At 58.7% G+C, this 115,343-nt stretch carries 107 protein-coding genes (1 of these 107 running past the window's edge); 51 read left to right on the forward strand and 56 right to left on the reverse strand.

Annotated elements, in window-relative coordinates:
* Together OHL20_RS10630 and OHL20_RS10635 are read right to left on the reverse strand one after the other, a co-directional pair.
* On the reverse strand, positions 1–388 hold the 5' portion of the coding sequence (locus OHL20_RS10630; protein WP_263383163.1) for an acyl-CoA mutase large subunit family protein. 1,187 nt of this gene lie to the left of the window's left edge; only the first 388 of its 1,575 coding nucleotides appear in the window; it begins with the start codon at positions 386–388; the stop codon falls past the left edge of the window.
* A 26-nt stretch (positions 389–414) separates the two neighbouring features.
* Positions 415–978 carry a hypothetical protein gene (locus tag OHL20_RS10635; RefSeq protein WP_263383164.1) on the reverse strand — a complete coding sequence of 188 codons (564 nt, stop codon included), beginning with the start codon at positions 976–978 and terminating at the stop codon, positions 415–417.
* A gap of 39 nt (positions 979–1,017) precedes the next feature.
* On the opposite strand from OHL20_RS10635, the gene OHL20_RS10640 reads away from it, so the two are divergent.
* The 3 genes from OHL20_RS10640 to glgC all read left to right on the forward strand — a co-directional run bounded on the left by OHL20_RS10640 (position 1,018) and on the right by glgC (position 3,071).
* Positions 1,018–1,161, forward strand: coding sequence for a hypothetical protein (locus OHL20_RS10640; protein ID WP_263383165.1), 144 nt, complete (start codon positions 1,018–1,020; stop codon positions 1,159–1,161).
* A 172-nt stretch (positions 1,162–1,333) separates the two neighbouring features.
* Positions 1,334–1,651, forward strand: coding sequence for a hypothetical protein (locus tag OHL20_RS10645; protein ID WP_263383166.1), 318 nt, complete (start codon positions 1,334–1,336; stop codon positions 1,649–1,651).
* A gap of 157 nt (positions 1,652–1,808) precedes the next feature.
* Complete coding sequence (gene glgC, locus OHL20_RS10650; protein ID WP_263383167.1) at positions 1,809–3,071, forward strand: glucose-1-phosphate adenylyltransferase; 1,263 nt, start codon at positions 1,809–1,811, stop codon at positions 3,069–3,071.
* Positions 3,072–3,139: 68 nt separating this feature from the next.
* Here glgC and OHL20_RS10655 read toward each other — a convergent pair whose 3' ends face one another.
* Positions 3,140–3,820 carry a hypothetical protein gene (locus OHL20_RS10655; RefSeq protein ID WP_263383168.1) on the reverse strand — a complete coding sequence of 227 codons (681 nt, stop codon included), beginning with the start codon at positions 3,818–3,820 and terminating at the stop codon, positions 3,140–3,142.
* A gap of 179 nt (positions 3,821–3,999) precedes the next feature.
* On the opposite strand from OHL20_RS10655, the gene OHL20_RS10660 reads away from it, so the two are divergent.
* Positions 4,000–4,212 carry a Sec-independent protein translocase subunit TatA/TatB gene (locus tag OHL20_RS10660; protein ID WP_263383169.1) on the forward strand — a complete coding sequence of 71 codons (213 nt, stop codon included), beginning with the start codon at positions 4,000–4,002 and terminating at the stop codon, positions 4,210–4,212.
* Between the two features lie 53 nt (positions 4,213–4,265).
* Positions 4,266–5,072 (forward strand): polyphosphate kinase 2 family protein, encoded by an 807-nt coding sequence (locus OHL20_RS10665; protein WP_263383170.1) that lies wholly within the window; start codon positions 4,266–4,268, stop codon positions 5,070–5,072.
* On the opposite strand, the gene OHL20_RS10670 is transcribed toward OHL20_RS10665, so the two are convergent.
* On the reverse strand, positions 5,069–5,947 hold the full coding sequence (locus tag OHL20_RS10670) for a DMT family transporter (RefSeq protein ID WP_263383171.1): 879 nt from the start codon (positions 5,945–5,947) through the stop codon (positions 5,069–5,071). The genes OHL20_RS10665 and OHL20_RS10670 overlap by 4 nt on opposite strands.
* Positions 5,948–5,972: 25 nt before the next feature.
* A complete protein-coding gene (locus OHL20_RS10675; protein ID WP_263383172.1) occupies positions 5,973–7,286 on the reverse strand; it encodes a VWA domain-containing protein in 1,314 nt (437 codons plus the stop codon).
* Between the two features lie 193 nt (positions 7,287–7,479).
* On the opposite strand from OHL20_RS10675, the gene OHL20_RS10680 reads away from it, so the two are divergent.
* On the forward strand, positions 7,480–8,511 hold the full coding sequence (locus tag OHL20_RS10680; RefSeq protein WP_263383173.1) for a VWA domain-containing protein: 1,032 nt from the start codon (positions 7,480–7,482) through the stop codon (positions 8,509–8,511).
* Here OHL20_RS10680 and OHL20_RS10685 read toward each other — a convergent pair.
* The 9 genes from OHL20_RS10685 to hisI are packed head-to-tail and all read right to left on the reverse strand — an operon-like array spanning position 8,508 to position 15,069.
* Positions 8,508–9,182 carry a 1-(5-phosphoribosyl)-5-[(5-phosphoribosylamino)methylideneamino]imidazole-4-carboxamide isomerase gene (locus tag OHL20_RS10685; protein WP_263383174.1) on the reverse strand — a complete coding sequence of 225 codons (675 nt, stop codon included), beginning with the start codon at positions 9,180–9,182 and terminating at the stop codon, positions 8,508–8,510. The genes OHL20_RS10680 and OHL20_RS10685 overlap by 4 nt on opposite strands.
* Before the next feature lie 28 nt (positions 9,183–9,210).
* The gene (gene hisF / locus OHL20_RS10690; protein WP_263383175.1) at positions 9,211–9,978 is read right to left on the reverse strand and encodes an imidazole glycerol phosphate synthase subunit HisF; all 768 of its coding nucleotides are present in this window, start codon (positions 9,976–9,978) and stop codon (positions 9,211–9,213) included.
* A gap of 4 nt (positions 9,979–9,982) precedes the next feature.
* The gene (locus OHL20_RS10695; RefSeq protein ID WP_263383176.1) at positions 9,983–10,273 is read right to left on the reverse strand and encodes a hypothetical protein; all 291 of its coding nucleotides are present in this window, start codon (positions 10,271–10,273) and stop codon (positions 9,983–9,985) included.
* Positions 10,274–10,885, reverse strand: a complete 612-nt coding sequence (hisH, locus tag OHL20_RS10700; protein ID WP_263383177.1) for an imidazole glycerol phosphate synthase subunit HisH — start codon at positions 10,883–10,885, stop codon at positions 10,274–10,276. It lies immediately after the preceding gene.
* Entirely contained in the window at positions 10,882–11,490 is a 609-nt protein-coding gene (gene hisB, locus OHL20_RS10705) for an imidazoleglycerol-phosphate dehydratase HisB (protein ID WP_263383178.1), read from the reverse strand. Before hisB ends, hisH begins: the two co-directional genes overlap by 4 nt.
* On the reverse strand, positions 11,487–12,572 hold the full coding sequence (hisC, locus tag OHL20_RS10710) for a histidinol-phosphate transaminase (protein WP_317890950.1): 1,086 nt from the start codon (positions 12,570–12,572) through the stop codon (positions 11,487–11,489). The genes hisB and hisC overlap by 4 nt, the downstream gene beginning before the upstream one ends.
* Before the next feature lie 2 nt (positions 12,573–12,574).
* On the reverse strand, positions 12,575–13,834 hold the full coding sequence (gene hisD, locus OHL20_RS10715) for a histidinol dehydrogenase (RefSeq protein WP_263383180.1): 1,260 nt from the start codon (positions 13,832–13,834) through the stop codon (positions 12,575–12,577).
* Positions 13,835–13,846: 12 nt separating this feature from the next.
* On the reverse strand, positions 13,847–14,731 hold the full coding sequence (gene hisG, locus OHL20_RS10720; protein ID WP_263383181.1) for an ATP phosphoribosyltransferase: 885 nt from the start codon (positions 14,729–14,731) through the stop codon (positions 13,847–13,849).
* Positions 14,731–15,069: a phosphoribosyl-AMP cyclohydrolase gene (gene hisI, locus OHL20_RS10725; RefSeq protein WP_263383182.1), complete on the reverse strand. Its 339-nt coding sequence runs from the start codon at positions 15,067–15,069 to the stop codon at positions 14,731–14,733. The genes hisG and hisI overlap by 1 nt, the downstream gene beginning before the upstream one ends.
* A gap of 315 nt (positions 15,070–15,384) precedes the next feature.
* Here hisI and OHL20_RS10730 point away from each other — a divergent pair, with 315 nt between their 5' ends.
* Together OHL20_RS10730 and OHL20_RS10735 are read left to right on the forward strand one after the other, a co-directional pair.
* Positions 15,385–15,708 (forward strand): ComEA family DNA-binding protein, encoded by a 324-nt coding sequence (locus OHL20_RS10730; protein ID WP_263383183.1) that lies wholly within the window; start codon positions 15,385–15,387, stop codon positions 15,706–15,708.
* 99 nt (positions 15,709–15,807) lie between these two features.
* Positions 15,808–16,554, forward strand: coding sequence for a DUF4397 domain-containing protein (locus OHL20_RS10735; RefSeq protein WP_263383184.1), 747 nt, complete (start codon positions 15,808–15,810; stop codon positions 16,552–16,554).
* Positions 16,555–16,613: 59 nt separating this feature from the next.
* On the opposite strand, the gene ahcY is transcribed toward OHL20_RS10735, so the two are convergent.
* The 3 genes from ahcY to OHL20_RS10750 all read right to left on the reverse strand — a co-directional run bounded on the left by ahcY (position 16,614) and on the right by OHL20_RS10750 (position 21,173).
* On the reverse strand, positions 16,614–18,071 hold the full coding sequence (gene ahcY, locus OHL20_RS10740) for an adenosylhomocysteinase (RefSeq protein ID WP_263383185.1): 1,458 nt from the start codon (positions 18,069–18,071) through the stop codon (positions 16,614–16,616).
* 96 nt (positions 18,072–18,167) lie between these two features.
* A complete protein-coding gene (locus tag OHL20_RS10745; protein ID WP_263383186.1) occupies positions 18,168–19,955 on the reverse strand; it encodes a hypothetical protein in 1,788 nt (595 codons plus the stop codon).
* A gap of 72 nt (positions 19,956–20,027) precedes the next feature.
* The gene (locus OHL20_RS10750; protein ID WP_263383187.1) at positions 20,028–21,173 is read right to left on the reverse strand and encodes a bifunctional transcriptional activator/DNA repair enzyme AdaA; all 1,146 of its coding nucleotides are present in this window, start codon (positions 21,171–21,173) and stop codon (positions 20,028–20,030) included.
* Positions 21,174–21,279: 106 nt separating this feature from the next.
* On the opposite strand from OHL20_RS10750, the gene OHL20_RS10755 reads away from it, so the two are divergent.
* On the forward strand, positions 21,280–22,698 hold the full coding sequence (locus OHL20_RS10755; RefSeq protein WP_263383188.1) for a C45 family autoproteolytic acyltransferase/hydolase: 1,419 nt from the start codon (positions 21,280–21,282) through the stop codon (positions 22,696–22,698).
* 27 nt (positions 22,699–22,725) lie between these two features.
* Positions 22,726–23,241, forward strand: a complete 516-nt coding sequence (locus OHL20_RS10760; RefSeq protein WP_263383189.1) for a DUF3455 domain-containing protein — start codon at positions 22,726–22,728, stop codon at positions 23,239–23,241.
* Positions 23,242–23,350: 109 nt separating this feature from the next.
* Here OHL20_RS10760 and metK read toward each other — a convergent pair whose 3' ends face one another.
* The gene (gene metK, locus OHL20_RS10765; RefSeq protein ID WP_263383190.1) at positions 23,351–24,523 is read right to left on the reverse strand and encodes a methionine adenosyltransferase; all 1,173 of its coding nucleotides are present in this window, start codon (positions 24,521–24,523) and stop codon (positions 23,351–23,353) included.
* Positions 24,524–24,703: 180 nt separating this feature from the next.
* Positions 24,704–25,120: a helix-turn-helix domain-containing protein gene (locus OHL20_RS25205; RefSeq protein ID WP_396271943.1), complete on the reverse strand. Its 417-nt coding sequence runs from the start codon at positions 25,118–25,120 to the stop codon at positions 24,704–24,706.
* A gap of 207 nt (positions 25,121–25,327) precedes the next feature.
* Between OHL20_RS25205 and OHL20_RS10775 the strand changes: the two genes are divergently transcribed.
* Positions 25,328–26,428 (forward strand): ABC transporter permease, encoded by a 1,101-nt coding sequence (locus tag OHL20_RS10775; RefSeq protein WP_263383192.1) that lies wholly within the window; start codon positions 25,328–25,330, stop codon positions 26,426–26,428.
* 21 nt (positions 26,429–26,449) lie between these two features.
* Here OHL20_RS10775 and OHL20_RS10780 read toward each other — a convergent pair whose 3' ends face one another.
* On the reverse strand, positions 26,450–27,613 hold the full coding sequence (locus tag OHL20_RS10780) for an acyltransferase family protein (protein ID WP_263383193.1): 1,164 nt from the start codon (positions 27,611–27,613) through the stop codon (positions 26,450–26,452).
* 136 nt (positions 27,614–27,749) lie between these two features.
* On the opposite strand from OHL20_RS10780, the gene OHL20_RS10785 reads away from it, so the two are divergent.
* The 5 genes from OHL20_RS10785 (at position 27,750) to OHL20_RS10805 (ending at position 32,551) form a co-directional block, all read left to right on the forward strand.
* Entirely contained in the window at positions 27,750–29,375 is a 1,626-nt protein-coding gene (locus OHL20_RS10785; protein WP_263383194.1) for an ArnT family glycosyltransferase, read from the forward strand.
* 345 nt (positions 29,376–29,720) lie between these two features.
* Positions 29,721–30,173, forward strand: coding sequence for a 50S ribosomal protein L13 (gene rplM / locus OHL20_RS10790; RefSeq protein ID WP_263383195.1), 453 nt, complete (start codon positions 29,721–29,723; stop codon positions 30,171–30,173).
* A gap of 56 nt (positions 30,174–30,229) precedes the next feature.
* Entirely contained in the window at positions 30,230–30,625 is a 396-nt protein-coding gene (rpsI, locus tag OHL20_RS10795) for a 30S ribosomal protein S9 (protein WP_263383196.1), read from the forward strand.
* Positions 30,626–30,832: 207 nt separating this feature from the next.
* The gene (rpsB, locus tag OHL20_RS10800) at positions 30,833–31,780 is read left to right on the forward strand and encodes a 30S ribosomal protein S2 (protein ID WP_263383197.1); all 948 of its coding nucleotides are present in this window, start codon (positions 30,833–30,835) and stop codon (positions 31,778–31,780) included.
* A gap of 105 nt (positions 31,781–31,885) precedes the next feature.
* A complete protein-coding gene (locus OHL20_RS10805; RefSeq protein ID WP_263383198.1) occupies positions 31,886–32,551 on the forward strand; it encodes a translation elongation factor Ts in 666 nt (221 codons plus the stop codon).
* A gap of 80 nt (positions 32,552–32,631) precedes the next feature.
* On the opposite strand, the gene OHL20_RS10810 is transcribed toward OHL20_RS10805, so the two are convergent.
* Positions 32,632–34,215 (reverse strand): hypothetical protein, encoded by a 1,584-nt coding sequence (locus tag OHL20_RS10810; RefSeq protein WP_263383199.1) that lies wholly within the window; start codon positions 34,213–34,215, stop codon positions 32,632–32,634.
* 173 nt (positions 34,216–34,388) lie between these two features.
* Here OHL20_RS10810 and pyrH point away from each other — a divergent pair, with 173 nt between their 5' ends.
* Together pyrH and OHL20_RS10820 are read left to right on the forward strand one after the other, a co-directional pair.
* Positions 34,389–35,093, forward strand: a complete 705-nt coding sequence (pyrH, locus tag OHL20_RS10815) for a UMP kinase (protein WP_263383200.1) — start codon at positions 34,389–34,391, stop codon at positions 35,091–35,093.
* Between the two features lie 133 nt (positions 35,094–35,226).
* Positions 35,227–36,339, forward strand: coding sequence for an acyltransferase family protein (locus OHL20_RS10820; protein ID WP_263383201.1), 1,113 nt, complete (start codon positions 35,227–35,229; stop codon positions 36,337–36,339).
* A 170-nt stretch (positions 36,340–36,509) separates the two neighbouring features.
* Here the strand turns inward: OHL20_RS10820 and OHL20_RS10825 are convergent, their stop codons facing one another.
* The 5 genes from OHL20_RS10825 to OHL20_RS10845 all read right to left on the reverse strand — a co-directional run bounded on the left by OHL20_RS10825 (position 36,510) and on the right by OHL20_RS10845 (position 43,296).
* Positions 36,510–37,754: a lactonase family protein gene (locus tag OHL20_RS10825; RefSeq protein ID WP_263383202.1), complete on the reverse strand. Its 1,245-nt coding sequence runs from the start codon at positions 37,752–37,754 to the stop codon at positions 36,510–36,512.
* A 103-nt stretch (positions 37,755–37,857) separates the two neighbouring features.
* Positions 37,858–39,129: a lactonase family protein gene (locus tag OHL20_RS10830; RefSeq protein WP_263383203.1), complete on the reverse strand. Its 1,272-nt coding sequence runs from the start codon at positions 39,127–39,129 to the stop codon at positions 37,858–37,860.
* A 242-nt stretch (positions 39,130–39,371) separates the two neighbouring features.
* Positions 39,372–41,462, reverse strand: a complete 2,091-nt coding sequence (locus OHL20_RS10835) for a M13 family metallopeptidase (RefSeq protein ID WP_263383204.1) — start codon at positions 41,460–41,462, stop codon at positions 39,372–39,374.
* 141 nt (positions 41,463–41,603) lie between these two features.
* The gene (locus OHL20_RS10840) at positions 41,604–42,689 is read right to left on the reverse strand and encodes an MlaD family protein (protein ID WP_263383205.1); all 1,086 of its coding nucleotides are present in this window, start codon (positions 42,687–42,689) and stop codon (positions 41,604–41,606) included.
* A gap of 226 nt (positions 42,690–42,915) precedes the next feature.
* Positions 42,916–43,296 carry a holo-ACP synthase gene (locus OHL20_RS10845; RefSeq protein WP_263383206.1) on the reverse strand — a complete coding sequence of 127 codons (381 nt, stop codon included), beginning with the start codon at positions 43,294–43,296 and terminating at the stop codon, positions 42,916–42,918.
* A gap of 69 nt (positions 43,297–43,365) precedes the next feature.
* Between OHL20_RS10845 and OHL20_RS10850 the strand changes: the two genes are divergently transcribed.
* The gene (locus OHL20_RS10850) at positions 43,366–43,797 is read left to right on the forward strand and encodes a hypothetical protein (RefSeq protein WP_263383207.1); all 432 of its coding nucleotides are present in this window, start codon (positions 43,366–43,368) and stop codon (positions 43,795–43,797) included.
* Between the two features lie 27 nt (positions 43,798–43,824).
* The gene (locus OHL20_RS10855; RefSeq protein ID WP_263383208.1) at positions 43,825–44,112 is read left to right on the forward strand and encodes a Dabb family protein; all 288 of its coding nucleotides are present in this window, start codon (positions 43,825–43,827) and stop codon (positions 44,110–44,112) included.
* Between the two features lie 14 nt (positions 44,113–44,126).
* Here OHL20_RS10855 and OHL20_RS10860 read toward each other — a convergent pair whose 3' ends face one another.
* Positions 44,127–44,726, reverse strand: coding sequence for a hypothetical protein (locus OHL20_RS10860; protein WP_263383209.1), 600 nt, complete (start codon positions 44,724–44,726; stop codon positions 44,127–44,129).
* A gap of 90 nt (positions 44,727–44,816) precedes the next feature.
* Between OHL20_RS10860 and OHL20_RS10865 the strand changes: the two genes are divergently transcribed.
* From OHL20_RS10865 to OHL20_RS10875, 3 genes are all read left to right on the forward strand, one after another.
* Entirely contained in the window at positions 44,817–45,545 is a 729-nt protein-coding gene (locus OHL20_RS10865; RefSeq protein ID WP_263383210.1) for an ABC transporter ATP-binding protein, read from the forward strand.
* Between the two features lie 33 nt (positions 45,546–45,578).
* On the forward strand, positions 45,579–46,145 hold the full coding sequence (locus tag OHL20_RS10870; RefSeq protein ID WP_263383211.1) for a TetR/AcrR family transcriptional regulator: 567 nt from the start codon (positions 45,579–45,581) through the stop codon (positions 46,143–46,145).
* A gap of 67 nt (positions 46,146–46,212) precedes the next feature.
* On the forward strand, positions 46,213–47,079 hold the full coding sequence (locus OHL20_RS10875) for an SDR family NAD(P)-dependent oxidoreductase (protein WP_263383212.1): 867 nt from the start codon (positions 46,213–46,215) through the stop codon (positions 47,077–47,079).
* Positions 47,080–47,156: 77 nt separating this feature from the next.
* On the opposite strand, the gene OHL20_RS10880 is transcribed toward OHL20_RS10875, so the two are convergent.
* Positions 47,157–47,636 (reverse strand): energy transducer TonB, encoded by a 480-nt coding sequence (locus OHL20_RS10880; RefSeq protein ID WP_263383213.1) that lies wholly within the window; start codon positions 47,634–47,636, stop codon positions 47,157–47,159.
* Between the two features lie 109 nt (positions 47,637–47,745).
* Positions 47,746–49,662 (reverse strand): M1 family metallopeptidase, encoded by a 1,917-nt coding sequence (locus OHL20_RS10885; RefSeq protein WP_263383214.1) that lies wholly within the window; start codon positions 49,660–49,662, stop codon positions 47,746–47,748.
* Between the two features lie 277 nt (positions 49,663–49,939).
* Between OHL20_RS10885 and OHL20_RS10890 the strand changes: the two genes are divergently transcribed.
* On the forward strand, positions 49,940–50,206 hold the full coding sequence (locus OHL20_RS10890) for a hypothetical protein (RefSeq protein WP_263383215.1): 267 nt from the start codon (positions 49,940–49,942) through the stop codon (positions 50,204–50,206).
* Between the two features lie 54 nt (positions 50,207–50,260).
* Here the strand turns inward: OHL20_RS10890 and OHL20_RS10895 are convergent, their stop codons facing one another.
* From OHL20_RS10895 to OHL20_RS10905, 3 genes are all read right to left on the reverse strand, one after another.
* On the reverse strand, positions 50,261–51,172 hold the full coding sequence (locus OHL20_RS10895; RefSeq protein ID WP_263383216.1) for a bestrophin family protein: 912 nt from the start codon (positions 51,170–51,172) through the stop codon (positions 50,261–50,263).
* Positions 51,169–51,825: a carbonic anhydrase gene (locus tag OHL20_RS10900; RefSeq protein WP_263383217.1), complete on the reverse strand. Its 657-nt coding sequence runs from the start codon at positions 51,823–51,825 to the stop codon at positions 51,169–51,171. Before OHL20_RS10900 ends, OHL20_RS10895 begins: the two co-directional genes overlap by 4 nt.
* Positions 51,826–51,886: 61 nt before the next feature.
* The gene (locus tag OHL20_RS10905; protein WP_263383218.1) at positions 51,887–52,525 is read right to left on the reverse strand and encodes a thioredoxin family protein; all 639 of its coding nucleotides are present in this window, start codon (positions 52,523–52,525) and stop codon (positions 51,887–51,889) included.
* Between the two features lie 125 nt (positions 52,526–52,650).
* Between OHL20_RS10905 and OHL20_RS10910 the strand changes: the two genes are divergently transcribed.
* Together OHL20_RS10910 and OHL20_RS10915 are read left to right on the forward strand one after the other, a co-directional pair.
* A complete protein-coding gene (locus OHL20_RS10910; RefSeq protein WP_263383219.1) occupies positions 52,651–54,258 on the forward strand; it encodes a GMC oxidoreductase in 1,608 nt (535 codons plus the stop codon).
* The gene (locus OHL20_RS10915) at positions 54,255–55,430 is read left to right on the forward strand and encodes an acyltransferase family protein (protein ID WP_263383220.1); all 1,176 of its coding nucleotides are present in this window, start codon (positions 54,255–54,257) and stop codon (positions 55,428–55,430) included. The genes OHL20_RS10910 and OHL20_RS10915 overlap by 4 nt, the downstream gene beginning before the upstream one ends.
* Here the strand turns inward: OHL20_RS10915 and OHL20_RS10920 are convergent.
* Entirely contained in the window at positions 55,427–56,404 is a 978-nt protein-coding gene (locus OHL20_RS10920) for an aldo/keto reductase (RefSeq protein ID WP_263383221.1), read from the reverse strand. The two genes, OHL20_RS10915 and OHL20_RS10920, sit on opposite strands and share 4 nt — an antisense overlap.
* A 126-nt stretch (positions 56,405–56,530) precedes the next feature.
* Between OHL20_RS10920 and OHL20_RS10925 the strand changes: the two genes are divergently transcribed.
* From OHL20_RS10925 to OHL20_RS10945, 5 genes are all read left to right on the forward strand, one after another.
* Positions 56,531–59,317, forward strand: coding sequence for a protease pro-enzyme activation domain-containing protein (locus tag OHL20_RS10925; RefSeq protein WP_263383222.1), 2,787 nt, complete (start codon positions 56,531–56,533; stop codon positions 59,315–59,317).
* A 55-nt stretch (positions 59,318–59,372) separates the two neighbouring features.
* Complete coding sequence (locus OHL20_RS10930) at positions 59,373–59,915, forward strand: HNH endonuclease (RefSeq protein WP_263383223.1); 543 nt, start codon at positions 59,373–59,375, stop codon at positions 59,913–59,915.
* Positions 59,916–59,943: 28 nt separating this feature from the next.
* A complete protein-coding gene (locus OHL20_RS10935; protein WP_263383224.1) occupies positions 59,944–60,330 on the forward strand; it encodes a cupin domain-containing protein in 387 nt (128 codons plus the stop codon).
* Positions 60,330–61,115, forward strand: a complete 786-nt coding sequence (locus OHL20_RS10940; protein ID WP_263383225.1) for an SDR family oxidoreductase — start codon at positions 60,330–60,332, stop codon at positions 61,113–61,115. The genes OHL20_RS10935 and OHL20_RS10940 overlap by 1 nt, the downstream gene beginning before the upstream one ends.
* Positions 61,116–61,398: 283 nt before the next feature.
* Positions 61,399–64,701 carry a TonB-dependent receptor gene (locus OHL20_RS10945; RefSeq protein WP_263383226.1) on the forward strand — a complete coding sequence of 1,101 codons (3,303 nt, stop codon included), beginning with the start codon at positions 61,399–61,401 and terminating at the stop codon, positions 64,699–64,701.
* Between the two features lie 71 nt (positions 64,702–64,772).
* Here OHL20_RS10945 and OHL20_RS10950 read toward each other — a convergent pair whose 3' ends face one another.
* The gene (locus OHL20_RS10950; RefSeq protein ID WP_263383227.1) at positions 64,773–67,019 is read right to left on the reverse strand and encodes a cadherin repeat domain-containing protein; all 2,247 of its coding nucleotides are present in this window, start codon (positions 67,017–67,019) and stop codon (positions 64,773–64,775) included.
* Between the two features lie 777 nt (positions 67,020–67,796).
* On the opposite strand from OHL20_RS10950, the gene OHL20_RS10955 reads away from it, so the two are divergent.
* Both OHL20_RS10955 and OHL20_RS10960 read left to right on the forward strand, forming a co-directional pair.
* Complete coding sequence (locus OHL20_RS10955; protein WP_263383228.1) at positions 67,797–71,162, forward strand: vitamin B12-dependent ribonucleotide reductase; 3,366 nt, start codon at positions 67,797–67,799, stop codon at positions 71,160–71,162.
* A 295-nt stretch (positions 71,163–71,457) separates the two neighbouring features.
* The gene (locus tag OHL20_RS10960; RefSeq protein ID WP_263383229.1) at positions 71,458–72,801 is read left to right on the forward strand and encodes a hypothetical protein; all 1,344 of its coding nucleotides are present in this window, start codon (positions 71,458–71,460) and stop codon (positions 72,799–72,801) included.
* Between the two features lie 208 nt (positions 72,802–73,009).
* On the opposite strand, the gene OHL20_RS10965 is transcribed toward OHL20_RS10960, so the two are convergent.
* Positions 73,010–73,522 carry a hypothetical protein gene (locus OHL20_RS10965; RefSeq protein ID WP_263383230.1) on the reverse strand — a complete coding sequence of 171 codons (513 nt, stop codon included), beginning with the start codon at positions 73,520–73,522 and terminating at the stop codon, positions 73,010–73,012.
* A gap of 301 nt (positions 73,523–73,823) precedes the next feature.
* Between OHL20_RS10965 and OHL20_RS10970 the strand changes: the two genes are divergently transcribed.
* From OHL20_RS10970 to OHL20_RS10990, 5 genes are all read left to right on the forward strand, one after another.
* Positions 73,824–74,033 (forward strand): hypothetical protein, encoded by a 210-nt coding sequence (locus tag OHL20_RS10970; RefSeq protein WP_263383231.1) that lies wholly within the window; start codon positions 73,824–73,826, stop codon positions 74,031–74,033.
* Between the two features lie 190 nt (positions 74,034–74,223).
* Positions 74,224–74,526, forward strand: a complete 303-nt coding sequence (locus tag OHL20_RS10975) for a hypothetical protein (protein WP_263383232.1) — start codon at positions 74,224–74,226, stop codon at positions 74,524–74,526.
* Positions 74,527–74,578: 52 nt separating this feature from the next.
* Positions 74,579–75,166 (forward strand): KdsC family phosphatase, encoded by a 588-nt coding sequence (locus OHL20_RS10980; RefSeq protein WP_263383233.1) that lies wholly within the window; start codon positions 74,579–74,581, stop codon positions 75,164–75,166.
* A 33-nt stretch (positions 75,167–75,199) separates the two neighbouring features.
* Positions 75,200–79,594, forward strand: coding sequence for a DEAD/DEAH box helicase (locus OHL20_RS10985; RefSeq protein ID WP_263383234.1), 4,395 nt, complete (start codon positions 75,200–75,202; stop codon positions 79,592–79,594).
* Positions 79,595–79,774: a DUF5522 domain-containing protein gene (locus tag OHL20_RS10990; RefSeq protein WP_263383235.1), complete on the forward strand. Its 180-nt coding sequence runs from the start codon at positions 79,595–79,597 to the stop codon at positions 79,772–79,774.
* 3 nt (positions 79,775–79,777) lie between these two features.
* Here the strand turns inward: OHL20_RS10990 and OHL20_RS10995 are convergent, their stop codons facing one another.
* The 4 genes from OHL20_RS10995 to OHL20_RS11010 all read right to left on the reverse strand — a co-directional run bounded on the left by OHL20_RS10995 (position 79,778) and on the right by OHL20_RS11010 (position 87,170).
* Positions 79,778–80,536, reverse strand: coding sequence for a tetratricopeptide repeat protein (locus tag OHL20_RS10995; RefSeq protein WP_263383236.1), 759 nt, complete (start codon positions 80,534–80,536; stop codon positions 79,778–79,780).
* A 219-nt stretch (positions 80,537–80,755) separates the two neighbouring features.
* Positions 80,756–82,954, reverse strand: a complete 2,199-nt coding sequence (locus OHL20_RS11000) for a VWA domain-containing protein (RefSeq protein ID WP_263383237.1) — start codon at positions 82,952–82,954, stop codon at positions 80,756–80,758.
* Between the two features lie 2 nt (positions 82,955–82,956).
* Positions 82,957–86,439 (reverse strand): TonB-dependent receptor, encoded by a 3,483-nt coding sequence (locus tag OHL20_RS11005; RefSeq protein WP_263383238.1) that lies wholly within the window; start codon positions 86,437–86,439, stop codon positions 82,957–82,959.
* A 29-nt stretch (positions 86,440–86,468) separates the two neighbouring features.
* Positions 86,469–87,170 carry a hypothetical protein gene (locus OHL20_RS11010; protein WP_263383239.1) on the reverse strand — a complete coding sequence of 234 codons (702 nt, stop codon included), beginning with the start codon at positions 87,168–87,170 and terminating at the stop codon, positions 86,469–86,471.
* A 108-nt stretch (positions 87,171–87,278) separates the two neighbouring features.
* Between OHL20_RS11010 and OHL20_RS11015 the strand changes: the two genes are divergently transcribed.
* The 3 genes from OHL20_RS11015 (at position 87,279) to egtD (ending at position 90,565) form a co-directional block, all read left to right on the forward strand.
* Entirely contained in the window at positions 87,279–88,055 is a 777-nt protein-coding gene (locus OHL20_RS11015) for a VIT1/CCC1 transporter family protein (RefSeq protein WP_263383240.1), read from the forward strand.
* A 141-nt stretch (positions 88,056–88,196) separates the two neighbouring features.
* A complete protein-coding gene (gene egtB, locus OHL20_RS11020) occupies positions 88,197–89,507 on the forward strand; it encodes an ergothioneine biosynthesis protein EgtB (RefSeq protein ID WP_263383241.1) in 1,311 nt (436 codons plus the stop codon).
* A gap of 74 nt (positions 89,508–89,581) precedes the next feature.
* Entirely contained in the window at positions 89,582–90,565 is a 984-nt protein-coding gene (gene egtD, locus OHL20_RS11025) for an L-histidine N(alpha)-methyltransferase (protein ID WP_263383242.1), read from the forward strand.
* Here the strand turns inward: egtD and moaC are convergent.
* The 10 genes from moaC to OHL20_RS11075 all read right to left on the reverse strand — a co-directional run bounded on the left by moaC (position 90,562) and on the right by OHL20_RS11075 (position 99,516).
* Entirely contained in the window at positions 90,562–91,032 is a 471-nt protein-coding gene (gene moaC, locus OHL20_RS11030) for a cyclic pyranopterin monophosphate synthase MoaC (RefSeq protein ID WP_263383243.1), read from the reverse strand. The two genes, egtD and moaC, sit on opposite strands and share 4 nt — an antisense overlap.
* A gap of 9 nt (positions 91,033–91,041) precedes the next feature.
* Positions 91,042–92,256 (reverse strand): molybdopterin molybdotransferase MoeA, encoded by a 1,215-nt coding sequence (locus OHL20_RS11035; RefSeq protein WP_263383244.1) that lies wholly within the window; start codon positions 92,254–92,256, stop codon positions 91,042–91,044.
* Positions 92,257–92,320: 64 nt separating this feature from the next.
* Positions 92,321–93,508 (reverse strand): tetratricopeptide repeat protein, encoded by a 1,188-nt coding sequence (locus OHL20_RS11040; protein WP_263383245.1) that lies wholly within the window; start codon positions 93,506–93,508, stop codon positions 92,321–92,323.
* Between the two features lie 103 nt (positions 93,509–93,611).
* Entirely contained in the window at positions 93,612–94,322 is a 711-nt protein-coding gene (queC, locus tag OHL20_RS11045) for a 7-cyano-7-deazaguanine synthase QueC (protein WP_263383246.1), read from the reverse strand.
* Positions 94,315–94,563 carry a DUF2007 domain-containing protein gene (locus OHL20_RS11050; protein WP_263383247.1) on the reverse strand — a complete coding sequence of 83 codons (249 nt, stop codon included), beginning with the start codon at positions 94,561–94,563 and terminating at the stop codon, positions 94,315–94,317. Before OHL20_RS11050 ends, queC begins: the two co-directional genes overlap by 8 nt.
* Before the next feature lie 20 nt (positions 94,564–94,583).
* On the reverse strand, positions 94,584–95,372 hold the full coding sequence (locus tag OHL20_RS11055; RefSeq protein ID WP_396271961.1) for a DUF3108 domain-containing protein: 789 nt from the start codon (positions 95,370–95,372) through the stop codon (positions 94,584–94,586).
* Between the two features lie 38 nt (positions 95,373–95,410).
* Positions 95,411–95,971, reverse strand: coding sequence for a methyltransferase family protein (locus OHL20_RS11060; RefSeq protein ID WP_263383249.1), 561 nt, complete (start codon positions 95,969–95,971; stop codon positions 95,411–95,413).
* A complete protein-coding gene (waaC, locus tag OHL20_RS11065) occupies positions 95,968–97,065 on the reverse strand; it encodes a lipopolysaccharide heptosyltransferase I (protein ID WP_263383250.1) in 1,098 nt (365 codons plus the stop codon). Before waaC ends, OHL20_RS11060 begins: the two co-directional genes overlap by 4 nt.
* A 136-nt stretch (positions 97,066–97,201) precedes the next feature.
* On the reverse strand, positions 97,202–98,194 hold the full coding sequence (gene lpxK / locus OHL20_RS11070) for a tetraacyldisaccharide 4'-kinase (protein WP_263383251.1): 993 nt from the start codon (positions 98,192–98,194) through the stop codon (positions 97,202–97,204).
* Positions 98,191–99,516 carry a 3-deoxy-D-manno-octulosonic acid transferase gene (locus OHL20_RS11075; RefSeq protein WP_263384993.1) on the reverse strand — a complete coding sequence of 442 codons (1,326 nt, stop codon included), beginning with the start codon at positions 99,514–99,516 and terminating at the stop codon, positions 98,191–98,193. The genes lpxK and OHL20_RS11075 overlap by 4 nt, the downstream gene beginning before the upstream one ends.
* Before the next feature lie 58 nt (positions 99,517–99,574).
* Here OHL20_RS11075 and OHL20_RS11080 point away from each other — a divergent pair, with 58 nt between their 5' ends.
* Together OHL20_RS11080 and OHL20_RS11085 are read left to right on the forward strand one after the other, a co-directional pair.
* Positions 99,575–100,252: a hypothetical protein gene (locus OHL20_RS11080; RefSeq protein ID WP_263383252.1), complete on the forward strand. Its 678-nt coding sequence runs from the start codon at positions 99,575–99,577 to the stop codon at positions 100,250–100,252.
* A 207-nt stretch (positions 100,253–100,459) separates the two neighbouring features.
* Complete coding sequence (locus OHL20_RS11085; protein ID WP_263383253.1) at positions 100,460–100,954, forward strand: GNAT family N-acetyltransferase; 495 nt, start codon at positions 100,460–100,462, stop codon at positions 100,952–100,954.
* On the opposite strand, the gene OHL20_RS11090 is transcribed toward OHL20_RS11085, so the two are convergent.
* The gene (locus OHL20_RS11090) at positions 100,951–101,226 is read right to left on the reverse strand and encodes a hypothetical protein (RefSeq protein WP_263383254.1); all 276 of its coding nucleotides are present in this window, start codon (positions 101,224–101,226) and stop codon (positions 100,951–100,953) included. The genes OHL20_RS11085 and OHL20_RS11090 overlap by 4 nt on opposite strands.
* 11 nt (positions 101,227–101,237) lie before the next feature.
* On the reverse strand, positions 101,238–101,585 hold the full coding sequence (locus OHL20_RS11095; protein ID WP_263383255.1) for a hypothetical protein: 348 nt from the start codon (positions 101,583–101,585) through the stop codon (positions 101,238–101,240).
* 75 nt (positions 101,586–101,660) lie between these two features.
* Between OHL20_RS11095 and trmFO the strand changes: the two genes are divergently transcribed.
* A complete protein-coding gene (gene trmFO / locus OHL20_RS11100) occupies positions 101,661–103,028 on the forward strand; it encodes a methylenetetrahydrofolate--tRNA-(uracil(54)-C(5))-methyltransferase (FADH(2)-oxidizing) TrmFO (RefSeq protein ID WP_263383256.1) in 1,368 nt (455 codons plus the stop codon).
* On the opposite strand, the gene OHL20_RS11105 is transcribed toward trmFO, so the two are convergent.
* Together OHL20_RS11105 and der are read right to left on the reverse strand one after the other, a co-directional pair.
* Positions 103,025–103,438, reverse strand: a complete 414-nt coding sequence (locus OHL20_RS11105) for a hypothetical protein (protein ID WP_263383257.1) — start codon at positions 103,436–103,438, stop codon at positions 103,025–103,027. The genes trmFO and OHL20_RS11105 overlap by 4 nt on opposite strands.
* Before the next feature lie 350 nt (positions 103,439–103,788).
* On the reverse strand, positions 103,789–105,747 hold the full coding sequence (der, locus tag OHL20_RS11110; RefSeq protein ID WP_263383258.1) for a ribosome biogenesis GTPase Der: 1,959 nt from the start codon (positions 105,745–105,747) through the stop codon (positions 103,789–103,791).
* Between the two features lie 108 nt (positions 105,748–105,855).
* On the opposite strand from der, the gene OHL20_RS11115 reads away from it, so the two are divergent.
* Positions 105,856–106,113: a hypothetical protein gene (locus OHL20_RS11115; RefSeq protein ID WP_263383259.1), complete on the forward strand. Its 258-nt coding sequence runs from the start codon at positions 105,856–105,858 to the stop codon at positions 106,111–106,113.
* Positions 106,113–106,565 carry a type II toxin-antitoxin system VapC family toxin gene (locus OHL20_RS11120; RefSeq protein ID WP_263383260.1) on the forward strand — a complete coding sequence of 151 codons (453 nt, stop codon included), beginning with the start codon at positions 106,113–106,115 and terminating at the stop codon, positions 106,563–106,565. Before OHL20_RS11115 ends, OHL20_RS11120 begins: the two co-directional genes overlap by 1 nt.
* Here the strand turns inward: OHL20_RS11120 and OHL20_RS11125 are convergent.
* Together OHL20_RS11125 and OHL20_RS11130 are read right to left on the reverse strand one after the other, a co-directional pair.
* A complete protein-coding gene (locus tag OHL20_RS11125; RefSeq protein WP_263383261.1) occupies positions 106,554–106,916 on the reverse strand; it encodes a MarR family winged helix-turn-helix transcriptional regulator in 363 nt (120 codons plus the stop codon). The two genes, OHL20_RS11120 and OHL20_RS11125, sit on opposite strands and share 12 nt — an antisense overlap.
* An 83-nt stretch (positions 106,917–106,999) precedes the next feature.
* Positions 107,000–107,407, reverse strand: coding sequence for a hypothetical protein (locus tag OHL20_RS11130; protein ID WP_263383262.1), 408 nt, complete (start codon positions 107,405–107,407; stop codon positions 107,000–107,002).
* 136 nt (positions 107,408–107,543) lie between these two features.
* Here OHL20_RS11130 and OHL20_RS11135 point away from each other — a divergent pair, with 136 nt between their 5' ends.
* Positions 107,544–109,595 carry an ATP-dependent DNA helicase gene (locus OHL20_RS11135; RefSeq protein WP_263383263.1) on the forward strand — a complete coding sequence of 684 codons (2,052 nt, stop codon included), beginning with the start codon at positions 107,544–107,546 and terminating at the stop codon, positions 109,593–109,595.
* 137 nt (positions 109,596–109,732) lie between these two features.
* A complete protein-coding gene (locus OHL20_RS11140) occupies positions 109,733–111,196 on the forward strand; it encodes a sensor domain-containing diguanylate cyclase (RefSeq protein WP_263383264.1) in 1,464 nt (487 codons plus the stop codon).
* Here OHL20_RS11140 and OHL20_RS11145 read toward each other — a convergent pair.
* Positions 111,184–112,329, reverse strand: coding sequence for a glycoside hydrolase family 172 protein (locus tag OHL20_RS11145; RefSeq protein ID WP_263383265.1), 1,146 nt, complete (start codon positions 112,327–112,329; stop codon positions 111,184–111,186). The genes OHL20_RS11140 and OHL20_RS11145 overlap by 13 nt on opposite strands.
* A 123-nt stretch (positions 112,330–112,452) precedes the next feature.
* Here OHL20_RS11145 and OHL20_RS11150 point away from each other — a divergent pair, with 123 nt between their 5' ends.
* The 3 genes from OHL20_RS11150 to OHL20_RS11160 all read left to right on the forward strand — a co-directional run bounded on the left by OHL20_RS11150 (position 112,453) and on the right by OHL20_RS11160 (position 115,322).
* Positions 112,453–113,796 (forward strand): amidohydrolase, encoded by a 1,344-nt coding sequence (locus OHL20_RS11150; protein ID WP_263383266.1) that lies wholly within the window; start codon positions 112,453–112,455, stop codon positions 113,794–113,796.
* Between the two features lie 96 nt (positions 113,797–113,892).
* The gene (locus tag OHL20_RS11155; protein WP_263383267.1) at positions 113,893–115,047 is read left to right on the forward strand and encodes a lactonase family protein; all 1,155 of its coding nucleotides are present in this window, start codon (positions 113,893–113,895) and stop codon (positions 115,045–115,047) included.
* A gap of 29 nt (positions 115,048–115,076) precedes the next feature.
* The gene (locus OHL20_RS11160) at positions 115,077–115,322 is read left to right on the forward strand and encodes a hypothetical protein (protein ID WP_263383268.1); all 246 of its coding nucleotides are present in this window, start codon (positions 115,077–115,079) and stop codon (positions 115,320–115,322) included.
* Positions 115,323–115,343 lie beyond the last annotated feature (21 nt).

Genomic DNA, 115,343 nt, shown 5'->3' on the forward strand with positions numbered 1-115,343 from the left:
TAGCGTTGATGGTCATCGAGGTCGTGATGGTGTCGAGGGCGATGCCGTCGAAGAGGCGCTGCATGTCGTCGATCGAGTCGATGGCGACGCCAACCCTGCCGACTTCGCCGAGGGCCAAGGGCGAGTCGGAGTCGTAGCCGATCTGTGTGGGTAGATCGAAGGCTACGGAGAGTCCCCGGGTGCCATGAGCGAGGAGGAATTTGTAGCGGCGATTCGATTCTTCGGCGTCGCCCATCCCTGCGTACTGGCGCATGGTCCAGAGTCGGCCCCGGTACATGGTGGGCTGAATGCCGCGAGTGAAGGGATATTCGCCGGGGCTGGGAGAGCCGTACGTGAGGTCGACTGGGATGCCGGAACTGGTGGTAGCGGGTTTCGGCGTTTCGGCCATGACGGTACTGTACGCCGAGAAGAGCGTTAGCTGCGGTGCTGCTTGTGGCTGGCGCGGACGAAGCTGCTAATGCAGAAGTATCCGAAGACGAGGGCCATGGCGATCGAGAAGAGCAGGTGCTGATGCTGCTCGTGATTGCTGCCGATATCGTGCAGGTTGAAACGGAGTTTCCAGGCGTTGATGAGGGCAGTGAGCAGGAACAGACCGAAGAAGACGCCGGTCAGCTCGAGCCAGAGAACGCCGGATACTTTGACGAATGGGCCCCAGACCGCCTCGCCGAAGCGCTTGCTGCCTCGGGCGAAGCCTTCCTTCGTCTGGCGAGCTTTCGCGGTGGTTCGGGCGGCTCGCTGACCAAGAACCTCACCGGAGCGGGCGGCTTGGGTCGACTGTGCGTTCTGGCTGGTACGGACTGGCGCAGGAGGGGAAGCGGACGCAGCCTCAGCGGCGTCGATCAGCGCTTTCGCTGCGTGACGAGCGCCGATCCCGAGTGCTTTGCCGAATCGAACCGAGTCCATATAGAAAGTGTAGCCGGTAGCTTCTGCGCTGCCAAAGGGTGAGCGGCTAGAGAACTCGTTTCGAGCTTGGTGCATCCAACTCGGAGTTGAGGCGTTTCCATCTCGGAGAGTGTTATGAAGAAGGCATTATTTCTCGTGGGCGGGTTCTGTGCGGCAGCGGTAGGTTTTCTGGTGTTTGGCGCGAAGCGCGTTCAGCCGGTTGAAGATATGGCGCATCGCCTGGAGACGGCCTGGTCGGACCACCATACGGTCGTATAGCTTACGAAACCTCGAACCGATACAGCGTGATTGAAGAGAAGGGCGCGGACGCGTATTCTAGGTCGAACAGGTTGCGTTCGCGGCCCCGCAATGCCGTTCCCACCGAGTGTGCAGGGCTGGGAATACCCGATGCGCGGTTCATACTTGCACTTAGGGCAGCCCGGAGGTGGCATTGAATCAAAACGTGAAAAATCTAATCCAGAAGCTTGGCGAAGCGATCCACGAGTCGGTTTCCGAGTCGGAGCATATCGCTGGCGTGGTGAAGAACATTCGGGAACAAGGGTTTGATGTGCTGCTCATGCTGGAGGCTACGATCGGTTTGAATGAACTTGATGCGGAAGAAGCTGACGGTTCCGAGATCGACGGAGAGACGCTGGACGGGCCATTTACTTCGACCGACCTGAACTTCCTGAAATCGCTTCGCATCAGCCTCTCGGAAGACAGCGAAGAAAATGGAAGACGGCTAGGGTCCGGGACTCCCGATGAATAGCCTTCTGTTCTGCTGGTTTCCGGCGCGGCGTACGTAGCACCGATCGTGAACATCAAAGACCCGGATTGCATGGTAGACTCGCGTTCTCAAACGCGGGTGTAGATTCTTGCATCCCAAACACTGGATAGACTGTTCATCCGTTCGAGGTAGCCGGAACATGAGAGATACGCTAGGCGTCCTGCTTGCCGGTGGTGCCGGTGAGCGACTTTTTCCACTTACAAGGGATCGCGCGAAGCCCGCTGTACCGTTTGCCGGCCAATACCGAATCATCGACATTACCTTGTCGAATTGCATTAACTCGGATCTGCGCCATGTCTATATTTTGACGCAGTACAAGGCTCTCTCGCTCAACCGTCATATCCGCGAGGGCTGGGGACCAGTTGTTGCTAACGAACTCGGCGAGTTTATTGAGATTCTGCCGCCGATGCAGCGGGTGAGCAAAAACTGGTACACCGGGACGGCGGATGCCGTTTACCAGAATATCTACTCCATTGGAGCTGAAGAGCCGAAGTACGTCATCATCCTCTCGGGTGATCACATCTACAAGATGAACTACGGCTTGATGATCCAACAGCATCGGGAGACTGGCGCCGATGTGACCATCGCGACGCTGCCGATTCCGCCAGAGGAAGTGTCCTCGTTCGGGGTGGTGGAGGTCGCACGTAATGGTGAAGTTACCGGCTTCGAGGAAAAGCCCAAAGAGACGAAGATGCGCTCGCCGTTTATGCCGGATATGGTGGACGCGTCCATGGGTATCTACATCTTCAACACGGATGTGCTGTTGCCCGAGTTGATCAAGGATGCTGAGGACCCAAACTCCAAGCATGATTTTGGGCACAATATTCTGCCAAATATCCTTGGGCGCTTCAAGATGATGGCGTACAACTTCGTGGACGAGAATAAGCAGAAGGCCCTATATTGGCGCGATGTTGGTACGCTCGAGGCCTATTACGAGGCGAATATGGATGTTGCAGGCGTGACGCCAACCTTCAACCTCTATGACAAAGCCTGGCCGATGCGGACGCGAGCCTATCAGTACCCGCCGGCGAAGTTTGTGTTCGGTGAGCCAGGTCGTACCGGCATGGCGATCAATTCGATCATTGCCTCAGGATCGATCGTCTCGGGTGCCGTGGTGAGGAACAGTGTCCTGTCGCAGGACGTTCGTGTGAACTCGTATGCCGATGTGGACTCGAGCGTAATCTTCTCGCATGTCAATATCGGCAGGCACTGCCGGATTCGCCATGCGATTATCGATCGGGACGTTCATATTCCTGACGGAACGGTAATCGGCTACGACCCGAATGAGGATAAGAAGAACTACTTCGTGTCGGCATCGGGGCTAACCGTTGTGACGCGCGATTACTCTGTGTATGAGAATCCTGTGTCGCCGGAGTTCATGCAACAGGGCAATACCTGGTAGCTCTTCATAGAAAGACAAAGGGCTGAGAGTTCGACTCTCAGCCCTTTGTTCTGCCTATGAAGATTTGTTTAGCGCTTGCCGAAACGATAGATGAGGCCGCCCGAGATTGCGAAAAACTCACGCGTCTCGGTGCCGAAGTGTTCGAAGATAAGGTCCGGTGAGATTCGAACAGCAATTGCCTTGGATCGGTTGAAGTCGACGCTTGCGCCTACAGCGCCGATCGGCTTGGTGCGGTTGGTGTACAGTCCGGTCGTTGCGACACTGCCGGCAGGAACGCTCATTGTGCTGTAGTTGAAGACGCCGTGCGATGCACCGAAGTAGCCGTGGTAGTCAATCGCTGCGTAGTGGTTTTTAGGTCCACGGTACTGGACGCCGCCCATGAGCATGTTCATGTAAACAAGGGGACGATTGTTTACAAATGGATTCGGGAGAACCGGGGTTGTTCCTGCCTCGCCGCGATAGTCAACGGCTACGCCGAGCCTTCTAGTCAGCCAATATGTCCCAAGGGCCTCACCGCCGGCGAAGTTCATTCGCTTGGGAAGGTTCTGGCCGGCCTGAAAGTTCATGAAGTTGATGCCGCCGTAGACTTCGTAGCGGTTGTCATAGGAGACGGGAGCCGCGGGTCCAAGCTTTGTCTGCGCTATTGCCGTGCCTGCCAGAAGGGAACCAGCAAGTACTATTCCACTCAGCGCATGGATCGCCATCCGCTGTATTCCAAGGTTCGTTCCAGCCATCTTCAATCTCAACATCGTTCTCCAAATCCTGACTACTCGGGATTCCGCTCTGCGCTTCCGTCTTCTATCAGGATATATCGTTGGAGGACACGTCTGCTTCTTCGTCTGCATCGTACTTGCTACGGTCGGCATTGTGCGACAATGAAGCGTGCCGCTCGGCGCCACAGTCGCGCTCAAGCTGCAAGGAGAATCCTATGGGCGAACTATTTACACCGACACATCTTATCGTTATTGCAGTTGTCGTTCTCGTCCTCTTCGGAGGCAAGAAGCTTCCTGAGCTTGGTAAAGGGCTTGGCGAGGGTCTTCGTGGCTTCAAAGATGGGATGAAGGGCGTTACTGAAGAGGTTAATAAGCCTGGCGACACCGCTCACACGGTTACGCCTAAGCCGGAAGAGTCAGTCAAGTAGCTGGATTGACCGCTCTGCGCTGATCGTTGTTTCTGCTGTATTGAGTCCCCTGAATGAAGCTGAAGTCTCCCTATCTCGTAAAGCCCCATGTGCGGGTGCGCCTTTCGCGCCTCGCAACGGATGACGACGGTGGGTATAAGACGAAAGAATCTGCTGCGCTTGTGCTGGTCAAACACCGTGACCGGCTCGATGCGTTGCAGAACATCTTCTACGCGAGCCAGCAGCGCGCATTGTTGATTGTTCTGCAGGGAATGGATACGGCGGGCAAAGACGGCACCATTCGTCATATCTTTTCCGGCGTAAATCCACAAGGATGTGATGTCAGCTCTTTCAAAGTGCCTACGGCACTTGAGGAGCGGCACGACTTTCTATGGCGGGCTCATAACGCCATTCCGCCGCGTGGCATGATCGGCATCTTTAACCGATCTCACTATGAAGACGTCCTGTCACCTCGTGTTCATAAGGTCATCTCGGCCAAAACGGCGGAGCAGCGATTCGCAGAGATTAATGATTTCGAGGCGGCGCTTGCCGCAAACGGAGTAGTGATCCTCAAGTTCTTTCTGCATATTTCGCAAGAAGAGCAAACGGCTCGTCTTCAGGCTCGCCTGGACAACCCAGATAAACACTGGAAATTGTCGGCTGCTGACTTTAAGGAGCGGCAGTACTGGCATGAGTATCAACATGCGTACAACGATGTGATCTCGGCCACGAGCCATCGCCATGCACCGTGGTTCGTCATTCCAGCCGACCACAAATGGTACCGCGATGTGGCGATCTCGAAGATTCTGGCGGATACGCTGGATCGACTCAAACTCGAATATCCTGCGCCTACCATGAATCCCAAAACCGTCAAGCTCTAAAGCGTGATCATCACGACGGCGGCTACGGCAACAAGCATGCCTATGCCTTGCCTGCGGGTTGGACGTTCCTTCAATGTCCAAGCGGCCAGGAGAATGGTTGTTGCGGGGTAGAGCGAGGCGAGGACTGCTGCGACATCCAGTCTTCCGGCCCGAGTCGCGGCGACGAAGAGCAGGTTGCCCGAGGTATCCATCATTGCGGTCAGGAATACCCAGCGCATAGCTGTCCAGGTGATACGTACCTTCGGCTCGCCGCCCTTGATTGAGAGGCCAATGAGGAGGAGGGAGCAAACGCTGAGACTACCCATCCGAGCCGTTGCCATCGCCCATAACGGACCCGCAGGACCGGCCATTTTGAGCGCCACGAAATAAAGGCCGAAGCCGGCACCGGCGGCGATGGCCAAACCCATGGTGCCTTTACTGAACGAGTCCGATATGGAAGGACCTGCGGCGATCAGCCAGATCGCAATGCCGGCTATGATGAAGCCACTCAGTCGCAACAATCCTGGTGAGCCATCTTCAGCTATTGAGACTGCTGCTGGGATGGCGGCGGCCAGAAGACCGCTGATTGCGGCTGAAGCACCCATGGCTCCACGGGAGAGCGCGATATAGAAGGCGGTGAGTGACAGGCCGCCTGCTACTCCGGCGGCGATGCCCCATGCGAGAACGGCACCATGCGGGAAGGGCACACCGCGCATTGATCCGACAGCCATGAGGACCGTGAAGCTGGTGAGGTGGCTGAGTAGAACGATGCGCAGCGCGCCGCCGACACTTCCGCCTACAGTCTTTACGCCCATGCCTCCGCTAAAGTCGCCGCCGCCCCAGGTAAAGGCGGCGGCGAGGGCTAGCAGGACGTTTCCCTGCAACAGGTGGTTCATTGGGCGTAGAGCACTGGGCGCGAGACTACTGGGCCTGGATGGTACGGGGCCGTGCATCGCCAGCGGTCGGATAGTAGCCATCCTTGGAGATGACGGTCAGATTTGGCCGCAACACCTTGACCTCCAGCTTGCGATATTTTCCGTCGATGAACGGCTCACGCGTGTAGTAGCCGATGGTGTACTGGGTCCGAACTTCTTCGGCAATCTTTGCGAAGCTGCGAGCGATGCCGGGGGTTCGAGCTTCGGGATCGATCTGGCCGCCGGTCGCACCGGCGTAGAGTGGCAGGATATTGTCACGCATCTGGAACGGAAGATGGATGCGATCGATGAAGCCAGTGCCAGGGATTTTGAAATCGTCGACGAGCGTTGCGTAGACGGCGACCTTGTTGGCCTGGAGGTAGTGCACTACGTCCTTATACTTCGCGGTGCTGCCGTACTCTTTGCCGTCGCCGATGACATAGACGATGCGGCGGCGGCCCGGACCAGCCTTGGTGGTCGCTTGCGCGGCTGCGAAGATAGCGTCGTTCAGCGTATGGACTTCGCGAGGAGCGTTAAGCTCGATACCCTGATGATTGCGTACTGGAGCAGTGTTCGGATCAAAGTTCTGATTGTTGATGTTCGTGGTTTGCGACATCGGGCCGCCAAGTGGCATCAGGGGCTCGCGTCCTACGGACTTCGATCGGTCCAGAACGGCGTTCAATCGGGCGCTCTGACCGCCGGTGAAGTCGGTCTGCTGCTGGGGGCCGTTGTTATAGGTGAATACGGCCACCTCGTCATAGGCGCTAAATGCACCCTGAAGGGCGCCAAGGGCGTTGTTGACCTTGGTCATCTCGTCAAAGGGCATACTCTGGTCAATAACCAGCGCGACCGAAAGTGGGAAGGGGTCGGTGGTGAAGAGTTCCATCTTCTGACGGAGCCCATTCTCAAAGACGCGGACATCGCGCCAGGTGAGGCCGGGGACCAGCACCCCTTTTTTATCCTTGACGGTGAACGGCACTTCGACGAAATTCACACCGACCACCAGCGTAAAGGCCTTGACACCTTCGCCTGCTGCGGGAAGATCAGGAGCTGCGCCATCATCCTCGTGCACAGCCTCAGTGGGAGCCACTGCTGAGGGGAGGGTGCTTCCGGGGGCAGACTGATCCGACCGCGGCGCTGTCTCTCCGTTCGATTCCAGCGTCGTGCCTTTGCCGGGAGCGATGGGTCCGATGGGCAATGCCTGCGGCCTTGGGGCATCCGGAATCGCCTCTGGTGCGCTACTTTGCGGCGAAACTGTCTGTGGTGCCTGCTGGCCCAGCATCATGCATGCCAGTACCCCTGCCATTACGCTCTGATTCACTCGGTAATTCTCCCGTACTAGTCCAACTAACAGAGTATCAGCGCAAGCTCTGCACCGTCATCAGAAGTTTGACGTACCTCATTGGACGCATTGAGTTTGTCGTACGTTGTGCTCTTCGTTCCGTGAGGCCCCTGGCAGCGGGCGCCTTTGAAATTTCGCTGACGCATTCGACTGCTTCGTCGTCTAATACGGTATGCGCCTTGAAGCCCTTGCCGCCATCCTTCTCAGTTTCACGCTGTCGCCTGCGGTCTTTGCCCAGGAAGCGCCGTCCCCCGGTGGTCCCCCACCTGCCAGCGACGCTGCAGCGCAGCCCCAGCAGGGAGAGGATGTCCAAACGCTTAAAGTCAACGTCAACCTGGTGAACGTGTATTTCTCCGTTCGCGACAAAAGCGGCTACATCACCAATCTCCACAAGAACGACTGCAGCATCGACGAAGACAAGGCCACGCAGACGATCAAGAACTTTACGCAGGAGAAGAATCTTCCGTTGACGATCGGGATTTTGCTCGACACCAGTGGCAGTCAGCAGAACGTTTTGCCGCTGGAGCAGGATGCGGGAGCGCGCTTTCTGAAGGAGGTGCTGACGCCGAAGGATGAGGCGTTCCTCATCTCGTTTGATATCAACGTAGATCTGCTGGCCGACTACACCAATAACGCCGGTGAGATCCGGCGGGCGATCAACAAGGCCTCGATCAATACAGGCGCGGGTACGGGTTCGGTAACGGGTCATGGCTCGGCACGTGGGACGCTGCTCTACGATGCGGTCTATCTTGCGGCGCATGACAAGCTGCGGCAGGAGGCTGGACGGAAGATCCTCGTGATGCTGACCGATGGTGGTGACCAGGGTAGCCAGGAGACGATCAAGACGGCGACCGAGGCTGCGCAGAAGGCGAACGCTATCGTCTATGTCATCCTGATCGCGGATCGAGGGTTCTACGGTGGCTTCCAAATGGGTTACAGCGGCGACCGCGACATGGAGAAGCTGGCCACCGACACGGGGGGCCGCGTGATCAACGTAGGGAACAACGGCAAAAAGCTTGAAGAGGCGTTCGACCAGATTCAGGACGAGTTGCGGACACAGTATCTTGCCAGCTACACGCCGACCAACCTGAAGGCGGATGGGACCTTCAGAAATCTAAAGATTGCCTGTGGAAAGGACCAGAAGGTCCAGGCCCGCAAGGGCTACTACGCGCTTGCGGGCGGCGGCAACGATAAAGACGATTAGGCTTCCATGACTCCGGAGTAAACGGCCATTCCGGCTACAGCATCGACGCCCATAGCGTCCAGAGCGTCGACCTCGGCTTGTTCCTTGATACCCCCGGCGACGATTAATTGGCGCGCGGTGGTTGCGCGAAGTATGGCGGCCATGTCGATCGGGAAGCCGGACATGGTGCCCTCGGTGTCGACGTGGGTGTAGAGGAAGGCGGCGCAATAGTCTTCGAGCCAGGTGATTGCCTCTTCAGGGGTAAGGTCGACGGAGTCCTTCCATCCTTTGACAGCGACACGACCGCCCTTCGTGTCGACGCTGAAGACCAGGGCATCTTCGCCCAGAGCTTTTTTCAGACCGGCAGCGAACTCCTTGTTGACTCCAGCGGCACCGAAGAGCGAGGAGCCGTAGATTACCCGCTTCGCTCCTGCATCGAGGAGAGCTAGCCCGTCCTCGGCAGTCTTGAGCCCACCGCCCACCTGGCAGGGGAGTCGCTTGCAGATCATCTCAATCAAGGCTCGGTTGTTGCCCTGGCGCATGGCGGCATCGAGGTCGATAAGCTGAACGGTCGGATACTTTTCGAAACGCCCGATCCAGTATTCGAAGTCGTCGAAGGCTAACTTCAGCTTTTCGCCCTGTACGAGTTGCACAATGCGTCCGTCCATCAGGTCAATCGAAGGTATCAGCATATGTATCCTGTTCTATTTGTTGAAAGGGTTAGCAGGGCAGGCGGACGGAGACGCCGTTCTGTTGCAGCTCTGCTTTGAGGGCTCGGGAATCCGTGATTCCGAAGTGAAAGATACTTGCCGCGAGCGCCGCATCCGCTTTGCCACGAGCAAAGACCTCCGCAAAGTGGGCCGCCGAACCTGCGCCACCACTGGCGATCACGGGAATGTTGACCGCTTCGCTGACGCAGGCGGTGAGTTCGCAATCGAAGCCATTGCGCATGCCATCGGTGTCCATCGAGGTGAGCAGGATCTCGCCGGCTCCCCGCGACTCTGCTTCGCGAGCCCAGTCAACTAGTCGCAGACCGGTAGGCGTGCGTCCACCGCTCACGTAGACCTCTGCATCGTCGACGCCTTTGCCTCGTCGCGCGTCGATGGCCACGATGACGGCCTGTGCCCCAAAGCTTGAGCCAATTTCACTAATTAATTCGGGCCGAGCGATTGCGGCTGAGTTGATGCTGACCTTATCGGCACCCGCGTCGAAGACAGCTGCAGCATCATCTGCTGACCGCACTCCCCCGCCAACGGTGAAGGGAATAAAGAGTGCGGCGGCGGTTCGCTTGACGGTGTTGAGCAATGTTCCGCGGCCTTCGTGCGTGGCGGTGATGTCGAGCAGAACGATCTCGTCTGCACCGGCAGCGGCATGGCGATGGGCAAGTTCTGCTGGATCGCCTGCGTCGATGATGTCGACGAACTGAACGCCTTTGACGACGCGACCGCCCCGGACATCCAGACAGGCGATGATTCGTTTGGTCAGCATATCGTTACCCCAGCCGAGAGGGCACGGCGCCGGGAACAGGCGTTTCGACACCCTCACAGACGATGCGGGCGATTGGATTTGCGGGGCTCAGGACGTCGCCACTCCCAGCATGCCATTGAACCAATAGTCCCTGCCTCGGAGCGGGCAAATGGTACTCCATCGACCCCACCGTACCATCCGTCAGGATAGCGACTGCCTGACCGGTGCCGACCAGTGTTCCTGCTGGGACAAGCTGTTGGAGGAGCGTGTACGCGGGCTCGCCTTCGTCTAGCTTCAACTCATACAAATAAGGCATTTATAACTCCACGAAGTTCTTCAAGACCTGTAATCCGACGGCGCTGGACTTCTCCGGATGAAACTGCACACCCATCACATTCTCGTGTTCGACTGCGGCGGTAAAGGGTCCGCCGTAATTTGTTACAGCGGCGGTACTGGAAACGAGCGGCGCTCGCCATGAATGGGTGTAGTAAACGAAGCTGCTGGTGTCGATGTTGCGTAAGAGCCGGGATTTGTTTTTGACCTCTTCAAGAGAGTTCCAGCCAACGTGAGGTGACTTTAGCTCGGCATCTTCAAAGCGCACCGGAAAGCGTTCGCATGCGCCGGCGAAATGACCAAGTCCGGGCGTTCCGTCAGATTCTGTCGAGCCTTCGAAGAGCCATTGAAGACCAACGCAGATGCCCAAAAAGTAAGAACCCTTCTTGATCGCCTGCCGTGTGGCTTCTGTCAGGCCCAGGTCCGTCAGCAACTGTGTCGAGCGGAAGTGACCGACCCCGGGAAGCACGATCCTGGACGCTTGCAGGACGACCTCGGGGTCCTGCGTCACCGTGATCTCACCCGCGTCAAGATAAGTGAGAGCCTTGACGACACTGGTGAGATTTCCGGCTTTGTAGTCGATGACTGCAATCACAGGAGGCCCTTGGTCGATGGAAGCATCTCTTGCATCCGTTCGTCACGGGAACATGCACCGCGGAGGGCGCGTGCAAACGCCTTGAAGATCGCCTCGATCTTGTGATGATTCGATCGGCCATACATTGTCTTTACGTGGACGTTTGCCTTGGCTCCCCGTGCAAAACCGTCGAAGAAATCGGCTAGCAACTCGCTCTGGAAGTCACCCACCAGGCGAACCTTTACCTTGTCGTCCACCACGTAGGAGACACGGCCGCTGAGGTCGACTGCGGCTACTGCCAGCGTTTCATCCATCGCCATAACAAAGTAGCCGGCGCGCATGATCCCTTTCTTGTCGCCGAGCGCTTTGCCGAAGGCTTCTCCGAGGGCGATGCCTACGTCTTCGACCGTGTGATGCTGGTCTACATCGAGGTCGCCGGTGCAGGTCAGGGTGAGATCGAAGCCGCCGTGCCGCGTGAAGAGCTCGAGCATGTGGTCGAAGAAGCGTATGCCAGTCGAAACCTTGTAGACACCCTGTCCATCGACTACCAGCTTCAGGGCAATCTGCGTCTCGGTGGTGTTTCGCTTGATCGTTCCAGTTCTTACTTTGAGTGCCTTTTCAATCATCGTGCAGTCCATCCAATCTCTTGCAGAGAAGCTTTGAGTGCGGCGAGGCCCAGGGTTACATGGTCTGCGATCCCGATCGTGATTCGTACGAAGCCTTCGCAGCCCGGATCGGCCGATCGATCGCGGAGTAACACGCCATGTTTACGCATGTTCGCGACGAGTTCCTTGTGCCTGGGGCCGATGTTCATGAGAACGAAGTTTGCGTGGCTGGGAAAGAAGGGGACGCCGAGAGCGCGCAGTTCGTCCATGACTCGCTCGCGCCCGATGCGAACCTGCTCTGCATACCATGCGACGTAGGCCTCATCGGCTAGTGCGACGGGCAGGCAGTCCAAGGCCACACCATTTACGTTGTAGGGCGAACTGACCTTCCGTACGTGATTGATGACTTCGGCGTTGCCCGCAAGCATGCCAATACGTAGATTTGCCAGTCCGTAGGCCTTCGAAAAGGTGCGGGCGACGACTAGATTGGGTGTGGTGGCGATGTCCTGCATCGTCGACTCCCCATGGAAGTGGTAGTAGGCTTCGTCCACCATCACGACTGCGTGCGGCGCTGCTGCGGCAATGGCTAGAAGATGCTGCCGACTTACGATTGATCCTGTCGGGTTGTTCGGCGAAGCTACGATGATCAGCTTGGTTCTATCCGTGATGGCGTCGAGAAATCGCTGGTAGGGAAACTCGAGAGAAGCGTCAGACTGAACTCTGCGCAGCCCCGAGGTCATCATCGAGATGCTCACGTCATACATGAAGAACGTGGGTGTGGCGATCAGAGCTTCGTCATCGGGTTCGAGGAAGGCTGCGCAGAGAAGGTGGATCGCTTCGTCGACACCGTTTGTTAGAAGCACCTGGCTGGGTTCGAGATCGAAGTGGTCTGCCACGATCCGCTCGACTGGTTCACGCTCCGGGTACTTCGTTAGGCCTTCAGAGGTGATCTCTCTAAGCCGCTCGATGACGCGGGGAGATGGAGCGAAAGTATTCTCATTAAAGTCGAGCCGCAGCATCTCGCGCGCAGCGAGCGGTGGATGGTACTCCGGCATGTCCAGTACAGCCTGACGCGGTTTCACGGTACTGCTTGCAATTGCCATACTCATTGCATCCTCACTCGTACGCTTTCCGCATGTCCTACTAATCCTTCTGCCTCGGCTAAGGCGATCGCATGTGGGCCCATAGCGCCTAGACCTTTCCGTGTGTACTCCTGCACGGTAATGATCTTGACGAAGTCCATCACGCTCAGTCCTCCACGTATACGACCAACCCGGCCAGTAGGGAGAACGTGGTTTGGGCCAGAGATGTAATCTCCCATGGACTGTGGAGCATAGGCACCGACAAAGACCGAACCAGCATTCTGAACCCATTTGAGATCGGCCTGCGAATCCACTGTCAGATGCTCCGGAGCCAGCCGATTGGTCAGTTCACGAGCTTCTGCTACCGTTTCGGTTACAAAAATGCAACCTTGCGCGGCCAGCGATTGTTTCGCAATAACGTTGCGTTTTGCCTGCATCTTTACTTCCGCTGCTACGGCGGTGGCAAGCTCCGGATTACTCGTGATGAGGATAGCCAGTGCTTCGGGATCATGCTCGGCCTGCGCAACGAGGTCCGCGGCGATGCCGGCAGGGTCTCCTGTCTCGCTGGTCACCGTAATCTCAGTTGGGCCTGCAGGCATATCGATGCCGCATTCAGCGGAGACTATCGTTTTGGCAGCAGTTACATAGAGATTGCCCGGTCCGACGATCTTATCGACTCGCTCGATGCTGCTCGTTCCGTAGGCCATCGCGGCAATCGCCTGGGCGCCCCCTACGCGATAGAACTCTGTGATGCCTGCGAGCCACGCTGCAGCCATCGTTTCGCGAGCAGGTTTGGGAGAGCAGACCACGATCCGCGCAACGCCAGCGACCTGCGCGGGGGTTGCGGTCATCAGCAATGTTGAGGGTAAGGGATAGCGGCCACCAGGAACATAGCAGCCCACATTGGTAAGCGGCCTTACAATCTGCCCAGTCTTCACGCCGGGCGCTGGAGTGGTCGTCCATTCACGGGGCATCTGTGCTTCAGCGAAGGTGCGGATATTCTGTTGTGCTGTCTGCATCGCCTTCTGTAAGGCCGGTGCAGTCGCCACCCATGCAGCTTTCATCTCTTCGCGAGAGACTTGAAGATCCTGATCTTTCGACAAGCCGTCGAACTTGACTGCATATTGCTTCAGCGCGACGTCGCCTTGCCTGCGTACGGCAGACAGGATCTTTGCGACCGACGGTTCTACGCGGGCAGTGCTTACGGCTCCACGCTGCTCCAGCGTTTCGACTAACGCCTGCGCTGCGGCCCTACTTCGTCCAAAGGTACGAATCAGCTTCATGATGCCCTCTGCTTACAGCACAACCTTGCTTAATGGATATTCGACAATGCCGGTGGCGCCGACAGCCTTCAACTTGGGAATGACGTCGCGCACCAGCGCTTCGTCGAGGATTGTATTCAGAGCGACCCACTCCGGATCGCTCAGCTGCGATACGGTTGGAGAGTTCAATGCTGGCAGCACGCCAAGCACCGCAGGTAAGTTTTGTTTCTGCGTGTTGAGCATCAAGCCAACGCGGCCCTGGGCAGCAATCGCGGCGTTGAGCATGAGCGAGAGGTTATCGATCTTCTCCCGCTTCCACGCATCCTTGTAGGAACTCTTGTTGGCGATGAGCTGGGTTTCGCTCTCCATCAACGTTTCAATGATGCGAAGACGGTTTGCCTTCAGGCTCGAACCCGTTTCGGTTACTTCGACGATGGCGTCGGCCAGTGTCGGCGGCTTTACTTCAGTGGCGCCCCAGCTGAACTCCACAGTTACCGGGATGTTCTTGCTCGCGAAGTAGCGCTTCGTGAACTCGACTAGTTCGGTGGCGATGATCTTGCCGGCGAGGTCTTCGGGCTTCTGGAAGGGCGAATCCTCGGGGACGGCAAGCACCCACTTTACTTTTTGGCGGCTCTGCTTGGAGTAGGTGAGGCTGGTGACGTATTCAACGTCCGTCTGGTTCTCAAGAACCCAGTCGTTCCCGGTGAGTCCGGCGTCGAGCGCGCCGTGCTCGACATACCGTGCCATCTCCTGCGCACGGACAAGCATGCACTCGATTTCGACATCGTCGATACTGGGGAAGTAGCTGCGGCCATTTGCCAGGATGCGCCAGCCGGCGCGTTCGAAGAGGGCAATCGTCGCATCCTGCAAGCTGCCTTTTGGAATCCCGAGCTTAAGCTTGTTTATTGTTGCCGCCATTACTTCGTCTCCATCGCGATCGGTTTGGTGAAGCAGCTGATTGTTCCCTCGTGGCAGACCAGACCATCGCCTTCGACTTCAACTTTGAAAAGGAGTGCGTCGTTGTCGCAATCGGTCGCAGCTTCGACGACACGCAGGCGATTGCCACTTGTTTCACCCTTCATCCAGAGCTTTTGCCGCGACCTGCTCCAGAAGGTGACGTAGCCACTTTCGAGGGTCTTGGCATAACTGATTTCGTTGAGAAAACCGAGCATGAGGAGCTCGCCGGTCTTGGCATCCTGGACCATTCCCGGAACCAGACCGTCCATTTTGTTGAAGTCAATCGTCATCGCCGTCATTCCTTCTGAAGTGGTTCAACCTGTGGGTTCGGATGTTGTGGAGTACACAAAGGAAAGCCCGCTCGCGGTATTCGCGTCAGCGGGCTTTGTGAATCCTGTCGTGCGCTCGGTTTAGATCGTCGCACCGGACACTGCCGCCAACACGCTGTTCGCATGATGATGATGGTGTCCGTGATGAAGCAAGCGCAAACTCATAACTCAAAACTAACGTTGACGGCTTTGAATGTCAATGTAGCCGCGGGCTGACGCACGTAAATTCATTTACTTCCGCTTCTGTCTGCTCTAGTCTTCTTAGGTCCGGTCAGGAGCCTCGTCATGAATAGATTCAGCCGCTTTTTTCTCGCCTTCGTTCTCTTTGCTGCCGCAACAGCCGGCTCTTTCCATGCCCAACCGGCGTTTGCGTCATCCGTCGGGTCCATCCAGGCGTCCACGACTGCCGACGCGGACAAGCTTGATATCAATACAGCGACGGCCGACCAGTTGAAGGCCCTTAAGGGAATTGGCGATGCCTATAGCAAGCGCATCATTGCTGGCCGTCCCTACACTGCAAAGAACCAGCTTACGAGCCGGGGTATCCTGCCGGTCGCTACCTACAATGCGGTTAAGGATCAGATTATCGCCAAGCAGCCAAAGAAATAGATGCCAGGTCGACGAGGTATGGGGGCGCCGCTGTTTGCCGGGAGCGCCATAGCCTGTACGGCGAATTACATGAATGTAATAGTCTGAAATCTACAGCCCATGCCCTTGTTTACCACCCATCCCGGCCAAGGTATCCGCTATGCCGGGCTGCTCGGCCTGTGTCTGGTCGCGCTGACGGGCTGCCAGAGTTTCAGTAGCGCTGGTTCATCGGCGAGAGTCCGGGTGGTCGATGTGTCGCCAGATGCACCCGCCGTAGACATCTACCAAGGCAACACTGGTGTAGCGTACAACCTGGGTTTTGGAACGACAACCTCTTATCTTTCGCTCGCTCCGGGACCGTCAACGCTGACGGTCGACGTGGCTGGCTCGCGTCAGGTTTTGTCGACGATCGAAGGGTCGTTCAGTCCGGAGGCTCACTACACGGTATTGGTGAGCAATTCCGTTGCAAATCTCCAGCAGGTGATTCTCACAGATCGTGGTCAGCCAACCGCTGCGAAGGCCTCGCCAAGCCCTTCTCTACGCTTCATTCATCAAGCTGGAAGGTCCGGGCCTGTAGACGTCTACCTTGTTCCCGCGGGACATCGCCTGTCGTCTGTTACCCCGGTAGTGACAAATCTTGCTACGGGTAGCTATACAGGCTACCTCAACATTCCTGCCTGTACTTGTACGGTGGTCATGCTTCCTGCAGGAAGCACGCCTTCGACCGTGGCGATGGCAGTTCATAGCGGGGCTCAGACAAAGTATGTCGGCGGCTCCGCGCGAACGTTGATTCTTCTTGACGCCCAGCCGTCCGCTTCGTCCAGTGTCCAGGTGATTACAACGATTGATGCTGAGCCGCTTACCTAGATTGAGCGTTAACGAACGATGGCCGCCCGAACATCCGGGCGGCCATCGTTCGTAAGGATCTAGTAGCGGTAGTGATCAGCCTTGTAGGGGCCTTCAACAGGAACGCTGAGGTACGCTGCCTGCTTCGTCGAGAGCGTCGTCAGCTTCACGCCAATCTTCTCGAGGTGCAGTCGTGCAACTTCCTCATCAAGCTTCTTCGGCAGGATGTAGATCCCTACCTTGTAGGTATCCTTGTTGGCCCATAGGTCAAGCTGTGCAAGCGTCTGGTTTGCGAAGCTTGCCGACATGACGAAGCTTGGGTGTCCAGTAGCGCAACCCAGATTCACCAAACGTCCTTCGGCCAGGATGAAGATGCTGTTCCCCGTCTCGAAGGTGTACTTATCAACCTGAGGCTTGATGTTCAGCTTGGTCACGCCCTTGAGCGCGTTCAGTGGCTCCATCTGGATCTCATTGTCGAAGTGACCAATGTTGCAGACGATCGCCTGATCCTTCATCAGTTTCATGTGCTCGACGGTGATGATGTCGACATTGCCGGTGCATGTGACATAGATATCGCCACGTCCAAGCGTCTCCTCAAGAGTGGTGACTTCATAGCCTTCGATCGCAGCCTGCAAAGCGTTAATTGGATCGATTTCTGTGATTACAACACGAGCACCGAGGCCGCGGAGGGAGGCCGCCGAACCCTTGCCAACGTCGCCAAATCCGCAGACTACGGCAACCTTGCCGGCGATCATCACATCAGTGGCGCGCTTGATGCCATCGACCAGCGATTCACGGCAGCCGTAGAGGTTGTCGAACTTCGACTTGGTGACGGAGTCGTTGACGTTGATCGCAGGAACGAGCAGCGTACCCTTCTCGAACATCTTGTAAAGTCGGTGAACGCCTGTTGTGGTCTCTTCGCTGACGCCGCGCCATTCCTTCGCTACATCCTGCCAGCGTGTCGGGTGCTCTGCATGGACCTTCTTGAGCAGGGACTTGATGACGTCCTCTTCGGTGGAGCCGGAGGGTGAATCAATCCATTTGTCGCCTTTCTCCATCTCGACGCCCTTATGAATCAGGAGAGTCACGTCGCCGCCGTCGTCGATCACGAGCTGCGGTCCGAGCAGGCCACCCTTACCGTCGGGAAAGTTCAACGACTGGTTCGTGCACCACCAGAACTCCTCAAGGGACTCGCCCTTCCAGGCAAAAACCGGCACGCCGGCGGCAGCGATCGCCGCTGCAGCATGGTCCTGCGTGGAGAAGATGTTGCAGCTTGCCCAGCGAACGTTGGCACCAAGCGCGACCATGGTCTCGATCAGCACGGCCGTTTGAATCGTCATGTGCAGCGAACCTGTCACGCGTACATTGGCCAGCGGCTTGCCTGCGGCGTATTTGTTGCGGATGGACATCAGTCCCGGCATCTCCTGTTCAGCGATGTCGATCTCACGCCGACCAAACTCCGCTAGGCTGATGTCAGCAACCTTGTACTCCGCTGCTACTGCTTGAACTGCCGCTGTATCGATCGTTGCTGTTGCCATCTTCACTGCACCTCGTACGTCTTTTTTAGCGTTCCACAGTCACTTGAGGATATCATTTCAAGCATTTTACGGATCATTTTCTCGATCACGAAGAGCTTACGGAACAGAATCCAGAGCCTTGATGTTGCCGTCACGAAACTGAAGCCAGATAGTGTCAGCAGGCTTGGCTATCTTTGTCGCTTCTTGCGTGCTCAGCGGGTTCGTCCAGTTGTAGGCGAGGGGATCGCCGAGAGCTGACAGTTCATTTACTGGTCTTCGACCTTCACGATCGTTAGCAAAGAAAGCTTTCTTATCACTGTCATATACAAGAATTCGTTGGATCTGCGGGGCTGAGATCAGGCTCATGGAGGTGTAGTAGCTTGGATAGCCAGGGAAATCCTGAAGCACCACGACGCTTTTCTGGGGCGATGCGAGGAGCAGTCTTTGCAGTTCGGCATACTGCATTCGTTCGCGGTCCATTCCATACGTTCCCCAGGTGTAACCACCTGCGGGAATCAGTGCTGTCTGACGAAGTCGGACATCCAGGAATCCGCTGACGACCAGTACGCAAAAGGCGAAGCAGGCGATTCTGGCCCGCCGATCACTCGGAACAGGCGCTCCGAAGCGGGCCAGGGCGATACCGAGCGCTATGCTCATCCAAAAGGCAGCCATGGTGCTGTAGTACGGCGCAATCCGCGTGCCGAGTACAACGAAAAGCGAAATTGAGGCTATGGATGCAAGCACCGCGAAGAGAACGTCTTTCGGTCGATCTCCACGCAGCTTCGGGACCCTCCAGATCACCACCACTAAGATCAAGACGACAATCATGCCCAGATACTCGGGAACCGTCAACACAGCCGGCGAGTTGCCTGGGAGGTCAAAGAAGGTGAAGTACCAAAGCGCGTAGGAGAATGGGCGGAGTGCTGCCTCCATCGAAAAGGCGATGGGGTAGGGAGTCGCCTGCATTAGTGTTTTTGCATGAAAGAAGGGCACCGCTGCTGTGCCCGCGTAGATGCCGAGCCCTGCGACGGCCGCCAAAATCCTTCGGGCCATCGGGGGAACGCGACCTTCGCCAGGTCTAAAGAAGAGCAGTAGAGCCACGATGAGCGGAGCCGCGAAGGAACTCTGCTTGCCGAGCGTTGCAACGCAGAAGCAGATCCAGGCAAGCAGGTGGTAAGCGACGGCCGGAAGACCTCGACGCCGGTTTGCCTTCAGGATTGCGAGCGCCATAAGTCCGCAAAACAGGATGGCGATGTCGTCGCTGAGGGCCGAGGCCCAGGAAACAATCGTATAAAGTACGCCACGTGACATATACAGAGCGCTGCTGGCTGCCGCAGCAAACTTGGAGTAACCCATCGTCCGAACGATAAAGAACGCAACGATGCTGCCTAGAAATGAAGCAATGAAGTTTCCCACAAGAAAAGCGCGGGCCGACAGGCCGAAGAACTTCAGCATGTAGCCGAAGTACAGCACAGTCCCCAGCGGCCGGAAGTTGCCGTCTACCGAGTCCAGCGCATACCAGCTATAAGCGGGATGGAGGTAGATGATCTTCCGGATTGACGCGGCGGCGAGCAGCAACCAGTCATCCTGGACGAAGCCTCCGGCCAGCAGAACGGGCAACCAGAAGAGGCAGAAGGTAACAGTAAGAGCACCTAAAAAGTAAGAGGTCGGCAGGTCTCCAGTGTTGGATCTTCTAAGAAGGAAGGCCCGCAGACCGCCAACAAGCAGAGTGAAAAGACATGCGGCAAGGAGGGCGAAGGGAAGATGCTGGGTCGCGTACTGAACGCGATCCGTGTGAAGATGAAGGCGCGACCGAAGAAGGAAGGTAGCGGCTGCTGCGGTGACCAAGACGAGCGAAAGGCCGAGAAAGAAGATGTTTTCGAAGCCGCTGGTGACCTTCCGCATTGCCCACCTTACAGGCGAAGTATCCCTTGGCCCTTGATTTTCAATCATAGCGGAGTGGATATTCGGATGTGCTCAGGCGCTGAAGCCCTCTGCTGCGAGCAGCTTCTTCTTTCGCTCCATGCCCCAGCGATATCCCGTGAGTGCACCATCTTTGCCGACAACGCGGTGGCAGGGTACAGCCACAGCGATAGGGTTTGCTCCGCATGCCCCGGCTACAGCGCGTACGGCCGAGGGTTTCCCGAGGGCCGCTGCGAGATCGGAGTAGCTTCGGGTTTCACCTCTCGGAATCTCCTGTAATGCTCGCCAGACGCGTTGCTGGAAGGCTGTCGCTCGTACATCCATGGGGAAGGTGGCTGCCGCCGGATGTTCAGTCATCTGGCTCAACACAAAGCCAACGCCATCCGCCAGCCAGCCGGTATTTCCGCGGGCGGCAACCAATTGAGCCTTATTGAAGTTCTCTCGAAGATCCTGGACCAGGGCAGCGTCGTCTCTGCCGAACGCAATGCTGCAGATGCCGACGTCGGTTGTGGCCACGAGCATTCTGCCTAGCGGACTGGCGGCGGTCGTGTACCGAATCACCAGTCCGGCCCCACCCTCACGCATGACGCGGGGCTTCATACCGAGTGCAGCGTTGCTCTTCTCGTAGAGCCTGCTTGATGAGCCATAGCCTGCTTCGTAGATGGCATCTGTAACCCGTTTTTTCGGTTCGCCCGGCGCCCTCTTCTCGCCAAGGCCTCGTTTGAAACTGTCGATCCGTTGCGCCTTGGCGTACTGACCCGGACTCACGCCAAGGACACGTTTGAATCCGCGCAGGATCGTCAATCGTCCGACTCCTGTGGCTTTCGCAACCTCAGCCAGCTTTGTCCGCTCCGTCGCATGGACCTTCAGATATTCCGTCACGGCAGCGATCGCGCCGGCCTGCGGATCGGGCTTGGCGGTCGTCGCATCGGGATCACACCGCAAGCAGGCACGATACCCGGCCTCTTGTGCGGCGGCTGTGGTTGGGAAGAACGTGACGTTCTTGCGCGTGGGCCGGCGGCTCGGACAGCTTGGCTTGCAATAGACCTTCGTCGACTTGACGGCATAAAAGAACTGGCCGTCGGCTGCGGTGTCGCGTTCAAGCACCTGCTGCCACTGCTTGCCTGGGAAGAGACTCGGCACGGCTGCGGTGGGCCTCGGGTTCGTTGGTGGGCGGTTCATTATCGTCATCGTCGTCATACCAGTATCGTTCACCGAACCCCGTCATCGCCACACTCCGCTTTGTGACGGAGAAGTCGTCCTGTATTCTTCACTTCATCGATCCAGTCCAGCCAGGAGAACTACGATGCGCCTCCGTCTCCCTTCTCTTGCCGTTCTTGCAACGTTCCTCGCTGTTCCTGTACTCTCCGCAGCCGCGCCCAAAGCTCTCGACGGAGCGTACAGCTTTAAGAAGAACGGCTGGACCTACGTTCATCTGCAAGGTTCGCCAAGCGACATCGGTTTTCAGCATGGATATCTGCTTTCCGCCGAAATTGAGGACAATTATCACGTCTACCGGCTGGAGCAAGAGCATAATTCCGGGCGCGATTGGTCGTTCTTTCGCGCTGCATCCAAGACTGTACTCTGGCCGAACATCGAGCCTGAGTATCGCGCCGAACTCGAGGGTATCGCGGCTGGTCTGAAGGCTAAAGGCTCGTCGCTCGATCTTTGGGATGTTGTCGCAATCAACGGCAACCTCGAGCTTGGCGATTACTATCTGCCTTGGCTCAACAAAAAAGAAGGCAAGCCAAATCCGCCGAAAGACGTGGCTCCAGGTAAGTGCAGCGCCTTCATCGCCGCGGGATCGGCTACCAGGGACGGCAAAATCGTCGTAGCTCATAGCAACTGGTCACCCTACGCCGAGGGGGAGCGCTGGACTATCGTCTTTGATATCGCGCCAGCCAAAGGCCTTCGCTTCCTCATGGACGGTGCTCCCGGAATCATCACCAGCCAGGACGATTTCGGCGTCAACGCCGCAGGTTTGATGATCACCGAGACGACGCTGCCAATGGCAGCCGGGTGGGACCTCAAGGGTGCTCCCGAGTTCGTCCGCTCTCGCAAGGCGATGCAGTATGCACACTCCATCGACGAATATGCAGCCATTATGCGCGACCGCAATAATGGTGGCTACGCGAACTCCTGGCTCGTCGGCGACCGGAAGACTGGCGAGATCGCCTACCTGGAGTTAGGACTCAAGCACACGCCACTGACGCGAAAGAAGGACGGCTATTTCGTCAGCTCAAACTTTGCCGCCAATCCTGATCTCATCCGCGACGACACACCGGGCTTCGATACGACAAACAAGTCCAGCAGCATGAATGCTCGTCATCTTCGGGCGGACGCTTTTATGCAGCAGCACAAAGGGCAGATGGATACAGAACTTGCCGAGGCATTCCTATCGGATCACATCGACACCTTCGTAGGCGGTGAAAAGGCGGACCAGCGTAGCCTTTGCGGTCACGTTGACAAGGCGAAAGAAGGCGAGCCAGTCTGGGGCGAAAAGCCGTATGAGCCGATGGGCGCTGTAACCGGTAAGGTCATGGACTCGGACCTGGCAGGGAAGATGAGTTTCATCGCTCGCGCCGGTCACCCCTGCGGCGATGACTTCCTCGTTGCACCCTTCCTCGCCGCGCATCCTGAGTTCCAGTGGGAGAAGCCGATCCTGAATGACATGAAGGCGGGTCCGTGGACGACCTTTACAACTGCTGAGGCTGTGACGCGCTAGACCGGCAGCTCAGGCTAAACTCGAAACATGCGAAGTTTTCTTCTTCTCCTTGCGGCCATTTGGGCGCTACCGATTGCTGCCAGCGCCCAGGCATCCGACGCCACGCTGCCCCAGGCAAACCAGCAAGCCGTGTTGACGGTGCAGGGAAGAGGCGCACAGATCTACGGCTGCCAACCGATCGGAGCCACCTTCCAGTGGGTCTTTCAGGCTCCTGTGGCTCGCCTGTTCGATGATAAAAACGTTGAGGTTGGCACCCATGCAGATGGCCCGACGTGGACCCTTCAGGATGGCAGTTCCGTGCAGGGCATTCTCGTGACCAAGCAGCCTTCGCCTGATGCCGCAAACATTCCATGGCTGCTTCTAAAAGCAACGAAACCGCAGCGGGCAGGACTCCTGACCAGCGTAGAAATGATCCGCAGGTCGGACACCAAGGGCGGTATCGCACCAACTACTGGTTGCGACGCCACCCACAAAGGGGATCTTGTCAGGGTTCCTTACTCTGCAACTTATACGTTCTACAGCTCTAAAGCCGCCACCAAGTAGCAGACGTGCTGCCTCTGTCGCAGAGAGCGGACGCTACACATCACGGCTTTAGGCGCAACGAGCATAAAAAGGGGAGACCGATTGGTCTCCCCTTTCTTACGCAACGCAGCTATTTGGCTGCAAGTTCCTTGACGCCAGCCTGCTCCTTGAGGAGTGCGGCCTTATCCGTGTTCTCCCACGTGAAACCCTCACCTTTACGACCAAAGTGGCCGTATGCGGCGGTCGCCTTGAAGATCGGCTTACGCAGATCGAGACTCTCGATAATGCCTTTCGGAGTCAGGGAGAAGTTCTTCCGTACTAGCTCCTCGAGCTTGGCCTCGTCTACCTTGCCGGTACCAAAGGTCTCAACCAGGACGCTTACCGGCTCTGCAACGCCGATTGCATAGGCAAGCTGGACTTCGCATCGATCCGCGAGCTCCGCGGCGACGATGTTCTTTGCAACGTAGCGCGCCATATAAGCCGCAGAACGATCGACCTTGGTCGCGTCCTTGCCGCTGAAGGCTCCGCCGCCATGCCGCCCCATGCCGCCGTAGGTGTCGACAATGATCTTGCGCCCGGTCAAGCCGGTGTCCCCCATCGGGCCGCCAACGACGAAGCGGCCAGTCGGATTGATGTGGTATTTCGTATCTGCGTCGAGCAGCTTCGCCGGAATAACGGCCTGGATGACGTTCTTGAGGATGTCCGCACGTAGCTCGTCATTGCCAACGTTCTCAGCGTGCTGCGTCGAAATAACGACAGCATCCACGCGAACCGGCTGGTTGTTGGAGTCGTATTCCACCGTCACCTGGCTCTTGCCATCCGGCCGCAAATACGCCATCAAGCCGGATTTGCGGACTTCGCTGAGGCGCTCGGCCAGCTTGTGCGCCAGCGAGATCGGCGTAGGCATCAACTCTGGGGTCTCGTTCGTGGCATAACCGAACATCATGCCCTGATCGCCGGCGCCGCCAGTATCTACGCCCATTGCGATATCGCCGGACTGCTTGTTGATCGTCGAAATGACAGCGCAGGTATTCGAGTCAAAGCCGTATAGCGCATTGTCGTATCCGATTGCGGCAACTGTTCCACGGACGAGGCTCTGGAAGTCCACATATGCCTTCGTGGTGATCTCACCGGCAATGACGACGAGGCCCGTGCAGGTGAGCGTCTCGCACGCTACCCGGCTGTAAGGATCCTGCGCCAGGCAGGCGTCCAGAATTGCATCGGAGATCTGGTCGGCAATCTTGTCGGGATGCCCTTCGGTTACAGACTCACTCGTGAACAGAAATTTATCGCGCTTCGCCAAAACTACTCCTTAGAAGTACCTGCGCGGGACACTTAGCCCCGGACAGAAATCAATCTGTCTATTTTACCTGCCGTTCTCACCCCCGGCAAAGATCATAGCGAGTCGCGCCAATTGAGGGTCAAACGGCTCTATTGAGCATTAAGTGGTTTACTCACAACGCCAGGCGTCTGCCACTAGAGCCTAAAGTGGCAATTTGCTATGAAGCACCAGCTTCCATGTCAGGAAGACGCAGATAACCAATGCCAGCAGCATCAGAGCTACTCCGAACCAACGCATTCCGGTGGCAGATCCACCACCTCCACGGTTTTTCTTTACGTTTTCGGCGAATTCGACCCAATCCTGCTCTCTGGGACCCTCGCCCTGCTCTCGGAGGCTTGCTTCAAACCGGTCAACCCAGATCGCTTCCTCCAAACCCACGGCAGCTATATAACTGCGAACAATGCCCTTGCGGAAGACACCCCCGGGGAGATCGCTGAATCTCCCATCTTCCAGAGCCTCAACATGGCGCAGGGAGACCTTTGTGACCGCACAGACCGTGTCGACAGAAACTCCGCGTCTTTCGCGTTCGTGTCGCAATTCCTGCCCGAATTGGATCATTCCCTCGCCATCTGCGTTCGCGGCTCCCTCGCCACAACGCTTTCGTCAAGCTGAAGACCATTTAGACCATCTTTTACAGAAAGATAGCCGGGCTTGTCCTTAGAGTCAAAGGCTCCCGCAGCTTGTGTGCCTTTCCCGCCACGAGGAGTGACGAACCGACACCTTCTCAAAAGCTGGTACCGCGGTCTGCCATACACTTAGATTGAGATGAATAAACTTGTTGTTGGAAACCTGGTCCATCGTCCGTTGCGCTCAGTTATCAGCGCCTTTGCAGTCGCTATCGAAGTCGTCATGATCCTGTCAATCGCTGCCATTATGCTCGGCATGCTGAATGGCACCGCAAAAAATCAATCAGGTATTGGCGCGGACATGATCACGCATCCCGGCGCTGCTTCCAACCTCATCGGCATGTCCGGTGCATCGGCATCCATCAAGGTCGCTGGCATCCTGGCCGCGCTCCCGCATGTGACTGTAGCTGCTCCCGTGTACATCAAGCTCACCGCCAGCAGTTCGGTCGAAAACATCTATGGCATAGATTTTCCAACATTTGACGCTCTAAAGCCATTCGTCTTCGTGGCAGGCGGACCGTTCACCGGCTCGAACGACATCATCATTGATGATATTCAGGCCGCGAAGGGCCTCAAGGTGGGTGACACCATTCAGGTACTTGGTCAGCCCTTCCGAATCTGTGGCGTTGTCGAACACGGTAAAGGGGGACGCAAGTTCATTCCCATCACCACGATGGGAATCATTGATGGAAACGAAGGTAAGGCAAGCGCATTTTATCTGCTTACCGACAACTCCCCTCAATTCCAGAAAGTGGTTCGTGATGAAATTCACGCTACCCCCGGAATGCAGCAATACGATGTTCAGACGATGGAAGAACTGCTAAGCCTGCTTACTCCGGAAAAGATGCCAGGCTTCAATATCGGTCTTCGCACCGTCATCGGGATTGCGGTCATTATTGGCTTTCTAGTCATCTTCCAGTCCATGTATACGGCGGTGATCGAGCGCACCCGCGAGATTGGCATCCTGAAATCTATGGGGGCTTCGCGTCTCTATATCGTGGGGATTGTACTAAGCGAGACGGGCCTTTTAACGCTTGTTGGCATCGCAATTGGCATCATCGCTACCTTTGCCCTTCGTGCTGCCCTGCACGCCAAGTTTCCCACGCAGGCGTTCACTATTACGCCAGGTTGGGTGGCCTCCGGATCACTGATTGCGTTCTTTGGAGCTCTGCTGGGGGCGTTTTATCCAGCACTCAAGGCAGCCCGCAAAGATCCTATAGACGCTCTCTCTTACGAGTAGAGCTGTCACAGCAACGAAGTGTTACGTACTAGGCACCTGCTTCGACCTGGCAAGGCTGCGGCGCTGGGTGTAGAGGTGAAACGAGCGGATCACTTTGCTGCGGAGTTTGAGTGATGGCTGCTCGATCACACTGTAGGAGAAGTTCGCCATAAGGAAGAAACCGAGCCAACTTACAGGGAAGACCTCGAACCAGGTAAAACGACCGAAAACTGTTGCGTTCTTGTGGTGAAGAAAGATCGTCTGCCAGATGTAGACGCTGTATGAAAGCACTCCTATCCGCACAATTGGCTTCCAATTCAGAATGCGGCCCACCGACGATTCCGGATTACGTGTACACCATAGAAGAAACATGGCGATGGCCGCGCCATTGACGGTGTATCCAATCGGAAGGTTGAAGTAGTTTTCATACCGTGCTGCGAGAATGCTGCAGATAACCATCACCGTGGGTGGCAGCCACCAGATACGAGTTGCGAAGCGATAGATTGTCTCGAATCGTGGTGTGTGCTGGAGCAACGCAGTCAGGCAGCCGAACATCAGGAAGTCGAAATTCAGGTACTTTGTACTAATCGCATGTAAAACCGGATGAGCGTGAGTGGCCCCAAGCAGGACTCGCGCAACTGGAGAGATGATAAGAATTACGATCGGTACTCGCGCGGCGGCAAATCTTCCCGCAAGACCCGGACGACGCAGGCAGAAGATCAACAGCAACGGCCACCAGAGATAGAACTGTTCTTCCACGCTGATCGACCAGAGGTGCTCCATGGACCACATCGACAGATGCGATGCAAAATTGTGAAAGAAAAATATCCCGCTGATGATGTCAGCCCGGTTAAGAGTGAGGCGGCCAAAGATGCCGAGAAGGATCACAACGCCCATATAGAAGTACAGCGGCGGCAGGATTCGGAAGACTCGTCGTAAATAGAATCCGCGCAGGCTGACCGTGCCGCGTTTCTCATGCTCCTGTAAAAGCAGACTCGTGATGAGAAATCCGCTGATCTCAAAGAAGATGAAGACGCCACTCGCACCGTTGAACACCGCATACCAGCCGAGCCAGACATGATGGTCGATGTTGTAGCGCTGCAAGGTATGGAGCGCAACGACCAGGAAAATCGAGAGCGCTCGCAAGCCGTCGAGGCTTGGAATACGGGAGAGCACTGTGGAACGCGGCAGGGTTGGTGAAGACATTGGATTCCCGTTGATCTTCTTACTATAGACGAACCGCTTTACCGCCCTTGGTAGGCGGACGCCACAAATGGCGGGATGTCTCGATGAAAGTACCTGTAATAAGCTGGATTCATTATCGAGGCATTGCTTTCTTCCGTTGACAGAGTCCATCCCCATACCGTCGAGTCCTCGCACGATCTCCAAAGCCATCAATGCGCTCCTCCTGCTGTGTGCGGGGATCTTCTTCGCTCTCCATGCTGTACATCTCACCGCTGATTTCCCCAATCACTCGCCTTGGATGGATTGGGCGAAGTACACCGATGAGGGCTGGTACGGAGATGCTGCCATTCGCCACTACCAGCGCGGCTCCTGGTACGTCGCGGGTGACTTCAATCCAGCAGCAGCGCTGCCCGTATGGCCGGTACTCGAACTTCTTGTCTTCCGCTTCACCGGGGTCAGCCTCTCTGCTGCCCGGGGGCTGACGGTTGGTATCTTTGGTCTAATCCTGTTGACATCCTATTTTCTGGTCCGGCGCTGGCAAGGAGTGTCCGGGTCGTATGCGCCAGCGATTGCGGTGCTTCTTCTCGCCGTCAGTCCTTTCTGCTATGTCTTTACGCGCATGGCGATCCTTGAGCCGTTGCTGATCCTTTTCATGTTGCTCACGCTTCTGGCAATATCAGGTTTGGCGCAACCGCGAATCGGCTTAAGGCGCTATCTGCTCGTTGTTGCTATAGGCATTCTCCTGCCGCTGATGATTCTCACCAAGACGACCGCAGTCTTCCTCTTTCCAGCCATTGCGTGGCTCCTATGGGTATCGTTGGACTGTCAATGGCACCGTTTTCTTCGGTTTGCGATACCTGCTTTGGCCATTGCAGGTGGCCTCTGGCTCAGCTATTTTGCTTTGTTCGTTCGCCCTCATTTCCTTGAGGACTATCGTTACCTGTTCAGCGCCAATGCGTACACGGGCATCACGGTCGCCACCTTCTGGAGCGTACTCAGCGACACGATCAGAGACGGTCGCTGGATGGGCAATGTCCTCTATCCCGCCGGGCTCGCGATAATACTTATCGGGATAGTCCGGCTACGGCGACGAATCTCTCCATTAGCGGTTTCGCTGCTGCTCTGGGCCGCTGGCTACACGAGTTTTCTGGCGTATCACAATAACCTGCAGCCTCGGTACTACCTCGTTCTTGCGATCCCGTTGACGTTATTAGTGACGATTCTCTTGAACGATGTCGTACATAGTTTCCGTCACAGCTCGGTCTCTCTGAGAACGATCGTTAGAACTGCGGCTGTTGTAGCGCTCATCGCCATCGCCCTCCCGGATGCACTCCAGACGCTTCAATACGTTCGCAAACCGGAGTACACCTTCAGGCAGGCCGCTGAAAAAGTCCGCCAGGTGATAGCGTCGACACCGTCCCAAAGTCCTCTGATGCTCTCTATCAGCGGCTCAGATCTGTCATTGATGACTGGGCTCCCCTCAATCTGCGACGATTTTGGCACCATGGAACTCGCGCAACGCGTCGCTACCTACCGGCCAGGATGGTATGTTGCTTGGAATCAGGTAGATGACGACAAGATGGATGCCCTGACGCCCCTTTTCCATCTCCAGCGGGTTGCTGCTTTCCCAGCAATGGATGATCCGGAGCGCAATTTGCTGATCGTCTATCGCCTCGATCCGCCCGTTCCTACCCCGGAGCCTCAACGTAAGCGGAAGCCGGTCCCGCGTCTGCTGCGAACGAAGATGGGCCAGCAGCCCAGTGTGATACAGCTTGAGCATTGATCTGTGCTACTTCTTGGTTGACTCTCGATAGGTCATCGTCTACTGTTAAGGCTCGCGCAGTCCCACGTCTGCACGTCTGTGTTGCTCCATGTCACAGAAAGTGCGATGAGCGGGACAACCGTGGTGGATCCACTGGGAGTGACTTGCACCACAGTCGCCCCTGAAGCACCCATCTCATAGGCTTTGTGCGTAATTCCGGCAGCCCGGCTTCGTTATGCCGGTTTGGCAATCAAGTTTCTACAGCAGCAAAGTGTTGCACTTACCAGCATGTAGTACACATTCGTACGACTTTCTTCATGCACCACGCCGAATACTGAAGACGGCAGAATCAGGGAGTATCTCAAGATGTCGACAACCATTCCGAGCGGAAAAGACATTAAGCGCAAGTGGTACGTAATTGACGCAGCCGGTAAGACTCTCGGCCGTCTCGCCACGCGTTCCGCCAGCATTCTAGCCGGTAAAGATAACGTGCTTTACACCCCATACATTGATATGGGCGATCACGTCATCATCATCAACGCCGAGAAGATTGTCCTCACGGGCCTCAAGTCCAGCCAAAAGCTCTATCGCCGCTACACGGGTTTCCCCGGTGGTCTGCGTGAAGAGTCCTTCATCAAGCTGCTTGCCCGTCGCCCCGAGGCGATCGTCGAGCAGGCCGTCAAGGGCATGTTGCCCAAGTCCAAGATGGGTCGCCAGATGGCTACCAAGCTCAAGGTGTACAAGGGCGGACAGCATCCTCATCAGGCGCAGCAGCCTGAACCGTTCGAATTCCACGCGTCCAACGCTCCCAAGGCGTAAGCGTTCAGCTTCTCGACTCAAGCAGTGGGCTTTAGCCCGATGTTCTAAGGAGCACCATGGCAGATTTGATCCAATTCTACGGAACCGGCCGTCGCAAGTCCTCGATCGCACGTGTTTTCCTGCGTCCAGGCAGCGGCAACTTTGTCGTCAACAAGAAGGATGTTGATGTGTACTTCGTCACCGCTCAGCAGCGCGCCGCTGCAAAGCGTTCGCTTGGTATCGCTGACATTGGCGAAACCTTCGACGTCTTCACCACCGTAAAGGGTGGCGGCGTGATGGGCCAGGCCGATGCTGTGAAGCTCGGTATCGCCCGTGCACTGATGATCTTCAATCCCGAGCTTCGCAAGGCGCTCAAGGCTGAAGGCCTCGTTACCCGCGACTCGCGTGGTAAAGAGCGCAAAAAGTACGGACAGAAGGGCGCTCGCGCACGCTTCCAGTTCTCGAAGCGATAGAAACAGCCTTTCAGCGAAGTCAGTTGTCTTTGCTTGTTCTTGCTATATGCATTATCCGGAGGAGGTCTGGGGCTCTCGCCGAGCCTCCTCCGTTCGCATCACCCTTATGCTGCACGTGCGCATAAGGTCAGGGGTCAAATCTCCCGTACGCGGGATCAATCCAGGCACCGGTGCTAACACCCGGCCGCCTTCACCAAGGAGCTCACTTTGGCAAATATCACCATGAAAGAACTGCTCGAAGCAGGCGTTCACTTCGGGCACCAGACCAAGCGCTGGAACCCCAAGATGAAGGAATATATCTTTGGCGAGCGCAACGGCATTTACATCATCGATCTCCAGAAGACCCTCAAGATGTTCAAAGAGGCTTCGAAGTTCGTTACTGATCTGACCTCCACGGGCAAGCTCATCCTGTTCGTCGGCACCAAGCGCCAGGCACAGGATGCCATCGCCGAAGAGGCAACACGCGCCGGCATGCCCTACATTAACAGCCGCTGGCTCGGTGGTCTTCTCACCAACTGGGTTACCGTGCAGAAGTCGGTCAAGCGCCTCACCGAGCTCGACGATATGTCGACCGATGGCCGCTACGAGCTTCTCACCAAGAAGGAAGTCATCAAGCTTGAGCGCGAGCGTAAGCACCTGACGACGAACCTTGCCGGTATCAAGACCATGAAGCGTCTTCCCGATGCTCTCTTCATCGTTGACTCCAACAATGAAGCGATTGCCGTCGCCGAAGCCCGCAAGCTTGGCATCCCGGTTGTCGCCGTCGTCGATACCAATTGCGATCCGACTGTCGTTGACTACGTCATCCCCGGCAACGACGATGCTCTTCGCGCCATCCGCCTCTTCACCACGAAGATCGCTGATTCGGCTGCGGAAGGCGTTCAGATGGTCTCGGAGCGTGCCTTTGCGACAGAAGCTGCCGACGTTCAGCAGCTCGAAGTCTCCCCGGAGCACGTCGGCGAAGAGGGTGATCTCAACCTTGACGCTGCCACTGCGGAAGTTCATGAGTCAGCCGGCATCGCCGAGGCATCCGTTGAAGATGACGAGAATGTCGATCTCGACGCCGTTCTTGGCGGCGGTATCAAGAAGGCACCAGCAGCAGCGACCGAGCCCGAAGCTGAGCCCGAAGCCGTTCACGCTGAGACCGTCGCGTAACAGTTCACGAGTACTCTCCATAAGGAGCGTGGCTGCCCGCGAAAGCGAAATGGCACCACGCTCTTTCTGCGTAAGCCGCATCAACCGCACCTACAAGGATGAATTATGACTACCGCTACTGAAACAACGAAGATCGACGCCAAGCTCGTCAAGGAACTCCGCGAAAAGTCCGGCGCCCCCATGGGCGACTGTCTCAAGGCTCTGCAGGAGGCAAAGGGCAACATGGAAGACGCTTTTGTTGTCCTCCGCAAGCGCGGCATGGCTTCGGCCGCTAAGAAGGCATCGCGCACAACGAACGAGGGAGCAGTCGGCACCTACATTCATGCTGGTGGCAAGATCGGCGTCCTCGTCGAGCTCAACTGCGAGTCGGACTTTGTTGCTCGCACGGAAGACTTCCAGGAGCTGCTCCGCGACATCGCCATGCATATCGCTGCGACTGATCCTCGCTTCGTCGGTCGCGACGAGGTCACGGAAGCCGACCTCGAGCGTGAGAAGGATGTCTATCGCTCACAGGCTGCAGCAACCGGTAAGCCGCCTGCGGTCATCGAGAAGATCCTCGAGGGCAAGCTCGCGAAGTTCTACGAGGAGTTCTGCCTGCTCGATCAGCCCTTCATCAAGGAGCAGACTCAGACGATCTCGCAGTTGATTGCTGCTAAGGTAGCAAAGCTTGGTGAGAACATCTCTGTCCGCCGCTTCGCCCGCTTCAAGGTAGGAGCCTCCGATTGGACGGTCGCGACCACCAAGGCCCCCACGGAAGAAGCATCAGCGTAAACATTTTTGCAAACTTATACGAGAAGGCCCGGGTACCATTCCCGGGCCTTCTCGTTTTGGTGGCAATGTAGACGATCGACTCAGTTCGGCTGTGATCTCGGCATGGCATAGCCGCCCTCGCGGCGTTCCGGGTCGAAATAGAACGTGACATCATCCGGCAATGTTGGTTCGAAACGCGCAAGATCCGCACGGATCCTTGCCGTTGCTGCAGGATCGGTGCTGTAGAAGACCATGCACGGTTCATTGATGTTGATCGGAGTACTCGGTACACACATCTTTGCGACGGGAGTCCAGGATTCAGGTATTTGAAACCACTCCGGATAGAGCATCGCGAGGCTGATCGCATGGCGTTTCGTAATGCCGCTGAGCCACTCTTGCGTCTTTGGGTTTTGACGAGAGGCTTCAACCGACGCGAGCCCGAAGACATCCAGCACATATGTTCCCGGCGTGCGTTGATAGCTCACCAGCCCGAGATCATTCACCGCATAATCACCATGGTAGAACTCGGTGACGAAGCGATGCATTTGGAATTGCTGCCGGTAGATCTCTTCCGAAGCGGATACGGTCAACTCCGTCGCTCGGATGAATGGCGAAGCGCAAAATACCAGCCCAAGCGCGAAGTAGCCAAACATGAACTTCGGTCGATCCGAAAGAACGCGGACACAGATCAGCAGTAAAAAGATCAGCGCATACACCTCATAGCGAAAGAACCACTGGAAACGGCCGATCGCTAGTTGCAGTGCGCCTAACACGGCGACGCCCGCGTAGGTAAAACGGCGTGCTCTCGTTGTCGCAGTCCACGTCAACCCGACGAAGATCAGAAACAGAATCGAAATTGTGAAGCGTTCTGGATCGACCAGGCACTGGAAGATATCCGAACGGACTTGTTTGAAGACCTTGTAGAGCGGTCCTCCGCTGATATACACATTGCCCTTCACCAAAACCGACATAGGCAGAACAGGGAGACCTCGCGAGACAAGGTATCCGGAGAAGGCGATCAATGGAGCGACAGCCAGTCCCAGTACCGTCCACGCCTTCTTCCATTGTCTCGTTCCCGCCAGGGCAAAGCAGATCGCGACGGTGATCGCAAGATTCTCATACCGCACCATCGGAGCAATGATGGTCGCTGCCAGACACCATGTTGGGATCTCTCTGTCTGACAATGCTTCCATGATGCCGATGGCGCAGCAGATCGAGAGCAGGATCTGCAAGACGTGTTCCATGCCCACGAAGGTCAAGCTGGCGATATTTGCGGACAGCATCAGCAGCAGGGCCGTGATCATCTGCTGCCAGAAGGGCATCCGTCCCTGCTCATCGCGTTGAGGAGGCCACCTGGCCACCGCCCACCCAATCAGGCATGCCGATAAAAGTCCGAACAGGAGATTCCAAAACAGAGGCACATAAGAATGCATCGCTGTTCCCGCTAGAGGAATCAGCAAAAAAGGCCACAGCACGCTCGAGGAGGGGGAGGAAAACTCGGTCGGATTGATTCCGTAATGACCATGGGCAAGATTCTCGGCCAGTGCAAGGTGAATGTAGGGATCATCGAGCGCATAGATGAAGTGTCCGTCGTTGTGTTTGCGAATCGTAACGAAGAGAATCGCTGCGACGAAGAGGTAGCTCAACGCGCAAAACAGGATTAAATTGCGTGAAGATGGTCGCATTGAGTGGTAGGGGTTCCTCCTCTCTATCCTATAACTGGAGCCTCGCGACCTGTGTAGCTTGGGTCGAGAATCCCGGAGAGGTATCCTTGCGGAAGCATTTCTGAGTGGAAAGCCCGACGCGCCCAACGCAGGGTTTGGCTCACACCCGCTCCCGCATGCGATACTTGATATGTATGTACAAACGAGTTCTGCTTAAGCTCTCGGGAGAAGCCCTGGCCGCCGGTAAGGGCTTTGGCATCGACGCCGTCTTCATCCACAATGTAGCTGCGGAGATTGCTGCGGTTCACGCCGCGGGTTGCGAGATCGCCATCGTAGTCGGCGGCGGCAATTTCTTTCGCGGAGTGGCTCAGCAGGCCATCGACATGGATCGTGTCGCTGCAGACCACATGGGAATGCTTTCGACCGTTATCAACTCGATTGCTCTTCAGGACGCCATCGAAAAACTGGGCTTGTTCTGCCGGGTCATGTCCGCCATCGAGATGCACCAGGTCGCGGAGCCCTATATACGCCGCCGCGCTATGCGACACCTCGAAAAAGGTCGCATCGTGATCTTCGCCGCAGGTACCGGCAACCCCTACTTCTCCACCGACACCGCTGCCAGTCTGCGCGCCATGGAGATCAAGGCGGACGTTCTGCTCAAGGCCACGTCAGTAGACGGCATCTATACGGCCGATCCAAAGCTTGATCCAACCGCGACCAAGTATGAGGAGATCACCTACATGGAGATCCTCAGGCAGAACCTTCGCGTCATGGACCAGACTGCTGTCTCTCTATGCAAAGATAACAATCTGCAAACTATCGTCTTCAGCATGAAGGTCCCGGGAAACATCGTCCGCGTCGTCAACGGGGAGAAACTCGGTTCGCTCATCACGTCCTGATGTGGCCGAAGTGAATTGATTTAGGAATAAACAACGACATCCAGGCGAGTAGTGGGTCCATACCCGTGTTGGTGTAAGTTAAACCAGCCCGATCTGAGGTCGAACCATTCAGACGTACGTCCGTAAGCCGCCATTGCCAGCCCTGACCGGTATCAGGACAATTCTTGCGATCAACATCCTTTTTTTCCATTTCACCCCGCCACATATGCGATGGATCTCGCCGTTTACCGACAACGGTTTCGTGTTCGTCGGCTTCTTTTTTTTGCTCTCGGGTTTTGTCCTCGCCTATAACTACGCCGACCGCGCTCTTACGCTGAACCCGCGACAGTTCTGGCTCGCCCGCTTCGCGCGGCTCTACCCAATCTATCTCCTTGGGCTCGCGATCTCCTTCCAGATGCTTCAGGCAGAGTGGCAGGTCCGCAGTCATACCCAGTTCTGGGAAGGATTGTTGCTGACGCCACTCCTGCTCCAAGGGTGGAATCCGCTCCTTGCAACCTATTGGAATACCGTCGGCTGGACCCTCTCCTGCGAGCTCCTCCTCTACGGCGCGTTTCCGTGGGTCATCCGAGCCTGGGCTGTGCGGCTACCCTCGCTGAACTCGGTTCGTACCTTGATTGCACTCTTCCTCGCTCTCTGGATCGTCGGCATGCTGCCGCATATGCTCTACATGCTGCTCAACCCAGACCACCTTACGGAGCCCATCACAAGGTATAGCTACGGCTTCTGGCTGCGTTCCCTCAAATACACCCCACCGTCGTATGTCTGCATGTTTCTCGCCGGAATCACGCTCGGCAAGCTCCAGCTGCAATTGGAGATCAATGACCGTCAACGACTCGGAATTGCCGCCGTTGGACTTGTCACAATAGCAGTCTTCTTCTACACCGCTGTCCCGCACATGCCATACATCCTGATGCATGGCGGATTGCTGCTCCCGCTCTTTGCAACCCTGACAATTGGTCTAAGTGGGGCAAACCCCATCGCTTCGGTCTTCGCATGGAGGCCACTGCTTGCGATCGGCGAGACAACTTTCTGTCTCTACATTCTGCATTTCAATTCGATTAACCTGCTGCGGAACTACCACGTATGGGATCGGCTGCACCTGGCCATACTCGATCCCTGGATAACCTACGCGACCGCTCTGCTCATCGCTGCTCTGGCGCATCATCTGGTCGAAGCACCCGCTCGCCGATACATCCTGCAGCGCTTCGCTACAAAACCCAGCCCGGCGCCTCTCGCTACAACATAGAGCCTTCCCCAGACCCACTATGCTGTTCATCGCAACAAGCTATACCTTAGAGCGAGTGCGGCAACTCAGCGTTAACGGCTAGGAGCGAGTCGCGCAAGGCCGTTTTGTACAACTAGCCATACGCAGAAACGCCCCGCAATCGCGGGGCGTTTCTGTGGTGCTGATACTACTTACTGCGTTGGAGTTGTTACCGACAGCGAAGTGGAATGCAAACCATTCGGAATCGCGATGATGGATGTAGGCAGACCAGACGCTGGGAAAGGCGAGTGCTGAATCTGGGTTAGACCGCCATTGTTCGGGCTGAGCTGTTCGCCCGATACCGTTCCGTCAGAGTTGTTGGCCGTGTAGAGGTAAATACCCAGCGCAGGCTCGATCGCGATAGCTACCGGATTGGTCAAAACGGTAGTGCTTCCACCAACAGAATTTGTCGGAGTGCCATTCGCCGCGTTGATTGCATAAGCGCTAACCGTGCTCGCGTTGAAGTTGACGACGTACAGGAACGAGCCACGAGGATCGATCGTAAGCGCGACAGGGAACTGACCCGTCACGAACGGCCCATTGACCATCGGCGAGAGGGATCCATCGGAAAGGACTAGGTAGCCGATAAGCTGGTTCGATGTCTTGTCCGTCACGTAGACGAAGCTGGACAGAGGATTCTCCACGATAGCGCTTGGCGAAACACCAGCCTGATATTGGCTCAAGCCAGTACCAAGAGCTTTGACGCCCGGAAGCGGGGTAAGCGCACCGGTGGTTGCATTCTCGGAGTAACCAAGGACCTCGCCGATTGGCGCAGAACCCGCAGGCGTTTCAGCATCCACTACATAAACAAAGTTGTGAAATTTGCTGGCCGTAATGCCGACCGGATTGTTGCCGATGTTTACGTTCGTTGGTGCTCCCAACGCCACTGTCTCTGAAGCGCCAGACCCGCTGTAGGTAATCGGAAATACCGAGATGCCGCCGGGCCCAGGCGAAGCCGTTGTGAAACCTGTCTCAAACGTATAAGCGACGTAGAGAAATTTGCCGGCCGCGTCCACCGCAGCAGCCACTGGGAAGCTTCCCGTTGTGTTGTAGTTCTGCTCGGCATACAGCTTGCCATCAGTTCCTACTGCGTAGGTTCCTACAGTCGAATCATCATGGTTTACCACGAAGACGAACTGGTTGCCTGTAGCTGTAGACGTGGTAGAGATGAGCGCGACCGGGTTGCGTCCTGCCGGAATCGGGGAGTCTGCTAGTTGCAGCAGAGCACCCGACTGGTAGTCGACCGAGTAGGCATTGATGAGACCGGGGTTGGTCTTCGCTGACGTCACATACACGTACGCCACCGTATAGTCGCGGCTGCATGCCGTGAGACCGAGTCCGAGAGCGAGTGAAACGGTGAAGGCCTTTGTAATGCGGCCCATATTTTTCAACTTCATGCGCTTTCTTAACTCCGGGGCAATCGTTTCCGCCCGCTGCTGCTGCCCTGATTTCAGGGTCTAGTGCTATCTGCTGATCGAATCCAGCTACCGACTTCGGTAGCTAGTTGACGTTTCCACTGATTGCCAGGCAGGTCGCATGCCCCGTCGCCGGGAAAGTCGCCCCACGCGCCAGGTCAGAGAGCTGGCCTGTTCTCGTATTGATCTGTTTACCCGTTACGGTACCTGCAACGTTGTTCGAAACGTAAACATACTGGTTCGACGGATCTTCTCCCATGCAGACCGGACCGGAGCCCACGGCATAAGGATTGTTCGTATCTCCGACGACCGGCTGCAGCTTGTTCGTTGCGCCAACGTCGATTTTGAAGGCCGATATGGTGCTATTCGCAACATTCGAGTTCGTTCCCGATTGGTTCAAAACATAGAGATAATTGCCAGTTGTGTCCGTCAGCGAATAGACAGGATTTGCTGTCAGGGCAAGATTTGGCGTCGAGCCGCCCGTAAGGGTGTTCAGTGCACAACTTGTTCCAACCGTGTACGGCAGGATCAGGTTGTTTGCGGAGTCCGTCAAGTAGACGTTGGTTCCGCTCGTGCTGATTGAGGTCAATTGAGCAGGCAAAGTTCCACCGGTGACCTGAACAGTCGAATTGGTCGTGAGCGTAAGCTGGCCTCCCGTGCCGACCGTATAGGGGAATACCGTGTGATCGCCTTGGTCGACGGTGTACAGGCAGCCGCCGCTTGCGACGCGCATCATGATCGGCGTCGGTCCAACTTCGAAGTAGGTAAGCTGGGTGCCTTGCGCGTTCTTTACCTGTGCGTTAGTAATCAGGCTCAACCGGCCAGTATCACTCGCAAGGGCAAAAACTGTGATGTCGCCATTGAAGTTGGTCACCCCATCGTAGTCGGGCGCGCGCTGATCAAGCACATACAGAAAGTTACCTGTGCTATCGACCGCAGCCCAGACTGGTGTATGGCCCTGACTGACTGAGCTGTTCTGGAATGTCAACGTACCATCGCCGCCGACTGAGAATACAGAGATGTTGCCTTCGACCGAGGCTGAGGTCGTCGCTGAAGTAGCCGGAACACCTTCGTTCACGACATAAACATAGCGGCCGCCTGGCTTAACCACAATCGACACAGGATTCGTACCGCCCGAGGAAAATGGCGAATGAACTGCCGACGTGAGGTTTCCCGTAAAGTCGTCGATCTTGAATCCGGCGATTTGACCGGTTTGCTGTCCTGCCGCCGCATTTGCCTGCGTACCAAGGACCCACATGTAACCAATCGTGCCGCCACCACACGCCGTCATGCCCAGTCCCATTGCTACAGATGCTACGAAGGCCATTCCGAACCGGCCAATCCTGCTCAACGTCATGCGTTTCCTTAATCCTCGCCAGCGATCGTTCAACCGCCTTGTACTGCGAGCAACTCTATTGGGGATACAAATTCTCCCCTGATTGTAGAAGCGTTCGCGAGTTTACGCCAATCTGCGCATCCCTTTCCTCGAGTCCATAGCTGCCCCGCGTGGTGTTTGGGCATCGAAAGGCGGTCAATACAACAACTCCCGTAGCACGAAAAAGCCCGGACCAAAGTCCGGGCTTTCGTGACTTCTTTGAACTACCAGACACGGCAACTGCTCGTCGGCATCATCGGTTGGCCTACCTTACAGCCAAACGCCTTTCCGAACTCCTCAAAGTTCTGCACCGTTCCCTTGGTCCGCCATTCGCCGGAGCTGTGAGGATCGGTTTTGGCCGACACCCTTGCGCTCTGCTCCGTCTTGTTCTCGCACCACACCTGGCCGAAGCCGATGAAGAAGCGCTGCTCCGCGGTATACCCATCCCTCTTTCCATCGGCGTAACCGGGCTCAGCGGCAGTCTTATCCTTTGCAATCGTCTCCTGCAAAGCCTGGAAAGCAATGCGTATTCCGCCGTTATCAGCAGTATTCTCACCGAGTGTTAGATGTCCATTCAACTTCTGCCCGGGAGCGACTTCAAATCCGTCGTACTCCTTAGCCTCGCATTCGGTCCGCTCGTTGAACTTCGCCAGATCCTCCGGGGTCCACCAAACCCGCACATTGCCGTGCAGGTCGTACTTGGAACCTTGATCGTCGAAGCCATGCGTCATCTCGTGTCCGATCACCACGCCGATGCCGCCGAAGTTCACCGCGGGGTCGATATTGTTGTCATAGAACGGAGGCTGCAAAATGCCCGCAGGGAAGTTGATGTCGTTCTGCGGCGGGTTGTAGTACGCGTTCACCGTAGGCGGCGTCATGCCCCACTCCGTCTCATCGACGGGTTTACCAAGCTTGCCGAGATTGTGTAGATCCTCAAACTTGCTGGAGTTCTCCACGTTGCCGACCAGGTCATCCCGCTTAACCGTCAGAGTGGCATAGTCGCGCCATTTCTCTGGATAGCCGATCTTCTGTCGAATCGTATCCAGCTTCTTCTTCGCCTCAACCTTGGTCGTGTCGCTCATCCACGGCAGGCTCTTGATGTCTTCGCCCAGAGCTCGTTCGAGCGCGGCGACCAACTTCTCCATGTTCTCCTTGGCCTCAGGAGGAAAGTTCTGTTTGACCCAATCCTGTCCGACCGCCTCGCCGAGGGCGCGATCCGTCATGCGCGTGCACTGCTTCCAGCGTGGCGTCTGCTCTTTTTGCCCTTGCAGCGTTGCCGAAAAGAAGCCGAAGTTCTCATCGACGATTGGCTTCGAAAGCAGTGGAGCAGCGCCATGGAGCGTATGCCACCTCAGGTAGCTCTTGAACGCAGACAGGCTCTCCGTCTCAATCATCGCGTTTGCCGCCTGCACAAAACCCGGCGACGATACGTTGATCGTCTTGGCTGCCTGCAGTCCCAATCCATCCACATATTGCTGCCAGTTGTAGTTCGGCGAAAGAGCATCGACCTGGGCGATCGTCATGATGTGGTAACGCTTGGCAGGGTCACGCATCTCGACGCGCGCCATCGATCCCTTGGCCAGCGCAGTCTCGATCCGCATCACATCCGTTGCTTCCTGTGCGGCCTTCACGGGAGTATCCCCGAGCAGGACAAACATAGCTGTTACGTGCGCGACATATTGATCGCGGAGCTTCTTGCTGCGATCGTCCTGGGTCAGGTAGTAGTCGCGGTCGGGAAGTGAGAGCCCGCCCTGTCCGGTGCCGAGGATCTGCTGCGCTGAATCCTTCTGGTCCTGCTGGACGCCCAGCCCAAAGAGCAGATCGCCATCGTACTTCTTCCATAGCTCAACGTTGAGCGCAGCAAATTGCTTCTTGTCGGTCAAGCCATCAATCAGCGCCAACTGCGGCATGATCGGCTTGGCTCCCAGCTTGTCCGCCTCATCAACGTTCATGCAAGCGGCGAAGTAGTCGCCATACTTGGTCTGCAGCGGCGTCTTCGGAGCGTCTGAGGCTGTCTTCAGCTCCTGATAGAGCAAGTAGTTATTGCGTTCCGCCAACTCATTAAAGCGTCCCCACCTCACCTGATCTGCAGGAATAGGATTGTTCTTCTTCCAGTTGCCGCACGCATATTGATAAAAGTCGGTGCACGGGTCGGCGGTCTTATCGATCGCGGAAAGATCGAAGCTGATCGGCTTCGCCGGCTCCTTCGTTGGCGCAGACGGAGCATCTGCCGAGGTAAACACCGGCGCAAAACCTTGCCCAAAACACAGGCTGGTCGAAAGTACGAGAACTGAAACGAGGGGCGTGACGCGCATGGTGCTCCTGGAGGCTGGAAATTGCTGCTGTGTGGTGACAGCAGAATAAACCCTCCTTTGACAGATCGTCACGAAAAGCTCTGTCTGCAATAGAAAACGACCCGCACAGTGGCAGTTCGTTTTCTATTACAGTGGCGAGACCTAGAAGATCTTCAGGTGAATCGTGAGATATTTCTTCGGATCTTGTCGGATGGTCGTCACAAGTACGGTGCTCTCGGTAAGCAGCTTATTCAAGTTGGTATACGCCATATCATCCGTGGCCAGCTTGCCCAGTGTGCCCTTGCCTTGGCTTACTCCTGCCACCAGCGAGTTCACATCCGTCAGCGTATCGCTCAATTGCTGCCGGAACTTCGGATCCTTCAGCATCAATCCCAGCCCACCCTTGCCTGCATTCGCGTCGTTCAGGATCTGATTCGCATTCGCGAGGGTAGCGTTCAGGTTGTTGTAGAGGGTCTCATCCTTCAACAGCTTGCCAGCCGTACCCTTCCCCGAGTCAAGCCCAGCCGTAATGCTGTCCAGCCGGCCCATCGCCGTATTCAGGCGGTTGTACATGGTGTCGTCAGTCATAAGTTTGCCGATGGAACCTCGCCCATTGTTCAGGTTCTTCTCAAGCGTCAGCAGTTCGTCGACCGTCGCGTTCGCCTTGTTGTAAAGGTCTGGATTGTTGATCAACTGACCGATCGATCCTTTGCCATTCTGCAAATTGTCGACAATCGAGTTCATCTTTGCCAGGATCACATTCAGTTGCTCGATCGTTCCCTGGCTGGCCTTTACTACGTCCGAGATTGTTGGCGTCTCAAGCGTGTGCAACTCGTCGCCATCCTGGAGCGGTGGCCCAGTTGCCACCTGGCTGTTGATGTCGACCACCGTATCGCCCAGCACGCCTACGGTCGTCAATGCCGCTTTCGAATCGCGCTTCAGGTCCGCAGAAAACTTCTTATCGAGCTTCATCACGACGCGCACAGGCGTCAGCTTGCGATCAGGGTTCGAAACTACCTGCACACTCTTCACCGTACCGATAGTGACACCCTGCAGATTGACAGCCGCACCCTCTTTGATGCCAGCAGCATTTTCAAAGTAGGTGAACACTGTCAACTTCTTCGAGAAGATCCCAAGGCCGGATGAACTTGTCATGAGGAACAGAAGAGTCACGAGAACGACCGCCGCGACCATCACGATCACGCCCACCTTCAACTGCGACCATCGAACTTCCTGCTGGCTGGGCATCGGCTCTCCCTATTCACTCTCTTCGCGCCTTGCGAGGCGCGGAATACAACCGGAGCTTCTGCCGTCTCAAACCAACGGGGCCTGTGCAGACAGAGGCGATACCACAGAGGATACCGTACCCTCTATTCGCTTCATGCAGCGGGTGTTTTGTTGTATGGATGCCAAAAGTGTACTCAGGGTTTCAAAAACACCGCTATCCCGATTTGAATCAACACCTCAACTCTACTCAATCTTCAACGATCACCACTGCCATCGCTACATCCCGGCTATGGGTAAGGCTCAATGAAATGGTGCGTATCCCCATTTTTTTTGCCCGCTCAGCAGCCCTTCCGCTAAGTTCCAGTTCGGGACGTTGACCCTGCTTCCGCCGCACCTCGATCTCCCGCCAACTCACCCCCTGGCTTATTCCCGTTCCAAGCGCCTTTGCGCCGGCTTCCTTCGCCGCAAACCGTGCCGCAAAGCTCTCCGCCGCGTTGCGCTTCTTGCGTAGGCAGTACGCTATTTCGCCTTCCGTGAAGATGCGGCGCAGAAACTGCTCCCCATATCGATTCATGCTCGCCTGTACCCGCGCAATCTCGATCATGTCCGTCCCCAAGCCAAGCACCATCGCCTTTACCTCTCCCCTATCATTCCACGGATGTTAGCTGTCACGTGACTACCGTTCTCGCAGTCCATCATGCCTTCAGGTCACGGTCCGATGAAGGCTCTATCGGCAGCTTCAACCGCGCCTCGGGGGCCAACACCTTTCATGCAATCGCTCGATATCCACGGCTTCAGCTATAGCGACCGCTTCCAGATCATGCTCTCGCTCACCGAGTCCCTCACCGACTCCGGCGCCTGGATCACCGACCGCAACACCGTCTCTGCTTCCACGACCGAGCTTCGCTTCGAAATCCAGCTGCACTGCGTCCTCGACCTGTATACAGCTCTCATCCTCACGGGCCTTGAACTCACCCGCACCGCCCACCACACCATGACGGATCTCTGGACCTGCTACAACAACCTCGAGCGCCGCTGCAGCGACGTTGTCGCCATTCGCCTCGAAATCAACTTCTTGGAAGACGTCACCCTCCACTCGCTTCTCGTTACGGGCGTCGGCCTCGCCTGATGTGCCATCCTTCGCTACACTGCTGGCATGATCATCCACGCCTTTCTCTTTCGTTGGAAGCCTGAAGTGACCGCTGACCAGAAGGCCCGCGTCCTCGCAGAAATCCTCGCGCTCAAGGACCACATTCCCGGCATCCTTGAGGCGCACGCAGGTACCAACTTCTCGCCCCGCTCCGAGGGCTACGAATTCGGCGGCGTCATGAAGTTCGCCGATCAGGCAGCACTTCACGCCTACGTCCATCACCCGGTCCACCAGAAGCTCATTAGCTGGCTGATGCCCCTCATCACGCCCATCGAGCTTGATTTCGAAGCTTGATCGTCGACCGGACGCTATCGATCCAGCACCATCACCCGAGGCCGGTGTCCCAGGCTCTCCGGGTCCCCGATCACGAGCGCATGCCGCAGCCAGCGCGTCCAGCGCTCGTGCCGCAGTATCAGTTCCAGACCCGTAGCATCAGGAGCCAGCCGGAACACCGGCACACTCACCGTCGTCATCCCTGCCAGCACCCGCCCACTCAGCGGATTGCCGGAGACCGCATCCGACAGCGCCCATATCCTGCTCTGCGCATCCAGCAGATAGCCCCGAAGATTCTCCTGCGCCTCGCTCTTGCCCCGGTTCGTCACAGGAACCGTAAGTCGCAACAGCCGTTCGTGATTTCGCGCAGGAAAGCCCGGGACCTCCTCGACGCGCTCCACCGTAAAACACAGCGTGTGGATGCACGCAGGCTGCCCCATCGCGATTCGTTGCTCCGGCTGTCGATGCGACACAACCGCTAGAACGGACAGGTAAACCACCCACACGCCCACCAGCGACCCCACTCCCTGCCAGATCTTCTGATGCTCCCGCCGCACCAGCGAAACCGTCAGCCCGAGCAGCCCAACAACCGTCCATAACTCCAGCGCAAGCGCCAGGTATTCAAAGCCGTTCATACCATTCCCCGCGATCAGCTAAACTTGAAGTTAATAATGTCTTCTACATCATCTCCGCAGCCACAAGCTTCCGACTCGAGCTCAGTCACAATGTCTTCTATCATCGTCGCCCAGAATCTCGGCAAGACCTATCGCTCCGGCAAGCTTGATGTGACCGCACTCCACGACACAAACTTCTCGGTCGAACCCGGCGAATTTGTCGCCATTGTCGGTCCCTCCGGCTCTGGCAAGTCGACGCTCTTCTATCTGCTCGGTGGTCTCACCTCGGCCACAACGGGCTCCGTCACCATCGATGGTACAGACTTCTCAAAGCTCTCCGACCCGGAGCGCACCAGAATGCGGCGCTCCCGCATCGGGTTCATCTTTCAACGCTTCAACCTGCTCCCAACGCTCTCAGCGATGGGAAACATCGAGATCGCGCACGACATAGCCAACCTCGGTGCTTCTAACAAGAAGCCACTCGACCACGCTCTTCTCGACCACCTCTCCGATCTACTCGGGATCCGCGGCCGTCTCGACCATCGGCCCAACGAACTCTCCGGCGGCGAGCAGCAGCGCGTTGCCATCGCTCGTGCTCTCATCAATCGTCCAGCCATCGTCCTCGCTGATGAGCCCACCGGCAATCTCGACACCAAGAACTCCGATGCCGTCCTTGAAATGCTCCGCACCTCCTCCCGCGAGCTCAATCAGACCGTCCTCATGATCACCCACAACCCCGAGGCCGCCCAGATCGCCGACCGTATTCTCCACATGCGCGATGGCACGGTCGTCCGCATCGAGAAGGGCGCAGGTCGCTCTGCCGTAACAGCCTCCGCCTAAGCCGCTGTACTCTCACCATAGGCATCCACAGATATGGCCCGAGTCCGAAGTCCCGAAAAACGTACCGCTATTCTCCGCGCAGCGATCGATGAGATCGCCGCCGTTGGCCTCAGCGCCCCTACGGCGAAGATCGCCGAACGAGCCGGTATCGCAGCGGGCACGCTCTTCACCTATTTCCCCACTAAAGATGATCTCTTCAACGAGCTCTACCTCGAACTCAAGTCCGAGGCTTACGTAAAGGTCAACACCGGCTTTCCGCACAAGGGAAGCCTTGAGAGCCGGACAAGGCACATCTGGCTCAGCTATCTGGACTGGTCAATCGCATCTCCTGAGAAACGAAAAGCTTCCATGCAACTGCATCTCTCCGATCTCATCACTCCTGAAACTCGCGAACGAGCAGGCAGCGAACGTGGTGCAGTCGAAGCAACTCTACGGGAACTGGGAGCTCGGTCCAGCCTGCGCAACATGCCGGCAGGGTTCGCAGCAGCCACGATGTCGGCCATGCAGGAGGCGACCATGGAGTTCGCCGCAAAAGATCTCCAGCATCGCGACCGGTTGCTCGAAGAAGGATTCCGAATCTACTGGCGCGCCGTCCGTTAGCTCCTCTCAAAAATAAATGAGCAACCACTCAGTCATTTTATAATCCTATGTGCAGGAGGATCTTGCCATGGCAAAGGTCTGGTTGATTACAGGAAGTGGAAACGGATTGGGGCGGGATATCGCCGAAGCAGCGCTCGCGTCAGGCGACGACGTTGTAGCCGGAGCTCGCCGTATTGAGGAACTCGAACCGCTGGTCGCCCAGTACGGCGACCGCATCAAACCAGTCACCTTGGATGTGCGCGACGAAAAGGCCGCACAGGCAGCCGTGCAACTCGCAGTAGATACCTACGGGCGTCTTGACGTGCTTGTCAATAACGCCGGATACGGCCAGTTCTCCCCATTCGAGCAGATGAGCGCCGACGACTTCAAGGCCATCGTCGACACCTGCCTCTATGGCGTCATCTACACTACGCGCGCGGCAATCCCCGTGATGCGCAAACAGAAGAGCGGCTACATCTTCCAGGTCTCGTCCATCGGCGGTCGCATGGCATTCCCCGGCAATACGCCGTACCATGCAGCGAAATGGGCGGTAGGCGGCTTCAGTGACGCCCTCGCCATGGAAGTTGCTCCATTCGGAGTCAAGGTCTGCACCCTTGAACCAGGTGGCATCCGTACCAACTTTGCGCACCGCGCCAGCCAGAATATACCGAAGCTTCTGCCCGAGTACGAGGCTTCAGTCGGCGCAGTTATGAAGCTCCTTGAGTTCGCGCGAGTCCACGCCGAAGGGAATCCTCGCAAGATCGCGGACGTCATCGTGACACTTGCAAACAGCAACGACGTCCCAGTTCGTCTCATCCTCGGCGCTGATGCAGAGAACCGCGTCCGTGCCGTCGAGGAGGGCCGCGCCATGGAAGCAGCGAAGTGGCATGACACCACAATCTCAACGGTCTTTGAAAACGCTCAGGCGATGCCCGAACTGCTGGTCGCCAAATAGCTGTAAAGGGAATCGCCAGGTTGGAGGGTTCATTGCGATGCCGCAAATCATCTTCGGCATCGCGATGAACCGCCCTACTAGCTAGGCGGCAGGAATTCCACCCGCACAAAGGTATCCACAGCAGTCGGTCGTCCATTCAGCACATACGGTCGATACTGCCAGCTCTGCACATTGGCCGTCGCCATCCGCACGAAGAGAGGGCTGGTCGTCTCAACGAGCGTCAGTCCCTGAATATGTCCATCGACCCCGACAATCGCCCTGAAGAGAACGTGGCCCCTCAGTCGCTGCTGACGCGCCTCCGCGGGGTAGCCCACCGACACCGGACGGCGCTCAATCATTGACGCCTCAACATCCGCGGCGACCCGAACGGTTCGCTGCGTCGCCGCCATCGTCTCTGCGGATGGCAATTCCTGCACATCGAGTCCCGGCCTCGTCGTGTCGATTGGGATCGGCGGCAGCCCGATCACGGGAGACACCGAGGTCAATGGACCCTGCGACTGTTTATTCGCGCACCCTGAGCACACACCCAGAAGCACGATCGCTGCAAACTTACCCATAGCCGAATCCTACCGTACCCTTTCAGATGCAAAGGATCGTGATCTTCGCTCAATGGTCCTTGTTCGACAACAGCCGCCGGTCACTTCCTTGGCCGGCGGCTGCTAGCAGCTACGGTAAAACCTTCTCGTTGTTGCTCCGATCGTCATCCGGCAGCATATGATCGGGATCGACCACCACCTTTGCCACCGCAGCCTTGTTCTCAAGCGTCCACGCGTAGACACCCTTCGAAAGCCAGGTCTCGACCGGCAACTTCACCCGCGTCTTCGAACCATCCTTGAACGTCACCTCAACTGTGGTCGGCAGAACAAGTTGACCGCGATTGCTGATCGTCACTACGGACCCCTCGACCTTATCCACAGCCACGTCATACTTCCAGTTATTCAGGTACCAGCCCTTCCAGAACCAGCCAAGGTCCTCGCCGCCCTCGCTCTCCATGGCCCGAAAGAAGTCCGATGGCGAAGGATGCCGATAGGCCCAGTCCTTGATGTACTTGCGGAACGCCCAGTCGAACCGCTCCGGCCCAAGGATCTGCTCGCGCAGCAGCACCATCCCATACGCACCCTTGAAGTAACTGATTGGATGACCAAGCTGCCCCGGATACCCGTCCGCCCGCATCATCACCGTCGGAGCCTCTGGATTGTCCAGCGTCTTCAGGATCGTATCCGGCGGCTCCCCACCAGCCGAGTACTCTGAATCCCGCTTCGGCCCATACTTCCCGCCCGCATACGTAGCCGATTCATCAATGTCGATGAAGGTATTGAAGCCCTCATCCATAAACGCATGCCGCCGCTCGTTCGACCCGACAATCATCGGAAACCAGTCATGCCCGATCTCATGCGCCGTCACCCAGAAGAGGAACGGTCCCTTGTCCTGGATGCCGTCGAAGACGATTCCCGGATACTCCATACCCGTCGAGAATCCAGCAACACTGATTGCCGTGGGCCACTGATACGGGAACCACTGCTTTGAAAAGTGTTCGACCGTATCCTTTACGTACTCGGTCGATTTGTCCCACGCATCCGGCCCAACACTCTCCGGCGGATAGACGCTCATCGCCAGCCCAGTCTTGCCATCCGGCAGATTCATCCGCGCCGCATCCCACACAAATACCGGCGACGCGCTCCACGAGACATCCCGCGTGTGGTCCATGTGGAAGTGCCACGTCAGCACACCATCCTGCTTTGGTCGACTCGCCGGGTCGCTTACCTCGGCAGGCGTGCGGATGTACACCGTCTTGTCGCTACCTCGAGCCTGATCCAACCGCGCAATCTCGGTCTTAGTCAGTACGTCCTTGGGGTTCACCAACTCTCCCGAGCCCGCCACGATCATGTTCGAAGGCACGGTCAGGAAATAGTCGAAGTGCCCATACTCCAGGTAAAACTCACTTCCGACATACGGCAGCGTGTCCCAGCCATGTAGGTCGTCGTACACGGCCATGCGCGGATACCATTGCGCCATGTCGTAGATCTCACCCTTCTCAGACATTCCCCACGACGTACGCCCACCCCATACCCCAGGTATCTGGTAGTGGTAGTGGATGTGAATCTTCACCTGGCCGCCATGCCCCTTCAACGGCTCTGCCAGCCGAATCTGCATCCGCGTGTCGTTCACGATGTATTCAGCCTTGGTCGTCTGCTTGCCCGCCTCGATCTCGACTGAATCAAACACGAATCCATCCGTCGTCGTCACCACAGGCACAGTCGATGCAGTGTCTGCTCCCCGTCGTCCCCGACGCCCACCGCCGCTCATAATGCGAGCCCGCGAGTCCTTCTTATACGTATTCTGCTCTAACTGTATCCACAAGCTCGGCAGCGTATCCGGGCTGTTGTTGATGTAAGTAATCGTCTCGTTGTTCTTCAGCACCTTGGCAGCCGTATCGAGATCGGCATGCATCTCGTAGCTGGCTTCGTTCTGCCAATAGCTCGGCCCCGGCGCTCCATTGCTTGACCGGTATACATTCACCGGATCGTCAAAGGTCAACGGCGAAAACGTAAGCCGGGGGTCGTAGGTTGACGGAGCGCTCACGCTTTGCGCAACCATTCCAGGCATAACTGAAACGCATACCGCCGACAGAAGCAGGCCAGCACGAAGACAAAAAGGCGAAACGCGAAACGCAGCCAAGGTGTTCTCTTTCAAATCAAATTTACGGAGTCTCTTCACCATACGTTCGTCGCAAACAAAAAGACGCGTAACATTGGCAGGATAAAAAGCGCCTAAATCTTCATTTGGCCTACCTCCACCCCATCTACTTTCCGCATCCCTCTGTATACAGCGGCAGAGCCCGCACAAGGAGATTGAGAACATGACCGACTACCGCGTAGCGCCAGGTGAAGCACAGGAAGACCAAGTCACCGCATCCATCGAGAAGTTCACCTCACAGATCCCTTCCAGCGTCTACCTTGCGGCGGCGCTTGGCTCTATGGCCGTTTCGGTCGGCTTTCAAGTGGCCAAGAAGCAGCACATGTCGCTCTTTATCGGCCAGTGGGCAGCCCCGTTCCTCATCCTCGGTCTTTACAACAAGATGGTGAAGCAGCACGGCTCCGACGCAACCAGTGGCCACAACGAGTAGTCGCAACAGTACAGCTTTGAAAGCCCCGGCCACCCGGGGCTTTCTTGTTGCCATTTACCAGAGCACGCCCATGATGGGCTTTTCAGCGTCAGGAATCACAGTCTCACCCAGCATCTGCCGCAGGTTCGTCTCGATGGTCGTCGTAATCGCAGTCAGCGGCACATCGAAGACCGTGTTGTCGAACGGATCTTCCAAATCCCGTCCGATCTTGTCCAGCGCCAAGAAGATAAATGCCACCAGCGTCGAGCCGAGCGGCGTAAACCATCCCAGGTTCGTCACCATGGCCAGCGGCAGCAGCGCGCAGTAGATCTGCACAAACAATTGCGGATAGTAGTCATACTGCTTCGGCATGGGCGTGTTCTTGATCCGCTCCGCCCCACCCTGCGCATCACCGAGGTCATTCAAGCTGTGATCCAGCGCCTGCCACTGCAGGGGGTTGATCCAACCCCGCGCTTCGCTCTGCTGGATTAAAGTACCAATCTGCCCCTGGATCGCCATCGGCACGTTCTTCTGCCCTCGCAACGCCAGAAGATCCTCTTCGCCCAGCAGGGAAGTCACCGCTCCAAGCACATCCAGCCCGCGTAGATGCTGACGCAGCGCCTGCACAAACGCAATCTGCAGGTACACGATTCGCCGCTGCGTCTGCGCCAGTTCTGCTTGATCTTCGTCCTTCGCCCGCATCCCTGTGAGCACCTGCCGCGCAAGGCTGCGGGAGTTGTTCACAATCGCCCCCCACAGCGTTCGTGCCTCCCACCACCGGCCATACGCAGAGTTGTTTCTGAAGCTCAGGATGACGCCGATAGCCGACCCATACAGCGCCAGGGGTACATGCGGGAACGCCACCCACTCCCAGTGCATCCCCTTATAGGCCACTACGATCACGAAGTCATACAGCGCCATGAGTAGCAGTGGCTTGCCGATGTACTGCACCATCCGCCGGATCTGGGGCGACTTGGGAACAATCATCGTTTGGTCATCTCCGACCCAACTGCATGGAAGTCTCGGTCACCATCCTCCGAGATCCGTATGTCTCCCGTACCGATGTCATACACCCAGCCAGAGATAGTCAACTCATTTCGCGCCATCGCTCCTGCAACCGAAGGATGGGTCCGCAGGTGCTGAAGCTGGAGCTGTACATTCTGCTCGGTCAACCGATGCATGAACTCAGTCGGCCGCTCATCTTTTTCGATCAGAGAACTCGTTACACTTAGCGCCGCCGCAGCGTTCTTCAGCCACGAACCAACCGTCGGCATCGTCACCGCCGCCTCAGGATGCATCAAGGCCTTCATCGCGCCGCAGTCCGTATGGCCGCACACCACCACATGCTGCACCTTCAGCGCGCTCACCGCATACTCGATCACCGCACTCACACCACCCAGCATCTCGCCGTAGGCCGGAACCATATTGCCGATGTTGCGCGTGATAAACAGCTCGCCCGGCCCGCTGTTCGTAATGGTCTCTGCATCAATGCGCGAATCCGCACACGTAATAAACAGAGTATGCGGCTTCTGCGGTGCCAGCACTGCCTGCTGATACTTCTCCTTCATAGCCGGGTAGACGTTCGTTTGAAACTCCAAAACGCCTACCTTCAAGTCGTTCAGTACTTTGTCCGTCGCCATCGTCTTACGTCCTCGATTCGTCTGGTGTTCCGGTTTAGACTCCAGGGTTGCAAAAGGATACCTATTCGCGCCATTTGATATTGCAGCCAATGCTGAACCGCTGCCCGTTCGGTTCAGGCCGCACACCTCGAACCACCGCGTCCATCGCTGTCCGCAGATCCTTGCCATCCACAGGAAGATCGTTCCCTGCATCGCCGCGCCGCGGCCGACTCTCATCGAGCTGACCACGATAAACCAGCTTCAAATCCTTATCAAACAGAAAGAAGTCAGGCGTACACGCCGCCCCATACTCCCGCGCCACCTCCTGCGTATCGTCAAGCAGGTACGGGAAGCTAAATCCAAGCCGCTCCGCCTGCATCTTCATCTCCTCAGGCCCGTCCTGCGGATAGGCCTCAAGGTCGTTCGAGGAGATTGCCACGATCCCAACCTTGCCCGCATAGCTCTTGCCAATGCGCGCCAACTCTTCTTCCGCATGCTTTACATACGGGCAATGCACACAGATAAACATCACCAGCAGACCGCGCCGGCCATCACCATCTGCACTTAGCCCTTCGCGAATGGCGCCATCGGACGCATCATCGCCCCACGCCATTGCGACTACATCGTCCCGCCCCACTGCACGTCCGCTCACCACATCCAGCAACTCGAACGGTGGCGCTATAGTTCCCAGCTCCACCATCACCGACTGTGTCTTCGACATCCCACCCTCCGCGCTGCCCTAATCATAACTTCCGGGACATGGTGTTCATCGTCATGTAAGAATCCGCACCCGGGTAAAGGCCTGCAATCCCCGTCGCTGAACCCGTCCGGTATAACCTTGAACTCATGCAGATCGACCTTGAGTCTGTTCCTCCCGGCCAGGCCGCTCCGTACCGCACCCAGATCTGCATCGTCGGCGGAGGCATCGCCGGACTCGTCCTCGCCACTACCCTCGCCAGATCCGGCATCGAGGTCCACCTCCTTGAAGCAGGCGGCCAAAGCGCCGAGCCCGAAGCCCGCAGCCAGGAGATCTACACTGCCGCCATGGCCGCAAGCCATCACAGTGGCACCACGGAAGGCCGATTCCGCACCTTTGGCGGCTCCTCCACACGTTGGGGCGGACAACTCCTGCCCTACACCGCAGACATCTTTGTCCCACCCGTAGAAACTCCATCTCACGCGTGGCCCTTCGGCCCGGAAGCCATTAGCCGCTTCTACCCACAAGTAGAAGATCTCCTCGGCGTGGACCACCTGCCCTACACCGCCGATATCTTCGAAGCCTTCGATCGCAACATCCCGACAAAGATGTCCAGCAGCAGCGACATCACACTCCGCGCCTCCAAGTGGGCACCCTTCGCTCGACGCAATCTCGCTCCAACCCTCGGCGAGCAAGCCATATCCTCACCGAAAGCCACCGTCTTCTTCCACGCCAACGTGACTGAGCTTCTAATCTCCTCGGATGGCACCCGCCTCGAAGCTGTCCTCGTCCGCAACTACCAGGGCACGACCTTCCGCTTCGAAGCTCAACACTACGTCCTAGCCGCAGGAACCATCGAAACCTCCCGCCTGCTCCTCGCATCGCGCAGCGTAGCGCCAACCGGTGTTGGCAACGATCGCGACCTCGTAGGCCGGGGCTTTCACGACCACATCAGTTATCCCGCCGCAGAGCTCACCGGCTTAGCCCGCACGACCATGCTGCAGTGGTTCGCCCCCATCCTCGAGCAGGGAACCACGCACACCGCCAAACTAGAGGCCAGCCCACCCCTCCGCGAACGCCTTAACATCCTCGCCACGATGGCTCACATCACCATCAACGAGCCAGAGAACTCCGGTGCCGCCGTCGTCCGCAGTCTTCTGCGGTCCATGCAGCGCGGCGACCTCCGCGGTGCACTGATCGACAGCCTCCCACGCCTTCCGGGAGCCTCCATCGAAATCGCCCGCCTTGCCTATAACGCCAAAGTCCGCAAGCGCCGCGCCGTCTCCCGCGCCGCCACCGTCACCCTCCGCATCGACACCGAACAGCGCGCACGCTCCGAAAATCGCATCCGCCTCGACTCCGTCAATCAAGATGCCTTGGGCCTCCCGAAAACTATCGTTGACTGGCGCATCTCCGACGACGAAACAGACTCCATTCGCACCTACGCCGCCTACCTGCGCGAGCAGCTTCCCCATCTCGGCACTGGCCCAATCACCTGGCAGCCCGAGCTCTCACTCCCCGATGCGCCCCTGTCCAACATCACGGACACCTATCACCCCATGGGCGGCACCCTGATGGGCACCGATCCCACCACAAGCGTGGTCAACCCCGATCTGCGTCTCCACGACGTCGCTAACCTGTCGGTTGCAAGCTGCGCCACCTACCCTGCAGGCGGCAGCTCCAATCCCACCTTCACCCTTATGGCTCTCACGTTGCGCCTTGCCGAACACCTGCAACTTATAATTAAGTCAGAATGACTCCTTCGATCTTCAGGGCATCGCTCGCGTGGTTTGCGCATCTCTCCCTGAGACGAATCATCACCAGCAATCGCTTCATCCCGGAAGTCGACGGCTTCCGCTTTCTGGCCATCATCATCGTCATCATCTCGCACATCTTTGTTCAATGTGTCTCGCTGGTGCCGACAGGCTTCTTCTCGGGGCTCTTCGTGGGTGCCTTCCTGGACGGCAGACACGGCGTCTACCTCTTCTTTACGATCAGCGGCTTTATCCTGGCACTTCCCTTTGCCCGGCATCATCTGGAGGGTTCGAAGCCCATCGCCCTTGGCAGCTACTTCAAGCGACGCATTACGCGCCTTGAGCCACCCTATGTACTCGCCATGCTCCTGCGTGCTCCCGCCCTCCTCTTCCTCAAGAAGGCAGCTGTAGTGTCTGTCGGCATTCACCTGCTCGCCTCGCTCTTCTATGTCCACAACGCCATTTTTGCGGAATATTCCACCATCAATCCGCCCGCCTGGTCGCTTGAAGTCGAGATTCAGTTCTACCTCCTTACCCCACTTCTTACCTCGATCTTTCGTATCCGGTCCCCTGCACTCCGGCGCAGCGTCATCGTCATCGTGATGATTGTCTCAGCCGTCTGTTCCATGGCCTTCATCGGTAGAACTGGCCGCATGTCGCTCACCCTGCTGAACTACTTCCAATATTTCGCCGCTGGCTTCCTGCTCTGTGATCTTTATCTAAGCAAGGTTCATCTTTCGCTGCCACCTCTCATCTGGGACGCAATCGGCCTTCTCGCCTTGGGCTGGATACTCGTCAGCAGCAATCCCCTCTACCCCATCCTCTTGCCGTTCGCTACGATCTGTCTCTACATGGCGGGCTTCTTCGGAAGATTTGTCCGTGGCTTCTTCTCGGTCCCCGCCGTAAGCATCATCGGTGGCATGTGCTACAGCATCTATCTCACGCACACAGCTGTACTTTCCGTCATAACTCTGCTGCTCGATCACATCCCAATGGCATCATGGCCGCAGGCCGTCCAGATGACCTTCATCTTCACCCTCTGCTTCTCTACCATCCTGGCGATTGGCACGCTCTTCTTTGTGCTGATCGAACGTCCCTGCATGAATCCCGCATGGCCGCAGCAACTCTCCGCATGGCTCTTCCGCCGCTCCCACAAGACGCCCGCGACCAGCTAGACGCCAGGTGCCGCCAGAAAGCTCTTCCGCAACACCATCACCTCAACATCGGTGAAGCGGCTCTCCGAAATTGCCTTCACGTTGGTCAGCAGGTTCTCCACCTTCATCATCGCCGGCACCACTGCATCAATCCCCGTGCCCCGAAGAATCACGCTGAACACCACATCAGCCAGCAGCAGACTGCTGCCACCCTCCAGCTTCTCCCGCAATTCCTGTGAGATCTCAGCTGATCCCGCAAGCTCTGCAATCAAGCGCTTACTCTCAGCCACCCGCATCACGCCACCAAAGGGATGATTTGCCACAAAGAACGGCCCTGCCGTACTCCGCCCTGTGTGCTCCGTCACCGCAAGGTCGAAGACATTCGCCGGAAATTGCATCGCCCGCAATACTGGCATAGCCAGGTCGATCGCCACCCCGATCACCTCTGGCTCAGCCGAGATCCCCGCGAATCGCACCTTGCCCTCGGCAACCACTCGCTCCAACTCCGCCATCAAATCCGCCTGCTCCATCACACTCGCCGGCGCGGAATGCAGAAACAACACATCGACATACTCTGTCCGCAGCTTTCGCAGACTCTCCTCAAGACTCTTCCGCAGCACCGGCACTGTAAACTGGTTCGCCGTCATCTGTCCCGCCGCCCCGCGACGCACCAGAGCCCGTGCTCCCGGCGCAAGCTTCAGCAGGCCACGCACCATCGGCTTGACCATCTGCTTCCAGCCCTGCTGCTGCTCCGGCCAGATGCCGAACTTGGTTAGGATCACCGCCCGCTCGCGCTTACCCGCAAGAAACTCCCCCAGCAGCCCCTCAGCCTCGCCATACCCATACGATCGCGCCGTATCGAACAGGTTGATCCCTGCATCCCACGCCGCACCCATAGCCCGCAGCGAGTCATTCCGTCCCACCCGGCCAAGCACTGGCCCACATCCAAATCCAAGAAGAGAAGCAGGCAGGTCATCGCGGTCGAGGTAGCGCATCCCTTTACTCTACCGAACGTCAGCAGCGAGTTCCTGCCAGCCCTTGCAGCCGTCGAAAAGCCTCTCCGGCGATCCTCACCCGTACAATAAAACAGTCCCACCCGTCAGAAATTGCCCAGGAGTTCTATGTCTCAGCTCGTTCGGCGCCTGCTCTCCGCCCTCATCCTCCTCGGCGTAGTGTCCTCAACTGCGGCTTACGCACAAAGCGCAGTGCAAGCCGACCGTATCGCTGCCCATCCCAACCTCCGTGCCACCACGCGTATCGCCGGACACGTCCCGTCGTGGGCCATCCAGGCTAACGACGCCGGACCCGTCTCCCCCGACACCAGCCTCCGGCTCACCTTCGTCCTCTCCCGCTCCCCCGAGCGTCAGGCCGCCTTCACCCAGCTTCTCGCGGACCTCCAGAACCCCGCCTCCCCCAGCTATCATCACTGGCTCACGCCCCAGCAGATCGGCACACGGTTCGGTCCCACCCAGCATGATCTGGACACCCTCACCGCCTGGCTCTCCTCGCAGGGTCTGCCCGTCAAAGAGATCGCCCCCAGCCGCATCTTCGTCACCACCGAAGCCCCCGTCTCCGCCGTAGCCAACGCACTGGGAACGAGCTTCCGCTACTTCAACGTAGCCGCCCCCGCAGGCCAGATCGCCAAAGCTCGCCTCGCCGCGACCACCGCGCCAGCCATTCCCACCGCGCTCGCCGCCATCGTCACCGCCATCGACGGACTTGCCGACATCCCGGTCTACCCGATGCACCACTCTAGCGCCACACCCGTCCCGCTCGGCACTTCCGCCAGCACCGGCACCCACTACATCACGCCTGCAGACTTCGCCGTCCTCTACGACCTCAATCCCGTCTACCAGTCCGGCATCAATGGGGCCAACCAAAAAATCGCCATCATGGGCCGTTCCCGCGTCGACTCTGGCGACATCTCGATCTTCGAGAAGGTCACCAATCTGGCGACGAAGCAGCCAAACATCATCGTTGCGCCTGCGGGCGTCGACCCTGGCACCACCAACACCATCGATCAGGATGAAGCAACCTTCGACGTTGACCGAGTCCTCGGGACCGCCCCCGGAGCACAGGCCGATCTGGTCATCGCCAACGCTGCTTCAGGCGGCATTCAGACCGCCGCCCAGTATGAGGTCCAGACCCTCCTCGATCCCATCATGAGCATCAGCTTCGGCTCCTGCGAGACCAACGCCGGCCAGTCCGGCATAACCTTCTGGGACACCCTGTTCTCGCAAGCCGCCGCCGAAGGCATCTCCGTCTTCGTTTCCTCGGGTGATGCCGGTGCCGCCGCTTGCCAGTCCGGCAACGCGCCGCCCTCTGGCACGCAGGCCCGCAGCATCAACGTCATCTGCGCCAGCAGCTTTGCCACCTGCGTCGGCGGCACCCAGTTCGCCGACATCGCTTCACCCGCCACCTACTGGAAGCCCACCAATGGCACCGGCCTCGAAACCGCCATCTCCTACATTCCTGAAGGAGCATGGAACGAGCCGACCGCCATCAGCGGCAGCATCACGACCTTTGTCGATAGCGCCACCGGCGGCGGTGCCAGCGCCTTCATCACCAAGCCCGTCTGGCAGATCGGCACCGGCGTCCCAGCTGATGGCTTCCGCGATGTTCCTGACGTCAGCTTCTCCACCTCCATCCACAACGGCTATCTCATCTGCGAGGGCTATAAAGGTCAGGACTGCGTTAACGTCATCGGCCTCATCAGCGGAACGTCAGGCTCCGCTCCCGCTATGGCCGGGATCGCCGCCATTCTCAATCAGAAGACCGGAGGCGCGCAGGGAAACCTCAATCCCTTCCTCTACCGCCTCGCTGCCAGCACCCCCGCCGCCTTCCATGACGCCACTCCGGCTACCAGTGGCTCATCCTGCGACATCAACACACCGAGCGTCTGCAACAACAGCACGCCCAGCCCCACCGGCCTCACCGGCGGTCTCGCAGGCTTTGCCCTCACCACCGGCTACGATCAGGCCACCGGCCTCGGCTCACTCGACGTAAGCAACATCGTCTCCGCCTTCACAGGTGCAGAAACCATCAGCGTCAGCCCCGCCAGCAGCAGCCTCACCCTGGCCGCAGGCGCTATCGCCGGCAACACCGACCTCCTCACCATCAACTCCACGGTCTTCGCTGGCAGCCTCTCCCTTGGCTGTACCGTCACCTACAACGGCACCGGCACCCCGGCATCAAGCCCCATCTGCAGCATCAGCCCAGGCACTGTCACGATCCCCGCAAACGGCTCCGTGACCAGCACCCTTACCCTCGCCACCTCGGCTCGCTCCACCGCGGCGCTCGCGCCAAAGCCTTCGCCGCGGAGTACCGCAACCTTCGCTCGCTTCACCCTCGCCTCCCTCTTTCTCCTGCCGCTCCTCGCAACCAAACGCGTGCGCCGTTCCCTGCGTACCTGGAGTGCGCTCTCGACAGGCATCCTTCTACTCGCCGCACTAGGCACACTCTCAGCCTGCAGCGGCTCCAGCACGCCGATCAGCCCCAACCCTCTACTGATCAGCAGCACCAACACCGCCATCGCCGTCTCCACGCCAACCATCTTTGCCGGCGCGTCCGACACTTTTTCGGCCACCGTCGTCAACGCCGGCTTCAACACCGCCGTGGCTCCCACCGGTAGCGTAAGGTTCTTCGTCAACGGAGGATCCACTCCCGCTGCCACCGCCGCCCTCTCCGGCACAACCGCCACAGCATCAATCCCGTTCCCCACAACCGGCACCTATAACGTGGTCGCCGTCTACTCAGGAGACAACAACTTCACCGCCTCCACCTCCGCAGCCGGCAGCGTAGCCGTCATCCCCACAGGAACGACCGCCGGTTCCTACACGGTAACCATCACCGCCGCCGCTGCGAACGGCCCGACAGCCACCAGCACCGTAGCTCTCACCATCCAGTAGCGATCGCAAACGCTCAGGTGCCCCATCCTTCGTAGCTCTACCGCGAAGGGTGGGATTGTTCGAAGGCATCCACCTCACCATCCTCACGCACCATTCCCACCGTTATTCTCAAACAAGCATGCTTCCCACCCGCACCCTGCCCGGCGGCCGCATCCAGCGCGCGACCCTCCCCACTGGCCCGAACGGCCTGCCGCTCTGCCGCTGGTGCGAACTCGAGATCCTCGCCAAACGCCGCCGCACCTTCTGCTCCGACTACTGCGTCCACCAGCATCGCCTTCGCACCAATCCCGGCTACCTCCGGGATCAGGTCTTCGCCCGCGACCGCGGCATCTGCGTCCTCTGCGAAGCCGACACCATCGCCATCTACAACGCCCTCAAGCGGAGCCGTGGAGCCGCCCGCATCGCTGGCCTCTCCCTCTACGGCATGAAGACGATCACCAGCCGCCGCTCCCTCTGGGACGCCGACCACATTCTTCCCGTAGCTGAAGGAGGCGGTCAGTGCGACCTCGACAACCTCCGCACCCTCTGCCTCCCCTGTCACCGCGAACTTACCGCCCAACTCCACCTCCGTCTTCGCACCAGCCGTACACTACGATAGAAATCGCCAGCACCGGAGAGCTCTCGCCATGGAACCAACCTTCAGCCACACCGCCTGGGACGCAATCCCTGTCGAAGCCATGAGTTCCCACATTGGCCGGCAGTTCATCACCGGTCAGAACGTCATGATCGCCCGCGTCCTCCTCGCGAAAGACGCTCACGTCCCAATGCATTCGCACCTCAACGAGCAGGTCGCCTACATCCTCTCGGGAGCCCTCAAGTTCATCATCGACGGTCAAGAAATGATCGTTCGCGCCGGCGAAGTCCTCTGCATTCCACCGCATCTCCCACACGAAGCCTTCGCCCTCGAAGATACCGTCGATCTCGACATCTTCAACCCACCTCGTCAGGACTGGATCGATCGCGACGACAGCTATCTCCGCGCCGCCCCTGTAGCCGCGAAGGAGGGGAACTGATGGACCTCGGCCTCAAAGATCGCAACGTCATCGTCGCCGCCGCCAGCGAAGGCATCGCTCGTTCTGCCGCCGAAAAGTTCGCCGCCGAAGGGGCCCGCGTTGCCCTCTGTTCTCGCGACCTCGCCAAGCTCCGCCCCACCGCCGAAGCCATCGCCGACACCGGCGCAACCGTCCTCTTCGAAGCCCTCGACGTCACAGACGAAGCCGCCGTCCAGCAGTTCGTAGCCCAGGTTGCTGCGAAGTTCGGCAGCGTGGACGTCTGCATCACCAACGCCGGCGGACCACCTGCCCGCATGTTCCTCGAAACCACCACGGCCGAGTGGAAGAGCGCCGTCGACCTCAACCTTATGAGCACCATTCACTTCGCCCGCGCCGTCATCCCGCACATGCAGCGCAATCGTTGGGGCCGCATCGTCACCATCACCTCGGTCTCCGTCCGCCAGCCCGTCTCGGACCTCATCTACTCGAACACCGTCCGCGCCGGAGCCCTCGGTTTATTGAAATCCCTGTCAAACGAGTTCGGCAAAGATGGAATCACTGTCAACAACGTAGCGCCCGGCTACGCAGCCACCGCCCGCCTCCGCTCTATCATTAACCGTCGGGCAGCCAAGCAGGGCATCTCCGAAGAAGCCTTCACCACCCGCCTCATCGCCGATGCCGCCCTTAAGCGTGTAGGCGAAGCCGCCGAGATCGCCGACGCTATTCTGTTCCTCGCCTCCGACCGGGCCTCCTACATCACCGGCCAGACCCTCCTCGTGGACGGTGGTCTCTACAAAGGTCTGTAGCCTTTGGTCAAGCTGAATGTGCAGCCATGCATTCTGCGCATGGCTGCAAGAACGTAGTTCGTTTCCGCCAAAATCCTGATTATTCTATAATTCACAAAGTTTACGAAAAATGAGTAATCGCTCGTTTCGAACGACAACGGGGACCCTATGTCCCGCGCTCACGACCGTATTTCACCAGCAACTATCCCGAACGATCTGGGGAGAAACTATCCCTTGGAAAAAGACGTTTCGCGATAGCGGCCCACTTGTCCTTCTGCCACTACTTCTTGGAGGTTTCAGTACCATGCGCATCCATTCGTTCGCTTCTGTAGCAAGCGCAATCATCCTCTCCTGTGGCCTGGCCCACGCGCAGACCATCACCGGCTCAGTCACCGGCGTCGTCACCGATCCTACCGGCGCCATCATCCCCGGCGCCAAAGTTACTGCCACCAACACCGGCACCAACGTCACCAACATCGCCACCACCAACTCGGCCGGCGTCTACGACATTCGCTTCCTCCAGATCGGCCAGTACAAGATCACGATCGAGAGCCCCGGCTTCAAGGGCCTCTCCACCCAGCCCTTCACCCTCGAGGTCAACCAGGTCGCCAAGATCGACGGCTCGCTCACCACCGGCGAAGCGTCTGAGACGGTCACCGTCAAGGATGAGCTTCAGCCCCTCCTCGACACCGACAACTCCACCATCTCGACCACCTTCACTGCCAACACCCTCTCGAACCTGCCCCTGAACGGACGCAACTTCTCCTCCGTCACTATGTTCCTCCCCGGCGCCGTCTCGACAGAGCCCACCAGCATGTCGAACACCAACGCCATCGAGCGCGACACCAACCAGGGCGGTCAGGTCTCCATCAACGGAAACCGCAACCAGACCAACAACTACCTCCTCGACGGTATCGAGATCAACGAGACCATCAACAACGTCATCGGCTACAACCCCAGCCCCGACGCCATCGGCAATCTCACCGTCATCACCTCGAACGCCGGTGCCGAGTACGGCAACGTTAACGGCGGCGATGTCATTGCGGTGCTCAAGAGCGGCACCAACCAGTTCCATGGTTCGGCGTTTGCCTTCCTCGAGAACTACAACCTCGACGCCAATACCTGGGCTAACAAATTCGCCGGCAATGCTCGCCAGCCCTTTACCCAGAGCATCTTCGGTGGCACGATCGGTGGTCCCGTACTGAAAAACAAGCTGTTCTTCTTCGCTGACTATCAGGGCACCCGCTACCACAAGGGTGGAACCCAGGCGGCGTCTGTAATCCCAACAGCTTTCCGTCAAGGCAACTTCTCCGCCATCCCCGTCCAGCTCACTCACTTTGTCCAGGGCCAAGGTCAGGTCAAGTATGTCAACAACCAGGTGCCCATTACCAACCCGGTTGCGACCTACCTCTTCGCTCATCCTGAGCTCTACCCCCTCCCCAACAAGGTGGCCACCGACGGCATCGCGCAGAACAACTATCTCGGCACCTATCGCAACATCGTGCGCAACGATCAGGGCGACATCAAGGTCGACTACACCCTCAGCCCGCACGACACCGTCATGGCTCGCTACTCGCAGGGCGAAGCATCCGACTCAACCCCGCAGACGCCTATCGCCATTACCTTCCCGGCAACAAGCAGCTATCCCTTCAAGGGCATCGCGCTCAACTACATCCACACCTTCTCGCCCCGCATCGTCAACGAAGCTCGTGGCGGCTGGTCGCGTGTTCGATGGATTCAGGGTATCCCTCAGGACACCACCGGCGTCTTCGGTCTTTCGGGTAACTCCAAGGTTGGCATCAACGCTGCTCAGCCCTATCCCGGCTTCGCTCTGCAGGACTTCGGCAGCAGCCAGTCGATCTCTGGTCAATCTTCCGCCAACCAGACCTATCTCACGGACATCGGCACCTTCGGCGGCGGCAGCAGCCTCATCGACAACATCTTCAACTACGCCGACAATCTCTCCCTCCAACTCAACAAGCACACCGTCAAGGTTGGCGTTGAGGTTCTCCGCTATCAGCAGAACAACTTCTACCCCGGTAACGACGGTGTCATGGGTCGTCTCCAGTACGCTGGCGGCTTCACCGGCTCCACCATTTCTGACTTCGTTACCAACAACGTCTACTACGCCGGAATCGCTGGCAACGTAGGCCGCTCAGGTCAGCGCCAGTACCGCGACGCTGCCTTCGTTCAGGATGACTGGAAGGCCACCCCAACCCTCACCGTCAACATCGGCCTCCGCTACGAGTACGACCAGCCCATCTACGAGGTCAATAACAAGCAGGCCAACGTCGACCTGGTCACTGGCACCTATTCGCTCGCAGGAACTGCTGCCGCAGAGGCTTCCTTCGGTGACGCCCGCGCCCTCTACCACCCCACCTACACCAACTTCATGCCCCGCATCGGTTTCTCCTATCAGCCGAAGCAGCGCCTCGTCGTTCGTGGCGGCTATGGCATCACCAACTATCTCGAAGGCTCCGGCGCGAACCTCCGCCTGAACTTCAACCCGCCCTTCCAGCCCGCCTACGCCTTCCAGGCCGTCAACGCCTCGCAGACCAGTGGTGGTACCCCGCTCACCGTTCAGAATGCAATCCCCACCAACGTCTCCGGTTCGCTCGCCAGCAACTTCCTCCGTGCATGGGATAAGAAGCTCAAGCCGGCCTTCATCCAGGAGTACACCCTCTCGACCGAATACCAGGTGGACAACAAGACCACCGTTGTCATCGGCTACGTGGGTCAGACTGGACAGCACCTCATCGATGCGCGCGCTGGCAATCAGCTCACCGCACCCGGTGCCGTCGCTCCCTACTTCAACCTCGTCGGCCAGAACGGCAACATCGTCGTGACAGAAACCGAAGCGATGATGAACTACAACGCCGCTCAACTGCAGCTCCGTCACCGCCTCTCTGAAGGCCTCGAGTTCTCGGTCAACTACACCTTCTCGAAGGCAATGACCAACAACCCCGGCTTCTTCGGAACGGCCAGTGTCAACGGCGCCAGCGCCTACTGGCAGAATGGCTACAACGGTCATGCTGACTATGGCCCAAGCGGCTTTGACACGCGCCACAACATGTCTGCCCTTGCTGTCTACGAGCTTCCCTTCGGTCGTGGCAAGCAATTCGGCTCCAACATCAACCACCTTGTCGACGAGGCCATCGGCGGCTGGAAGATTACCGGAACGGCCATCGCTTACTCCGGCCTTCCCGTCACAATCTCCGGCCCAGACACCACGACCGTCAACAACAAGACTGCCCGTGCCAATCACAATGGTCATCTGAAGATCGTTAACCGTACTCTCGGCAATTGGTTCGGCACAGACCCGAGCGTTGCCACCGCCTACACCCCAACCGTTGGCGAAGAGTTCGGCAATGCAGCCGTCGGCACAGAACGCGCCCCCGGCTTCGAGCAGATCGACATGACCGCCGGCAAGGCCTTCACCATCTACCACGAGAACAAGCTTGAGTTCCGTGCCGATGCCTTCAACGTCTTCAACATTGCCAGCTACAAGAACCAGGACAGCAACATCGCCGATAGCAACTTCGGTCAGATCAGCGATGTCCGTTCGATCCAGCGGCAGATCCAGTTCTCCCTCCACTACGCCTTCTAACCCGCACCAGCGCAGCACAAACAAAGCGGCTCTCCTCTCAGAGGAGAGCCGCTTTGCTTGCACCCCGCCGCTTACCGCTGCGTCGACAGGAAGCCTAGTCCGAACGGCACCTTGATCGTCACCGTCTCGTCATGGCTCGGCAGGATCCCATCGCTCACCATCAGCGTCAGGCTGTACGAGTCCACAAACGGCTTCAGCTTCCCTCGATCAGGAATCGTAATCGCGCCCGTCTGCCGGTCGACCGTGAAGAAGGTCGCTCCACTCCCGCCCTTGATCTGCCAGTCGCGCAACCCACCTCCGCCGCCTGCCGTCCCCCGCACCGTGCCGACATGGTCCTCCCAGAAAAGCGGCAGAATAAACTTCTGCCCCGGTGTGATCACCGGCCGCACATCGTTCAGGTATTTCGAAGCAAACGTCACAAACACCGGCCAGTCCGGCTGATCCGTATGCCCCTGCACATGACGCCGGTAGCCCACCGTTCCGTCGATAAATGCCGTATCGAACGGAGGTGTTCCCCCAATCGACTCACCCGATCCATACGGCGTCGGATTGCTCGTGAACACCGTCCCCTTCGGGATCACCTGTCCCTTCCATCCCAGCAACTCCCACACCGGACTTGCCAGCTTACCCGACAGGTACATTCCCCGCGGATCCTGCCACGCATCCCCATAGCCTGGGTACGGCGTATCCGTCCCGCCGTTAGTCATCACCGCCCGGGGAGCGATCAGCGCCATCACCGCATGCGCGTCCACATCCAGGTCCTCCACCTTGCGCGGGAAGAACGCCGGCGTACATCCAGCAGGCCCGACATCAGGGTTCTTCTGGCACTTCGGCCCGGCATAGTTCATCAGGTTGCCGGCCATCCAGTAGTACTCGCCGCTGCCAGCGATCGACTCAACGCTCTCGCCGAACGCCCGCCGCATAAACGAAGTGCCACCCTCTCCACCACAACTAGGCAGCGAGGCCACGACGCGGTCGTCATACGCCGCCGTCACCAGCGTCGCCTTCCCATCGCGCGAGTGTCCTTCGACCGCTACCTTGTCCGGGTCAGGTCCCATCGGGTCCGTGTCCTGGGTAAACTCGTCGATCATCCGGCTGATGCCCCAGGCCCACGCCACCAGCGCACCCGGATCAGTCGGCTTCCGCCAGTTGCCTTTGTTGATCAGCCCAATCAGGTAGCTCGACGTCACCCCGCCGCCGCCATCCGGCTGCAGCATCGTCTGCGGATAGCCGCAAGCGCCAAAGCCCAGCGGAGCCGTGTATTGGAAGTTGGTATCCGTCTCGCCGATGCTGATGAACACAGGCACCTTGCCCGGCGTATTCGCAGGCAGGCGGCAGGTGATCGTAATCAAGGGTGCATTGCGTACCGCAGGATAGCTCGCCGTCGAGATCGTCCCCGTGTAGATCTTCTCCCGGTACGTGTACGTCACACCGTTGCTCATCGTCCCATTCGGACAGGTAGAACTCGTCTGGCAGCTCACGACACCCATCTCCGTGCCCGTAGTCGCACCGCTGATCGACCACGTAATCGCCGGCCACTCCGCCGCCGGCCACGTATACCCGTACACCTCCTTCTGTACCAGGTCGAAGATCTCCGGACGGCGTTTTAGCCACCAGTCCTCCGGCGTCTTCACTTTCTCCCCTGTGGCCTTCACCGTAAACAGATCATTCGGCGCATACCCCATAGCCGTTCCGTTAGCTCTCGCTGCCTCGGGCGTCATCTCCAGCAGGTTGATGCGCGTGTAATGGCCTGCCGCAAGGCATCCCGGAGAGGTGCAGGGAACCGTGCCGCCAATGCCGAGTGGCGCATCGCCAGCCGGGTACGGTCGAGGTCCCACCGGTCCATAGTCGCCAAAACCACTCATCGATCCGCCCGTCGAGCTACCCTTCTCGTTGGCCACCACGCATGGAGTCGCCCCGTTGCACAGCACGTTCGCTACACCCCCGCTCTGCGAGTCGTCATAGGTCGTCCACGCGCCCCATCCCCACCGGACGATCGTGTGGCCCAGCGCATCCGTCCAGTTCGCCGTCTCCGGAGAAGCCGGTGTTCCCGGCCACGCATTCACAGGCTTGTTCGGATCGGTCTCCCGTAGTGCGGTCAGCGGCGGATTCGAAGCCGCAGTAGGAAACTGCAGATGTTGCTGACACATCATCTGCGCCTGGTCCTGGGCTGCCGTGATTGCAGCAGTCGGCAATCCCGCCGGTACGTTGTAGGGGGGCGCCGTACAGTCAGGCGTCGTCTGAGCCCGCAATGCCGATGCTGCACACACCAGCAGCATAGCGAGCAAGAGATACGGTTGGCTTACCTTGAGACTCATGTTTCTCATCGGGCATGTCCTCGTGGGTTCGTATAGATCGTTGGCGACTCTGGCCACGCGAATGCCGCAGACGTTCACAGCTCATTTCGAATAGCCAATTTAGCCTCGACAGTTCGAGGCTGATTCTTTTGTGTCGCGAACTATAGGTAGACCTAAAAAGGAAAGTCAAGAAGAGAATGAATTATTTTCAATAAAAATCGATAAAGCAGCCGCAAGTCGCCCGGCTGTGATTAGGCCGACACGCCAACAAACTGTTCATAACAGCCAAGAACACCCTCAGCTCCACATACCCTGCGTCAACAAGATCGACATCTTCAGTAATGCCATCCTGTTTCCCACTTTTCCACCTCATTCCACCCTTGCTCCACGACCCCCAAAAGCCTACCCTCAATCCAGCGCTAAACAACACCCGAAATCCCGCTTCCTACCTGCTCATTCAAGATTCCACAGGCAAGATTTCAAAGATTTTCCCGTTTCGGTCTGTGAACCCCCTGTAAACAGGGTTATCTCCCATACCAACACTAGGGGTTGTGCTTTACACTTGACACACCCCATAGGGGGCGGTAGTTTCACGATTGCGAGGCCCGAAAGTAGAGGCCGACATTCTGTTTCGTTGCTTCAACTTTCTCCTGTGGTCATGCCACCGAATTGCATATTCGGTCTGCCGCCTGCATTAGCGCCGTACCCGGACATACCCGGTAAATACCCCCTCCCACAGCCTCACCGCTGGGGATCGAAGCTTAGTTTTTCTCATCAAATATGAAGGAGTACCACCGAATGGCCCCGATCGATAACGCTACCCTCCCCCAGGCAGCCACACAGTCCGCATCCACCCAGAAGCCCACCGCCAAAAAGTCCGCCAAGGCCCCAGGTCTCGCCTTTACGCGCCACTTCTCGAAGCTCGGTGTCTCCCCCTACGACGAGATCGTCTGGGAGAAGCGGGATGCGGTCATTCAGGACTGGAAGGGTAACCTTATCTTTGAGCAGAAGGCCGTAGAAGTTCCAGCCGACTGGTCCATGACCGCGACCAACATCGTCGCCTCCAAGTACCTCCACGGCCTCAACGGCACCGCAGAGCGTGAGTCAGGCGTCCGTGCCCTCATCACCCGCGTCGCCGAGTCCATCCGCGACTGGGGCATCCGCGACGGCTACTTCGCCTCCACTGGCGATGCAGAGATCTTCTACGCCGAGCTCTGCCACCTTCTTCTCAACCAGAAGGTCGCCTTCAACTCGCCCGTCTGGTTCAACGTCGGCTGCGATCGCCTCGAGCCCAACTCCGATGCCCAGAACTGGCACTGGAACCCCCACACCTGCGCCATCGAGTTCTCCGTCACCGGCTACTCCAAGCCCCAGTGCTCCGCCTGCTTCATCAACTCCGTGCAGGATTCGCTCGATTCCATCCTCACCCTCGCCAAGACCGAGGGCATGCTCTTCAAGTGGGGCTCAGGCGCAGGTTCGAACCTCTCCAGCATTCGCGGGAGCATGGAAACCCTCAGTGGCGGCGGCACCGCCTCCGGCCCCCTCAGCTTCATGCGCGGCTTTGATGCCTTCGCCGGTGTCATCAAGTCCGGCGGCAAGACCCGGCGCGCCGCCAAGATGGTCGTCCTCAACATCGAGCACCCTGACATTGAAGACTTCATCGAGTGCAAGGTGAAGGAAGAGAAGAAGGCCTGGCACCTCACCCAGGCTGGCTACGACGGCTCAGGCCCCGACAGCGAAGCCTACAGCAGCATCTTCTTCCAGAACGCCAACAACTCCGTCCGCGTCACCGACGAGTTCATGCAGGCAGTCGAGTCCGACGGCGACTTCACCACCCTCACCGTCAAGGGCAAGCACCCCGTCAAGACCTTCAAGGCTCGCGACCTCATGCACACCCTCGCCGAGGCCACCTGGCAGTGCGGCGACCCCGGCATGCAGTACGACACCACCATCAACAAGTGGCACACCTCCAAGAACACCGCCCGCATCAACGCCAGCAACCCCTGCAGCGAGTACATGTTCCTCGACGACTCCGCCTGCAACCTCGCGTCCTTCAATCTGCTGAAGTTCCTCACCCCCGGTGGCCAGTTCGACATCCCCGCCTACCGCCACGCCATCGGCATCGTCACCACCGCGATGGAGATCATCGTGGACTCGGCCGGCTACCCCACCGAGATGATCGCCAAGAACTCGCACGACTACCGCCCCCTAGGCCTCGGTTATGCGAACCTCGGCGCGCTGCTCATGGCCTTCGGTCTCCCCTACGACTCCGACGCTGGCCGCGACTTCGCCGGCACCCTCACCGCCATCCTCTGCGGCGACGCCTACTGGCAGTCCGCCCGCATCGCCGAGACCTGCGCCCCCCTCGGTGCCGCCACGCCCCTCACCCAGCGTGCCGACATCACCGGCGGAGCCTGCCCCGGCTTCTACGTTAACCGCGAGCCCTTCCTCGACGTCATCCGCATGCACCGCGCCGAGGTCAACCACATCGGCAAGTCGAAGACCTCAACCGAGCCCTTCGCCGTTCAAAATTTAGACGGCCTCATCGCCGCCAGCAAGCACGCCTGGGATGGCGCCCTCGCCCACGGTGAGAAGCACGGCTACCGCAACTCGCAGGTCACCGTCCTCGCCCCCACCGGCACCATCGGCTTCATGATGGATTGCGACACCACCGGCGTCGAGCCCGATCTCGCCCTCGTCAAGTACAAGAAGCTCGTCGGCGGCGGCATGATCAAGATCGTCAACAACACCGTACCCTCCGCGCTCATCAAGCTCGGCTACACCGAGGCAGAGGTCAACGCCATCGTCAGCTACATCGACGCCACCGGCACCATCGAGGGCGCGCCCGGCGTCAAGCCCGAGCACCTCGCCGTCTTCGATTGCTCCTTCAAGCCCGCCAAGGGAACCCGCAGCATCCACTACATGGGCCACATCAAGATGATGGCCGCAGCCCAGCCCTTCCTCTCCGGAGCCATCTCCAAAACCGTCAACCTCCCGCAGGATTGCTCCGTCGACGACATCGCCGAGGCCTACATCGAGTCCTGGCGACAGGGCATTAAGGCCGTAGCCATCTACCGCGACAACTCCAAGGGAACCCAGCCCCTCAACGTCTCTGCTCAAACGGATGACAACAAGAAGGGTACAAAAGCCGTCGACAAGGTAAGCAACGTAGAGGCTGGCTCCATCGAGATCGACGAGGCCATCGTCGCCGAGAAGGCTGCTGCAGCCAATCGCATCTCCGACCTCGAGCTCCAGCTCACCACCATCAACAACCAGCTCACCGCCATCCTCGCCGCCAGCACGCAGAACTCAGACTCCACCGACGCCCAGGCTCCACCCCGCGCCGTCCGCAACCGTCTCCCTTCCGAGCGCGCCTCCGTCACCCACAAGTTCGCCGTAGGCGGACACGAGGGCTACCTCACCGTCGGCCTCTACCCCAACCAGTGCCCCGGCGAGATCTTCATCCGCATGGCCAAAGAGGGCTCCACCATCTCCGGCCTCATGGATTCCTTCGCCACGGCGATCTCCCTCGCCCTCCAGCACGGCGTCCCCCTCAAGGTCCTCTGCGAGAAGTTCGCCCACACCCGCTTCGAGCCATCCGGTTGGACCGGCAACCCCGAAATCGGCTACGCCAAGTCCATCATGGATTACATCTTCCGCTGGATTCAGCTCCGCTTCCTCTCCGGCCACCAGCTCGACCTCTTCAGCGGTCTCGCCCCCCAGACCCACGTCCCCGTCCACGGCCACATCACCTCGCCCGCCAATCGTGTCGTCGGATCGAACGGGAGCGAATCATTCACCAGTTCGGTACCCGTCAACACGGTGGTGTCCAGTCAGTCATCGACTGATTCGTCATCCCGCAGCGAAGCGGAGGGATCTGCTTCTGTACCGGGCGACACCCCAATCCACCCCTTCGAAAGCGAGTACGCCGACCGCACCGCCCCCCAGGGTGGTATCGCTCCCGACCTCCAGGCCCGCAGCGGCCTCGAACCCTCCACCACAACCTCCTTCGAAGACCGAGGCATCTACCACGCAGCCGACGCCATGAAGGACCTCTACGACATGGGCGACTCCCCCTCCTGCGCCACCTGCGGCTCAATAATGACCCGCAGCGGCTCCTGCTACCGCTGCATGTCCTGCGGCAGCACCTCCGGCTGCAGCTAACGCAGCATCAAACTAACCCAAGGGGCGGCCTGATCAGGTCGCCTCTTCTTTTTTATGGAGTTGTATATTGAGAGGCGCACAATTTGGTGTCTTTATCAGTTATGAGCAGTACTTTACGAGTGCAGCCTCAGATTCTGATGTTGCGAGGAGACTTTCTAAGTACTCTCTTGAATCGGTACTAACGTTTTGCCTGCGGATGGGTAGTCAACTATCTTTGTGGAACGGACCCGATAAAGAGTCCTTATTCTTCAGCAGGCAGCTTGTGAGGGCCCTTTACCCGGGAATCTTGGGCGACATGATCATTTATGACATGACGAGACCAATTACCGCTTTATCACCCAAGAAGGAACCATTCCATCGTCGTCAATTCTTGTATCTCGCTAAAGCGGCGATGAAACATTGCCCCGAGTATGGTGAAAACTTCATTGCCGCGCCCATAGACCCGGGATTAATACTCTTGATGATCAGCGATCAATTTCATATACAAGATCGATCATTCATGGACAGTGTAGATGAAGTCGTTCGATCGAAGCATCTGCTGAGTGAGTTTATCGCAGTCGACGAATATTCTGGAGCCGACACTGCAAGCATAGCGGTGCAAGCTTTCGATATGATCTTTATTCATCCTCGAAAACTTCTTCGTCATCCCGATTTCATAGACTTCGAAAAAGTATTTCTCGGAAAAACGGGATTAGACCTTCGTGTCTATTTCGCGATGTGTTTATCCCTACTTGTTGGGAATTCGGTCTCTTACACCGCAAAAATTGGCTATAAACTCTTTTACCCCAGCGATTACTGGCAGAAGAGCAACCTATCTATTAAGACGCAAGAGCTCTTCTGGTTACAGGTTGGGGCAACGCGCGAGAAGTTCCGTGCCGAAATTGTCCGTCGTGACTGTGGCGCAAATGACTTCACAATATTTCGCCAACATCCACTAATAAAAATGGGGAATGTTTATTTTGGGCTTGATTTGGCATTTATCTTACAGAAACTTTGGGCTGGTGCTTATTGGGAAATTTTTTCGTCTTCCGAGGACGCAAAAAGTAAGTTGCCGAGATTTTGGGGGGCAGTCTTTGAAGAGTACATAAATGAAATACTTGGTGCAAACTGCCAAGGCGAAAACCACTTCATACCTTCGCCTCGTTTTGCGCGACATCCAGAAAAGGAGTTTTGCGACGGCATGATCTTGTGCGGAACAGAGTTAGTAATGATTGAATATAAAGCTTCAATGTTTACTGCTGTATCTAAGTACAGCGGAGTTGTCGAAAATCTAGATGCGGAGATTACATTGAAGCTGATTACAAATGAACGCGGAAAGGCGAAAGGTGGTGGCCAATTGGCACGCTCCATTGCGCTTCTTAGAAGTGAGGATAGGGCGACCCTGGTAGAGGGAGTTGATCTATCTCAGGTAACTAAGATATTCCCTCTGGTTCTTATGTCTGACTCTATTGGGGATTGTTTGTTAATAAGTAAAATCCTTGGTGCGGAGTTCGACAAGGTGAGCACCCGGTCAGGAGCGAACATCATATGCGAAAGGCTACTTTGTACAGGATGTGCAACATTAAATGATTTTGTTCACACCCTTAGAACGAGATCTATGTCGTCCTGGCTGGCTGAATGGGATCGCAAACGACCCTGAGTCCATGGGTTCTTGGAAGGCGAGTACCGAATTTACGGTTGCAGATGCAGATCGCCAGTATCTTAAAGACAGGTTTAGCGCGATCACGCAAGAAGTTAATCCTCTACTGGAACTTACAACTTAGCTGGTGTGCAAGTCCTCCACGCGTAACGCTGTCTGGAAAACCACCTTGAATGTAGTCGTCTGTTTTATGTTGTTGCGCCTACCCCTACAAATCCTCCGCCTTGATAAACCCAGGCACCCCAAACTGCTTCGACCACTTCCGCCAGTACGTATCCGCCCGCTCCGCAATACTCTCCGTCGGATGACTGATCCGCTGCCGAGTGGCCCGCGTGAAATCCTCCTCATTCACATGAACGCCCTGCGGCCCCTTCAGCGCAATCATCTCGCTCAGCGTCAGCCCCTCCGGGTCGAAGACCACGGCGGGCCGCTTCCCATAGAACGTATGGTTCAGGTTCCGATCCACGTCCAGCCGATAGCGCTTGTTCGCGTTCACCTGCCACCCCACCACCGTGCCGGAGTTGTGCCCCATCGTCCCCAGGTACGGCATCGTCGGCACCAGCACCACCCCTGTACTGCTCCGAATCCCAAGGTTCATCTGCGCATGGATCAGCGCCTCTTCAATCGAGGAATGCAGGATGCCGCACCCAAACTCCTTCGGCGTCTTCTCCAGCTTCTCCCGCTGATACTTCGTCAACTCCTTCTCATCCGACCTCGCCATGGCGCTCTCCCGCCCAACACCCTACCGCCGAACCTCCATCGAGTAAAGTGAACATCCTCACCCCCGAAACGCGCCCTCCGAAAATCGTGTCAAGCCCCCGCGACCTCCCTCAAAAGTTCACCCTCATCAAACGCCAATAAAGACGCACCCTTCCGCGCAAGCCAACCTCGAAAATAGTCAAAAATAGTTGGCGGATGAGTTTAGGTCAATCCGGTAAACTGTTAACAGGGATAAAAAGCTGCAAAAGAGCCACCAGGCTCCGCTGCAGCTTTCCTCATTTAACCCACAAGGAGAAACCAGAATGTCCCGAACCCCGACCGTCGTCAACCAGAACCCCTTCGCCGACCCAGCCTTCCGCCAGCACTTCCGCGAGGCCCACGCCCAGAACGTGGCCCGCCACATCCCCAAACCACCAACACTCGCACCCGAACCGGAACGCGGCCGCAAGACCTGGGACACCCGCCGAAACTATCGCCCGGAACTCGACCGAGAGCATCCACTGTCTCGTTAACCCATTTCGTTTGTGTACTTTGCCCCTAAGTCCATTCCTTTGAATACTTTGAATAGACCTGAGGTCCTAAGTGCTTCATAACAAGCGACCTAGATACTTGGACCAAAACGAAAAAATCAAAGATTGAAGTCCAAAACGCAACTAATGACTCCCCCTCAGGTCTACACCTCTGGATCATCAAGGAGCCACCATGAACGTCAAAAAGAATCTCCTCATCGCAACATCGGCCCTTCTCCTCTCCGTAGGAACTGCTGTCGCTGGCGCCCAGATCGTCGTCCGTATCGGCCAACCGCCACCGCGCCCGGTTGAAGTCGTCCCCGTCGCCCGCCCCGGCTACTACTGGGTCCCCGGCTACCACCGTTGGGACGGCCAGCGCTACGTCTGGACAGCCGGAGCCTACCGCCGTCCACCGCATGCAGGAGCAGTCTGGTACCCCGGTGAGTGGCGCGGCGAACGCGGCGGCCACGTCTGGCACGAAGGCTACTGGCGCTAGACTCACAGGCGAGCCCGATCCTCCCCTCGGGCTCGCCACGTATCATCAGGTCATGTCCCTCTCCGCTCAAGACCGAGCCAAAAAGATTAAAGTCATCATCTTCGACGTAGACGGCGTCCTCACCGACGGCCAGATCTTCGTCATCCCCGACGCCAACGGAAAGGGAATCGAGGCCAAGGGCTTCGCCGCTCACGACGGCCTCGGCATCTCCCTCGCCCGTCTCGGCGGCCTGCGCGTCGGCATCATCACCAAGCGCCAATCCCAGACAGTAGCCATCCGCGCCAACGACCTCAAGCTCGAATTCATCTACCAGGGCCAGGCTCACAAGCTGTCTGCAATGAACGAGATAGTCGCCAAAGCAGGCATCACCGTAGACGAACTGGCCTACGTCGGAGACGACATCGTAGACCTCCCCATCCTCAGGGTCTGCGGCCTGGCCATCGCCACCGCCAACGCCCGACCCCAGGTCAAAGGCGCCTGTCACTACACCACCCCCCACCCCGGCGGACAGGGCGCAGGCCGCGACGCCATCGACTTCATCCTCGAAGCCCAGGGTTCACTCGACCGGGTCATCGAAGAGTACCTCGAAGCCGACAACCCCGCCGCCGCAGCCTCCGACGTCGGCAGTGGAAACATGTAGGCGCACAAAAAGCGAACGCAGTACAATCAGCCAATGGAAATCCCCCCGGAGCTTTCCTGGGCTCATCCAGTCACGGCAGAGTGGTTCGTCACGAAGTTCGGCACCCCCACCGAGCCGCAGACGCACGGCTGGCCAAGCATCCTAGCAGGCGAGGCGACCCTCATCTCCGCGCCCACTGGATCAGGCAAAACCCTGGCGGCATTCTTAGTCTGCATCGACAAGCTCCTCCGCCAGTCCATCGACGGCTCCCTCAGCCCCACGACCCAGGTCGTCTACATCTCGCCCCTCAAGGCCCTCTCGAACGACGTCCAGAAGAACCTCGACGGCCCGCTGGCCGAGATCCAGCAACTAGCCCTGGAGCGCGGCTACCTCTCAACCGGCATCCGCACCGGCGTCCGAACCGGCGACACCCTCCCCAAAGAGCGCGTCGCCATGCTCAAGCACCCACCCCACATCCTCGTCACGACGCCTGAGTCGCTCTACATCCTCCTCACCGCCGGCAAGTCCCGCGAGCACCTGCGCCGCGTCCGGACCATCATCGTCGACGAGATCCACGCTGTCGCCGGCAACAAGCGCGGAGCCCACTTAGCCCTCTCGCTCGAACGCCTCACCGCTCTCGTCTGCGGCGAGAATAAGCTGGCCCCCGGAGCCTTCCTCACCGGCTCCGCCGAATGCCCGCAGCGCATCGGCCTCTCCGCAACCCAGAACCCCATCGCCCTCGTAGCCGACTTCCTCACCGGCATCGACGCCTCCCGGAAGCCCGCCAACATCATCCAGGTAGGCCAGCGCCGCGAGCTCGACATCGCCATCGAAGTCCCCAGCGACGAACTCAGCTCCGTCACCACCAACGGCATGTGGGAAGAGATCTTCGACAAGCTAGCCGTCCACGCCGAGAACCACCGCTCCACCCTGGTCTTCGTCAACACCCGCCGCCTCGTCGAGAAGATCTCCTTCGCCCTCGCCGAACGCCTTGGCATCGAGCACGTCGCCGCACATCACGGCTCGCTCTCCCGCACCCTCCGCCTCGACGCCGAGCAGCGCCTCAAACGGGGCGAGATCAAGATCCTCGTTGCCACCGGCTCGCTCGAACTCGGCATCGACATCGGCGACATCGACCTCGTCTGCCAGATCGCCAGCACTCGCAACGTGGCCGTAGCGATGCAGCGCGTCGGTCGTGCCGGCCACTGGCGCGGAGCCATTCCGAAGGGCCGCCTCTTCGCCACCACGCGCGACGACCTCCTCGAACAGGCCGCACTCATCCGCAAGATGCGCGCCGGCGAACTCGACCTGCTCCAAGTTCCGCCTCAGCCGATGGACGTCCTCATGCAGCAGATCGTCGCCGCATGCGGGGCAGAATCCTGGGATCAGGACGCACTCTATACCGCCCTGCGCCGCGCCTACGCCTACCGCGACCTCACCCGCGAGCACTTCGACGAACTCATCGGCCTGCTTGCCAACGGCATCGAAGTGAGCCGTGGCCGCTACGGCGCCTATCTGCTCCATGACAGCATCCAGCGCCAGCTTCACCCCCGTCGCGGAGCCCGCATGATCGCCATCGCCAACGGCGGCGCAATCCCGGATATCGCTACCTTCAGCGTCATCCTTCAGCCGGAAGGTGTGCAGATCGCCACGCTTGACGAGCACTTCGCCGTGGACTCGAGCGCCGGCGATGTCATCCTCCTCGGCAACACCAGCTGGCGCATCCAGCGCGTCGAAGCCGTCGGCCGCGTGCTGGTCGAAGACGCTCACGGCGCACCGCCAAGCCTGCCCTTCTGGGAGGGCGAAGCACCGCAGCGAACCGCCGTCCTCTGCGACGGCGTAGGCGATCTCCGCGAGCAAATCTCCGAGCGCACGCCAAACGTCTCGCCCGGCTTCCTCTCCGCCTCGCAGCCCGAGGTAGCCGCTGCCATCGACTGGCTCAGTGAAGTCTGCGGCGTCTGCGCCTCCGGAGCCCTGCAGCTCATTACCTACATCGTCACCGGCCGCGCCGTGCTCGGAGCCGTCCCGTCTAAGACGACCATCATCGCCGAGCGATTCTTCGACGACGGCGGCGGCATGCAGCTCATCCTGCACGCGCCCTTCGGTGGCCGCATCAACAAAGCTTGGGGCCTCGCCCTGCGCAAGCGCTTCTGCCGCGGCTTCAATTTCGAGCTACAGGCCGCTACCACCGACAACGGCATCAACATCTCGCTCGCCGAGCAGCACAGCTTCCCCCTCTCGGATGTCTTCCGGTTCCTCTCCGAGCACACCGCCAAGGAACTGCTCGAACAGGCTGCCATTGCGTCACCCATCTTCAAGAATCGCTGGCGCTGGGCCGCCGGACGCTCCCTGCAACTCCTCCGCATGTCGAAGGGCAAACGCATCGCGCCGCAGATCCAGCGCACCCGTTCCGAAGACCTGATGGCAAGCGTCTTTCCGCAAGCTGCCGCATGCTTCGAAACCATCGTCGGTGACATCCAGATCCCCGATCACCCGCTCGTCCGCGAGGTCATGCAAGATGTTCTGCAGGAGGCAATGGACCTCGAAGGGCTTGTCGAGGTGCTACGCGGAATTGCGGACGGGAGCATCCGCTGTCTCGCCGTCGACACGCCCGTTCCATCGCAGTTTGCGCACGAGCTTCTCAACGCAAACCCATACGCCTTCCTTGACGAGGCGGGCCTCGAGGAGCGCCGCGCCAAGGCTGTTTCACTGCGCGGAGGTCTTCCCGATAGCGTCCTCAACCAGACAGGCCGACTCGATCAACACGCCATCGACACCGTACGCCGCGAGTGCTGGCCCGACCTCCGCGATGAGCACGAACTGCACGATCTGCTCCAAGGCCTTGTCGCACTTCCACTCGCCTCGATCGACACAAAGGATGCACAGCACTGGCCATTCTTCTACGAAAAGCTGACCCGCACCGGACGCGCCCAGACGGTCGATTGCGCCGGCATTCCCTGCTGGATCGCCACAGAATGTCTTCCGCAGGTAAGTGCGCTGTGGGTTGTTCCTTCAAATGCAACAGTAAAGGTTACACAAGAAGAAGCCAGCGCAAAATGTGTTCGTGGATGGTTACAAATTTTGGGCCCTGTCTCTGCAATTGCCCTGGCCACACGACTCTCGCTTGATCCGGCGATCATCTACCAGGCCTTCCTCGCTATGGAGATGCAGGGCCTGCTCATGCGCGGAGCCTTCGAGCATGTGGCCACCACTGAAGAGCACGAGATCGAATGGTGCGAGCGCCGCATTCTTCAGCGCATCCATCGCCTCGCACTTGGCACGTTGCGAAAGCAGATTGAAGCCGTAACCCCGGCGGTCTACATGCGCTGGCTACTCGGCTGGCAGCATCTTGCTCCGCAGACACAACTTAGCGGCGAGGATGGCGTCCTCGAAGCGCTCTCGCAGCTGGAAGGCTTTGAAGCTCCCGCCATCGAGTGGGAACGAACTCTCCTCCCGGCGCGCATCGCCAACTACGATCCACGCTGCCTCGATAATCTTTGCCTCTCGGGAGCCGTCGGCTGGGGTCGCGTCTCGCCGCACCCGGCCTGGTCGGTTGGCGACGGCTCAGCCCCGCGCCGCGTTATCCCAACCAACGCCGCGCCCATCACGTTCTTCATCCGCGATACCGCCGACTGGCTACCGCACGCGCTCGCCCAGCAGTGTGTGGAAGACGCCAAACTCCAGCAGGCTCTCAGCCCGGAAGCCCTCCAGGTCCGCGCCCTCCTACAACAGCGGGGCGCCTGTTTTTCGAACGACGTGCAACGCATTCTTAACCTCAGCCGCCCCCAGTCCCAACACGCGCTGTGGGAACTTGCGACCGCTGGCCTCGCAGCAGCAGACGGCTTCGATCAACTCCGCTGCATGATGGACCCACGTCGTAAATCCATCGCCGCCGCTCCCGAAAAAAAGACTCGCAGCTCTGCTGGCCGCTGGTCCTTATTTTGCGAGGAGGTCCACGTTGCCCCGACTGCGATCGAGCAGGCGCGCAATACCGACGCCGCACTCGAATCCGCCGCCCGCATGCTGCTCGCACGCTATGGCGTCCTCTTCCGCGACCTCCTCGCCCGCGAGTCAAATGCCCCTAAATGGCGCGATCTGCTAAACATCCTGCGGCGCCTCGAAGCCCGAGGTGAGGTGCGTGGCGGCCGCTTCGTCTCGGGCTTTGGCGGAGAGCAGTTCGCACTTCCGCCAGCCGTCGAGAGCCTTCGCGCCGCTCGCCATCAAGGTTCCACGGAGATCATCACGGTCGCGGCAGCAGACCCGATGAACCTCTCCGGCATCGTTGTTCCCGGCGACCGAATCGCCTCCGTCCCGGGCAAGCACGTGCGCTTTCACAACGGGTCGGTCTACCGCGAAGACGCTTCACCGGATGAACAGGAAGCCCAACCCGCTCTAGTCCCGGCCGGTATTCTGCCCACAGTACCGTCGCCCCATCTAAGATTGTTCTAGATGCCCGGCACGCAACAATCCACGAAGCCATCCCCTGAACCGGCTCAAGAGGCTGTGCCGGACGAACTCGCCCCCGAGGAGTTCTACTATGAGGGACCATACGTGGTCTTCACTGCCGCCTATCATCTTAAGCGCGGCTACTGCTGCAACTCCGATTGCCGCCACTGCCCCTACAAGTAGCCGTTAGTGAGGCTGCGTGCTGGCGTCCAGCATCTTGCGATTGACGGCAGCAGTGTTCGCAATCACGGAGGGGTCGCCCAGGTGCAGTGCCTTCGCGGTCATCACAAGCAAAGCAACACGTGGATCGTCCTTGTACTTCGCCAAAACGGGGTCTTTTGTCATCTTGGAAACGATGTCAAAGCCATTCTCGCTGGCAATCGCAAGGGAGTGCAGCATCTCCTCTTCCTGGCCATGTTGCGCATAAAGCTTGGCCATCTCGTAGGCGAAACGAGCGCGATCCTCGACCGTTAGCACGTGAGCTGAGATGCCGGCCCCATTCGTATGTTGATACACAAGCGGGTCCAGGCGCAGCGCCTCGTCTGCCTCTCGGCGAGCATTCTTGTAGTTTTTCGTCTCGAAGTAGGCGGTGCTCAGATTGGCGTGAAAGACAGCATTGGTCTTGGACAGTTTGACTGCTTTCTTGTAGTCGCTCACGGACGCACCATACTGGCGCTCCAGGTACTCGGTAGCTGCAAGATTGTTCCAGCCCTGACCATTATTGCGGTCAACCTTGATCGCCTCTCGAAAGTATCCCTGCGCCAGCACTACATTGCGCAACTCCAATTGGATCAGGCCTACTTTGTTCATCAAATTTGCTGATGGTCCGCCACGCCTTAGTGCAGCCATGTAAAACTCGAGCGCATCCTCCGGAAAGCGTCGCACACGGAGCAGGTCCCCTTGTGCCTCAAGGGTCAACAGGGGAGCCGTCACCAGGTCAGGCAAGTGATCCTTGACGCTAAGCCATTGTGGGTCTTCATGACGTCGGGCACGCACGCTCTGTGCCGTGTCAGACTCCTGGGCTGCAAGCAGGGAAGGGAGGATCCAGAAGCTCAAGATAAGAAGAAGCGTGGGGATATTTCGTTGCGGAAAACACATGGCAGCACCACCAAGGCGAGCGCAAAGTATGATGCACCGCCATGATGCGACTGTCAAATGACATGTTCACAGGGCAGGAGAGGCATTTGCTGCAGGTATAGCTGGAGCAGGAACGGCCGTCGGCGCCGTCACCATCATCGCAAGTCGGGGGAAGCTGAAACTGCCGCCGGCATCATCGATCACGTTGACTTGGCAGACATACGTTCCCGGCTTCAGCTGGGCCAGCGGCACGTCGAACTGGAACGCCACTGCGCCTCGTTCCGGAATATTGATCGCGGTAGCCTCAACCAGCGGCGTCTCATAGACCTTCGTCCCGCCAATCATAAATTCGATACTCGTCAGCACCCGCACCGGTCCACTCTCGCGTCGTCCCAGCCCGGGCGATGCAGCCTGCACCGGCGCTCCTTTTTGCCGCGCGGGATCATAAACTTCATAGAGGAAGTAGAGATGCTGGTCCTGCCGAAAGACATGCGGAACGTTTGGAATCCATTCCACCCCATCCCGCACCAGGGGGTTGACTGACTTCTTAGCGGCGTTCGGAGAACGTTGGCTGGCAAGCACAATCGAGCTCAGCTTGAGCGGCGTCTTGCGAAGGTCCGGAACTTGCAGGTCCGTCTCGAAGCTTCCCATCGCTCCCGTCTGGTTCTCGCGAACGACAAACTTCAGATGATACTTTCCGGGCGCCAGCGTGAATCCGGTAGCGTACTGAATGTTCTTGCGCTTGACCTGCTGTGCCGCGTCCAACTCCAATTTCACGGTGTCCCGAATGTTGCCGACAGGAATATTCTGCGCATTCTTTACCTGCCCGATCACGTCGATCGTCGCCTTATCGCGGTCGCCATTTTTTACGAATGGAATCTGCGAACCCGGTACGATCAGCGAGACCGGCACGAAAAACTTGTTATCTTCCAAGCGGAAGTACAGCGCTTGCAGGTAGAGCGCAACGTCCGTAGCAGGCAGGTCGCTGCGAAGCTGCTCGGTCAGTGCAAGCTCACGATCCTCGGTCTTGGCATGCTGAAAGTCAGCCGGCGCATAGTAACCCGGACGGTAGTCGACCTTCACGTCAGGCCGATTGAGTTTCACCGTCAGGTGGCGATAGCTTCCATCGCGAGCAGTATTCGTCGAGTGGAAACCGACGATGTAATACGCCTCGGTATCGTGCTGAATCTGCTGAAATGCCGGAGCGAAATCATTTGAATCAAAGAACGCTTTTCCGCCCGTATCGGAGGCAAGTGTACCCAGCACCTCCTGCGAGCCGAAGTTAGCGTCCAGCATGCTCTGCATGGCGCCACCACTGTACGCAGCCGTTCCGCGCAGACTTCCCGTGGACGCATTGCCGACCGGCGGCAGTGCTTCCAATCCGCGCGAGTCGACACTGTAGATCGCCATGTTGGCCTTCACTGCTTCGTTCGTGGCAGCCCGCATACTCGCCTGATTTTCGATGCCTTGCCGCGTCAGCCCGCCGCTGAAGTAAAGCATGCTCTTGCGCTGATCCACCCGCTCCAGGCTCTTTGCAATGGTGCGGATCGCATAGAGTTCACGGTCCGTATTCAGCGCATTATATTCACTGTCATCCGCCGTAAAGGACGATCCGTTATCCGCCGTTCCGCCCGAGTTTCCACCCTCATTACCGTTCGCGAAACCCGTGCCTTCCGTCCCGTTGTACTTGCCAACCCCCGAGAGCAACTTAGCTTTATCCGCAGTGAAATCCTGATCCATATTCAGGCTGGTCGCCATGCTCACGAGCGCCACGAGATCTGCGGACTGCATCTTTTTGTTGATGTAGTCCTGCGCCGCCTCGACCGCGCGATCAATATCCTCGGGCTGCATGCTGCTGAGATCAAAGAACATCACGATCAGCCGATGATCCCGCAACTCTCCATTATTTGCCGCTAAATGTGGATCGAGCAGGTCAGCGATCGTAGCCTTGCCGCTTACCGTCGTCTTCTCATGCAACACCGCCGCCTGGTCTACATTCTGATAGTCGAAACTGGCGATCTTCTGTGGCTTGCCGTTCTCGAGAACGGTAAAGTCGCTAGCCTTCAGATCTTTGACGACTTCACCCGTCTTCCGATCGCGCACCACAACGTTGGTCAACACAATGTCGGTCTGCACCTTCAGCGTGAAGGTTCCCGCGTCACCTTGCTGTTGCGTCCAGCCAGTCGCCGGAAGGAGAGTCAAAAGGCTGCCGAGCACCGTAGCAACGCCGCTCCGTCCTGCGCGCCACCAGCCTTTTCGATCGTAAAGTTTCAGCGCGTCTCTCATCCTTAGAACCGATACCGTGCAATCATCGAGATCGTTCGCTGCGCTGCTGTGGAAGTGACCTGACCGAAGGTATTCGAATTCAACGTGGTGTTGATGCCCGAGTACTGCACTGTGTTGAAGACATTGTTTCCTGTCACGCGCGCCTCAAAAGAACGCGTATCCCCCAGCGATACGGTGCGCGAAAGGGAAGCATCAATCCCAACGATCCCCGGCCCCTCGATAGACCCACGCGAAGCCGTTCCAAAGCCATTCGGCGGAGCCGTAAACGCCGCCGGGTTGAACCACTGCTGAATCCGCCCAGCCCCCGCGATCGGCACTGCAAAGTTCCGATCGGGCCGCAGCGTGTTGTTGGTTCCGGTGTTCGTCTCGGCGACGGTCGCGAGGTAACGTGGCGTGTAGTAGGTTCCCGTCGCAAAGGTAAAGTCGCCCGAGACCGAGAAACCATCCAGCGCCTTCGACCAGAAACCGCCCTTCGTAAAGTAAGCCCGGTTTGGTCCAAACGGCAGTTCGAGCACCCAGTTTCCCGTCACCTTATGCCGAACGTCGAAGGTGCTGTTCCCCTCTTCCGCATTGAGATCGAGATCGTTCTGCGCCACCACGGAAGCCCCACCCCCGATCGAGGAAGCATCGTCGATCGAGTGTCCATACTGATAGGTCGCCTGGAGAGACACACCCTTCTGGAGTCGCTTGCGCACGTTCACGCTCAGCGATTCGAACCGCGAGTAGCCAAGCGAATCTTCATAGTTGAACGCCTGTGCCGCCGTGTTCAGCAGGCCCGTTGCTGTCCGGTTAGGAGCTCGAACAATATCAAGATCTCCGCCCTTTGCACCGTTGTAGCCAACATTGGCGACGATCCCAAGAGGCAAGGTCTTCTGTATGTCCAGATTCCAGATCTGCACATGGCCCAATCGGTAATTCGGATTGACGGCATAGTTATTCTGTACCGGCGCCGTCGAGCAGTTGAAGGCGTTCGCCAGCGTAAAGACGCCGCAGCCCTGCTGATTTACGATGTTCGTTTGCGTCACCGCAAAGGGTGGCTGAAACGCAAGTTGCCGCGCAAAGGTAGCGTACTGCCCGGTGTTGTAATTGATCCCATAGCCACCTCGAAGAACCGTCTCCTTAAGATGTTTAACCCGGTAGGCAAATCCGATGCGTGGCGAATACATATTGCGATCCGGATTGACCAGCGATCGAGGAAACGCTCCACTGTAAGGCCCCTTCTGGTCCGGCTCGACAGCGGCAACCTGGGTGAAATCCGCGTTGTGATCCAGATTGACGAGGTGGTTATTCTTCTCCACGTATGGTGAGAAGTACTCATAGCGCAAGCCGAAGTTCAGCGTTAGGCTGGGCAGTGCGCGCCAGTCATCCTGCGCATACCAGTCATAAACATTCGCCCGCAGATACGTCTTCTGCAGCCCTGCCTGAATCGCTGACTGCTGCGGAAGCCCAAGCAGAAAGTCTGCGAACCCCGAGCCGCTCACTTGCGGTGTTGTGCTGTTAGCAGCCGCTGCAGCCGCCGTCGGACTCTGTGTCGCATATCCCGAAAACGTAAACGAGCCCAGCACATTCGCCGAGCCGATGCTGTCCGCATGAACTCGCCGCACGTCGATCCCATAGCGCATGTTGTGCTTCTTATGACTCCAACTCACGAAATCACTCAACGAGATGGTCTGACTAATAGCCTCGCTAGGGGACGTCTCTGCGAGGCTGGTAAATCCTGAAAACGTCAGCGATGGAACACCATAGTTAAACGGGTTGCTCTGGATCGCCGCATTACCGACCGTGATTCCCGCATTCAGCGCAGGATTCACCTGCCCGTTTGTGAGATAGTTGCGCGTCATGCTGTTGGAGCGATTCCAGTTCAGCGAAGCATTATTCGTCAGCCGCCCATAGCCGATCGTATAGCCAGCCGTGATGCCATAGCCGGTCGACTCCGTAGCCCCGCCAAGCGGAAGGAAGATATTCGGGCTGTCACTCGCCGTATGCGAGTAGCTTCCATTGAAGTTGATGTTCTGCCGCAATGCCTTCGGTCCGTTAGCCGCTGCCTGCCTCCCGCCGCCACCGCCTCCCCGACGGCCACCCCCCTGCGGCGGTGTAGCGCCAAAGTTCCTCACATACCGCAGCGCCGCCTGCGTCGCATTCGACCCCGCCGTCGTAATCGTCTGATAGTTGTAACCCTGTGTTCCCGCCAGCGGAATGTTCGGTGCCGGATAGTAGTTCAACAGCGCAAGCGCCTGCGGCGAAAGGCGCGGCGTCGGAATCACATTGTTCTGGAACTGCTTGCCGGTAGTGGGATCAAACAGCGGCACGACAGTCGTCGCACCCGTCTGGGTCAGTTGCGAAAAATCTCCGCCCCGCTCTGAAAGCGTCGGCACCGTTCCATAGAAGTTCTGCGGATTGATGTTCCGCTGCCCCGTCACATTGAGAAAGATAAACTGTTTCGAGTTCGCCTTGATCACACCTGGAATTGAAGGCGAGCCGGTAAAGCTCACGCCAAAACGATTTGAGCTATACGCCGGCTTAATATCGGGAGCGCCGGTCAGCGAATAAGTCGTCGCATTCAACGCCGCATTGCCGCCCTGGTAGAAAATTGCACCATGTGGCTGGGTGGGATTAAATCCTCGGAATCCTCCTCCTCCACCGCCACCAGCGCGTCCGCCACGCCCTCCGCCGCCTCCACCGGGCCCGCCAAAACCACCACCGCCTCCCATCATGCCGCCAAGCATCCCGGCAACCGCGCCCGCCATATCTCCCGCTGCGCCGCCCTGTCGTTGCGCCTGCCCGATCGCATCCTGGATGCGCTGCCGAATCTCATCCTCATTGAAATTCGCCAATCCATTTGTCTGCCCAATCTGGCCGCTCACCGTCACGGAATCCGTCGACAGCGCACCATCGCCCGTTCCAATTCCGGAGAGCGTCGGCATTTGGACACCCGAGTTACCCGCAGCCGCCGTAGCGTCTGCGAACGTCGTGTCGCCCGCCACGCTCAGCGATTGCAGCCCGCGTCCGATGGCGCTTGCGGCGGCGCGTGTTGTATTTGCCTGCTGCGTCTCCTGCGCCGCCACTCGCGAGGCAAGCTGCATCCCGAAGTCCGCCCGCTGCTCCGCCTTGCCGCCGTTCTGCCCGGCAGCATTCAGCAGCACCTCGGCCGTCGCGCTCGCGAACGCCGCCAACTCTACCTTCACCACATAGCGGCCATTCTTCGGAATGGTCATGGCGAAGCTGCCCTCCACGTCCGAGGTCGTAGCGTACTTCTTGCCCGTCAGAGTGTTTGTCGCCGTGACGCTTACACCCGGCAGCGGAATCGTTCCGGCTTTCACCGCTCCCTTAATCGTCCCACCCTGCGCAGCATCAGCCACCGGAGCCTGCACCGCAGCGGGAGCTTCCGTCGGAGCAGTCTGCGCAGCGCCACCTGCCGTCGCAAACAGCAGACCACCGGCGATCCATGCCGCTACTGCAAGCGAATTCAGCCGTATCGTTCTCAAGCCCACAGATCTCCTCGTCGCTCTCATCGCTACTGCGGCCCTGGAGCGCCAGCAGATCCCGCTCCCTCCGACCGTCTACGCCGCCGCGTTGACGGGTCACCGACACCAAGCTGGCTCGGCACAAAGATTCCGCCCCTTAACTCACCCTTGCCCGCAACGTTGTCGCCCACCTTGATATCCGCAAGCGTAATGCTCTCGCCGCCGGGCGCACCGCCTGGAACCACCTCCGATGGCCCCGTGCCATCAATCGCCGACTGCAACTGCCGACCGCCCTTGCGGAAAGACGTCCCTTCATCCACCGCGATCACCTGGCTCACCCCATCCGGTCGCTGGACCGTCAGCTTCAACTCGTCGATCGCCGTCACCTTACCGGCGATATAGACCTTGCCCAACCCCTCACGCGCCTTCTTCACCTCTTCAGCGTCCACCACCATCACGAATAAAGCGTGCACTGTCCTGGTTGGGGCGTCCAGCACTCCCATCGCTCCTACAGTATCGCCAGCCCGTACCGCTGTCAGCTTGAAAGGCTGCCGGTCCTTCACGATGCGCGTGTTGTCGGTTACCGTGATCTGGTAGGTATCACCCTTGTCCGTCTTGATCGCCAGCCGATTCGCCGCTGTAGTCGTCACGATGCCGCGCACCATCTGTCCACCAGCCAGACCCTCGGTGCTCTCGTCCTGGGCCTCCGCATTGCGGCTCGCGTGCGCCACCATCACGCCAACGGCCGCCAAACAAAGTAGGGCCCATCTCCGTCCGAAACCTGGCATCTTCAGGCACCTGTCCAACAAATCATCTCAAACTTGTTCCATTGAGACGTTTTAACCGCTGGAAAGACGCCAATGCGTCTCCACAATCGCTCGACAACCATTCTGTTGGGCTGCCTGCGGTACACTCCCGCCATGCATGATGTAGCCGGCAGACCCCACATCGAAGATCATTTCGAGTCCACTGACGTCGTCCGCGACGTGGTGATTGGCCTGTCAGATGGCCTCACCGTACCCTTCGCGCTCGCCGCCGGACTCTCAGGCGTAGTCGCCTCCGCACACATCGTCGTTCTTGCCGGACTGGCCGAAATAGCTGCCGGCTCGATCGCCATGGGTCTAGGCGGCTATCTCGCTGCCCGCGGCGACGCCGAGCACTACGTCTCCGAACGCCGCCGCGAAGAGCGCGAGGTCATCGAGCGCGTCCACGACGAGGAGGAGGAGATCTACGAGATCTTCGAGCAGTATTCCGTCGACCGCGAGAGCGCGGGCCCCGTCCTTGCCGCCCTAAAAAGGAACCCCAAAGCCTGGGTCGACTTCATGATGCGCTTCGAGCTTGGCCTCGAAGAGCCCGCACCCAACCGCGCCCACCGCTCCGCCCTTACCATCGCCTTCTCCTATATCGCCGGCGGCATTGTGCCATTGCTGCCGTACATGTTCGTGGAAAATGCCTCCGAATCGCTACGCCTGTCCGTAATCATCACCCTCCTTGCCCTCGGCATCTTTGGAGCCCTGAAGGGCAGACTCGTCGGCACAGGCTCCCTACGCAGCGCCATCCAGACAGTGCTTATCGGCGGGGCTGCCGCCGCCGCAGCCTACGAACTCGCCCGCCTCCTTAACGCCCACCATCCGTAACCATCGTCTCCGCCGCGCATCCAACGCCTGTATGCAGTCTTTGCATCTCACAGAAGTTCCTGAGCTTCACCAAATTAGAGAGTCACCCGGGCGTGGCGGGAATCTAACTACTCGATTCGCGTAACAAAAGAGAAACGATCTATGCCGACAATTTCGACTGTAGCCCCCGCGACAACTCTGCTTGCGCGCTTCCATGCCGTCCGTCAGGCGACCATGCACCTCATCGCGCCGCTTTCGCCCGAAGACCTCATGGTTCAGTCCTCGCCCGATGCCAGCCCCGCAAAGTGGCACCTCGCTCACACAAGCTGGTTCTTCGAGACGTTCATCCTTGGTGAGTTCGTCCCGGACTACAAGCCCTTCCATCCTGACTTTCACTGGCTCTTCAACAGCTACTACAACTCGCTCGGAGAGATGCCGGAGAAAAAGCTGCGCGCCTCCTTCTCGCGCCCGCCGCTCCACGCTATTCTGGCCTATCGCACCCACGTCGACGCGGCCATCTCAACGTTCCTCGAGAAAGCACCCGAAGAGGAAGCTGTTCGTCGCATCGTCCTGGGCCTCGAGCACGAGCAGCAGCATCAGGAGCTCATTGCCACGGACGTCAAACACGCCCTCTTCACCAACCCCCTGCATCCCGCCTACACGGAACTCATAGGCCGCAGAGAGCCCGAGACCATGGCGCCCCCGCAAGACTGGGTGAACTTCGCGCCCGGCCTCACTGAGATCGGCATCACCCCGGATCCTGCCGCCCTCGAGGCCTTCGCTTTCGATAACGAGACCCCGCGCCACACCACCTACATCGCGCCCTTCCAACTCGCAACCCGCCCCGTCACCTGCGCTGAGTACCTCGCCTTCATCGACGACAACGGCTACCGCCGCCCAGAACTCTGGCTCGCCGAAGGCTGGTCGACCATGCGTGCTGACGGCTGGCAATCCCCGCTCTACTGGCGTCGCGATGAAACGACCACCTCGGGCTGGTCGATCTACACCCTCAAGGGTTTTCAGCCGCTCGAAGCCCTCAGCGAAACGCCGGCTTGTCACCTCAGCTTCTTCGAGGCCGACGCGTACGCGCGGTGGGCCGGTTGTCGACTCCCCACAGAGTTCGAATGGGAGTACGCCGCCGTCCAGCAGCCTTTCAACCCGGCCTCTGGCAATTTCATCGAATCCGCCAACCTCCACCCCACTCCCGCAACCTCCAGATCCGGCGTACAACAGCTATTCGGCGACATCTGGGAGTGGACCCAGTCCGGCTACACCGGCTATCCCGGCTACCATCCCCTCCCTGGCGCCCTGGGCGAGTACAACGGCAAGTTCATGTCCAGCCAGGTCATTCTGCGCGGCGGCTCCTGCGTCACCCCGGCATCCCATATCCGTCCCACGTATCGCAACTTCTTCGGTCCATCGACCCGCTGGCAGTTCTCCGGTGTTCGCCTTGCGAAGGATGCTGCCCAATAACAATCCATCTTCCGCCTGCCCTGCGTCCTTACTACGCAGACCAACCAACCTGCACAACCAACCAAGGGATCTGAATGTCTTCCATCGCAACTGCTCCTGAAGTTACCTCCGCTGTTGCCTACGAAGCTGTTCAAGGGCTCTCCGCAACCCCGAAGACCCTAACGCCCTGGCTCTTCTACGACGAGGCCGGTTCGCATCTCTTCGAGCAGATCACCACCCTGCCCGAGTACTACCTCACCCGCACAGAGCGCAGCATCTTTGCCAAGCACGCCGATGAGATCCTCGCCCAGGCCGCTGGTGAGCATCACCTTACCCTCGTAGAACTGGGAGCGGGCACAGCCACCAAGACCGGCATCCTCCTCGCCGCCGCCGTCCGCCGTCAGACGAACGTCGTCTACCAGCCTGTCGACGTCTCGCAGACCGCCCTTGACGAGGCTCGCGACAACATTGAGACCCATATCCCGGGCGTCATGGTCCTATCCCAGGTAGCCGACTACACCTCAGAGCCTCTCAAGCTCAAGCGCCAGCCCGGCGTCCGTACCCTCGCCCTCTACATAGGCTCAAGCATCGGCAACTTCGCTCCGAACGATGCCCTCGAGGTGCTACAAATCCTCCGCTCACAACTTCGTCCCGGCGACAGTCTTTTGCTCGGCACCGATCTTGCAAAGGACGAGGCCACCCTCCTGGCCGCCTATAACGACGCCTCCGGCGTCACCGCTGCCTTCAATCTCAATGTCCTCACGCGATTGAACCGCGAATTGGGCGCAAACTTCCGTCTCGAAAACTTCGCCCACAAGTCCATCTGGAACGCCGCCGAGTCACGCATCGAAATGCACCTCGAATCAACCGTCTCGCAGCGCGTCCATATCCCTGCCAACGCATCCTGTCCCGCATTGACCATCGACTTCGCACCCGGCGAAACCATCCACACCGAGAACAGCTACAAGTTCACCGCCACATCGGTCGGTTCGTTGCTGCAGAGTGCCGGTTTCACATCCGTCCGCACCTGGAACGATCCGAACAATCTGTTCGCCGTCACCTTAGCCGAAGCCAGCTAAACCGTCCGCCGGTACTCTCCGCTTTTGCCGCCGCTCTTCCGCAGCAGTACGATCTCGCGGATCCGAATCCCCTTGTCCAGCGCCTTCGTCATGTCATAGACCGTCAAGGCTGCAATGGACGCCGCTACCATCGCCTCCATCTCGACACCCGTACCCGCAGTCGTAGCCGCAGTAGCTTGAATCGCAACGCCGCCTTCAACCACCGTAGCCTGCACGTCCACAAAGCTTAGCGCCAGCGGATGGCACATCGGGATCAAACTCGCCGTCTGCTTCGCCGCCTGAATCCCGGCAAAGCGCGCCACCTCCAGCGGATTTCCCTTCGGATTGTCCGGCAGCGCGCGCAGCACCTCGTCGGATAGCTCAACAAACGCCGCCGCCACAGCCTCGCGCCGCGTCGCCGCTTTGGCGCTCACGTCGACCATGTGCGCTTGCCCGGCCTCATCGAAATGCGACAGCTTCTCAGTCATTCTCACAGCCTATCGCAACAGGATGCGAATGACCTCTCGCGCGTCGAACCCCTCGCGGTCAGCAGGCAGTAGCGCATAGCAATTCGCCCGCGCATTCGCCGCAAGATCGCCCGACCCCTGCCACCCCACCAGCTTCACCTCCACCCCGTCCAGCCGCGCAGGAAGCAGCCGTGTCAGCCCCGGCTTGCCCGCCACATCCTCCGCCAGCGTAGCCTGCACAAAGCGCGGCCCACCTGCCCCTGCTCCGCACAGAGCCCGAATCATCGGCTCAACAAACACATGGAAGGTCACCTGCGTTGAAATAGGATTTCCCGGCAGCCCAAAGAAGTACTGAGCAGGGAAGTCACCTGTTGCCGGAAGCCGCCCAAACACCACCGGCTTCCCCGGCTGCATCCTTACACCCGTGAAGAAGAACTCAGCCCCCATCGCACCGAGCACCTCCTCGACGAGGTCATACTGGCCCATCGAAACCCCACCCGAAAGCACCAACAAGTCCGCCCGCCGTCCGCTCTCGATCGCCGTCCGCACCGCCTCGCGCACATCCTTGGCAATCGGCATGCGGACCGCTTCACCACCCGCAGCCTCAACCAGCGCCGCCAGCGCATAGCTGTTGGAGTTGCGAATCTGCTGTAACTCCGGCACCTCATCCAACTCCACTAACTCATCGCCCGTCGCCACGATGGCAATCCTCGGCCGCCAAAAGACCGACAACCTTGCCCGCCCGCAAGCCGCAGCCAGCGCAATCTCCGCAGCCTCGACCAACGTACCAGCAGCAATCACCACCTGCCCCGCGCGAGCCTCGCTACCCGTAGGAACAACGTTCTCCCCAGCCTGCAGCGTTCGGCTTACCCGAATCGATCCTTCCAGCCGCTCCACATGCTCCACCATCACCACAGCATTCGCGCCGGCAGGAATAGGCGCACCTGTCATAATCTCGATCGCAACCCCAGCCCCCAACGCCTCGCCGGTCCACATCTCGCCGGCTCGAACCTGCCCGGCCACCGTCAGCTCCGTCAGACGACCCTCATCCACGCGCACTGCAAAGCCATCCCGCGTCGAACGGTCAAACGGCGGCTGATCTCGGTCGGCCATCACATTCCCGGCGAGCACACGTCCCCGCGCCTCCAGCAGCCCGACCTCTTCCACCTCAGTAGCCGTCAGTCCGGCAGCATACCCCAGGACCAACGCAATTGCCTGCTCGAAATCCAACACGTTATCCGGCATCGATCTCTCCAGCAAAAAAGGCCCCGGGCAGCAATGCCCGGGGCCTCGTTCGTACAGTTTGTCGTTACTTCTTGCCAGCCTTGTAGCTCGACTTCACCTGTGCGCCGATACCGGTCAAAATATCCTTGACCTCCTGCGCATGGGGTCCATCTGGAGATAATTCAAGGTACTGCTGATACGCTTCGACGCAGCCCGGAGGAGCTGTAATCTTCTGCGTCTTCGAGTCAACCGAAGCCTTTGGAATCAGCGACTGGCCCTTGATGTAGTACGCATCGGCACGCTTCGGATCGGCAGCAATCGCTTTATCCGCAGCCGCTCCCGCATCGTCGATCTTGCCAGCGTTATACAGCGTTGCTGCCTCGTTGAAGTAGTACATGCCAGCATTCGCCGGAAGAGCCTTGGCAGCCGTGTCGTAAGCGTCGGCAGCATTCTTTGAGTCGCCCATCTTGCCGTATGCCTGGCCCATCTGGTTTTCAGCCGCCGCTGCTGTATCCGGACTTGGCTTCTTCGAGGCTGCATTCAACTCGATCGCCTTCTTGTACGAAGTGATGGCATCGTTGAACTTCGCCGTAACATCAGGATCGCTAGCCGGCTTACCCGCCGCCTTCGCCGCCTTCAGTGCCGCGTCGGCTGAGCCAAGCTGCGCATCACCAAGCGTCACCCAAAGAATGCCCTCATCTGGCTTCTGCGTCGTCGCCTGTTGCATCGCAGTCATCGCCGCATCGTAGTTGCCAGCCTTGTTGTCCGCACGAGCCTGCGTGAGAAGTGTATTCAGATTGGCAATCTTCGAGTTCGCGCTCGTTACATCGGCGTTCTTCTTCTTGTACTCTTCGAGCGCTTTCTTCTCTTCCGGAGTCATCTTGTCGATGTACTCCTTGCGCGTCATATCGAAATCAACCGTCTTATCGTCGCCGGCCTTGAAGACCACACTGTCGACAAAGTCCAGGCTCTTATCCTGCTGGAAGACGATTGCAACGTAGTTATCCGGCTTGATGCCCGTACCTTTGTAGTTGCCGGTCGCATCGAGCGGAAAGGTGTACGTATACTTGCGGCTCTTCGCGTCAGAAGCACGATCCGTCGTCAGTTTTATTTCGCCCGTGGTTACCGGTTGTCCGATGGCGTTCTGCACATGGCCATGCATACTGGCACCAGCCGCATCCTGGGCGAATACCCGCGCCGGAACCGCTACCGTCATGACTGCAAGAAGAGCTCCTGCCAGCGAGCCACCAAGAATCCATCCAAATCGCTTCATCACGTTCATTCTCCCCGGCGCCACCGAACGACGCTCCTGTTTAGGTTACGCTCTACGAAACTTCACGCTATCTATGATGCCATTGATTAGCCGCGGCTGGCTTTTACTGGAACTTACTTGCATAAGGAATTGGATCGACCATCCCCGCCTGCTCAAACGCCCGCAGCCGAAGTACACAGCTTTCACACCGCCCACAGGCCTCGCGCTCACCCGAATAGCATGACCAACTTACATGGAACGGAGCGCCAAGTTCAACCCCGAGCCGCACAATCTCGCTCTTCCGCATCTGGATCAGCGGCGTCACCACCCGGATGTCGCCCTCCTTCGTCCCCTGCTCAATCAGCCGGTTGAACGCCTCATAATAGGCCGGACGACAGTCCGGATATCCCGAGCTATCCTGCTCCACCGCTCCGATAAAGATCGTCTTCGCTCCCAGCACCTCCGCCCAACTCACCGCCGCCGACAGAAAATGAGCGTTTCGGAACGGAACATAAGTCACCGGCACCTCGCCGCCAATCGCCTCCTCGTCCGCAGGAGCATCGGGCACGTCGATCGCCGCATCCGTCAGTGCCGATCCACCGATCCTCCGAAACAAATCGATCTTCAGTGGCATCAGTTCGCGCACCCCAACCAGCCGTGACACATCCTCCGCCGACTTCAGCTCCCGGGCCTCCGTCCGCTGACCATAGCTGAAATGGAGTGCGTACGTGTCAAAGTCGCGTGCCGCCAGCGCCGCGCACACACACGAGTCCAAACCGCCCGACAGGCAAACCACAGCCTTGGGACGCGGTTTGCCTACGACAATTTCAGGCATCGAAGCTCCCCGGTGTCTCGTCGCCCTGCGCATCCGAGGCTTCCAGCAACTCCAGCGCGGCTTCCTCATCCTCCGGGCGCACCTTCAACCGCGCCCGAAAGGCCATCGCCAGCATGTTATTCGCATTCTCACCCTGCAGGAAGCATTCAATCCCCGCGGCTTCCAGCAGGCTCTTCGCGATCTGCGCCTCGGTAGGTGCCAGAAACTTACCCACGGTCACGAAATCGTCTGAAAACTTCAATGCATCATCCTCGTACCGCTCTACTTATTCTCAATCGCCTGCAAATGAAACGTAATCGTTCCCCAGAAAAGCCGCGCCCGAATCTGCACCGGAATATGCCGCGCATCGTCTGAGTACCAGATCCATATATTGCCCCGGTTCTTCACGATGCCCTCCTCTGCCGTAGGCTGTACCCGGATCGTCTGGAAGATGCCCGCAGGTGTCTTGATCTCTTCCTTCGCCTCAACCTTCATCGTCACCGTAACCGTCCGCATCGAGTCGGCCAGCGGAAACTTGATGTTCTGCCCCACCACCATACGCTGCGAAGCCGCGTAGAAGATTGCCGACAGTGAATCCGTCACACAGGCCGGTATCGAAGCCGTCAACTGCTTCGATGTTCCCTTGACCAGATTCTTCTCCACCTGCGTCTGCTTACCCGCCGCATAGTTGAACGAGAGATCGCCTGTCACCTTCCGCGGACCCTCCTGCAATTGCTTGCTGAAGCCAGTCGAGCAGCCTGTCGTCGCGTCGAATCCGGACTGGAACCGGTCGACCACCGGAAACAGCATCGTCACGCCGCCAACCGTGTCCGCCGTCGCCGTAATCTTCTGCTGGCTGCCCTGCTGGTCGATGTGGAAGACTGCCGTGCCTGCCGTAAACACCCGCCAGTCGACGGTAAATGTCAGCGTCTGGTGAGCAGGGAAGCCGTAACCAACGAGCGGCGGTTGCAGCGTAGGAATCGGCTGACTATTCTGCTGCCCTGCCAGCGGGGAACACGCAGTCAGCAGCACAAGCAACACGGCGGAGAAGAGAGTCAGTGTTTGTTTCAAATTCAAATCGAGACAGCTCGCGAGGGAAACTCTGGGCTTCAGTGCTTCAGGTAAATAAGCCGAAGTGCCAGCGCCGCATAGATGGCGATGGCTCCCATCCCGCAATTGTACTCGCGGTGTTGCCGGTACAGGCTCGGCGAGAACCGTCCCCGCTCCGCATCCGTTGCGGCTGGAGTCAGCCTCGGCAACAGTCGCGGCACCCTCGCCGCATAGGCTTCGAAACCCGGAAAGTGGCCCCGCAGAAACGTCTCCTCCGACTGGATCGTCGGCAGGTAGATCACCGCAAACAGCACCGCCAGCGCAATCAGGATCACCCAGCTTCCAGCCGCCGCCGCGAATCCAAACGCAATCATCATCGAGCCCAGATACAGCGGATTCCGCGTATGCGCATAGGGCCCTGTCGTCGCAAGCTCCGTGTTCTTGCGAACATAGCCCGAAGCATAAGCCCGCAGCCAAACGCCCGCCCCCACCAGCAGAACGCTCCACAACATCGATTGCCACGTTGGCCGGGCAAGCCACAGAAACACCGCCGCAAACACAAACCCCAGCGGCACCCGAATCCGTCTCGCAATGCGCTGCCATGTCGTCCGTTCGCTCAAACGCTTCCTTCCGCCTCGCCCTGCGCTAGTTCAAACGCGGCTGCCGCAACCTCTTCCACTGTAATCTTCATCAATCCCACCTCAGGAGAAGAAGAGCGGCGTCGATCGTCCACGCTCGAGGGGTGCCGAATGACCTTGCTCCGCGTTCCGTACGGCCCCGTTCTCTGCGGATCCGTCGGCCCGTAGAGCCCGACGACCGGCCTCCCCAGCGCCGCCGCAAGGTGAAGTGGCCCTGTATCTCCAGCGATCACGATGCTCACCCGCCGCAACAGCGACGTCAACTGCGCCATCGTGCAGTCCACCGGTTTCGCCACGCCGCCGCTCGCCAGCACCACCGCCGCCGCCACCGGATCGTTCTTTGCCGCGACATTAATCAGCGGGCAGATTCCAGCATCGGCCAGAACCTTCGCCAGCGCACCGTACTTCTCCACCGGCCATCGCTTCGAACCCCATCCGGCCATCGGTGCAAGAAACGCAAATCGCTGCGTCGGGTTCGCGAGCATTCCTGCCAGAAATCCGTCACACCACTTCTCCGCCGCTTTGTCGACCGGCAGAGGAACCGGCGCAGCCGTCAGCGTTTCGCCGATAGCCCCGCCCAGCAACTGGCATCCCCGATCGATCACATGGGGTGCCCGCGTCACAATCCGCCGATCATAAAACCATCGCGCAGGAGTCTCCCGAGGATCGGTAGTCCCCACAAATTCACCAGCCTTCGCCAGCCACCCCACCACCGCCGACCGCAGCAAACCCTGCATATCAACACAAAGATCGTATCGATCCGCCTGCAACTCGCGCCGCAGACGCAGGATCTCGTGCGCCGTATGCTGCGAAAAAGGCCGCTGATTCCACGACCGCGTCGGCACGTTATGCACGTGATCTACCAGAGGCATCATCGGATAGAGCGCGCAATCACCCTCCAGCAGCGAGCGCCAGCGTGGCTCAATCGCCCATCCAATATGCCAGTCAGGATGTTTCAGACGCATCGCCGCCACCGCAGGCATGGCATGCAGCACATCGCCCATAGCCCCGGTGCGCACAATCAGCACCCGGAATGCAGAGGCAGTATCCGACGACGTGTTGGGGGTCAGAGACAAGCCTACATCCTCTCACGCAACACCCAAGACCAGCTAGCGCCAACTCCTCCCAGCTGTTATTCTCCGTCATCCCACCCCAAAACTGTCATCTTGGGCGAGGCCGAAGGACTTGCGATTGCCCTTGCTTTCCTGGTTGTCATTCCCGAAGGGAACCTGCGTTTAGCTTTTCTGCCGCCACAACCCCCTGCAGCACCTCACCCTCATCCACAAACTCAACCGAAAGCCCAGCCACAACCAGCGGCCCCCGTACCTCCAACCGATTCCGCATCAGCTTCAGCAACTTCACGGCATCTTTCTCCGTCGTAACGAATCCATCCGCCCCGCACCGCGCAGCCTCCTCCAATAGTCCCTGGATCTTCCGATACCGATAAGGCTCATGGTCGCGGAACGCCATAGCTCCAGCCAGCGAAACCCCTTGCGCCCGCAGCATCGCAAAAAAGCTCTCCGGCCTCGCAATTCCACAGAACGCAAGCAGCCTCTTTGGCTGCTCAGTACCAGCAGGAAGCAGCAACCGCCGCCGGATAACCCAGACCGGCACCGCTCCCGCAAGCCGCTGCACCACAGGCCGCAGAGCCGCCGCCTCGTCCTCCCGCACCACCACCGCCCCTGCCCTGCGCAGCCGAGAAAGCGGCTCCCGCAGATTCCCCGCTGGAAGCAGGCAGTCCGCCACATCCTCCGCCGTCAGCAGCACCACATCCAGATCACGAGCCAGCCGCCGATGCTGAAACCCATCGTCCAGCAGATGAATCCCCGCTCGTCCACCCGCAGCCTCGGCCAGCAACCCAGCCTCATACCGCTCCGCCCCCACATACACTGGCACACTGGTCTGCTTTGCCAAGAGAAGCGGCTCATCCCCAAACCGGGCCGCCGTTCCCGCAGGATCAACCCGCTCCACCGCCTGCGACCCCCGCCCATACCCCCGGCTCAAGATATCCACAGCATAGCCTTCACGTTTCAGCAGGGAAGCCAACGCCGCCACCACAGGCGTCTTTCCCGCACCACCAGCAGACAAACTCCCCACACTCACCACCGGCGACCGCAACCGCTTTGCCTCACCCCCAAATCGCCGCGCCACCCAAAGCCCCGCCCCATACACGGGCACCAGCGGCAACAGCAGTGGCCTCTTCATCGCATCAGCCCCATCAACTCCGCCACGATCCGCTCCGTAGCCCCCGCCTTCGACAGGAACACCTGCCGCCCCCGCTCCCCCAAAGCTTTCGCCGCAACAGGATCGCTCAGCAGCCCGACCAACTCCGCTCCAAGCCCCTCCGCCGCCACGATCCGAATCGCATCGGCCTCTCGCATCGCCTCCACAATCCCGCGAAAGTTTTCATACGAAGGGCCCATCACCACCGGCACCCCAAACTGCGCCGGCTCCAGCGGATTATGCCCACCCCGCCCCGCCAGGCTGCCCCCGACAAACGCCACATCTGCCACCCCATACACCGCGGCCAAATCGCCGATCGTATCTAGAATGATGATCTCAACTTGAGCGCGTTTCACAGATGTCAGGAGAACAGAGTAGCCATCGTCCTTCCCCTTACCAGCCAGCATCTCCGTTGCTCGTAGGGTAGGAAACTCCATAGCTACCGAATAGATAAGGTCGAAGCGCTCGGGATGCCTCGGTGCAACGACAAGCAACACCCCCAATGATCTGCATGTGGCCTCCCATGCATGAATCGCATCGCTTTCTTCCCCAAGGCCCCAGTGTGCCGCCTTATCCCCTACCGTGCTCCCTGCCACCACAATCCGCCGCCCAGCCGCTGCCTCCCGGATCAGCCCAGCCACCCGGCTCTCTTTTGGAGCCCGCACATCAAACTTCAGATTCCCGGCCACCTTCACCGCCTCAGCCCGAGCCCCCACAGCCACCAATCGCCGCGCATCCTCCTCGCTCTGCGTCAGAAACAACGTCACATGCCGCAATACCTTATCCCACACCACCCGCACCCGCATCGCCCGCGCGAACGACCGGTCACTCATCCGCGCATTCACCACCGCCACGGGAACTCCCGCCCGCCCACACGCCGCTAGCATCCCCGGCCAAAGCTCGCTCTCCATCAGCACCAGCAGCTTCGGCCGCAACACCCGTAGATAAGCCCGCACTGCCCACCCAAGATCCAGCGGATAGAAGAACACCCGCTCTGCCCCAAACCGCTCCTGCGCCAGCGCCTGCCCCGTAGCCGTAGTGGTCGAAACCACCACCACCCACCCCGGCCCCAGCGCCGCCTCCAACTCCGTCACCAGCCGCGAAGCCGCCAGCACCTCACCCACCGACACCGCATGGACCCACACCACGTCCTTACCCGCCACCACCCTCCACAGCCCAGCTGGAATCCGTCCCAGCCGCCCTGCAAGCCCCTTCCGGTACCGCCCGCTTGTCGCCATCCGCACCAGCCAGTACGGGCTCCCCACAACCAGCACAAGCAGCAGCAGCGAACTGTACACCAGCATCGTCAAACCCTTGCGCCTCTTTCTTTACCTTGAGCTAACGATCATAATCAACACGTCCATGACCCAGCACCCAACTCGACTCTACCTCTATCTGGTCGCGCTCCTGCTATACCCAGGCCTCGCCCACGCTGCCGACCACAAATCCGCGCCCCCCGCCAAGCCCGCCGCCCAGTACGCCGCCTTCGACGCTCACGCTAACGAGCACGTCACCATCGCCGCCGAGCCCTGCGACGACCCCAAAAACTGTAGCTTCTTTCGCCTCGAGTACGTCCAGCACGGTTTCATCCCCGTCCGCGTCATCATCACCAACGACCGCGACGTCGCTCTCTCCCTCGACGACGTCCGCATCCAGTTCCTCTCCGCCAACAACGACAAAATCCCCGCCGCCACCGACGACGACATCAACCGCCGCCTCTTCTCTACCAAAAGCGCCATGGGGACCAAGATCCCCCTCATCCCCCTCACCATCCACCACCCGCCCATCGACAAGAAGATAGGCGAAGACGACGCCGACTTCGGCTTCAACGGCACCACCGTTCAGGCCCACGCTACCTCGGCTGGCTACCTCTTCTACGACATCCGCGGCCTCGACGACCCAGCCCTCCGCAACGCCGAACTCTACGTCAAGCAGGTCCACACCCTCGACGGCAAAGTAGACCTCTTCGCCTTCACCATCCCTTTCAACACCTGGCTCAAAGCCAACCCCGCCGCCCCCTCCAACCAGTCCCGAAAATAAGCAAAAACTTAACACCGATCAAAGCGAATGACGCCGATCTAAGACAAATAATCTCAAGAGCACTTACCGTACCGTTCTTAGAATCCGCGTTCCTCCGCGAACTCCGCGGTCGCTTCTGTTCCAGTCGCAGATTGCAGGCAAATCGGTGTCATCCGCACTGATCGGTGTTAAGCCTCCACTCCCTCAACCAGCTATTCTCAAGGAAGCATGCCCGAACTCACCATCCGCCCAGCCACCCCCACCGACGTCCCCCAGATCCTCGCCTTCATCCAGGAGCTGGCCGACTACGAGCGCGAACCCGACGCCGTCCTCGCCACCGAAGCCGACCTCCTCCGCGACGGCTTCACCGACCCCCGCCGCTTCCACTGCCTCATGGCCGAGTGGTCAGGCACCCCCGCTGGCTTCGCCCTCTACTTCCACAGCTACTCCACATGGGCCGGTCACGCGGGCATCTACCTCGAAGACCTCTTCGTCCGCCCCACCCTGCGCGGCAAGGGAATTGGCAAGTCACTCCTCGCCGCTGTAGCCGCTATCGCTGTAGCCGAAGGCTGTCCCCGCCTCGAGTGGAGCGTCCTCGACTGGAACCAACCCTCGATCGACTTCTACCACCTGATGGGCGCACGCATGAAGTCCGAGTGGAAGGGCATGCGCGTCTCCGGCGACGCCCTCACCACCCTCGCCGCGCAGTCAGCCACTAACTAGCCAACCTTGGTAAACCCGCTCCCCGCCGACACCCCAGCCTCACCCGGCGCACAGGCGACCAGCGTCTCCGTGGCAAGATCCACGCGGTACGTTCGTCCCGTCTCCAGACTCCCCGGCGCACAGTGCAGCACCTTCGCACCCGGTTGCGCAATGCCCAACACCCATGCCGCCTCGGTGCTCGCCGGTTCAGCCTTCGTAAAATGAACGCGCAGAATGCGTCCGTCAGCCGGATCAAAAGCCACCGTGGCGTGCAACGTCTCAGCGTTACTCATCGAGCTACCGATCATAGTGTGTACACCATTCCCAATGCATAGGCGTTGGCGTAGTCGACCGTCAATTCAAAGGTCACTGAAGCGCAGTTTGGGATGTACATCGCATTACCCGACAGCGCCAGGTTGTTGAACGTAGTTACACTGCCGTTCGCATTGAACGTCTGCCACGACCGGATAATGCATCCGACGGAGCCCACAGTGTTCGACGCACTGCTCACCCCCTCCGACATCGCCGAGAGCGAGACCGTTGCAAACACAGTCGTCCCTTTCGCGAACCCATCGACGAGGTGAGTGATATTCGTCGAAGCATTGGGAGTAGGGTTCGACGCACTAATCCATACTGATTCGTAGATAGTCACGGCATTCTCCGGCAACAGCTTAGCCGCTGACTCGTCGCCTGCCAAGAAAATTCACCACTCCCGTATCCTTAACTCATGAAGAAGATCAAAATTATCGGCGGAGGACTAGCCGGTCCTGAAGCAGCCCTGCAAGCCGCCGCCCTCGGCTGCCACGTAGACCTCTACGAGATGCGCCCGCACCGCTCCACCGAAGCCCACCAGACCTCCGACTTCGCCGAACTCGTCTGCTCCAACTCCCTCAAGTCCGAGTCCGAAAACACCGCTCCCTGGCTCCTCAAGCAGGAGATGCGTCAGGCCGGCTCCTTCCTCCTTCAGGATGCCGACGCCACCGCCGTCCCTGCCGGTCACGCCCTCGCCGTAGACCGCGAACTCTTCTCCCAGCGCGTAGCCGACCGCATCGCCGCTCAGCCCCTCATCACCGTTCACCGCGAAGAGGTCACCCACCTCGACGAGCACGACACAGATACCATTACCATCCTCGCCTCAGGCCCCCTCACCAGTCCGGCCCTCGCCGCTGAACTCCAGCGCCTTACCGGTGCCGATCACCTCGCCTTCTACGACTCCATCTCCCCCATCGTCGACGCCACCACCATCGACATGGACAAGGTCTACTTCGCCGCCCGCTACGACAAAGGCACCGCCGACTACATCAACTGCCCCTTCACCAAGGAAGAGTACGAGACCTTCCTCGACGCCCTCACCACCGCCGAAAACGTCGAGTCGAAGGATTGGGAGAAGTTCCCGGTAGACGGCACCGCCAACAAGCTCCAATACTTCGAAGGCTGCCTCCCCATCGAAGAGACAGCCCGCCGAGGCCGCGACACCCTCCGCTTCGGCCCCATGAAGCCCGTAGGCCTTACCGACCCCAAAACCGGTCGCTGGCCCTACGCCTGCGTGCAGCTACGTCAGGAGAACCTTCGCGCCGACTCCTACAACCTCGTAGGCTTCCAAAATCACTTGAAATATTCCGAACAGAAGCGAGTCCTCCGCCTCATCCCCGGCCTCGAAAACGCCAGCTTCCTCCGCTACGGCCAGATCCACCGCAACACCTACATTCACGCGCCCTCGCTCCTCACCGAAACCCTCCAGCTCAAAGCCCACCCCACCATCATGATCGCCGGCCAGCTCTCAGGCGTCGAAGGCTACACCGAGTCCATTGCCAGCGGCATGTTAGCCGGTCGCTACGCCGCAGCCCTCGCCAAGGGCTCCGCACCAATACCCGCCCCACGGCTCAGCGCCAACGGCAGCCTGACCCACTACATCACCCACGCCGAGATCAAGAAGTTCGTCCCCGCCAACATCACCTTCGACCTCCTCCCACCGCTCGAAGAGGAACTCCGCAAGAAGATGCGCGACAAAAAAGAACGCCACAAACTCCAATGCGACCGCGCCCTTCATGCTTGGAAGGAATGGCTGGCTCCCGCTCTGGTCACTGCCTTCTAGAGCGGCACCTTCAAAGTACCCAAACCGTTCAAATTGTGTTCCGCCACGATTGCGACAATTCCTACCGCAACCGCGAGGCCCACGCCAACGCCGATTCCGATCTTCGCGCCCTTCGCCAGGCCCGGCCCCTGCACCGCCGTTACCGTGTCATACGGCACCTCGACTGGAGCCTTTGACCCGCTCTGCATCATCACGGACGCATCGCCGATCGACACAATCTTCGCCCGCAACACCGTCCCATTCGCCTCCTTCACCTTCACCATCCTGCCGACCCCGCGGGTCTGCAGCATCTGCTTCGCCACGTCAGCCGTAAGCGGCACATCCGCTGCAACCGCCGTGCTCACCAGCAGCACGCTGCAACAAAGGAAGAGGGCAATCGAACGACAGACAACCAGGAGAGAACGTGGCATCAGCAGAACCTCGCAGAAAATCAAAATGACCTACGGGCCCCACGGCTCAACGGAAGTGACGCAACCGTATCGAGCAAGATCTCTGCTGTCAAATAAATCCTCTAACCCAATCGCCGAACACTCCCACCCGGAGCCTGTGACGGTTTGAATTTGGCCAGCACTTTCCTAACCTAAGACCTATGTTTTGAGTACTTTGGGTATAAGTCATCTCAATGCAATACTTTACCTTGTAATGGGTAGCTATGTCGTTGCAAGCGAAGAGTTTACGAGGTACCCCAAATCAAAAAAGCTGGACCCTAAAAGGGTCCAGCTTCTCCTATGCCTTAGTCACGAGCTAATTGCAGCCAAGGCTAATTCAGCTTCTTTTTCTTACGCGCCTTGATCTTGAACCAGATCGGACTACCAATAAACCCGAAGTGCTCCCGAATCTGGTTCCCAAGAAAGCGCTCAAACGAGAAGTGCATCTTGATGTCCTTGTCGGTAAACAGCACAAACGTCGGCGGAGCCACAGCAGCCTGCGTCATGTAATAGATCCTGACCCGACGGTTCATCGGAACGCTCGCCTTCTGGAAGTCGACCTTCTCGAGGAACTTGTTCATCTGCCCCGTCGTCACGCGCTTCCGTCGCTCACGCGAAACCAGCTCGACCTTCTTGAACACCGACTCGATGTTGTTCCCCTCAGAAGCCGAGATGAACAGCAGCGGAGCATACTCCAGGTACTTCAAGTTGTCTCGAACCTGCTGCTCATACACCTTCTGATCCGCCGGTGGTTTGCCGTCGAAGACACGCATCCCATCCGCGCCAACCTTCGTCATCAGGTCCCACTTGTTGATGACGATGATCACGCTGCGCCCGCTCTCATGCGCATACCCGCCGATGTTCGCATCAAGCGCAGCGACACCTTCCGTAGCATCGATGATGAGCAGCGAAACATCCGCAGCCTCCAGGTGCTTCCGCGCCATAATCACGGACAGCTTCTCAGCCATCAGCTTCGTCTTGCCCTTGCGCCGGATTCCAGCCGTATCGACAAACCGGAAGCTATGCCCGCCGCGCTCCACAACCTCGTCCACCGCATCGCGCGTCGTCCCGGCAATCGGCGACACAATCGCCCGATCCGTCCCCGTCAACGCATTCAACAGCGTGCTTTTACCAACGTTCGGCCGCCCGATAATCGCGACCTTCGTCTCCCGCTGCTCATACTCGCCATGCGAGCGAAGTCGCCGCACCGGCCCCGCAGAGGTCGCAATGGTAGCTCCAGCAGGAATGCTGAAGTCCGGCCCGTCCTGATCCTCTTCGGCCTCATCATTCTCCGTAAGCATCACCTCGGGAGCTTCAACCTCACGCGGCTCCGGCAGCACAGCGAATACCTCGTCCAGCAGGTCGCCGATACCCGTTCCATGCTCCGCCGAGATCGGCAGCACATTCCGAAAGCCCAGCCGCCGGAAGTTCTCCGCCTGCACCAGCATCGCCTCGGTATCCATCTTGTTGACGGCTAGAAAGATCGGCTTACCGCCGCGCAGCAGCAACCGCGCCAGCTCCATGTCCGGCGAAGCAAGCTCCGTGCGCCCGTCCACAACCATCACAATCGCGTCAGCCTCCTCAAGTGCAACCTGCGCCTGCCGGAAGATCTCCGAAGGGATCAGCGCCTCATCATCGGGAACCACGCCGCCCGTGTCGACGATGCGCGCGTCCTGTCCCTGCCACTCCAACTCGCCATAGATGCGGTCCCGCGTGATCCCTGGCTCGTCGCCTACGATCGACCGCCGCGATCCCGTGAGCCGGTTGAACAGCGTCGACTTGCCCACATTCGGCCGTCCGCACACTGCAATCAGCGGCAGCAGCCGCGAGTCGATGCTCTCGGTCTCGGTCACCATCTGCGACGCAAGCAGCTCCATCTCGCGCCACTCCTGCTCCTCATCACCCAGCCGCTCGCCGCGCCCAGCCATATTGGTCGAGACCGGTGTCTGCCGACCTACGATCCCATCCTTGGGACGCGGCGCAGCCACCTTCTTGCCAGCAGCCTTCGCGCCCGCCGCAGCCCGCTTCACCGGCTTCTTCGCACCGGTCTTCTTCGGACCCTCAGCGTCCATCCGAATGGTCTTGCGCGACTCATTCTCCGGCGACCGCGTAGGCCGCTTCGACAGCTTGTTTGCCTCAGCCTTCTTCGACGAGAGGACCTTGCGCTTCCGCGGATCCACCGCCCCCGTCGTCGGCGTCGACTTCGGAGCGCGGCCCTTCTTCGGTCGTGTAGCCGCCGTGCGGTGCTTCTTGCCTAATCGTTTCTTATCGTCCTTCTTAGCCTTAGCCATCGCCGTACCTTCTCCCGACGCCAGGCGCCATCCCCTATTATAGGGAGCCAGCGCTGCTTTCTTCCGCATCGACTTGCATAGGATGTAGTCTTAAATAAGGTTGAGACCATGACAATACAGATCGAGCTTAATCCGGAGATGGAAGCGCAACTGGCTGCAGCCGCTCAGATGCAAGGCCTCGCACTTGAAAGTTATGCAGGACGATTGCTCCAGGAAGCTCTCGCTTCGAGATCAGGATCTGAGGCTCGCGCAAGCGAAGAAGAGTTTCGTAATTTCCTCGATTCCTTAGCTCGCAATGTCCCTGAGGCTTACAGCCCGCGCGATGAAACATTTTCACGCGAGATGATCTACGGCGAGCATGATTGATGGCCGCCGCCTCATGCCTTGTCGACACGAACATCCTCTTACGTTTACTCCAGCCAAATAATCCTGATTACAACATGATCCGCCAATGCACAGACAAGCTCTGGCATGAGGGTGCAATCCTCTTCTACACATCGCAAAATCTGGCCGAGTTCTGGAACGTTTGTACTCGGCCGATCTCTCGGAATGGTTGTGGCTTCTCCATTGTTGAGACGAATAGGCGCGCGACTCTGATAGAAGCCAGGCTAACCTTTGCACCTGATAGCGAGGCAACACATAGAGAATGGCGAAAGATTATTCTCGAAGAAGCAGTGTCCGGTGTTCAGGTGCATGATGCGCGGCTGGTTGCTGCAATGCACGTTCATCGCATTGAACAACTGCTAACGCTGAACATTCAGGATTTTCAGCGTTACAGGGACATCGTTGTTGTTTCGCCTCATGACCTATTTTCGTAGCGCCGTCACAAGTACCGCCCATCGAGCCTGGCCAGACACCGCCACCGCGACCCGATCCAGCATCGCCCAGACCACCGGCCAATCCGCACCCATCTGTTTCTGTACATGGTCATGCGCCTCCTGCCAATGAGGAAGCGCCAGCCGTAGCATCTCCCGCCCCTCAGCCGTCAGCGAGTAGAGAGCCTTTCGCCGATCCAGTACAGACGGCGAGCCCGCTATCCATCCATGCTCAACCATCGTCTTCAGATTCCGCGACAGTGTGGTCTGGTCAAGCCCAAGCTCCTCGGCAAGCTCGCCTTGCGGCCTGTCTGGGCGACCAGATAACTCACTTAGCAGTTCAAACTGCGCCACTGTCATTCCAATAGGCCGCAACCGATCTTCATAGAATCGCGACAATATCCGTGCAGTACGCCGCGTGTTCGCACAAAGACACCTCATTTTGCGGCCTCACCGCCTTGAAGCAAAAGCCCCAGTGGACTGAGCGGCCCTAGGGGAATCAGGTCAAACTCCATCAACTTCGCCTGACCCAGCGGCAGCTTCTCCAGCAGTTCATGGGCCTCAGCCACCGTCGTCACATTCAGCAGGAAGACAACGCCCGGCTTATCCTTACGCACATACCACTGCTCCACCTTGCCCGCCAGATAGAGCCGCACCGTATCCGGGACCTCCTGCTTCATATACGGAGCGGTCGTCTCCCGCGTGGTGCCTGCAGTCAGATGACCGATTGCGAGCACATGCGTTGTCGGCACCGGCGGAAGCTTTGCTGCTGGCGCTTGAGCCATGCCGCACGCGCTGACGGAACAACCAAAGATGACGCTGAGAAGGGTTCGTTGAGTCGACATTCCATGTATATACATGGAATGTCGACTCAACAAAAGAAAATTCCCTCTTATCAGCAAAGATCGCGAGCCTCCTCGATGCCCGATCTTCGATCTTTCTTCTCGTCCCTCGGTATCATGAAGCCTGCGCACCCCGTCGATGTCCACCTCCGCCCCCATCTCGATCACGCCAGCCCCCGCGGACCATCTTCCCAACCTGCACGACTTCTTCGCGCCAGGCGGTATGCTCTCCCGCTCGTCGCTCGCTTTTGAGCATCGCAAAGGCCAGTACGACATGGCCCGCGCCATTGAGAAGGCCTTCCACGACAAGCGCCACCTCATCGTCGAAGCAGGTACCGGCACCGGTAAAACCCTTGCCTACCTCTTGCCTGCTCTCCGCATGGCCCGCGAACGCCAGCAGCGCATCATCATCTCGACCGGTACCAAGAACCTCCAGGAGCAGCTCTACTTCAAGGACATCCCCTTCCTCGAATCGCTCCTCGGCCCCCTCAAAGTCTGCTACATGAAGGGCCGTTCGAACTACCTCTGCAAGCACAAGCTCTACGCCCTTCGCGCCAGCCCCATCCTCTCCGGCCTTGAGGACATCTCCCAGTTCCACACCATCTCCGCCTGGGAGAAGACGACCGCCACCGGCGACCGCGCCGAGATCGACGACCTCCCCGAACACTCCCCGCTCTGGCACAAACTGGACGCCCGTACCGAGGCCTGTCTCGGCCAGACCTGTCCCGACTGGGAAAACTGCTTCGTCACCACGATGCGCCGCAAGGCTCTCGAATCCGACATCGTCATCGTCAATCATCACCTCTTCTTTGCCGACCTCGCCATCAAGCAGCAAGCCGCGAACGCTCCCGACGCCGGCATCCTCCCGGAAGCCGCGGCCGTCATCTTCGACGAGGCTCACGAGCTGGAAGACGTCGCCTCCAGCTACTTCGGCATCGGTCTCAGCACGCAGCGCTTCGAAGAGCTTACCCGCGACGTCGACCTCATGCTCAAGGCCAAGCAGGCATCGACCTCCGCCATCGAAAGCGCCTGCGCCGTTCTTCGCGACCGTGCCCGCATGTTCTTCGCAGCCTTACCCGACGAGGGTTTCGGGATAGGGAGAATGCCCTTCGAGAACCGCGCTGACTTCCTCGAAGAGTCGGGCGACACCTACACCGGAGCGATCAATGCCCTCACCCGCCTGGAAGGCGAACTCGACCTCCTCAAGAACGTCGACGAGTCGCCAGGCCTCCGCAAGCGCGCCGGTGAGATCCGTGCCCATCTCACCTTTCTCCTCGAGTCTCCCGACCGCAACACCGTCTTCTGGATCGACCGCCGAGCCGCAGGAGGTGTCCGCAATCTCGCTCGTAGCGGAGCCCAGGCTGCTTTCCACACCCACCTGCAAGCCACGCCCATCGATGTTTCGGAACTCCTCCACGCCTCGCTCTTCGACACCTACTCGAGCGTTATCCTCACCTCGGCCACCCTCACCGTCTCAGGCGGTTTCGAGCACATCAGCAAACGCCTAGGCCTCATCGACGCCCGGGAACTTGTAGTCCCGAGCCACTTCGACTACCAGAGGCAAGCTCTCCTCTATCTCCCTCCGAACATGCCGCTTCCCAACGAACCGGACTTCCAGTCCAAGGCAGTGGAGCGAATCCGACGCGTTTTGGAAATTACAAAGGGAAGAGCCTTCTGCCTCTTCACCAGCTACAAGCAGATGCGCGAGGTCCACGACCGCCTCCTCGCCGAACTCCCTTACCCACTCCTGCTGCACGGCACGGCTCCTCGCCACGTCCTCCTCCAACAATTCAAGGACACGCCCAACGCCGTCCTCTTCGGCACCTCAAGCTTCTGGCAGGGGGTGGACGTTCAGGGCGAACAACTCTCCTGCGTCATCATCGACAAGCTACCCTTCGCCGTCCCCAACGATCCCGTCGTCAAGGCCCGCATGGAAGCCATCGAAGCGCTCGGCGGCAAACCATTCTTCGACTACCAGATTCCGTCCGCCGTCATTACGCTCAAGCAGGGCTTCGGCCGTCTCATCCGCTCGCTCTCCGACCGTGGTGTCCTCATGCTCCTGGACCCACGCATTCAGCGCCAGCGCTACGGCCGCATCTTCCTCGAATCGCTGCCCTCCTACCAACTTACGAATGAGATCACCGATGTAGAGACCTTCTTCTCCTTGCCGGAACGAGAAGCTACGTTGTAATCGCCCCCGCCATACCGCTCTTGCATATGTGCCGAATAGCTCATTAATCGTGAGCGGTCTTCATGTATACATCCCAAATAAGTGTGCGAAAGTACAGTCGATTAACCTCTGATTGGGGCGTGATGAGAGCAGGCGAATTGGTACGTAAATCCCCTGATTCGCCTGGCGAACGGGAGCGAAAGCGGCTCACTGCCGTAGATGCCACCGGCCTGCTGGATACGGAAACAGAGCTTGAATTTGACCAGCTCATCTCGCTTGCTGCGGGCATCTGTGGCACACCCATGAGCATGTTCACACTCGTTGACTCAGACCGCCAATGGTTCAAGGCAGCCATCGGAGTGGAGGTACGAGAGACGAGCCGCGACGTCTCCTTCTGCTCGCACGCGATTGAGCAACCGGACCTGTTCATTGTCGAAGATGCGGCCAAGGACAGTCGCTTTGAGAACAATCCCCTGGTGACTCATGCTCCAAAGATTCGTTTCTATGCCGGAATGCCACTCGCAGGGCCGGATGGCTCGCACGTTGGCACGCTATGCGTGGCGGACGTAGTTCCTCGTCGGCTGACCGCACTTCAGAAGACAGCTCTCGAGATTCTGGCGCTGCAGGTACGAGCGCGTATGGACCTCCGCCAGCAACGTAGCGAACTCGAACACATGATCCGCATCAAGGAGGGTCTCCTACATGATCTGCGATCCAGCGAAGAGCGGTTTCGCACCTTCATGGATAATGCTCCAGTCCTTAGCTACATCAAGGAGCGCGATGGCACCTTCATCTTCTACAACCAGAAGATGGCCGACAACTTCCAGATCGACAGGCTCGCCTGGCTAGGGAAGACCGCTGCCGACATATGGCCCGCCGAGATCTCTGAGAAAATCCGCAGCAATGATCTTGAAGCCATGAATCGGGCCGCACTGCTTGAGAAGTCTGAAGAGACCAAGGATGAAGAGGGGAATGTCACCTGCTGGAAGTCGTACAAGTTCCCTTGGCGGAATAAAGACGGAGACACACTTCTCGGCGGATTCTGGGTGGATATAACAGAGGAACTTGTCCGCCAGAAAGCACTGGAAGAGGCGAACCTCCAACTGGCCACGCTGGCAACCATCGACGAACTCACCGGCCTCGCGAACCGACGCCTGCTCGACACGCAACTGGATCTGCAGTTCGACGCCGCCAGGCAGAACAGGACGGAATTCTCCGTCCTCATGCTGGATGTCGACAACTTCAAAAGCGAAAACGATCGCTTCGGACACGCAGCCGGTGACCATCTGCTCCAGCAACTCAGCGAACTGATTCAGTTCACCATGCGCGGCTCTGACGTAGCCGGTCGCTACGGTGGGGAAGAGTTTGCTATTCTCCTCCCGAAAGCCGATGCCGCCGGAGCACTCCTCTTCGCACAGCGCCTGATCGAAGGCATGCACGCAGAAAACTGGCGCAACGGCCCGGTAACCGCAAGCCTCGGCATAGCCACGATGGACGCTGACACTGAACACGGCAAGCAGCTTCTGGCTTTGGCCGATGAAGCGATGTACGAGGCGAAGCGCGCTGGCAAAGATCGCGTCGTCGTCCATCAGTACCGCATCACCCCGACCTACCGTGGATGAAGGCTATTCGGGTCATACGGCCCCTTCGCATTCCCCGGTCCACCAACAAACTGCAGCGTAGGAATTCTCTGGTCCACATCCGGCAGCGGCGGAAACGCAAGATGCGGCTCACTCTGGTACCAGTACGCCACCGAGTAGAAGTTATCCGATCGATGGTTTGCATGGCCATGTTCCATGCTCGCCGTCATCGTCTTGGTAAAGGGAATCGGTGAATCAAAGTGGAATCGATACATGCTCGAACGCTCCCCGGCAAGCTCCTTACCAACCACAGGAGCGCCGTGCAGCAGATAGTCCTGCGGCCCACCATACCCCCACGCACCGAGGAAGTAGTCCTCGCCACCGGTGCCCACAATCGACGGAGTGTCCCCATCGATCTTGAACATATCGTTCCCCTCGCCCCACCACCCATCCTGATTCTGGAGCACGGATAAGGTCACGCCAACGAACTGGCCATGCCCCTTCGCCTCGAACCACTCGAAGTTATCCTTGCCATCGGCATTGCGCTTGTAGTTCACAATCGGATCGCCGTTCTCATACCAGTTACCCGTCCATCCATGGTTCGGCTGCGCCTGGCGATACTCTGCATGGAAGTAGAGCGTATCCGGCGGCAACGGCTCCGCGTTGACGCGATAGTCGATGTTCCAGTAGAGATGACTCAGCGGCAGCTTGCCTTCATCCGTGATCGTGATGCGCGCATGGTGTGCATACGGCATCGGGAAGTAGCTGTTGAGCGCCTTGTCCCCACCCGCCGAAAGCATCAGCGACTCCCAGTGGTAATAAACTCCATTTCCCAATCCAAAGAAGTCACCGATCGGTGTCTCAACACTAGGAGTCGTCTCGCCGTCCCAATACATCCGCAGCACGATGCGCTTCAACGCATACGTCTCTGAATCATCCAGCGTGAACCAGATATGCGAGATCATTCCCGGCCCATCTACATCGAGCACCGTAAGTGTCTGGCCCGGCGTCACCGTGCGTGCATCCGCATTCGCGCCCGTAGCCTCACGGCTTGAAGAGCGATGCAGCGTATACGTCTGCTGCCGCGTCGGATCCGGCATTTCGCCAGAAACCTGTGCCGTCAGATCAGGCGTGAGCATCACCAGTAGCAGGGCCGAAATCCAGAAAGCGTACATGCACACTCCTTCGATCGAAAATGTTGCTTTGCCCGATTCTTTGGGCACCTCATCCTAACGGATCACCTTCGCGCCTGCATCCATGCCACCGAAATCAGCGCCTGCGCTAAACTCACCCTAACCATGCCCAACCAGCGCACCACAACGCTCCTGGCGTCAGCTCTTCTACTGCTGACCTCGACGACAGCATTCGCACAGCAGCCAACACCCGGCATCGACCGCGAACTACCCGCCTTAGTCGAGATCTACAAGACCCTCCACCAGCACCCCGAGCTCTCCCACCACGAGACCTGGACCGCCGCCTACCTCGCCGCCGCCCTCCGCAAGCAGGGCTTCACCGTCACCGAGCACCTCGGCAAATACCGCGACGGCACCTCCGCCGAAGGCCTTATCGCCATCCTCGAGAACGGTCCCGGCCCGCGCCTCCTCATCCGCACCGAGCTGGACGCCCTGCCCGTCGAAGAGAAGACCAATCTCCCCTACGCAAGCCACGTCACCACCAAAGATGATTCCGGCCAGCCCGTCAGCATCATGCACGCCTGTGGCCACGACATCCACATCACCACCATCCTCGGCACCGTCCAGCAACTCGTCGCCGACAAATCAAAATGGCACGGCACCCTCATGATCGTTGGCCAGCCCGCCGAAGAGGTGGTCGACGATGGAGCCCGCGCCATGCTCGCCGACCACGTCTACGAGCGTTTCGGCCGCCCCGACTTCGTCATCGCCGAGCACGACGTATCCGACATCGCCGCCGGTCAGGTAGGCGTCGTCAGCGGTCCCTTCAAGTCCAGCGCCACCGACATCGACGTAGTCATGCGCGGCGTAGGTGGCCACGGTGCCAAGCCTGAGCAGACCAAAGATCCCGTCGTCATGGCAGGCGAATTCCTTGTCCTCTTGCAAACCATTGTCAGCCGCCAGACGGCGCCCCTGCAGCCCGCCGTCCTTACCGTTGGCCACATTAGCGGAGGCACCAAGCGCAACATCATCCCCGAAGAAGTCCGTATGGAGATCTCCATGCGCAGCTTCGATGAGACCCAGCGCCTCGCCATGATCGAAGCCGTCAAGCGCACCGCCAACGGAGTAGCCATCGCGGACGGTGTCCCCGAGAACCGCATGCCGCTCGTCACCATCCCCGGCTACGTCCCCGTCACGATCAACGATGCCGCACTGGCCGATCGCTTCCGCACCGTAGCTCGCACCGCTCTGGGCCCGCAGAATTTAGTCGAAACCAAGCCCAGCATGGCCAGCGAAGACTTCGGCGCATGGGCGCTCCCCGATCACTCCGTCCCCATCTTCTGCTTCTGGCTCGGTGTCTCCGACCCGGCAAAGGTCAAGGAAAGCGAGCGCACCGGCATCCCCCTGCCCGCCACCCACTCCTCCCAGTTCGCCCCCGTACCAGAACCTACCATCCGCACTGGAGTCATCGCCATGACCGCCCTGGCCATATCCCTACTCAATAAATAGCTATAAAATGTAGAGCCAGTCCTCGCAGTCCGACGAGAAGTTGAGTAGTAGAGCGACATTCTTCATCATGAGCTACCATGATCCGCGGAGAAGCGAATGACCAAACTCAGCACGTCTAGCCACTGGACCCGCCGCACCTTCATGACTGCAACGGTTGCAGCGCTCGCCGCAACCCGCCTCTCCGCAGAGCAGCCCACGGGGTCGCACGTCTACATCGGCTCCACCACCAAACTGCCTGCCGACGGCATCCACGTAGCCACTTGGAACCCCGATGCCGGTACCCTCTCTGACGTCCGCCTCGCCTTCGAGTGCCTCGCCCCGAGCTTCCTCGCCGTCAGCCCCGACAAGAAGACCCTCTTCGCCGGTCACTCCTCCCAGTCGAAGATCGGCGGCCTCAGTTCCTTCCACATCGAGCCGTCCGGCGACCTCAAGCTCATCACCACCCTCAACATCGAGCACGCCGACTTCGTCCACCTCGCCGTCGACCATACCGGCACCTGCGTCATTGCGCCTAACTACGGCGCTGGGACCATCAACTCCTGCAGCGTCACGCAGGATGGTCGTCTCGCCGATCTTGTCCACGACATCAAGCTCACCGGCCACGGCCCCATTGCCTCTCGCCAGACCGCGCCCCATGCTCATGGCGTCGCCATCTCTCCCAACAATCGCTTCGTCTACATCAGCGATCTCGGCACCGACCGTATCCTCATCTACAAGCTCAACACGGCCACCGCCGAACTCACCCCGGCAGACCCCGCCGTCTTCACCATGCCGCCTGGCTCCGGTCCGCGCCACCTGGCCTTCCATCCCAATGGTAAGTGGGCCTACAGCGTCAACGAGCTTGATTCCACGCTCACCTTCTTCACCTGGAACCCCGCCACCGGCGCACTCACCTCGGTAGCCGCAGTACCCACCATGCTCCCCAATGGCGACGTCGCCACCAACCGCGCTGGCGAGATCGCCTTCGATCGCGCCGGCCAATTCCTCTACTCCTGCAACCGCGGAGCCGCCGAAGAACTCCTCACCTACTCCATCGCCGCAGACGGTCGCCTCAAGCTCATCGGTCGTATACCCACCGGAGCAAAGGAGGCCCGCCACTTCATCGTCACCCCCGATGACGGACACCTCCTTGTCGCGCGTCAGTTCGGCAACGACGTAGCCGTGTTCACCCGCGACCGCAAGACCGGCCTATTAAGTGCCACCGAAAACCGCTACCCCATGGACGGAGCCTCCTGCGTCCTCTTCGCCTGACCTCCTGAACGCCGTAGAATGAAGAAGAAATGGGACGCAACCTCTACATCCTCGCCGCAACCCTCGTCCTCTTCTCGCTGGTCTCCTGCGGCCTCGCCTACACCAACATCGCTCAGCAGCCCGGCTCCCCAGGCGACGTCTCCCTCTGGCGAACCATGGGGCTGGCCCTCTTTGTCGTCGGTCTCATAGTTGCTCTCGCCGGCATTCTCTCCTCCCTCTTCGAACAGGCTGAACGCCGCGCCGAGATCGCCCGCATCAACCGTCGCAAGCAGTAGCCAACGCCGACCAGGGTGTCT

The sequence above is a fragment of the Granulicella arctica genome (assembly GCF_025685605.1).
GTDB lineage: Bacteria > Acidobacteriota > Terriglobia > Terriglobales > Acidobacteriaceae > Edaphobacter > Edaphobacter arcticus.

Excerpts from the sequence above, each read along its gene's own strand:
- OHL20_RS10835 (WP_263383204.1), bottom strand. The coding sequence starts at position 41,462 with ATGCGCGTCACGCCCCTCGTTTCAGTTCTCGTACTTTCGACCAGCCTG.
- hisI (WP_263383182.1), bottom strand. The coding sequence starts at position 15,069 with ATGACGGCGATGACGATTGACTTCAACAAAATGGACGGTCTGGTTCCG.
- OHL20_RS10855 (WP_263383208.1), top strand. The coding sequence starts at position 43,825 with ATGATCATCCACGCCTTTCTCTTTCGTTGGAAGCCTGAAGTGACCGCT.
- OHL20_RS10745 (WP_263383186.1), bottom strand. The coding sequence starts at position 19,955 with ATGCGGAAGGTCACCAGCGGCTTCGAAAACATCTTCTTTCTCGGCCTT.
- OHL20_RS10905 (WP_263383218.1), bottom strand. The coding sequence starts at position 52,525 with ATGTCGAAGACACAGTCGGTGATGGTGGAGCTGGGAACTATAGCGCCA.
- OHL20_RS10975 (WP_263383232.1), top strand. The coding sequence starts at position 74,224 with ATGAACGTCAAAAAGAATCTCCTCATCGCAACATCGGCCCTTCTCCTC.
- egtD (WP_263383242.1), top strand. The coding sequence starts at position 89,582 with ATGTCTTCCATCGCAACTGCTCCTGAAGTTACCTCCGCTGTTGCCTAC.
- OHL20_RS10970 (WP_263383231.1), top strand. The coding sequence starts at position 73,824 with ATGTCCCGAACCCCGACCGTCGTCAACCAGAACCCCTTCGCCGACCCA.
- OHL20_RS10915 (WP_263383220.1), top strand. The coding sequence starts at position 54,255 with ATGACTCCTTCGATCTTCAGGGCATCGCTCGCGTGGTTTGCGCATCTC.
- OHL20_RS10935 (WP_263383224.1), top strand. The coding sequence starts at position 59,944 with ATGGAACCAACCTTCAGCCACACCGCCTGGGACGCAATCCCTGTCGAA.
- OHL20_RS10925 (WP_263383222.1), top strand. The coding sequence starts at position 56,531 with ATGTCTCAGCTCGTTCGGCGCCTGCTCTCCGCCCTCATCCTCCTCGGC.
- rpsI (WP_263383196.1), top strand. The coding sequence starts at position 30,230 with ATGGCAGATTTGATCCAATTCTACGGAACCGGCCGTCGCAAGTCCTCG.
- OHL20_RS10760 (WP_263383189.1), top strand. The coding sequence starts at position 22,726 with ATGCGAAGTTTTCTTCTTCTCCTTGCGGCCATTTGGGCGCTACCGATT.
- OHL20_RS10640 (WP_263383165.1), top strand. The coding sequence starts at position 1,018 with ATGAAGAAGGCATTATTTCTCGTGGGCGGGTTCTGTGCGGCAGCGGTA.
- OHL20_RS10850 (WP_263383207.1), top strand. The coding sequence starts at position 43,366 with ATGCCTTCAGGTCACGGTCCGATGAAGGCTCTATCGGCAGCTTCAACC.
- OHL20_RS10660 (WP_263383169.1), top strand. The coding sequence starts at position 4,000 with ATGGGCGAACTATTTACACCGACACATCTTATCGTTATTGCAGTTGTC.
- OHL20_RS10980 (WP_263383233.1), top strand. The coding sequence starts at position 74,579 with ATGTCCCTCTCCGCTCAAGACCGAGCCAAAAAGATTAAAGTCATCATC.
- OHL20_RS10870 (WP_263383211.1), top strand. The coding sequence starts at position 45,579 with ATGGCCCGAGTCCGAAGTCCCGAAAAACGTACCGCTATTCTCCGCGCA.
- OHL20_RS10830 (WP_263383203.1), bottom strand. The coding sequence starts at position 39,129 with ATGACGTTGAGCAGGATTGGCCGGTTCGGAATGGCCTTCGTAGCATCT.
- OHL20_RS11080 (WP_263383252.1), top strand. The coding sequence starts at position 99,575 with ATGACCCAGCACCCAACTCGACTCTACCTCTATCTGGTCGCGCTCCTG.
- OHL20_RS10955 (WP_263383228.1), top strand. The coding sequence starts at position 67,797 with ATGGCCCCGATCGATAACGCTACCCTCCCCCAGGCAGCCACACAGTCC.
- OHL20_RS10890 (WP_263383215.1), top strand. The coding sequence starts at position 49,940 with ATGACCGACTACCGCGTAGCGCCAGGTGAAGCACAGGAAGACCAAGTC.
- OHL20_RS10845 (WP_263383206.1), bottom strand. The coding sequence starts at position 43,296 with ATGGTGCTTGGCTTGGGGACGGACATGATCGAGATTGCGCGGGTACAG.
- OHL20_RS10920 (WP_263383221.1), bottom strand. The coding sequence starts at position 56,404 with ATGCGCTACCTCGACCGCGATGACCTGCCTGCTTCTCTTCTTGGATTT.
- OHL20_RS11040 (WP_263383245.1), bottom strand. The coding sequence starts at position 93,508 with ATGAAGCGATTTGGATGGATTCTTGGTGGCTCGCTGGCAGGAGCTCTT.
- OHL20_RS10810 (WP_263383199.1), bottom strand. The coding sequence starts at position 34,215 with ATGCGACCATCTTCACGCAATTTAATCCTGTTTTGCGCGTTGAGCTAC.
- OHL20_RS11155 (WP_263383267.1), top strand. The coding sequence starts at position 113,893 with ATGACCAAACTCAGCACGTCTAGCCACTGGACCCGCCGCACCTTCATG.
- OHL20_RS10880 (WP_263383213.1), bottom strand. The coding sequence starts at position 47,636 with ATGGGTAAGTTTGCAGCGATCGTGCTTCTGGGTGTGTGCTCAGGGTGC.
- rplM (WP_263383195.1), top strand. The coding sequence starts at position 29,721 with ATGTCGACAACCATTCCGAGCGGAAAAGACATTAAGCGCAAGTGGTAC.
- OHL20_RS10665 (WP_263383170.1), top strand. The coding sequence starts at position 4,266 with ATGAAGCTGAAGTCTCCCTATCTCGTAAAGCCCCATGTGCGGGTGCGC.
- hisF (WP_263383175.1), bottom strand. The coding sequence starts at position 9,978 with ATGCTGACCAAACGAATCATCGCCTGTCTGGATGTCCGGGGCGGTCGC.
- OHL20_RS10960 (WP_263383229.1), top strand. The coding sequence starts at position 71,458 with ATGATCATTTATGACATGACGAGACCAATTACCGCTTTATCACCCAAG.
- OHL20_RS10680 (WP_263383173.1), top strand. The coding sequence starts at position 7,480 with ATGCGCCTTGAAGCCCTTGCCGCCATCCTTCTCAGTTTCACGCTGTCG.
- hisG (WP_263383181.1), bottom strand. The coding sequence starts at position 14,731 with ATGGCGGCAACAATAAACAAGCTTAAGCTCGGGATTCCAAAAGGCAGC.
- OHL20_RS10875 (WP_263383212.1), top strand. The coding sequence starts at position 46,213 with ATGGCAAAGGTCTGGTTGATTACAGGAAGTGGAAACGGATTGGGGCGG.
- hisD (WP_263383180.1), bottom strand. The coding sequence starts at position 13,834 with ATGAAGCTGATTCGTACCTTTGGACGAAGTAGGGCCGCAGCGCAGGCG.
- OHL20_RS10655 (WP_263383168.1), bottom strand. The coding sequence starts at position 3,820 with ATGTTGAGATTGAAGATGGCTGGAACGAACCTTGGAATACAGCGGATG.
- glgC (WP_263383167.1), top strand. The coding sequence starts at position 1,809 with ATGAGAGATACGCTAGGCGTCCTGCTTGCCGGTGGTGCCGGTGAGCGA.
- OHL20_RS10635 (WP_263383164.1), bottom strand. The coding sequence starts at position 978 with ATGCACCAAGCTCGAAACGAGTTCTCTAGCCGCTCACCCTTTGGCAGC.
- OHL20_RS11120 (WP_263383260.1), top strand. The coding sequence starts at position 106,113 with ATGGCCGCCGCCTCATGCCTTGTCGACACGAACATCCTCTTACGTTTA.
- OHL20_RS11105 (WP_263383257.1), bottom strand. The coding sequence starts at position 103,438 with ATGCCACGTTCTCTCCTGGTTGTCTGTCGTTCGATTGCCCTCTTCCTT.
- hisC (WP_317890950.1), bottom strand. The coding sequence starts at position 12,572 with ATGGCAATTGCAAGCAGTACCGTGAAACCGCGTCAGGCTGTACTGGAC.
- OHL20_RS10990 (WP_263383235.1), top strand. The coding sequence starts at position 79,595 with ATGCCCGGCACGCAACAATCCACGAAGCCATCCCCTGAACCGGCTCAA.
- queC (WP_263383246.1), bottom strand. The coding sequence starts at position 94,322 with ATGCCTGAAATTGTCGTAGGCAAACCGCGTCCCAAGGCTGTGGTTTGC.
- OHL20_RS10805 (WP_263383198.1), top strand. The coding sequence starts at position 31,886 with ATGACTACCGCTACTGAAACAACGAAGATCGACGCCAAGCTCGTCAAG.
- moaC (WP_263383243.1), bottom strand. The coding sequence starts at position 91,032 with ATGACTGAGAAGCTGTCGCATTTCGATGAGGCCGGGCAAGCGCACATG.
- OHL20_RS25205 (WP_396271943.1), bottom strand. The coding sequence starts at position 25,120 with ATGATCCAATTCGGGCAGGAATTGCGACACGAACGCGAAAGACGCGGA.
- OHL20_RS10755 (WP_263383188.1), top strand. The coding sequence starts at position 21,280 with ATGCGCCTCCGTCTCCCTTCTCTTGCCGTTCTTGCAACGTTCCTCGCT.
- OHL20_RS10735 (WP_263383184.1), top strand. The coding sequence starts at position 15,808 with ATGCCCTTGTTTACCACCCATCCCGGCCAAGGTATCCGCTATGCCGGG.
- OHL20_RS11130 (WP_263383262.1), bottom strand. The coding sequence starts at position 107,407 with ATGTCGACTCAACGAACCCTTCTCAGCGTCATCTTTGGTTGTTCCGTC.
- OHL20_RS10685 (WP_263383174.1), bottom strand. The coding sequence starts at position 9,182 with ATGCTGATACCTTCGATTGACCTGATGGACGGACGCATTGTGCAACTC.
- OHL20_RS11000 (WP_263383237.1), bottom strand. The coding sequence starts at position 82,954 with ATGAGAGACGCGCTGAAACTTTACGATCGAAAAGGCTGGTGGCGCGCA.
- lpxK (WP_263383251.1), bottom strand. The coding sequence starts at position 98,194 with ATGAAGAGGCCACTGCTGTTGCCGCTGGTGCCCGTGTATGGGGCGGGG.
- OHL20_RS10825 (WP_263383202.1), bottom strand. The coding sequence starts at position 37,754 with ATGAAGTTGAAAAATATGGGCCGCATTACAAAGGCCTTCACCGTTTCA.
- OHL20_RS11160 (WP_263383268.1), top strand. The coding sequence starts at position 115,077 with ATGGGACGCAACCTCTACATCCTCGCCGCAACCCTCGTCCTCTTCTCG.
- egtB (WP_263383241.1), top strand. The coding sequence starts at position 88,197 with ATGCCGACAATTTCGACTGTAGCCCCCGCGACAACTCTGCTTGCGCGC.
- OHL20_RS11145 (WP_263383265.1), bottom strand. The coding sequence starts at position 112,329 with ATGTACGCTTTCTGGATTTCGGCCCTGCTACTGGTGATGCTCACGCCT.
- OHL20_RS11035 (WP_263383244.1), bottom strand. The coding sequence starts at position 92,256 with ATGCCGGATAACGTGTTGGATTTCGAGCAGGCAATTGCGTTGGTCCTG.
- OHL20_RS10910 (WP_263383219.1), top strand. The coding sequence starts at position 52,651 with ATGCAGATCGACCTTGAGTCTGTTCCTCCCGGCCAGGCCGCTCCGTAC.
- der (WP_263383258.1), bottom strand. The coding sequence starts at position 105,747 with ATGGCTAAGGCTAAGAAGGACGATAAGAAACGATTAGGCAAGAAGCAC.
- OHL20_RS10695 (WP_263383176.1), bottom strand. The coding sequence starts at position 10,273 with ATGCCTTATTTGTATGAGTTGAAGCTAGACGAAGGCGAGCCCGCGTAC.
- OHL20_RS11075 (WP_263384993.1), bottom strand. The coding sequence starts at position 99,516 with ATGCTGGTGTACAGTTCGCTGCTGCTGCTTGTGCTGGTTGTGGGGAGC.
- OHL20_RS11015 (WP_263383240.1), top strand. The coding sequence starts at position 87,279 with ATGCGTCTCCACAATCGCTCGACAACCATTCTGTTGGGCTGCCTGCGG.
- OHL20_RS10670 (WP_263383171.1), bottom strand. The coding sequence starts at position 5,947 with ATGAACCACCTGTTGCAGGGAAACGTCCTGCTAGCCCTCGCCGCCGCC.
- OHL20_RS10865 (WP_263383210.1), top strand. The coding sequence starts at position 44,817 with ATGTCTTCTATCATCGTCGCCCAGAATCTCGGCAAGACCTATCGCTCC.
- OHL20_RS10780 (WP_263383193.1), bottom strand. The coding sequence starts at position 27,613 with ATGTCTTCACCAACCCTGCCGCGTTCCACAGTGCTCTCCCGTATTCCA.
- OHL20_RS11090 (WP_263383254.1), bottom strand. The coding sequence starts at position 101,226 with ATGAGTAACGCTGAGACGTTGCACGCCACGGTGGCTTTTGATCCGGCT.
- OHL20_RS10840 (WP_263383205.1), bottom strand. The coding sequence starts at position 42,689 with ATGCCCAGCCAGCAGGAAGTTCGATGGTCGCAGTTGAAGGTGGGCGTG.
- OHL20_RS10900 (WP_263383217.1), bottom strand. The coding sequence starts at position 51,825 with ATGGCGACGGACAAAGTACTGAACGACTTGAAGGTAGGCGTTTTGGAG.
- OHL20_RS10860 (WP_263383209.1), bottom strand. The coding sequence starts at position 44,726 with ATGAACGGCTTTGAATACCTGGCGCTTGCGCTGGAGTTATGGACGGTT.
- OHL20_RS10775 (WP_263383192.1), top strand. The coding sequence starts at position 25,328 with ATGAATAAACTTGTTGTTGGAAACCTGGTCCATCGTCCGTTGCGCTCA.
- pyrH (WP_263383200.1), top strand. The coding sequence starts at position 34,389 with ATGTACAAACGAGTTCTGCTTAAGCTCTCGGGAGAAGCCCTGGCCGCC.
- OHL20_RS11115 (WP_263383259.1), top strand. The coding sequence starts at position 105,856 with ATGACAATACAGATCGAGCTTAATCCGGAGATGGAAGCGCAACTGGCT.
- OHL20_RS10730 (WP_263383183.1), top strand. The coding sequence starts at position 15,385 with ATGAATAGATTCAGCCGCTTTTTTCTCGCCTTCGTTCTCTTTGCTGCC.
- OHL20_RS10945 (WP_263383226.1), top strand. The coding sequence starts at position 61,399 with ATGCGCATCCATTCGTTCGCTTCTGTAGCAAGCGCAATCATCCTCTCC.
- ahcY (WP_263383185.1), bottom strand. The coding sequence starts at position 18,071 with ATGGCAACAGCAACGATCGATACAGCGGCAGTTCAAGCAGTAGCAGCG.
- OHL20_RS11150 (WP_263383266.1), top strand. The coding sequence starts at position 112,453 with ATGCCCAACCAGCGCACCACAACGCTCCTGGCGTCAGCTCTTCTACTG.
- OHL20_RS10965 (WP_263383230.1), bottom strand. The coding sequence starts at position 73,522 with ATGGCGAGGTCGGATGAGAAGGAGTTGACGAAGTATCAGCGGGAGAAG.
- OHL20_RS10895 (WP_263383216.1), bottom strand. The coding sequence starts at position 51,172 with ATGATTGTTCCCAAGTCGCCCCAGATCCGGCGGATGGTGCAGTACATC.
- hisB (WP_263383178.1), bottom strand. The coding sequence starts at position 11,490 with ATGATTGAAAAGGCACTCAAAGTAAGAACTGGAACGATCAAGCGAAAC.
- OHL20_RS10950 (WP_263383227.1), bottom strand. The coding sequence starts at position 67,019 with ATGAGTCTCAAGGTAAGCCAACCGTATCTCTTGCTCGCTATGCTGCTG.
- OHL20_RS10985 (WP_263383234.1), top strand. The coding sequence starts at position 75,200 with ATGGAAATCCCCCCGGAGCTTTCCTGGGCTCATCCAGTCACGGCAGAG.
- OHL20_RS11085 (WP_263383253.1), top strand. The coding sequence starts at position 100,460 with ATGCCCGAACTCACCATCCGCCCAGCCACCCCCACCGACGTCCCCCAG.
- OHL20_RS10940 (WP_263383225.1), top strand. The coding sequence starts at position 60,330 with ATGGACCTCGGCCTCAAAGATCGCAACGTCATCGTCGCCGCCGCCAGC.
- trmFO (WP_263383256.1), top strand. The coding sequence starts at position 101,661 with ATGAAGAAGATCAAAATTATCGGCGGAGGACTAGCCGGTCCTGAAGCA.
- OHL20_RS10750 (WP_263383187.1), bottom strand. The coding sequence starts at position 21,173 with ATGACGACGATGACGATAATGAACCGCCCACCAACGAACCCGAGGCCC.
- OHL20_RS11135 (WP_263383263.1), top strand. The coding sequence starts at position 107,544 with ATGTCCACCTCCGCCCCCATCTCGATCACGCCAGCCCCCGCGGACCAT.